This is a genomic window from Caballeronia sp. ATUFL_F2_KS9A, assembly GCF_023630765.1.
Lineage (GTDB): Bacteria > Pseudomonadota > Gammaproteobacteria > Burkholderiales > Burkholderiaceae > Caballeronia > Caballeronia zhejiangensis.
Map to the genome: position 1 here is coordinate 56,629 of NZ_JALQEK010000001.1, position 110,696 is coordinate 167,324.

Annotated in this window: 116 protein-coding genes and 1 pseudogene (2 of these 117 only partly in view); 78 read left to right on the forward strand and 39 right to left on the reverse strand. The window is 64.0% G+C overall.

Features of this window, described 5'->3' with window-relative positions:
- Both NCS67_RS00260 and NCS67_RS00265 read right to left on the reverse strand, forming a co-directional pair.
- Window positions 1-20, reverse strand: a pseudogene (locus NCS67_RS00260) (hypothetical protein); it reaches 406 nt to the left of the window's first position.
- A 462-nt stretch (window positions 21-482) separates the two neighbouring features.
- Complete coding sequence (locus NCS67_RS00265; RefSeq protein WP_250433521.1) at window positions 483-1,088, reverse strand: DNA-3-methyladenine glycosylase I; 606 nt, start codon at window positions 1,086-1,088, stop codon at window positions 483-485.
- A gap of 114 nt (window positions 1,089-1,202) precedes the next feature.
- On the opposite strand from NCS67_RS00265, the gene NCS67_RS00270 reads away from it, so the two are divergent.
- Complete coding sequence (locus NCS67_RS00270; protein ID WP_250433524.1) at window positions 1,203-2,120, forward strand: glucosamine kinase nucleotide-binding domain-containing protein; 918 nt, start codon at window positions 1,203-1,205, stop codon at window positions 2,118-2,120.
- 33 nt (window positions 2,121-2,153) lie between these two features.
- Window positions 2,154-2,990, forward strand: coding sequence for a Cof-type HAD-IIB family hydrolase (locus NCS67_RS00275; protein ID WP_008351897.1), 837 nt, complete (start codon window positions 2,154-2,156; stop codon window positions 2,988-2,990).
- Window positions 2,991-3,036: 46 nt separating this feature from the next.
- Here NCS67_RS00275 and NCS67_RS00280 read toward each other — a convergent pair whose 3' ends face one another.
- From NCS67_RS00280 to NCS67_RS00290, 3 genes are all read right to left on the reverse strand, one after another.
- A complete protein-coding gene (locus NCS67_RS00280) occupies window positions 3,037-3,324 on the reverse strand; it encodes a hypothetical protein (protein WP_008351896.1) in 288 nt (95 codons plus the stop codon).
- Between the two features lie 339 nt (window positions 3,325-3,663).
- Entirely contained in the window at window positions 3,664-4,362 is a 699-nt protein-coding gene (gene aqpZ, locus NCS67_RS00285) for an aquaporin Z (protein ID WP_008351895.1), read from the reverse strand.
- A gap of 246 nt (window positions 4,363-4,608) precedes the next feature.
- Window positions 4,609-5,673 (reverse strand): glycosyltransferase family 4 protein, encoded by a 1,065-nt coding sequence (locus NCS67_RS00290; protein WP_008351894.1) that lies wholly within the window; start codon window positions 5,671-5,673, stop codon window positions 4,609-4,611.
- 637 nt (window positions 5,674-6,310) lie between these two features.
- Between NCS67_RS00290 and flhD the strand changes: the two genes are divergently transcribed.
- Window positions 6,311-6,634: a flagellar transcriptional regulator FlhD gene (flhD, locus tag NCS67_RS00295; RefSeq protein ID WP_008351892.1), complete on the forward strand. Its 324-nt coding sequence runs from the start codon at window positions 6,311-6,313 to the stop codon at window positions 6,632-6,634.
- Between the two features lie 18 nt (window positions 6,635-6,652).
- Window positions 6,653-7,207: a flagellar transcriptional regulator FlhC gene (gene flhC, locus NCS67_RS00300; RefSeq protein WP_008351890.1), complete on the forward strand. Its 555-nt coding sequence runs from the start codon at window positions 6,653-6,655 to the stop codon at window positions 7,205-7,207.
- 19 nt (window positions 7,208-7,226) lie between these two features.
- On the opposite strand, the gene NCS67_RS00305 is transcribed toward flhC, so the two are convergent.
- A complete protein-coding gene (locus NCS67_RS00305; protein WP_008351888.1) occupies window positions 7,227-7,637 on the reverse strand; it encodes a YfiM family lipoprotein in 411 nt (136 codons plus the stop codon).
- A gap of 311 nt (window positions 7,638-7,948) precedes the next feature.
- Here NCS67_RS00305 and motA point away from each other — a divergent pair, with 311 nt between their 5' ends.
- The 13 genes from motA to NCS67_RS00370 all read left to right on the forward strand — a co-directional run bounded on the left by motA (window position 7,949) and on the right by NCS67_RS00370 (window position 21,178).
- Entirely contained in the window at window positions 7,949-8,809 is an 861-nt protein-coding gene (gene motA / locus NCS67_RS00310; protein ID WP_008351887.1) for a flagellar motor stator protein MotA, read from the forward strand.
- Between the two features lie 25 nt (window positions 8,810-8,834).
- Window positions 8,835-9,833 (forward strand): flagellar motor protein MotB, encoded by a 999-nt coding sequence (gene motB, locus NCS67_RS00315; RefSeq protein WP_250433526.1) that lies wholly within the window; start codon window positions 8,835-8,837, stop codon window positions 9,831-9,833.
- A 67-nt stretch (window positions 9,834-9,900) separates the two neighbouring features.
- A complete protein-coding gene (locus NCS67_RS00320) occupies window positions 9,901-10,278 on the forward strand; it encodes a response regulator (RefSeq protein ID WP_008351883.1) in 378 nt (125 codons plus the stop codon).
- 51 nt (window positions 10,279-10,329) lie between these two features.
- Window positions 10,330-12,630: a chemotaxis protein CheA gene (gene cheA, locus NCS67_RS00325; protein WP_008351881.1), complete on the forward strand. Its 2,301-nt coding sequence runs from the start codon at window positions 10,330-10,332 to the stop codon at window positions 12,628-12,630.
- A 17-nt stretch (window positions 12,631-12,647) separates the two neighbouring features.
- Window positions 12,648-13,166, forward strand: a complete 519-nt coding sequence (cheW, locus tag NCS67_RS00330) for a chemotaxis protein CheW (protein ID WP_008351879.1) — start codon at window positions 12,648-12,650, stop codon at window positions 13,164-13,166.
- 28 nt (window positions 13,167-13,194) lie between these two features.
- Entirely contained in the window at window positions 13,195-15,015 is a 1,821-nt protein-coding gene (locus tag NCS67_RS00335; protein WP_034470429.1) for a methyl-accepting chemotaxis protein, read from the forward strand.
- Between the two features lie 138 nt (window positions 15,016-15,153).
- Entirely contained in the window at window positions 15,154-16,077 is a 924-nt protein-coding gene (locus NCS67_RS00340; RefSeq protein WP_033536589.1) for a CheR family methyltransferase, read from the forward strand.
- Window positions 16,074-16,799: a chemoreceptor glutamine deamidase CheD gene (gene cheD / locus NCS67_RS00345; protein ID WP_033536555.1), complete on the forward strand. Its 726-nt coding sequence runs from the start codon at window positions 16,074-16,076 to the stop codon at window positions 16,797-16,799. Before NCS67_RS00340 ends, cheD begins: the two co-directional genes overlap by 4 nt.
- Window positions 16,796-17,887, forward strand: a complete 1,092-nt coding sequence (locus tag NCS67_RS00350; RefSeq protein WP_008351872.1) for a protein-glutamate methylesterase/protein-glutamine glutaminase — start codon at window positions 16,796-16,798, stop codon at window positions 17,885-17,887. Before cheD ends, NCS67_RS00350 begins: the two co-directional genes overlap by 4 nt.
- Before the next feature lie 49 nt (window positions 17,888-17,936).
- Window positions 17,937-18,332, forward strand: coding sequence for a chemotaxis response regulator CheY (gene cheY / locus NCS67_RS00355; RefSeq protein ID WP_008351870.1), 396 nt, complete (start codon window positions 17,937-17,939; stop codon window positions 18,330-18,332).
- A gap of 2 nt (window positions 18,333-18,334) precedes the next feature.
- Window positions 18,335-19,051 carry a protein phosphatase CheZ gene (cheZ, locus tag NCS67_RS00360; protein ID WP_008351868.1) on the forward strand — a complete coding sequence of 239 codons (717 nt, stop codon included), beginning with the start codon at window positions 18,335-18,337 and terminating at the stop codon, window positions 19,049-19,051.
- 256 nt (window positions 19,052-19,307) lie between these two features.
- Entirely contained in the window at window positions 19,308-19,841 is a 534-nt protein-coding gene (locus NCS67_RS00365) for a DUF2844 domain-containing protein (protein WP_239294313.1), read from the forward strand.
- A gap of 17 nt (window positions 19,842-19,858) precedes the next feature.
- Window positions 19,859-21,178 (forward strand): DUF3443 domain-containing protein, encoded by a 1,320-nt coding sequence (locus NCS67_RS00370; protein WP_034470435.1) that lies wholly within the window; start codon window positions 19,859-19,861, stop codon window positions 21,176-21,178.
- A 61-nt stretch (window positions 21,179-21,239) separates the two neighbouring features.
- On the opposite strand, the gene NCS67_RS00375 is transcribed toward NCS67_RS00370, so the two are convergent.
- The 4 genes from NCS67_RS00375 to argS all read right to left on the reverse strand — a co-directional run bounded on the left by NCS67_RS00375 (window position 21,240) and on the right by argS (window position 25,476).
- Entirely contained in the window at window positions 21,240-22,013 is a 774-nt protein-coding gene (locus NCS67_RS00375; protein WP_250433528.1) for an SDR family oxidoreductase, read from the reverse strand.
- 15 nt (window positions 22,014-22,028) lie between these two features.
- Window positions 22,029-22,676: a thiol:disulfide interchange protein DsbA/DsbL gene (locus tag NCS67_RS00380; protein ID WP_250433531.1), complete on the reverse strand. Its 648-nt coding sequence runs from the start codon at window positions 22,674-22,676 to the stop codon at window positions 22,029-22,031.
- 124 nt (window positions 22,677-22,800) lie between these two features.
- Window positions 22,801-23,562, reverse strand: coding sequence for an SPOR domain-containing protein (locus NCS67_RS00385; protein ID WP_008351857.1), 762 nt, complete (start codon window positions 23,560-23,562; stop codon window positions 22,801-22,803).
- Between the two features lie 129 nt (window positions 23,563-23,691).
- Window positions 23,692-25,476 (reverse strand): arginine--tRNA ligase, encoded by a 1,785-nt coding sequence (gene argS, locus NCS67_RS00390; protein ID WP_034470443.1) that lies wholly within the window; start codon window positions 25,474-25,476, stop codon window positions 23,692-23,694.
- 259 nt (window positions 25,477-25,735) lie between these two features.
- Between argS and NCS67_RS00395 the strand changes: the two genes are divergently transcribed.
- A complete protein-coding gene (locus NCS67_RS00395) occupies window positions 25,736-26,062 on the forward strand; it encodes a DUF1840 domain-containing protein (protein WP_008351853.1) in 327 nt (108 codons plus the stop codon).
- A 103-nt stretch (window positions 26,063-26,165) separates the two neighbouring features.
- Here NCS67_RS00395 and NCS67_RS00400 read toward each other — a convergent pair whose 3' ends face one another.
- From NCS67_RS00400 to NCS67_RS00430, 7 genes are all read right to left on the reverse strand, one after another.
- Window positions 26,166-26,372, reverse strand: coding sequence for a hypothetical protein (locus NCS67_RS00400; protein ID WP_008351852.1), 207 nt, complete (start codon window positions 26,370-26,372; stop codon window positions 26,166-26,168).
- 146 nt (window positions 26,373-26,518) lie between these two features.
- Window positions 26,519-29,260 (reverse strand): methionine synthase, encoded by a 2,742-nt coding sequence (gene metH, locus NCS67_RS00405; RefSeq protein WP_284504033.1) that lies wholly within the window; start codon window positions 29,258-29,260, stop codon window positions 26,519-26,521.
- Complete coding sequence (locus NCS67_RS00410) at window positions 29,257-30,318, reverse strand: homocysteine S-methyltransferase family protein (RefSeq protein WP_008351850.1); 1,062 nt, start codon at window positions 30,316-30,318, stop codon at window positions 29,257-29,259. The genes metH and NCS67_RS00410 overlap by 4 nt, the downstream gene beginning before the upstream one ends.
- 222 nt (window positions 30,319-30,540) lie before the next feature.
- Window positions 30,541-30,798, reverse strand: coding sequence for a BTH_I0359 family protein (locus NCS67_RS00415; RefSeq protein WP_008351849.1), 258 nt, complete (start codon window positions 30,796-30,798; stop codon window positions 30,541-30,543).
- A 137-nt stretch (window positions 30,799-30,935) separates the two neighbouring features.
- Window positions 30,936-31,724 (reverse strand): alpha/beta fold hydrolase, encoded by a 789-nt coding sequence (locus NCS67_RS00420; RefSeq protein ID WP_250433535.1) that lies wholly within the window; start codon window positions 31,722-31,724, stop codon window positions 30,936-30,938.
- Window positions 31,725-31,779: 55 nt separating this feature from the next.
- The gene (locus tag NCS67_RS00425) at window positions 31,780-32,982 is read right to left on the reverse strand and encodes a DUF3108 domain-containing protein (protein ID WP_250433537.1); all 1,203 of its coding nucleotides are present in this window, start codon (window positions 32,980-32,982) and stop codon (window positions 31,780-31,782) included.
- Window positions 32,983-33,080: 98 nt separating this feature from the next.
- Window positions 33,081-33,893, reverse strand: coding sequence for an IclR family transcriptional regulator (locus tag NCS67_RS00430; RefSeq protein ID WP_175979740.1), 813 nt, complete (start codon window positions 33,891-33,893; stop codon window positions 33,081-33,083).
- A gap of 109 nt (window positions 33,894-34,002) precedes the next feature.
- On the opposite strand from NCS67_RS00430, the gene NCS67_RS00435 reads away from it, so the two are divergent.
- From NCS67_RS00435 to rfaE2, 7 genes are all read left to right on the forward strand, one after another.
- The gene (locus tag NCS67_RS00435; protein ID WP_175979741.1) at window positions 34,003-34,989 is read left to right on the forward strand and encodes a fumarylacetoacetate hydrolase family protein; all 987 of its coding nucleotides are present in this window, start codon (window positions 34,003-34,005) and stop codon (window positions 34,987-34,989) included.
- A gap of 97 nt (window positions 34,990-35,086) precedes the next feature.
- Window positions 35,087-36,265, forward strand: a complete 1,179-nt coding sequence (locus NCS67_RS00440; protein ID WP_250433541.1) for an ABC transporter substrate-binding protein — start codon at window positions 35,087-35,089, stop codon at window positions 36,263-36,265.
- Between the two features lie 18 nt (window positions 36,266-36,283).
- A complete protein-coding gene (locus NCS67_RS00445) occupies window positions 36,284-37,111 on the forward strand; it encodes an enoyl-CoA hydratase/isomerase family protein (RefSeq protein WP_008351843.1) in 828 nt (275 codons plus the stop codon).
- A 36-nt stretch (window positions 37,112-37,147) separates the two neighbouring features.
- Entirely contained in the window at window positions 37,148-37,918 is a 771-nt protein-coding gene (locus NCS67_RS00450; protein WP_250433542.1) for a PhaM family polyhydroxyalkanoate granule multifunctional regulatory protein, read from the forward strand.
- A 238-nt stretch (window positions 37,919-38,156) separates the two neighbouring features.
- Window positions 38,157-39,158, forward strand: coding sequence for a MerR family transcriptional regulator (locus tag NCS67_RS00455; RefSeq protein WP_144403733.1), 1,002 nt, complete (start codon window positions 38,157-38,159; stop codon window positions 39,156-39,158).
- Window positions 39,159-39,553: 395 nt separating this feature from the next.
- The gene (locus NCS67_RS00460; RefSeq protein WP_033536551.1) at window positions 39,554-40,429 is read left to right on the forward strand and encodes a ferritin family protein; all 876 of its coding nucleotides are present in this window, start codon (window positions 39,554-39,556) and stop codon (window positions 40,427-40,429) included.
- A gap of 119 nt (window positions 40,430-40,548) precedes the next feature.
- Window positions 40,549-41,031, forward strand: coding sequence for a D-glycero-beta-D-manno-heptose 1-phosphate adenylyltransferase (gene rfaE2, locus NCS67_RS00465; RefSeq protein WP_034470462.1), 483 nt, complete (start codon window positions 40,549-40,551; stop codon window positions 41,029-41,031).
- Between the two features lie 15 nt (window positions 41,032-41,046).
- Here rfaE2 and NCS67_RS00470 read toward each other — a convergent pair whose 3' ends face one another.
- From NCS67_RS00470 to relB, 5 genes are read right to left on the reverse strand one after another with little or no spacing between them, the layout of a single operon-like run.
- The gene (locus NCS67_RS00470; protein ID WP_250433544.1) at window positions 41,047-41,286 is read right to left on the reverse strand and encodes a hypothetical protein; all 240 of its coding nucleotides are present in this window, start codon (window positions 41,284-41,286) and stop codon (window positions 41,047-41,049) included.
- A 34-nt stretch (window positions 41,287-41,320) separates the two neighbouring features.
- A complete protein-coding gene (locus NCS67_RS00475; protein ID WP_008351830.1) occupies window positions 41,321-42,142 on the reverse strand; it encodes a type III pantothenate kinase in 822 nt (273 codons plus the stop codon).
- Entirely contained in the window at window positions 42,139-43,035 is an 897-nt protein-coding gene (locus NCS67_RS00480) for a biotin--[acetyl-CoA-carboxylase] ligase (protein WP_034470465.1), read from the reverse strand. Before NCS67_RS00480 ends, NCS67_RS00475 begins: the two co-directional genes overlap by 4 nt.
- A gap of 51 nt (window positions 43,036-43,086) precedes the next feature.
- Window positions 43,087-43,404: a type II toxin-antitoxin system RelE/ParE family toxin gene (locus tag NCS67_RS00485; protein ID WP_309779193.1), complete on the reverse strand. Its 318-nt coding sequence runs from the start codon at window positions 43,402-43,404 to the stop codon at window positions 43,087-43,089.
- Window positions 43,361-43,552 (reverse strand): type II toxin-antitoxin system RelB family antitoxin, encoded by a 192-nt coding sequence (gene relB / locus NCS67_RS00490; protein WP_250433546.1) that lies wholly within the window; start codon window positions 43,550-43,552, stop codon window positions 43,361-43,363. Before relB ends, NCS67_RS00485 begins: the two co-directional genes overlap by 44 nt.
- Before the next feature lie 182 nt (window positions 43,553-43,734).
- On the opposite strand from relB, the gene NCS67_RS00495 reads away from it, so the two are divergent.
- From NCS67_RS00495 to NCS67_RS00525, 7 genes are read left to right on the forward strand one after another with little or no spacing between them, the layout of a single operon-like run.
- The gene (locus NCS67_RS00495; RefSeq protein WP_008351824.1) at window positions 43,735-44,862 is read left to right on the forward strand and encodes an MlaE family ABC transporter permease; all 1,128 of its coding nucleotides are present in this window, start codon (window positions 43,735-43,737) and stop codon (window positions 44,860-44,862) included.
- Window positions 44,863-44,867: 5 nt separating this feature from the next.
- Window positions 44,868-45,746 carry an ABC transporter ATP-binding protein gene (locus NCS67_RS00500; RefSeq protein WP_250433548.1) on the forward strand — a complete coding sequence of 293 codons (879 nt, stop codon included), beginning with the start codon at window positions 44,868-44,870 and terminating at the stop codon, window positions 45,744-45,746.
- Between the two features lie 30 nt (window positions 45,747-45,776).
- Window positions 45,777-46,736 carry an MlaD family protein gene (locus NCS67_RS00505; protein WP_175979746.1) on the forward strand — a complete coding sequence of 320 codons (960 nt, stop codon included), beginning with the start codon at window positions 45,777-45,779 and terminating at the stop codon, window positions 46,734-46,736.
- Between the two features lie 13 nt (window positions 46,737-46,749).
- On the forward strand, window positions 46,750-47,376 hold the full coding sequence (locus NCS67_RS00510) for an ABC-type transport auxiliary lipoprotein family protein (RefSeq protein ID WP_008351820.1): 627 nt from the start codon (window positions 46,750-46,752) through the stop codon (window positions 47,374-47,376).
- 34 nt (window positions 47,377-47,410) lie between these two features.
- On the forward strand, window positions 47,411-48,583 hold the full coding sequence (locus NCS67_RS00515) for a VanZ family protein (RefSeq protein ID WP_008351818.1): 1,173 nt from the start codon (window positions 47,411-47,413) through the stop codon (window positions 48,581-48,583).
- Between the two features lie 58 nt (window positions 48,584-48,641).
- The gene (locus NCS67_RS00520) at window positions 48,642-48,971 is read left to right on the forward strand and encodes a (2Fe-2S) ferredoxin domain-containing protein (protein WP_008351817.1); all 330 of its coding nucleotides are present in this window, start codon (window positions 48,642-48,644) and stop codon (window positions 48,969-48,971) included.
- Window positions 48,968-49,594 carry an alpha/beta hydrolase gene (locus tag NCS67_RS00525; protein WP_175979748.1) on the forward strand — a complete coding sequence of 209 codons (627 nt, stop codon included), beginning with the start codon at window positions 48,968-48,970 and terminating at the stop codon, window positions 49,592-49,594. The genes NCS67_RS00520 and NCS67_RS00525 overlap by 4 nt, the downstream gene beginning before the upstream one ends.
- A gap of 12 nt (window positions 49,595-49,606) precedes the next feature.
- On the opposite strand, the gene NCS67_RS00530 is transcribed toward NCS67_RS00525, so the two are convergent.
- Entirely contained in the window at window positions 49,607-49,930 is a 324-nt protein-coding gene (locus NCS67_RS00530; RefSeq protein ID WP_144403732.1) for a hypothetical protein, read from the reverse strand.
- A 33-nt stretch (window positions 49,931-49,963) separates the two neighbouring features.
- Between NCS67_RS00530 and NCS67_RS00535 the strand changes: the two genes are divergently transcribed.
- Genes NCS67_RS00535 through NCS67_RS00545 form a run of 3 tightly spaced genes read left to right on the forward strand, consistent with a single transcriptional unit; the run spans window position 49,964 to window position 52,408 of the window.
- Complete coding sequence (locus NCS67_RS00535; RefSeq protein ID WP_033536586.1) at window positions 49,964-51,166, forward strand: D-alanyl-D-alanine carboxypeptidase family protein; 1,203 nt, start codon at window positions 49,964-49,966, stop codon at window positions 51,164-51,166.
- 10 nt (window positions 51,167-51,176) lie between these two features.
- Window positions 51,177-52,088: a D-amino acid aminotransferase gene (locus NCS67_RS00540; protein ID WP_008351813.1), complete on the forward strand. Its 912-nt coding sequence runs from the start codon at window positions 51,177-51,179 to the stop codon at window positions 52,086-52,088.
- A gap of 11 nt (window positions 52,089-52,099) precedes the next feature.
- Entirely contained in the window at window positions 52,100-52,408 is a 309-nt protein-coding gene (locus NCS67_RS00545; protein ID WP_034470775.1) for a DUF493 family protein, read from the forward strand.
- On the opposite strand, the gene NCS67_RS00550 is transcribed toward NCS67_RS00545, so the two are convergent.
- The gene (locus NCS67_RS00550) at window positions 52,392-53,345 is read right to left on the reverse strand and encodes a transcriptional regulator GcvA (RefSeq protein ID WP_008351810.1); all 954 of its coding nucleotides are present in this window, start codon (window positions 53,343-53,345) and stop codon (window positions 52,392-52,394) included. The genes NCS67_RS00545 and NCS67_RS00550 overlap by 17 nt on opposite strands.
- A gap of 123 nt (window positions 53,346-53,468) precedes the next feature.
- Here NCS67_RS00550 and NCS67_RS00555 point away from each other — a divergent pair, with 123 nt between their 5' ends.
- The 6 genes from NCS67_RS00555 (at window position 53,469) to NCS67_RS00580 (ending at window position 60,724) form a co-directional block, all read left to right on the forward strand.
- A complete protein-coding gene (locus tag NCS67_RS00555; RefSeq protein WP_033536549.1) occupies window positions 53,469-53,795 on the forward strand; it encodes a DUF2917 domain-containing protein in 327 nt (108 codons plus the stop codon).
- 84 nt (window positions 53,796-53,879) lie between these two features.
- A complete protein-coding gene (lipB, locus tag NCS67_RS00560) occupies window positions 53,880-54,644 on the forward strand; it encodes a lipoyl(octanoyl) transferase LipB (RefSeq protein ID WP_250433558.1) in 765 nt (254 codons plus the stop codon).
- Window positions 54,641-55,642 carry a lipoyl synthase gene (gene lipA, locus NCS67_RS00565; RefSeq protein ID WP_008351805.1) on the forward strand — a complete coding sequence of 334 codons (1,002 nt, stop codon included), beginning with the start codon at window positions 54,641-54,643 and terminating at the stop codon, window positions 55,640-55,642. The genes lipB and lipA overlap by 4 nt, the downstream gene beginning before the upstream one ends.
- A 408-nt stretch (window positions 55,643-56,050) precedes the next feature.
- Entirely contained in the window at window positions 56,051-57,340 is a 1,290-nt protein-coding gene (locus NCS67_RS00570; RefSeq protein WP_008351804.1) for a dicarboxylate/amino acid:cation symporter, read from the forward strand.
- 25 nt (window positions 57,341-57,365) lie between these two features.
- Window positions 57,366-59,360 carry a sensor histidine kinase gene (locus tag NCS67_RS00575; protein ID WP_033536548.1) on the forward strand — a complete coding sequence of 665 codons (1,995 nt, stop codon included), beginning with the start codon at window positions 57,366-57,368 and terminating at the stop codon, window positions 59,358-59,360.
- A gap of 20 nt (window positions 59,361-59,380) precedes the next feature.
- A complete protein-coding gene (locus NCS67_RS00580) occupies window positions 59,381-60,724 on the forward strand; it encodes a sigma-54-dependent transcriptional regulator (protein ID WP_008351801.1) in 1,344 nt (447 codons plus the stop codon).
- Between the two features lie 50 nt (window positions 60,725-60,774).
- On the opposite strand, the gene NCS67_RS00585 is transcribed toward NCS67_RS00580, so the two are convergent.
- Window positions 60,775-61,311 carry a peroxiredoxin family protein gene (locus tag NCS67_RS00585; protein WP_008351800.1) on the reverse strand — a complete coding sequence of 179 codons (537 nt, stop codon included), beginning with the start codon at window positions 61,309-61,311 and terminating at the stop codon, window positions 60,775-60,777.
- Window positions 61,312-61,449: 138 nt separating this feature from the next.
- Here NCS67_RS00585 and NCS67_RS00590 point away from each other — a divergent pair, with 138 nt between their 5' ends.
- A complete protein-coding gene (locus tag NCS67_RS00590) occupies window positions 61,450-62,052 on the forward strand; it encodes a hypothetical protein (protein WP_034470777.1) in 603 nt (200 codons plus the stop codon).
- 380 nt (window positions 62,053-62,432) lie between these two features.
- Here the strand turns inward: NCS67_RS00590 and NCS67_RS00595 are convergent, their stop codons facing one another.
- The gene (locus NCS67_RS00595; protein WP_250433567.1) at window positions 62,433-63,977 is read right to left on the reverse strand and encodes a YifB family Mg chelatase-like AAA ATPase; all 1,545 of its coding nucleotides are present in this window, start codon (window positions 63,975-63,977) and stop codon (window positions 62,433-62,435) included.
- A gap of 94 nt (window positions 63,978-64,071) precedes the next feature.
- Complete coding sequence (locus NCS67_RS00600) at window positions 64,072-64,335, reverse strand: accessory factor UbiK family protein (RefSeq protein ID WP_008351796.1); 264 nt, start codon at window positions 64,333-64,335, stop codon at window positions 64,072-64,074.
- 393 nt (window positions 64,336-64,728) lie between these two features.
- Here NCS67_RS00600 and NCS67_RS00605 point away from each other — a divergent pair, with 393 nt between their 5' ends.
- The 7 genes from NCS67_RS00605 (at window position 64,729) to ptsP (NCS67_RS00635) (ending at window position 72,208) form a co-directional block, all read left to right on the forward strand.
- On the forward strand, window positions 64,729-65,067 hold the full coding sequence (locus tag NCS67_RS00605) for a P-II family nitrogen regulator (protein WP_008351794.1): 339 nt from the start codon (window positions 64,729-64,731) through the stop codon (window positions 65,065-65,067).
- Between the two features lie 31 nt (window positions 65,068-65,098).
- Window positions 65,099-66,559, forward strand: coding sequence for an ammonium transporter (locus NCS67_RS00610; protein WP_034470490.1), 1,461 nt, complete (start codon window positions 65,099-65,101; stop codon window positions 66,557-66,559).
- A gap of 275 nt (window positions 66,560-66,834) precedes the next feature.
- Entirely contained in the window at window positions 66,835-68,124 is a 1,290-nt protein-coding gene (gene gshA, locus NCS67_RS00615; RefSeq protein WP_033536547.1) for a glutamate--cysteine ligase, read from the forward strand.
- A 52-nt stretch (window positions 68,125-68,176) separates the two neighbouring features.
- Window positions 68,177-69,133 (forward strand): glutathione synthase, encoded by a 957-nt coding sequence (gene gshB, locus NCS67_RS00620; RefSeq protein WP_008351790.1) that lies wholly within the window; start codon window positions 68,177-68,179, stop codon window positions 69,131-69,133.
- A gap of 297 nt (window positions 69,134-69,430) precedes the next feature.
- Window positions 69,431-69,919, forward strand: a complete 489-nt coding sequence (locus NCS67_RS00625; protein ID WP_008351788.1) for a PTS sugar transporter subunit IIA — start codon at window positions 69,431-69,433, stop codon at window positions 69,917-69,919.
- A gap of 37 nt (window positions 69,920-69,956) precedes the next feature.
- Window positions 69,957-70,226, forward strand: a complete 270-nt coding sequence (locus tag NCS67_RS00630) for an HPr family phosphocarrier protein (protein ID WP_008351787.1) — start codon at window positions 69,957-69,959, stop codon at window positions 70,224-70,226.
- A 221-nt stretch (window positions 70,227-70,447) separates the two neighbouring features.
- The gene (gene ptsP / locus NCS67_RS00635; protein WP_008351786.1) at window positions 70,448-72,208 is read left to right on the forward strand and encodes a phosphoenolpyruvate--protein phosphotransferase; all 1,761 of its coding nucleotides are present in this window, start codon (window positions 70,448-70,450) and stop codon (window positions 72,206-72,208) included.
- Window positions 72,209-72,580: 372 nt separating this feature from the next.
- Here ptsP (NCS67_RS00635) and NCS67_RS00640 read toward each other — a convergent pair whose 3' ends face one another.
- The 3 genes from NCS67_RS00640 to gpmA all read right to left on the reverse strand — a co-directional run bounded on the left by NCS67_RS00640 (window position 72,581) and on the right by gpmA (window position 76,031).
- On the reverse strand, window positions 72,581-73,351 hold the full coding sequence (locus NCS67_RS00640; RefSeq protein WP_175979757.1) for a HesA/MoeB/ThiF family protein: 771 nt from the start codon (window positions 73,349-73,351) through the stop codon (window positions 72,581-72,583).
- 102 nt (window positions 73,352-73,453) lie between these two features.
- Window positions 73,454-75,037: a S41 family peptidase gene (locus NCS67_RS00645; RefSeq protein WP_250433569.1), complete on the reverse strand. Its 1,584-nt coding sequence runs from the start codon at window positions 75,035-75,037 to the stop codon at window positions 73,454-73,456.
- A gap of 247 nt (window positions 75,038-75,284) precedes the next feature.
- A complete protein-coding gene (gene gpmA / locus NCS67_RS00650; protein ID WP_250433571.1) occupies window positions 75,285-76,031 on the reverse strand; it encodes a 2,3-diphosphoglycerate-dependent phosphoglycerate mutase in 747 nt (248 codons plus the stop codon).
- A gap of 182 nt (window positions 76,032-76,213) precedes the next feature.
- On the opposite strand from gpmA, the gene NCS67_RS00655 reads away from it, so the two are divergent.
- From NCS67_RS00655 to NCS67_RS00675, 5 genes are all read left to right on the forward strand, one after another.
- Window positions 76,214-76,639 (forward strand): rhodanese-like domain-containing protein, encoded by a 426-nt coding sequence (locus NCS67_RS00655; protein WP_008351781.1) that lies wholly within the window; start codon window positions 76,214-76,216, stop codon window positions 76,637-76,639.
- Window positions 76,636-76,896, forward strand: a complete 261-nt coding sequence (gene grxC, locus NCS67_RS00660; RefSeq protein WP_008351780.1) for a glutaredoxin 3 — start codon at window positions 76,636-76,638, stop codon at window positions 76,894-76,896. Before NCS67_RS00655 ends, grxC begins: the two co-directional genes overlap by 4 nt.
- A gap of 70 nt (window positions 76,897-76,966) precedes the next feature.
- Window positions 76,967-77,437 carry a protein-export chaperone SecB gene (gene secB, locus NCS67_RS00665; RefSeq protein WP_008351779.1) on the forward strand — a complete coding sequence of 157 codons (471 nt, stop codon included), beginning with the start codon at window positions 76,967-76,969 and terminating at the stop codon, window positions 77,435-77,437.
- 27 nt (window positions 77,438-77,464) lie between these two features.
- Window positions 77,465-78,463 (forward strand): NAD(P)H-dependent glycerol-3-phosphate dehydrogenase, encoded by a 999-nt coding sequence (locus tag NCS67_RS00670; protein ID WP_034470500.1) that lies wholly within the window; start codon window positions 77,465-77,467, stop codon window positions 78,461-78,463.
- Window positions 78,464-78,475: 12 nt separating this feature from the next.
- On the forward strand, window positions 78,476-79,021 hold the full coding sequence (locus NCS67_RS00675) for an O-acetyl-ADP-ribose deacetylase (protein ID WP_250433573.1): 546 nt from the start codon (window positions 78,476-78,478) through the stop codon (window positions 79,019-79,021).
- Here NCS67_RS00675 and trmL read toward each other — a convergent pair.
- Together trmL and NCS67_RS00685 are read right to left on the reverse strand one after the other, a co-directional pair.
- A complete protein-coding gene (gene trmL, locus NCS67_RS00680; RefSeq protein WP_250433584.1) occupies window positions 78,994-79,464 on the reverse strand; it encodes a tRNA (uridine(34)/cytosine(34)/5-carboxymethylaminomethyluridine(34)-2'-O)-methyltransferase TrmL in 471 nt (156 codons plus the stop codon). The two genes, NCS67_RS00675 and trmL, sit on opposite strands and share 28 nt — an antisense overlap.
- A 22-nt stretch (window positions 79,465-79,486) precedes the next feature.
- Window positions 79,487-80,272, reverse strand: coding sequence for a ComF family protein (locus NCS67_RS00685; protein ID WP_175979761.1), 786 nt, complete (start codon window positions 80,270-80,272; stop codon window positions 79,487-79,489).
- A gap of 149 nt (window positions 80,273-80,421) precedes the next feature.
- Between NCS67_RS00685 and NCS67_RS00690 the strand changes: the two genes are divergently transcribed.
- The 8 genes from NCS67_RS00690 (at window position 80,422) to NCS67_RS00725 (ending at window position 87,410) form a co-directional block, all read left to right on the forward strand.
- Window positions 80,422-81,402, forward strand: coding sequence for a methyltransferase domain-containing protein (locus tag NCS67_RS00690; protein ID WP_250433586.1), 981 nt, complete (start codon window positions 80,422-80,424; stop codon window positions 81,400-81,402).
- 232 nt (window positions 81,403-81,634) lie between these two features.
- A complete protein-coding gene (locus NCS67_RS00695; RefSeq protein WP_008351769.1) occupies window positions 81,635-82,108 on the forward strand; it encodes a DUF2244 domain-containing protein in 474 nt (157 codons plus the stop codon).
- Window positions 82,109-82,150: 42 nt separating this feature from the next.
- Window positions 82,151-83,764: a cytochrome c oxidase subunit II gene (coxB, locus tag NCS67_RS00700; protein WP_008351767.1), complete on the forward strand. Its 1,614-nt coding sequence runs from the start codon at window positions 82,151-82,153 to the stop codon at window positions 83,762-83,764.
- 97 nt (window positions 83,765-83,861) lie between these two features.
- A complete protein-coding gene (ctaD, locus tag NCS67_RS00705; RefSeq protein ID WP_008351764.1) occupies window positions 83,862-85,472 on the forward strand; it encodes a cytochrome c oxidase subunit I in 1,611 nt (536 codons plus the stop codon).
- A 63-nt stretch (window positions 85,473-85,535) separates the two neighbouring features.
- Window positions 85,536-85,676 carry a cytochrome oxidase small assembly protein gene (locus tag NCS67_RS00710; protein ID WP_008351762.1) on the forward strand — a complete coding sequence of 47 codons (141 nt, stop codon included), beginning with the start codon at window positions 85,536-85,538 and terminating at the stop codon, window positions 85,674-85,676.
- Window positions 85,677-85,685: 9 nt separating this feature from the next.
- On the forward strand, window positions 85,686-86,258 hold the full coding sequence (locus NCS67_RS00715) for a cytochrome c oxidase assembly protein (RefSeq protein WP_008351760.1): 573 nt from the start codon (window positions 85,686-85,688) through the stop codon (window positions 86,256-86,258).
- A gap of 5 nt (window positions 86,259-86,263) precedes the next feature.
- Window positions 86,264-86,467, forward strand: coding sequence for a DUF2970 domain-containing protein (locus tag NCS67_RS00720; RefSeq protein ID WP_008351758.1), 204 nt, complete (start codon window positions 86,264-86,266; stop codon window positions 86,465-86,467).
- Between the two features lie 85 nt (window positions 86,468-86,552).
- Complete coding sequence (locus NCS67_RS00725) at window positions 86,553-87,410, forward strand: cytochrome c oxidase subunit 3 (RefSeq protein ID WP_008351755.1); 858 nt, start codon at window positions 86,553-86,555, stop codon at window positions 87,408-87,410.
- 206 nt (window positions 87,411-87,616) lie between these two features.
- On the opposite strand, the gene NCS67_RS00730 is transcribed toward NCS67_RS00725, so the two are convergent.
- Window positions 87,617-87,826 (reverse strand): twin transmembrane helix small protein, encoded by a 210-nt coding sequence (locus NCS67_RS00730; RefSeq protein WP_008351753.1) that lies wholly within the window; start codon window positions 87,824-87,826, stop codon window positions 87,617-87,619.
- A 125-nt stretch (window positions 87,827-87,951) separates the two neighbouring features.
- Between NCS67_RS00730 and NCS67_RS00735 the strand changes: the two genes are divergently transcribed.
- The 5 genes from NCS67_RS00735 to NCS67_RS00755 are packed head-to-tail and all read left to right on the forward strand — an operon-like array spanning window position 87,952 to window position 92,055.
- Window positions 87,952-88,704, forward strand: coding sequence for an SURF1 family protein (locus tag NCS67_RS00735; protein ID WP_250433595.1), 753 nt, complete (start codon window positions 87,952-87,954; stop codon window positions 88,702-88,704).
- Window positions 88,705-88,734: 30 nt separating this feature from the next.
- Complete coding sequence (locus tag NCS67_RS00740) at window positions 88,735-89,385, forward strand: SCO family protein (RefSeq protein WP_008351749.1); 651 nt, start codon at window positions 88,735-88,737, stop codon at window positions 89,383-89,385.
- Between the two features lie 43 nt (window positions 89,386-89,428).
- A complete protein-coding gene (locus NCS67_RS00745) occupies window positions 89,429-90,553 on the forward strand; it encodes a COX15/CtaA family protein (protein ID WP_008351746.1) in 1,125 nt (374 codons plus the stop codon).
- Window positions 90,554-90,562: 9 nt separating this feature from the next.
- Complete coding sequence (cyoE, locus tag NCS67_RS00750; protein ID WP_008351745.1) at window positions 90,563-91,468, forward strand: heme o synthase; 906 nt, start codon at window positions 90,563-90,565, stop codon at window positions 91,466-91,468.
- Window positions 91,465-92,055 carry an SCO family protein gene (locus NCS67_RS00755; RefSeq protein WP_008351744.1) on the forward strand — a complete coding sequence of 197 codons (591 nt, stop codon included), beginning with the start codon at window positions 91,465-91,467 and terminating at the stop codon, window positions 92,053-92,055. Before cyoE ends, NCS67_RS00755 begins: the two co-directional genes overlap by 4 nt.
- A 35-nt stretch (window positions 92,056-92,090) precedes the next feature.
- Here NCS67_RS00755 and NCS67_RS00760 read toward each other — a convergent pair whose 3' ends face one another.
- Window positions 92,091-92,390 (reverse strand): YciI family protein, encoded by a 300-nt coding sequence (locus NCS67_RS00760; RefSeq protein WP_034470513.1) that lies wholly within the window; start codon window positions 92,388-92,390, stop codon window positions 92,091-92,093.
- Between the two features lie 201 nt (window positions 92,391-92,591).
- Here NCS67_RS00760 and NCS67_RS00765 point away from each other — a divergent pair, with 201 nt between their 5' ends.
- Window positions 92,592-93,404 (forward strand): MetQ/NlpA family ABC transporter substrate-binding protein, encoded by an 813-nt coding sequence (locus NCS67_RS00765; protein WP_008351742.1) that lies wholly within the window; start codon window positions 92,592-92,594, stop codon window positions 93,402-93,404.
- A 58-nt stretch (window positions 93,405-93,462) separates the two neighbouring features.
- Here the strand turns inward: NCS67_RS00765 and NCS67_RS00770 are convergent, their stop codons facing one another.
- On the reverse strand, window positions 93,463-94,506 hold the full coding sequence (locus tag NCS67_RS00770) for a bifunctional helix-turn-helix transcriptional regulator/GNAT family N-acetyltransferase (RefSeq protein WP_250433597.1): 1,044 nt from the start codon (window positions 94,504-94,506) through the stop codon (window positions 93,463-93,465).
- 198 nt (window positions 94,507-94,704) lie between these two features.
- Between NCS67_RS00770 and NCS67_RS00775 the strand changes: the two genes are divergently transcribed.
- The 5 genes from NCS67_RS00775 (at window position 94,705) to nagE (ending at window position 102,184) form a co-directional block, all read left to right on the forward strand.
- Window positions 94,705-95,439, forward strand: a complete 735-nt coding sequence (locus NCS67_RS00775; RefSeq protein WP_008351740.1) for a GntR family transcriptional regulator — start codon at window positions 94,705-94,707, stop codon at window positions 95,437-95,439.
- A gap of 162 nt (window positions 95,440-95,601) precedes the next feature.
- On the forward strand, window positions 95,602-96,705 hold the full coding sequence (nagA, locus tag NCS67_RS00780) for an N-acetylglucosamine-6-phosphate deacetylase (protein WP_008351739.1): 1,104 nt from the start codon (window positions 95,602-95,604) through the stop codon (window positions 96,703-96,705).
- Window positions 96,698-97,705, forward strand: a complete 1,008-nt coding sequence (locus NCS67_RS00785) for an SIS domain-containing protein (protein ID WP_250433903.1) — start codon at window positions 96,698-96,700, stop codon at window positions 97,703-97,705. Before nagA ends, NCS67_RS00785 begins: the two co-directional genes overlap by 8 nt.
- A 12-nt stretch (window positions 97,706-97,717) precedes the next feature.
- Window positions 97,718-100,306, forward strand: coding sequence for a phosphoenolpyruvate--protein phosphotransferase (gene ptsP, locus NCS67_RS00790; RefSeq protein ID WP_175979767.1), 2,589 nt, complete (start codon window positions 97,718-97,720; stop codon window positions 100,304-100,306).
- Between the two features lie 87 nt (window positions 100,307-100,393).
- Window positions 100,394-102,184, forward strand: coding sequence for an N-acetylglucosamine-specific PTS transporter subunit IIBC (gene nagE, locus NCS67_RS00795; protein WP_034470518.1), 1,791 nt, complete (start codon window positions 100,394-100,396; stop codon window positions 102,182-102,184).
- Between the two features lie 131 nt (window positions 102,185-102,315).
- On the opposite strand, the gene rpoH is transcribed toward nagE, so the two are convergent.
- Window positions 102,316-103,251, reverse strand: coding sequence for an RNA polymerase sigma factor RpoH (gene rpoH / locus NCS67_RS00800; protein WP_008351733.1), 936 nt, complete (start codon window positions 103,249-103,251; stop codon window positions 102,316-102,318).
- Between the two features lie 363 nt (window positions 103,252-103,614).
- Between rpoH and NCS67_RS00805 the strand changes: the two genes are divergently transcribed.
- Window positions 103,615-104,181 carry an acyloxyacyl hydrolase gene (locus NCS67_RS00805; RefSeq protein ID WP_034470522.1) on the forward strand — a complete coding sequence of 189 codons (567 nt, stop codon included), beginning with the start codon at window positions 103,615-103,617 and terminating at the stop codon, window positions 104,179-104,181.
- A gap of 45 nt (window positions 104,182-104,226) precedes the next feature.
- Window positions 104,227-104,610, forward strand: a complete 384-nt coding sequence (locus tag NCS67_RS00810; protein WP_008351729.1) for a nuclear transport factor 2 family protein — start codon at window positions 104,227-104,229, stop codon at window positions 104,608-104,610.
- Window positions 104,611-104,626: 16 nt separating this feature from the next.
- Here the strand turns inward: NCS67_RS00810 and leuA are convergent, their stop codons facing one another.
- Complete coding sequence (leuA, locus tag NCS67_RS00815; protein WP_250433599.1) at window positions 104,627-106,279, reverse strand: 2-isopropylmalate synthase; 1,653 nt, start codon at window positions 106,277-106,279, stop codon at window positions 104,627-104,629.
- A 417-nt stretch (window positions 106,280-106,696) separates the two neighbouring features.
- Window positions 106,697-107,689: a DNA-binding protein YbiB gene (ybiB, locus tag NCS67_RS00820; protein ID WP_008351722.1), complete on the reverse strand. Its 993-nt coding sequence runs from the start codon at window positions 107,687-107,689 to the stop codon at window positions 106,697-106,699.
- Between the two features lie 326 nt (window positions 107,690-108,015).
- Between ybiB and NCS67_RS00825 the strand changes: the two genes are divergently transcribed.
- From NCS67_RS00825 to NCS67_RS00835, 3 genes are read left to right on the forward strand one after another with little or no spacing between them, the layout of a single operon-like run.
- Entirely contained in the window at window positions 108,016-108,714 is a 699-nt protein-coding gene (locus NCS67_RS00825) for a fumarylacetoacetate hydrolase family protein (RefSeq protein WP_008351720.1), read from the forward strand.
- 10 nt (window positions 108,715-108,724) lie between these two features.
- Complete coding sequence (gene maiA / locus NCS67_RS00830) at window positions 108,725-109,369, forward strand: maleylacetoacetate isomerase (protein ID WP_008351718.1); 645 nt, start codon at window positions 108,725-108,727, stop codon at window positions 109,367-109,369.
- Window positions 109,366-109,983: a LysE/ArgO family amino acid transporter gene (locus tag NCS67_RS00835; RefSeq protein ID WP_008351716.1), complete on the forward strand. Its 618-nt coding sequence runs from the start codon at window positions 109,366-109,368 to the stop codon at window positions 109,981-109,983. The genes maiA and NCS67_RS00835 overlap by 4 nt, the downstream gene beginning before the upstream one ends.
- A gap of 32 nt (window positions 109,984-110,015) precedes the next feature.
- On the opposite strand, the gene ftsY is transcribed toward NCS67_RS00835, so the two are convergent.
- On the reverse strand, window positions 110,016-110,696 hold the 3' portion of the coding sequence (ftsY, locus tag NCS67_RS00840; RefSeq protein WP_250433601.1) for a signal recognition particle-docking protein FtsY. The gene runs 555 nt beyond the window's last position; 681 of the gene's 1,236 nt are visible here — the last part of the coding sequence; the start codon falls outside the window, past its right edge; the stop codon is at window positions 110,016-110,018.

Sequence of the window (110,696 nt, forward strand, 5' to 3'; positions counted from 1 at the left end):
AGGAAGTTCAAGCTTTTCATGATCTTCTCCCCTGCGCCCCTGCGCAGCGGCCATACGTTTAAGTATTCGAGAACCTGCACCTGCTTACCGAAAGCGGCAGCGTCGTTGCGAATATGGCGCAACAGAATCGACGCTCGCCGCCCGGCCTCTGCTCCGAGCACGGCGGTTTTCCCGGCCTGGGCGTGTGGTCTGACTGCGCCCTGTGTGCTCGCGTCGGATTTCTACACTCAGTGACGATCCGTACACCGTCAGTTATAACGGTTCGGAACGGTAAAAAGGTGCGCCAGCGCACGCGAGGAAGCCATTTTTACACGGCTCGTACGTTCGTGCAGTGCGGAAAACCCGGCCAAAAGCCTTGCAGTTCGGGCAATTGCGCGTGCTTCACTGCAAAAAAACCGTCATCTATAAGGATTTACCCTAGATCGCGTAAATTAGGCTATACGGTCTTGTCAAAAGGCAAGATTTTTCCGCATAGGAATCGATCAAAGCGGGGTTTTTGCAACGGTCTTCCGTTTTGTCTTAGCTTTTTCTCGCGACATGCAACCCACGGCGTGATCGTTGACCATGCCGGTGGCCTGCATGAACGCGTAGCAAATCGTCGTGCCGACGAACTTGCAGCCGTATTTCTTGAGCGCCTTGCTGAGCGCGTCCGATTCCGGCGTGGACGCGGGCGTGGGATTTTTCGCATCGCGCGGCGTGTCGATCGTTTTGCCGTCGACGAACGACCATACGAAATCCGCGAACGAGCCGTGCTCCTGCTGGATCTGCTTCACGGCGCGTGCATTGAGCACCGCCGATTCGATCTTCGCCCGGTTACGCACGATGCGCGCGTCCTGCACGATCCGCTCGACGTCCTTCTCGGTGAAGCGCGCCACCTTGTCGATGTCGAAGCCCGCGAAGAGCGCGCGATAGCCCTCGCGCTTGTTGAGGATCGTCGACCAGGAAAGGCCCGCCTGCGCGCCTTCCAGCACCAGCATTTCGAACAGATGCCGGTCGTCGTGCGACGGCACGCCCCATTCGCCGTCGTGATATTCGATCATCGCGTCGGTCGTGGCCCAGGCGCAGCGGGTGTGTTCGGCGTCTGCCATTGCGAGTCCTCATCATTATTTTGAATCGCGTCAGCATAACGGATCGCCCGTATCGCGCCATCTATGCCATTCGGCCAATTGGCGCGCGTCGCGGCCGCCGGTAAGCTTGCGCCCATGACTACATCTTCGACTTCGGCATTTGACGGCTTCCTGCTCGGCATCGACGGCGGCGGGAGCGGCACGCGCGTGATTCTCGCCGACGCGCACGGCAACGAACTGGCGCGCGCGAGCGGCGGACCTTCGGGGCTCGGGCTCGGGGTGGCGCGCGCGTGGCAATCGATCGGCGACGCGTGCGCGCGCGCATTCGAGGCCGCCGCGCTGCCGTTCGACTGGCGCAACTGCGCACTCGGCTGTGGCCTGGCGGGCGTCAACAACGCGGACTGGCTCACCGCGTTTCTCGGCGCGGCGCCGGACGTGCGCGCGTTGAGCGTGGAAAGCGACGCCTATACGACCGTGCTCGGCGCGCACGGCGGGGAATCCGGCGTGATCGTCGCGCTCGGCACGGGCAGCATCGCGGCGTCGCTGGACGAATCGGGCGTTTGCCGAATCGCGGGCGGCTACGGCTTTCCGAGCGGCGATGAAGCCAGCGGCGCGTGGCTCGGCCTGCGCGCGGTGGTGCATCTGCAGCGCGTGCTCGACGGCCGCGCGCCCGAAGATGGCTGGTCGCGCGCAATGCTCGCCCACACTGGCGCGACGGATCGCGACAGTCTCGTCGTCTGGGTGTGCGCCGCGAATCAAACCGCTTATGCGACGCTTGCGCCCACCGTGTTCGAGTTCCGCGACCATCCCGAGGCCGCGCGTCTGCTGGATCAGGCGGGGCAGGAAATCGCGAAACTCGTCGCGGCGCTCGATCCCGCCGGCGTGCTGCCCGTCGCGCTGTGCGGCGGGCTGGCCGCGCCTTACGAGCCATTCGTGCCGGCCATGTTGCGCGAACGCATGCGTGCGCCACGCGCCGATTCCGCAGCGGGCGCGCTCGAACTGGCGCGACGCGCGGCGTCCGCTTTCGCGGCTGCGGACGGTGCGGCGCGATAAAATACCGACCTTCGCGGCACCACAAAGGCAGTCATGTATTCGGTTATCGCTACTGATCTCGACGGTACGCTTCTCAACAGCGACCACCAGCTCGATCCCTTCACCGCCGAAACCGTGCGCGCGCTCGCGGCGCGCGGCGTGCCTATCGTCATCGCGACGGGCCGGCATTATCGCGACGTCGCCGGCATTCGCGATGTGCTCGGCGTCGACGCGTATCTCATCACGTCCAACGGCGCGCGCGTGCATACGCCGGCCGACGAGCGCATTTATTCGCGCGACCTCGAGCCCGCCGCCGTGCGCCGTCTCGTGCAGCCCGAGATCGCGGGCAGCGAGCGCGTCATCGTCAATCTTTTTGCCGACGACGCCTGGCTCATCGACCGTCACGCGCCCGAGTTGCTGGTCTTCCACCAGGATTCCGGCTTCAAGTACGAAGTGATGGATCTGCGCGAGCATGATGGCGAGAACATCGCGAAAGTGCTGTATATCGGCGATCCGGCCGATCTGAAGGTGACCGCCGCGAACCTCGAACGGGAGTTCGGCGATTCGCTCTACGTCACGTATTCGCTGCCGGACTGTCTGGAAGTGATGACGTCGGACGTATCGAAAGGGCGCGCGCTGCGTTTCGTGCTGGAGCGGCTCGATGTCGATACCGCGCAATGCGTCGCGTTCGGCGACAACATGAACGATATCGATCTGCTCGAAACCGCCGGGCATCCGTTCATGATGAACAACGCGAACCCCGATCTGATCAAGCGCCTGCCGAACGTGCCGCGTATTGGGTACAACTTCGAGGCGGGCGTCGCGCATCAGCTGCGCAAGCTGTTCGACATTCGCGACGAACTCGCGTCGCCGGGACAGACGCCCGACTGATATCCGTCACGGCGGGCCGCGGACCTCGATCCGCGGCCGGTCCCGCTTATCCGCGATGGCCCCAGTTGTTGCCGTAGCCGCCGTGGTTCCAGCCCGCGCGGTCGTATCGGCCATAGTCGCGATGATCGCGGCCATACCAGCGCGGCGCTTCGTGGCGATAGTACGGCGCGCGATACGCCGGAACCGCCGGACGCACGTACACCGGAGCCGGCGCCACATAAGCCGGCGCGCCAAGCGAGACGCCGATGTGCAGATCGCTGTGAGCCTGAGCCGCGCCGACAGCACCGATAGCAAGACCAGTCGCGACAAGCATGTGGGTGACGATGCGCTTCATTGTGTTTCTCCTTTAAGGCGACGTGTGTCGCATGAGTCCAATTTAAGCGCCCGCCGTCTTACATGCTTCGAGGACTTGTTACCGTGTGCAAGGACGGCGTAAGGGAGTTCGCAAGCGCGGCGGCGCCGTCGACATCGCTGGAAGCCTTATCCTTCAAGCCTTCGGCGGCGCGCGAAATGATCCTTGACATCGCGTGACGCAAATTCATAAGCAGGCTGCGTAATTCGGCATTACATTTGTCGCGCGCGTTTAATCTTTCGTATGCGCGCTGTGGCGCAAAAACAAAAACGGGCGCATTTCGCGCCCGTTTTGCTTGCCGCCGTTTGCTGCCGCCGTGACTTACTTCTGACGCGTCAGCAACGGATAAAGCACGCCCGCGAGAATCGCGCCGACGATCGGCGCAATCCAGAACAGCCACAGCTGATCGAGCGCCCAGCCGCCGACGAAGAACGCCTGGCTCGACGAGCGCGCCGGATTCACCGACGTATTCGTGACCGGAATCGAGATCAGATGGATGAGCGTCAGGCACAGGCCGATGGCGAGCGGCGCGAAGCCTTTCGGCGCGCGCTCGTCGGTGGCGCCGAGGATCACGAAGAGGAAGAAGAACGTCATCGCGATTTCGGCGATGAGCGCGGCGGCCATCGAGAAGTGCCCCGGCGAGTGCTCGCCGAAACCGTTCGCGGCGAATGCGCTCGACGCGAAGTCGAAGCTCGGATTGCCCGTGGCGATCAGATAGATTACCCACGCGCCGAGCGTCGCGCCGATCACTTGCGCCGCGATGTACGGCACGAGATCGCGCACCGGAAAGCGGCCCGCCGTCGCGAGCCCGATGCTCACGGCCGGGTTCAGGTGGCAGCCCGAGACGTGGCCGATGGCGTAGGCCATCGTCAGGACGGTGAGACCGAATGCCAGCGAAACGCCGGCGAATCCGATGCCGAGTTCAGGAAAGGCCGCGGCGAGCACGGCGCTTCCGCAGCCGCCCAGCACGAGCCAGAAAGTACCGAAAATTTCAGCGCCGAGACGCTTCGACAAATGCATGATTCTGCCTTCGTGAAAAAGATGAAAAGCCGTTGATTTCAAACAAGAACGCGTGACGCGCTTTTGCGCAGCGCAGTTTAAGCGCGGTGTCTTTGGCGAACTGTCAAAAATGGTCGATCGGCTCTCAATTCACGGGCATTGCACCGAAACTTCGGATCATTCCTTAGCGAATGTCTTAACAAGCGCGCAAAAAAATGCCGCCCGGCAAGCGGGCGGCAGTTCCAGCAATTCTGGTCAGGAAGGCAATCAGCCCACCGCGACCTGACGCAACACCGGGCGCTTCGCGGCCTGAAGCATCGCCGTGTAGCTTTCGACGTAGTTCTGCGCCATCGTCTGCGCGCTGAAGCGGCGCTCGAACTGCGCGCGGATTTCCGTGCGCGACAGCTCGTCGAGACGTTGCAGCGCGCCGACCGCGCCTTGCACGTCCTCGCAGATGAAGCCCGTCACGCCGTGGTCGATCACTTCCGGCACCGAACCGCGATTGAACGCGATCACCGGCGTGCCGCAGGCCATCGCCTCGATCATCACGAGGCCGAACGGCTCGTTCCAATCGATCGGGAAGAGCAGCGCCTTCGCGCCCGACAGAAATTCCGGCTTCTGCGCTTCATTGATCTCGCCGATGAACTCGACGTGCGCCTGCGAAAGCAGCGGTTCGATCGTCGACTTGAAGTATTCCTGGTCGACCTTGTCCACCTTGGCGGCGATCTTCAGCGGCAGACCGCTCTGGGCCGCGATCTTGATTGCGAGATCGGCGCGCTTTTCCGGGCAGATGCGGCCCAGGAACGCCAGATATTCCGGCTTCTTGTGGGGCTGCGGCGTCAGCAACTGGCTCGGCAGACCGTGATAAACGGTGTTCAGCCAGTTCGCCTGCGGCAGCGGCCCGCGCTGATTATCCGAGATCGAAATGACGTTCGCCTTCGTGAACGTGTTGAAGATCGGCTGCAGTTCCGGCAGATCGAGCCGGCCGTGCAGCGTCGTCACGAACGGCGTGTCCATCTGCGTGAACAGCGGGAACGGCATGTAATCGAGGTGGAAGTGCAGCACGTCGAACTCGTGCGCGCGCTGGCGGACGGTTTCGAGCAGCAGCATGTGCGGCGCGAGCGCGTCGCGCACGGTCGGATCGAGACGCAACGCACGCGGCCACACGGGTTCGAGCGTCGCCTTGGTTTGCGAATCGCCGCTGGCAAACAACGTTACATCGTGGCCGAGTTCGACGAGCGCATCCGTCAGATAAGACACGACGCGCTCAGTGCCGCCGTAAAACTTCGGAGGAACTGCTTCGTGCAACGGTGCAATTTGTGCGATTCGCATAACGTGACTCTCCATTTAGGTAAGGCATTGCAGTCACGCTCCGGTCGAGCGCTCAACGCATGCCATTCGGGCGGGCCGCGTGTGGTTGGACGCCGCCCGAGACAGGCCCGGAGATGAAAAAACATCGCGACCGGGTTATCCCTTACCGATCATTATCGGGATCGAGACCGGCATTTCACTTCATTTTTCAATCGCTTATCGTTGTTACAGCGCGATACATGTGCTGTTACGAAGTCAGAAATTGCATCGATGGCGGCGATGAGGGCGGATTTGAAGCGTCGGACGCGCCGGGCGGCATGAATGAGCAATTCACGGTCCTGCGGCCTGAAAGGCGCGACAGCGCGCGCCCGTCGTAAAAATACGGGGCGCGGCTATTAAGTCAGACGAATACGTGCCGATAACGCATGTCTGCCGAGCAGCATCGAAGCGGCCGGCTTGTAAGAAATTTTCCTACACGATTCTTCGCGAAACTCCGTCGCAGCGTCGGACGCTTTGTCCGACAGGCGCGGCGGCGGGCATCGGCGACAATCGAATCGACAACAGACAACGCGCGCGGGGCCGCATTCGCGTTTCTTTGCGAATTCGAGCAAACGTTCCCGCCGGGCCTGACCAGCCACGTTTCGATTCGGGGAAAAAGATGACGACCAGCACTACGAGTACGCTCGCGGAAATCCGCGAGGTGAACCTGTCGTACTTGCTCCTCGCTCAGCGGCTTCTTCAGGAAGACCGCATCTCGGCGATGTATCGCCTGGGCCTTTCGGAGCAGGTTGCGCAAGTTCTGGCTTCGCTGACGCTCGCGCAGGCAGTGAAAGTGGCGTCGTCGAGCCATTTGCTGTGCCGCTTTCGTTTCGATGACCACGCGATCCTTTCGTCGCTCGCCGACAAGGACCGCAGCGCGGCGCTCGCGCACGCCCACGCGGCGATTGTGCTGGCGGACAGTCCCGTCGAGCAGATCGGCTGACGCCGCGCGCGAAGCCCGATGGCGACGAAAAGCGTGGTCGCGGAGGTCCGCGAAATCACTTTGGCGATCGAGCTGATCGAGCTCGGCGCGCGCCTGCAACTGCTCGAAGCGGAAACGAGCCTGTCGCGCGACCGTCTCATCAAGCTCTATAAGGAACTGAAAGGCGTGTCGCCGCCCAAGGGCATGCTGCCGTTCTCGACGGACTGGTTCATGACGTGGCAGCCGAACATCCATTCGTCGCTGTTTCACGGCATTTATCGCTTCATGGCGGCCAACGACAAGAGCCAGCCGACGATTCACGCGATCGTGAAAAGCTACCGCCTCTATCTCGAACACGCGGCGCTGTACGGCGACGAACCCGTGCTGTCGCTCACGCGCGCGTGGACGCTCGTGCGCTACTTCGAATCCGGCATGCTCCAGACCAACGTCTGCACGCGCTGCCGCGGACGTTTCGTCGCACATGCATACGAACTGCGCGCCGGTTACGTGTGCGGCCTCTGCCAGCCGCCATCGCGCGCGGGCAAGACGCGCAAGGCGGGCGCGGACCGCGAAGCGGGGCGGATCGCCGCCTGATCCGCGCGCCCGCGTCCGTCTAAAAGCGATCGTGGTACGAAAGCCCGACGGTCATCCCGTGCGGCGTGCGCTGATACATGATCGCCCAATGCGTCACCGATGCGCCGATCCACGCACCGAGCGCGTCGGCGGCCAGATCCTTGTAGGAGAAGCCGTCCGTGCGGCAGGTTCCGTCGACGATTTCCTTCACCAAGCCCGGGGCAGTGCCGATCAACGTGCCGTAGACGACCGGATGGTCCGAGCCGCGCGTCAAATAGGCGCCGAGCGCGCCGAACGGCGCGGACGCGGCCACGTGGGCAAGTTTGTCGGAGCCGGTCCAGCTATCCGATGTCTGCATACGCCAGCCGCCGCGCGAACCGCTGCAGTCGAAACCCGCATGGGCGAATGAACTCGCGGTCACTGTCAGCGCGAGCGCGCTGGCCTGTTTCATTGCTCTTGTCATCGTTCTCTCCGATTTCACGACTTCGCGTCTCCAACAAAACTGAACGCGCGTTCGTATTATCGGCAGGAAATGTGATGTTTCGTCTCGAACGGGAAAATTTTGTGTCGCGGCTAGGAAAAGTTCGATATTTAGTTGCCGGAAATCAGCGATTGAGACGCAGATTTTTGCGAAACAGCGAGAAGGTCGCGCGGCAAACCGCACGGAACCTACAGCGGTTTGACCGTGCCCCAAAGTTTTCCAGTCGAGTGCCGTAAACCACTTAACGGCGGTCTTACCGCATCAAACGTGAGGACTCGACTGTGCTGATTTTCATTGGATCGCTCGTGACATTGCTGTCCGTCTTCGGCGGCTATGCCATCGAAGGCGGCCACCTTGGCGCGCTCATGCAGCCGGTCGAAATTCTGATGATCGCGGGCGCGGGCGTCGGCGCGTTCATCCTCGGCAACAACGTCAAGACCATCAAGGCGACGATTCAGGTGCTGCCGACGCTCTTCAAGGGCGCGAAGTACGACAAGAGCATGTACATGGAGCTGATGGGCCTGCTCTACGTGCTGCTCGCGAAAGCGCGCAAGGAAGGCACGCTCGCGCTCGAAGCGGATATCGAAGATCCGGCGAAGAGCCCGGTGTTCAGCCAGTACCCGAAGATTCTCGCGGACCATCACATCGTCGAATTCCTGACGGATTACCTGCGCCTCATGGTGAGCGGCAATATGAACGCGTTCGAGATCGAAAGCCTCATGGACGAGGAAATCGAGACGCATCACGTCGAAGGCGAAGCGCCGGCGCACGCGCTCACCAAGGTCGGCGACGCGATGCCCGCGTTCGGCATCGTCGCGGCGGTGATGGGCGTCGTGCACACGATGGCCTCCGCCGATCAGCCGCCCGCGATTCTCGGCGAGATGATCGCGCAGGCGCTCGTCGGCACCTTCCTCGGCATTCTGCTTTCGTACGGCTTCATCGGACCGCTCGCGAACGTCGCGGAACAGCGCGTCGCGGAGCAGACCAAGATGTTCCAGTGCATCAAGGTGACGATCCTCGCGAGCCTGAATGGCTACGCCCCCGCGATCGCGGTGGAATTCGGCCGCAAGGTGCTGTTCTCGACGGAGCGCCCGTCGTTCTCCGAGCTGGAAGAACACGTGCGCAAGGTCAAGTCGAAGTGACTTCCGCCATAGTCGAGACACAGCGATGAGCAACGATACCGATCGCCCGATATTCATCAAGCGCGTCGTCGCGGGCAAGAAAGGCCATCACGGCGGCGCGTGGAAACTCGCCTACGCGGACTTCATGACCGCGATGATGGCGTTCTTCCTGCTGATGTGGCTGCTTTCGTCGACGTCGCCGGTGCAGCGGCGCGGCATCGCCGAATATTTCCAGATGCCGCTCAAGGCCGCGATGGTCGGCGGCAAGACCGTCGGCATGGACAACAGCATCATCATGGGCGGCGGCCGCGACATTTCCAGCACCGACGCAGGCGCCGCGCGCAAGACCGATGGCGCCACGCAGCTCGCGCAGCGCGCCTCGTCCGACACCGACGAAGAACTGCTCAAGTCCGCGCAGGGCGAGCTCGAACGGCGCGAGCAGGTGCGCCTGCACGACCTTCAGGTGAAGCTCATGGCCGCGATCGAGGCCAATCCGACGCTGCGCCAGTTCAAGCAGCAGATCCGCATCGAATCGACGCAACAGGGCTTGCGCATCGAAATCGTCGATACCCAAAAGCGCCCGATGTTCGCGCTCTCCAGCGACGCCGTGCAGCCGTACATGCGCGACATCCTGCGCGAGATCGGCCGCTCGCTCAACGACGTGCCGAATCACATCGTCGTGCAGGGACATACAGACGCCGTGAAGTACGCGGGCGGCGACAAGGGCTACAGCAACTGGGAGCTGTCCGCGGACCGCGCGAACGCGTCGCGGCGCGAGCTGGTCGCGGGCGGCATGGACGAAGGAAAGGTGATGCGCGTGCTCGGACTCGCGTCGACGCAAAACCTGAACAAGAAAGATCCGCTCGATCCGGAGAACCGGCGCATCAGCGTGATCGTGCTCAATCGCAAGACGGAGCTGTCGATGCTGCGCGACGACGGCTCACGCGGCGCGACGCTCGACAACGGCACGGACGCGAACGGCAATCCGTCGTCGGCGCTCGGCCAGCTCATTCCCGGCGTCGCGGTGAGACCCGTGGCGAAGTGAGCAAAAACCTCGAAAAAGACGCTCAAGTGTCGACACGTTTCGACCGTCATCCCGGCAAGAGACAAACATGATCAAACACATTCTGGCAATCGACGATTCAGCCGCGATGCGGCAAATCCTCTCGGCGACGCTGGCGGCGGCGGGTTACCAAGTGACCGTTGCGTCGGACGGCGACGAGGGGCTGGAGTGGGCGCTCGCGGAGCGCTTCGATCTGGTTCTGACCGATCAGCACATGCCGGGCAGAAGCGGGCTCGATCTGATCGTGGCGCTGCGCGGAAATCCCGCATACAAGGCGACGCCGATTCTCGTGCTGACGACCGAAGGCGGCGAGCCGTTCAAGGACGCGGCGCGCTCGGCGGGCGCGACAGGCTGGATCGAGAAGCCGCTCGATCCGGACCTGCTGACGGAACTGGTCGCCGCGCTCTCCGAAGAAACGCAGCACTAAAGCGAACGCACAAGACAACTCGCGCACGCACGCGCCGATGGTGACTCAAGCATGACACTCGACATTACCCAGTTCTACCAGACCTTCTTCGACGAAGCAGACGAACTGCTCGCGCAGATGGAGCAACTGCTGCTCGTTCTGGACATCGCGAATCCCGATCCGGAAGACCTCGCGGCGATCTTCCGCGCGGCGCACTCGATCAAGGGCGGCGCGGCGACGTTCGGTTTCACCGCGCTCACCGAAACGACGCACATCCTCGAATCGCTGCTGGACCGCGCGCGCAACAACGAACTCGTCCTGCGCCGCGACATGATCGACACGTTCCTCGCGACGAAGGACGTGCTGTCGGATCAGCTCGCCGCGTATCGCGCGAGCGCGGAGCCGGATGCGGCCGCGGCGGCCGCGATCTGCGCGAAGCTCGAGCGTCTGAAGAACGAACAGGCCGAAGGCGCACCGTCCGGCCGGATCGAGCCGCCCGCGCTGCCGGGCGCCGACGCGAACGTCGCGTCCGCCGCGAGCGCGAACGCCGCGCCGGCCTACGACGGCCCGAATGCGCCGCCCGCTCACGTGCTTTCGCAGGCGATGGACGCGATCGAGGACGACGGCAACTGGGACGGCGCGTTCGAGCTCGCCGATGGAACGAATGCAGGAACCGCTGCCGCGACGCCGGGACACACCGGCGCGCCGCACGCGGAAGTTGGACCCCACCTGAAAATTACGCTACGGGGGGTGGGCGAGAAGGACCTGGCGACTCTGATCGAGGAGCTGGGGAACCTGGGAAGCATCGTCGGAGAAAAGAAAGCGGACGCCGAGTACGTGGTATGGCTCGACTCGGACGTCCCCGCCGACGATATCGTCGCTGTGTGCTGCTTCGTGATCGATGAAAAGCAGATCACGATCGGCCGCGGCGATGCAGCGGCGCAATCCGCAGAAGCCCAGCCGGCGCGCCTGGAAGCGACGGCCACGCAGATTGCGCAACCCACGATACACGAAGAGCCGAAGCAATCGCAGGCGCACGCGGCGCCCGCATCCGCCGCTGGCAAGGAAGCAGTGAAGGAAGAAGCGGCGACGGCGGCGGGCTCGAAAGACCCGTCCGCCGCTCAGCCGGCAAAGTCCGCAGCAAGCGACGCCGACAAGAAAGCGCGCCCCCAGGCTGCGGCATCGGCGGAAGGCAGCTCGATTCGCGTCGGCGTGGAGAAGGTCGATCAGCTCATCAACCTGGTGGGCGAACTCGTCATCACGCAGGCGATGCTCGCGGAAACCACGAGCACGTTCGATCCCGCGTTGCACGACCGCCTGTTCAACGGCATGGCGCAGCTCGAGCGCAACGCGCGCGATCTGCAAGAGGCCGTCATGTCCATCCGCATGATGCCGATGGATTACGTTTTCAGCCGCTTCCCGCGCCTCGTGCGCGACATCGCCGGCAAGCTCGGCAAGGAAGTGGAACTCGTCACGTTCGGTCAGGCGACCGAACTCGACAAGAGCCTGATCGAGCGCATCATCGATCCGCTCACGCACCTCGTGCGCAACTCGCTCGATCACGGCATCGAGACCGTGGAAGCGCGCCGCGCGGCGGGCAAGTCGACGACCGGCCAGCTCGTGCTCTCGGCGGCGCATCACGGCGGTAACATCGTGATCGAAGTGAGCGACGACGGCGCGGGCCTGCGCCGCGACAAGATTCTCGCGAAGGCGCAGAAGCAGGGCATGCAGGTTTCCGAATCGATGAGCGACGAAGAAGTCTGGCAACTCATCTTCATGCCGGGCTTCTCGACCGCCGAACAAGTGACGGACATTTCCGGCCGCGGCGTCGGCATGGACGTGGTGAAGCGCAACATCCAGTCGATGGGCGGCCACGTCGAAATCATGTCGCGCCAGGGCGCGGGCACGACGACGAAGATCGTGCTGCCGCTCACGCTCGCGATTCTCGACGGCATGTCGGTGAAGGTCGGCAACGAGATCTTCATTCTGCCGCTCAACTTCGTGATGGAGTCGCTGCAACCGGTCGCCGAGGACATCTACACGGTCGCGAACGGCGAGCGCGTCGTGCGCGTGCGCGGCGAATATCTGCCGCTCGTCGCGCTGCATCGCGTGTTCGATGTCGAAGGCGCGCGCACGGAGCCGACGCAGGGCATCGTCACGATCATGCAGACGGAAGGACGCCGCTTCGCGATGCTGATCGACGAGCTCGTCGGCCAGCAGCAAGTCGTCGTCAAGAACCTCGAAACGAATTACCGCAAGGTGCACGGCATTTCCGCCGCGACCATCCTGGGCGACGGCAGCGTCGCGCTGATCGTCGACGTGGCCGCGCTCAACCGCGAATCGCGCGCACAGCACGGCGCGCACGCTCACTAATACCGAAGGAGTCTTTCATGGCAGACGTTCAATCGATTCAAACCGCTGCGCCTTCGCGTCGTGACACGCAAAACACGGAAGCAGCCGGACAGGAATTCCTCGTGTTCACGCTCGGCGCCGAGGAATACGGCATCGACATCCTGAAAGTGCAGGAGATCCGCGGCTACGACAACGTTACACGCATCGCGAATGCGCCCGGGTTCATCAAGGGCGTGATCAATCTGCGCGGCATCATCGTGCCGATCGTCGACATGCGCATCAAGTTCAATCTGGGCCGCGTCGAGTACGACAACCAGACGGTCGTCATCATCCTGAACGTCGCGCATCGCGTGGTCGGCATGGTCGTCGACGGCGTGTCGGACGTGCTCACGCTCACGCAGGAACAGGTGATGCCCGCGCCGGAATTCGGCGGCACGCTCGCGACCGAATATCTGACGGGCCTCGGCACGGTCGACGGCCGCATGCTGATCCTGATGGACATCGAGAAGCTCATGACGAGCCGCGAGATGGAGTTGATCGACTCCGTCGGCGCATAAAAACGTATTCAGGAAGCAGGAAGAAGCCATGCTGAAGAAGTTGTCGATCCGCACGACGCTCACGCTCGTCGGCTTGTTGTTCGTCGGTTGCGCGGCGCTCATCGGCGCACTCGCGCTCGTCGGACTGAACTCGGCCAATGCGTCGCTCGCGTCGCTCGCGCAGGAAGACATGGTCGCGATGCGCGCGCTTTCAGAAACGTCGTCGTATCTGCTGCGCTCGCGCGTGACACTCGACCGCGTGCGTTCGCTCGCCGAAGCGGGCAATACGGAAGAAGCGAAGAAGGCGATCGATCGCGGCCAGTATCTGCTCGACAAGAGCAACGAGAACTGGAAGCTCTATCTCGATACGCCGAAGCCGATGCTCCCGAAGGACACGCTCGATGCGCTCGTCGCCCAGCACGAGACGCTCGTGAAGACCGGAGTGGAGCCGGAATTCACCGCGATCCGGGCGAACGACCTGGCCGCGTATCACGCGATCGCGGACACGAAGATCAGCCCGATGTTCGTCGCGTTCGATCAGGCCGTGACGGCTGCGGTCGCGTCGCATCAGGCGCACGCGGAAAGCTCGCGCGCCAGCACGTCGTCGAATATCGCGGCGCTCAACATGACGATCGGCGCGGTGCTCGTGCTCGCGGTGCTGATGCTGATCGGCACGCGCATGGCGCTCTCCAGCCTGATCGTGAAGCCGATCAACGAGGCCGTCGATCACTTCGACCGCATCTCGCGCGGCGATCTCACGCAGTCCGCGCAGAGCGAAAGCGGCAACGAAATCGGCCGCCTGTTCGCGGGTATCGAGCGCATGCGCGGCAATCTGACGACGATGGTCGGCGCGGTACATCGCGGCGCGGAATCGATCGATGTCGGCGCGCATGAAATCGCGAGCGGCAACACGGATCTGTCGCAGCGCACGGAAGAGCAGGCGGCGTCGCTGCAGGAAACGGCGTCGAGCATGGAAGAGCTCACGAGCACGGTGAAGCAGAACGCCGACAACGCGCGCCAGGCGAGCCAGCTCGCGGTGAACGCGTCGGATATCGCTTCGCGCGGCGGTGAAGTCGTCGAGCAGGTCGTCGAAACGATGCACGCCATTGCATCGAGCTCGAACAAGGTCGTGGACATCATCGGCGTGATCGAAGGCATCGCGTTCCAGACCAACATTCTCGCGTTGAACGCGGCCGTGGAAGCGGCGCGCGCGGGCGAGGAAGGGCGGGGATTCGCGGTCGTGGCGGGCGAAGTGCGCTCGCTCGCGCAACGCAGCGCGGCGGCGGCGAAGGAAATCAAGGCGCTCATCGGCGATTCGGCCGCGAAGGTCGACAGCGGCACGGAACTCGTCGCGCGCGCCGGTCAGACGATGAGCGAGATCGTGCAAGCGGTGCGCCGCGTGACCGACATCATGGGCGAGATCAGCGCGGCGTCGGAGGAACAGTCCGATGGCATCGAGCAGGTCAATCGCGCCGTCACGCAGATGGACAGCGTGACGCAGCAGAACGCCGCGCTCGTCGAGCAGGCGGCCGCCGCTGCGGCATCGCTCGAAGAGCAGACGCGTCAACTGAAGGACGTGGTCGCGCAATGGCGCGTGCAAGGCGCGGCGGCAGCGCCGGCGCGCACGAGCGCATCGACGGCCGTGGCGCGTCTTGCGCCGGCGGCGCGCGTCGAACCGTCGACGTCTTCGGTTGCAGCGAAAGCGAAAGCTGTCGAGACGCCAAAAGTTGCGCCGGAAGCGGCCGTTAATAAGGAAGCAGTCAAGGAAACAGTCAAGCCGGCGATCAAGCCGGCGAGCGTTGCCAAGCCCGCTGCGGCACCGCGTGCGAAAGCGACGACCGCCGACGACGGCGACTGGGAAACCTTTTAACCGGACCGGAACGAAAACGGCCATGCAGGCATCGCGCACCACGATCGACACGCAGGAAAAGCGCGAGTCCGCATGGTCGAGCGCGACGAACACGCCACATCGGACGTCGGGGACGACGTCAAGGAAGCACGAAACATCATGATGGCAACGCGCAACGCGCGCGTCGACTTGCCCGCCAATGTGCGCGGCACGGAAGTCGAGCGCGATTTCGAATTCACATCGGCGGATTTCGCCCGCATTCGCGAGCTGATTCATCGCCGCGCAGGCATCTCGCTGTCGGACCACAAACGCGACATGGCGTACAGCCGCCTCGCGCGCCGGCTGCGCGCCTGCGGCATCGATACGTTCAAGCAGTATCTCGACCGTCTCGAAACCAACGACGACAACGCCGAATGGGAAGCGTTCGTCAACGCGCTGACCACGAACCTGACGGCGTTTTTCCGCGAGTCGCATCACTTTCCGATTCTCGCGGACTTCGTGAAGCGCCGGCAGCAGCCGTTCTCGGTGTGGTGCTCGGCGGCGTCGACCGGCGAGGAGCCGTATTCCATCGCGATGACGCTCGTCGAAGCGTTGGGCGAACACGCCGCGCGCCAGTGCACGGTGTTCGCGAGCGACATCGACAGTCAAGTGCTCGCGAAAGCCGAAGCGGGCGTGTATTCGCTCGATCAGGTGAAGGCATTGCCCGTCGAGCGTCTCAAGCGCTTCTTCCTGAAGGGCACGGGCGCGCACGCGGGTCTCGTGAAAGTGCGCCCCGAGTTGCGCGCGATGGTGAACTTCGGCCGCGTGAATCTGACCGAAGCGCGCTACGACGTGAAAGGCCCGTTCGACGCGATCTTCTGCCGCAACGTGATGATCTACTTCGACAAGCCGACGCAGGGCCAGGTGCTCACGCGCTTCGAGCCGCTGATGAAGCCGGGCGCGCTGCTCTTCGCGGGGCATTCGGAAAACTTCACGTATGTGTCGCAGGCGTTCAGGCTGCGCGGCCAGACCGTGTACGAACTCACGCGCGATACGAAGGTTGCGAGCGGATCGAAGCGCGCGCTCGCGGGAGAGCCGGCATGAGCGGTCTGCCAATGGCGTCGAATCTCTATTTCGACAATCACTTCAAGAAGCAGGGCGTGAAGCTCCTGCCGAACGAGTTCTACATGACGAGCGAAGACATGGTGCTCGTCACGGTGCTGGGTTCGTGCGTGGCGGCGTGCATCCACGATCGCACGGCGGGCATCGGCGGCATGAATCACTTCATGCTGCCCGATGACGGTTCCGACGCGTCGCACGCATCGTCGGATTCGATGCGCTACGGCGCGTACGCGATGGAAGTGCTCATCAACGAGCTCATCAAGCGCGGCGGACGGCGCGAGCGCTTCGAAGCGAAGGTGTTCGGCGGCGGCGCGGTGCTCGCGGGCATGACGACCATCAACATCGGCGATCGCAATTCGGAGTTCGTGCGGCGTTATCTCGCGCTGGAAAAGATTCGCATCGTCGCCGAGGACTTGCAGGGCGCGCATCCGCGCAAGGTCGCGTTCATGCCGCGCTCGGGTCAGGTGATGGTCAAGAAGCTGAAGACGGCGCATGACCCGGTGGTCGTCGAGCGCGAGCAGGCGCTCGTGCAGCGCACGCCGGAAGAGCGCGCGGAGCGGCTCGCGAAAGCGCGTGCGCGCGTCGAGCTGTTTCAGTCGAACGCGAAACCGCGTGCGGAGTCGTTCACGACGAATGCATCGGCGGCGAAGCGCCCGCGCGTCGAGTTGTTCACGTCGCGTCTCAAGACCGTGGAGGAAGCATGAACACAGCGCCAAAGATCAAAGTGCTGTGCGTCGACGATTCGGCGCTCGTGCGCAGCCTGATGACCGAGATCATCAACGCGCAGCCCGACATGCACGTCTGCGCGACCGCGCCCGATCCGCTCGTCGCGCGCGAGCTCATCAAGCTGCATAACCCGGACGTGCTCACGCTCGACGTCGAAATGCCGCGCATGGACGGCCTCGACTTCCTGGAAAAGCTGATGCGCCTGCGACCGATGCCGGTCGTGATGGTGTCGTCGCTGACCGAGCGCGGCAACGAAATCACGCTGCGCGCGCTGGAACTCGGCGCGGTCGATTTCGTCACGAAGCCGAAAGTCGGCATTCGCGACGGCATGCTCGATTACGCGGAAAAGCTCGCCGACAAGGTGCGCGCCGCATCGCGGGCACGCGTGAAGCAGACGACGCACGCGGCGAGCGCGCCGGCGAACGCGGCGACGCACAAGCCCGCGCCGCATTTCAACAATCCGCTCGTGTCGACGGAAAAGCTCGTGATCGTCGGCGCTTCGACGGGCGGAACGGAAGCGATCCGCGAAGTGCTCGTGCCGCTGCCGCCCGATGCGCCCGCGGTGCTCATCGCGCAGCACATGCCGCCGGGCTTCACGAAGTCGTTCGCGCAGCGCCTGAACGGGCTGTGCCGCATCACCGTGAAGGAAGCCGAGCACGGCGAGCGCGTGTTGCCGGGCCACGCGTACATCGCGCCCGGCCACGCGCATCTGGTGCTCGCGAGGAGCGGTGCGAACTATGTCGCGCATCTGTCGGATGCGCCGCCCGTGAACCGGCATCGGCCTTCGGTCGACGTGCTGTTCCGTTCGGCGGCGCAGCACGCGGGCAAGAACGCGATCGGCGTGATCCTGACCGGCATGGGCCGCGACGGCGCCGCCGGTCTTCTGGACATGCAGCAGGCGGGCGCTTACACGCTCGCGCAGGACGAAGCGAGTTGCGTGGTGTTCGGCATGCCGCGCGAAGCGATTGCAATGGGCGGTGCGAGCGAAATCGCGCCGCTCTCTGAAATGAGCCGGCGCGTGATGGCGCGGCTTGCCTCGATGGGCGAACGCGTACAGCGCGTCTGAACTTTGGATTTAAGCGGCGCCGCCGCATTGAGAACACACTGGAGTCATGATGGACAAGAACATGAAGATCCTCGTCGTCGACGATTTTCCGACGATGCGCCGTATCGTGCGTAACCTGCTCAAGGAGCTGGGCTACGGCAACGTCGACGAAGCCGAAGACGGCGCGGCGGGCCTCGCGCGTCTGCGCGGCGGCGGCTTCGACTTCGTGATCACCGACTGGAACATGCCGAACCTCGACGGCCTGTCGATGCTTCAGCAGATCCGCGCGGACGCGACGCTCTCGCATCTGCCGGTGCTGATGGTGACGGCCGAGTCGAAGAAGGAAAACATCATCGCGGCGGCGCAAGCGGGCGCGAACGGTTACGTGGTGAAGCCTTTCACGGCCGCCACGCTCGACGAGAAGCTCACCAAGATTCTCGAGAAGATGGCCAAAGCGGGGAGCTGATCTTGAACGATCTGACCACTGAACTCGCAGCCGCGGTCGCCGCGGTTGCCGAAAGCGAAGGCGATCCGTCGAGCGACCGCATTCTCGCGCGCATCGGCCAACTGACGCGCACGCTGCGCGATTCGATGCGCGAGCTCGGCCTCGACAAGCAGGTCGAAGCCGCCGCGCAAGCCGTGCCCGACGCGCGCGACCGCCTGAAATATGTCGCGACGATGACCGAGCAGGCCGCCGAGCGCGCGCTCAACGCGATCGAGCTTGCCAAGCCGATGCAGGAATCGCTGCAAACCGAAGCGCAGGCGCTCGACGCGCGCTGGGCGAAGTGGTACGGCGCGCCGCTCGCGCAGGGCGAGGCGGGGGAACTGCTCGCGCAGACGCGCTCGTTCCTGCAGAGCGTGCCGGAGCGCACGCAGGCGACCAATGCCCAATTGCTCGAAATCATGCTCGCGCAGGATTTCCAGGATCTGACCGGCCAGGTCATCAAAAAGATTACGGACGTCGTGTATCTGATCGAGCAGCAATTGCTGGGCGTTTTGCTCGAGAACATCGCGCCGGAACGCCGCGAGCAGTTCGCTGCATCGGCGGCGGCGCTGATGTCGGCAGTGTCGACCGGCAGTCCGGAAAGCCTGCTGAACGGTCCGCAAATCAATCCCGAAGGACGCAGCGACGTCGTGCAGGATCAGTCACAAGTGGACGATCTGCTCGCCAGCCTGGGATTTTGAGGGTGATTTTGTAAGCCTTCGTAACTTAGGCCGGCATCGAAGTTGCGAGATGACGCGAAGCGCATACCATTGCGCTTCGCGTTTTTTGTTTCGTGCGCTTGCGAACGTTAGGACGGTTCCACCTGGCTGGCATACTGACGATGTTCGCGCCCGCACGATTTTGGGGCGAAAGGCGGTGGCGCATCTGTCACTCAATCGTCAAGCACCGGTCTCTGAATCAAGTGGCGGGGCCGGCGGATAACCGATAGGAGGCCCAGTGAAGGCACCGAAGCAATCCCGTCATGGGCATCTCATGAGCGCGTTGGCAATCGTTGCCGGCGCGCTCGGCGTGAGCGCGGCAGCGCCCGCCTACGCCGTGCTCGGCGGCCAGCCGATGGCAGCGCCGCAAGGCGCCACGGCGGAATCATCCACGGCCGCGGTCGCGCGTGCGGCCGTCGCAAGCGGCGCATCGAGCGCATCGACGACATCGGCGTCGAACTACACCGTTCGCACGACCACGCTCGCGAGCGGAACGGTCATCAACGAATATTTGTCGACGGAAGGCGTCGTGTTCGGCATCGCGTGGCACGGTCCCCGCATGCCGGATCTCGCCAGCCTGCTCGGCAGCTATTTCCCGCAGTATCAGCAGGGCCTGAAGGCGCAACGCGCCGCGCGCGGCGGCCGCGGGCCGGTCAGCGTGCAGGATTCCGGACTCGTCGTGGATTCGGGCGGTCACATGGGCTCGTTCGCGGGCAGCGCGTATTTGCCGCAATCGTTGCCTGCCGGCGTGTCCGCCAGCGACATCCAGTAAGCGACGGGAGACTCAGTATGCATAGAACGACACTCGGCCATCCCGCTCTCTCTTCGTCCCGGCGCGGCGGCCTTGCCCGCTGGCTCGGCGTGCTCTGCCTTTCCGTCATGCTCGCGGCCTGCGGCGGTGGCGGCGGCGACGACTCCAGTTCCAGCAGCGGCGGCGGTTCGTCGGGCGGCTCCGGCGGCTCGGGCGGTTCCAGCGGCGGCGGCTCGACTACCAGCACCGCGAACGCGCAGCCGATCGCGCCCAACGGCACGAACGCGGTGGCGATCAACGTCAACTCCGGCGCCGCGGGCTTCGTCAACATTCCGAACGTATCGGTGACGGTGTGCGCGCCGGGCTCGTCGGTGTGTCAGACGATCGACAACATTCAGGTCGACACGGCGTCCTTCGGCCTGCGCATTCTCGGATCGGCGGCGCAGAACGTGCTCGGCAGCCTGCCGACCTCGCGCGCGTCGAACGGCGGGCAGCTCGCCGAATGCGCCGGTTTCGCCGACGGCTACACGTGGGGCACCGTCCGCACGGCCGACGTGAAGATGGGCACGGAAGTGGCGTCGGGCGTGCCGATTCAGATCATCGGCGATCTGAGTGCATCCGCGGCGCCGACCGGCGACAACGGCTGTCCGTCCGGCAGCGACGAAAATTCGACCGCCGACATCGGCGCGAACGGCATTCTCGGCATCGGCCCGCAGGCCTACGACTGCGGCGACGGCTGCGCGAGCACGGCGCTCAACGCGATGTACTTCTCGTGCACCAACGGCGCGAATTGCTCGGGTGTCGCGGTGCCGCTGGCGCAGCAAGTGACGAATCCGGTCACCAAGTTCGCGGTCAACAACAACGGCGTGATCGTGCAATTGCCGCCCGTTGCCGATAACGGCGCGGCCACCGCGACCGGCGTGCTGATATTCGGCATCGGCACGCAGAGCAACAACGGGATCAGCAACGTGACGAAGTACGGCACCGATCCCTATGGCGACCTGACCGGCACGTACAAGGGCAAGACGTACAAGACGTTCTTCGACACCGGGTCGAACGGCAACTTCTTCCAGGATAGTTTTCCGCTGTGCAACGGATCGTCGGCGTTCTATTGCCCGAGCGCGACGCAGTCGCTGTCGACCACGATCAAAGGCAGCGAAGGCAACAGCGCCACCGTGCCGTTCCTGCTCGCCAACGCGAGCACGCTGACACAAGGCAAGAACAAGTTCGCCTTCAACAGTCTCGGCGGTCAGTTGGGCATGTCGAACTTCTTCGACTTCGGCCTGCCGTTCTTCTTCGGCCGGCATGTCTACGTCGGATACCAGTTGCCGAACAGCTCGGCCTACGTGGCGTTCTGACCGTTCGGACGTTCGCCCGATAAAAAACCGGCTGCGTTTGCGCGCAGCCGGTTTTTTTACGTCATTCGTCCGCGCGTGGTTTGCGTGGCGCGCGTTCGGCGAGCGCGTCGTAGAGCCAGCGCGGCAGGACGTGCATCAGCATGCCCGCGACGCGCATCTGCCATGGAAACGTCGCGTAGCGCACCTTGCGTTCGATCGCGTCGGCGGCTTTCGCGGCGAAGCGGTCGGCGTCCATCAGGAACGGCATGCGATACGGATTGTGCGCGGTCATCTCCGAGCGCACGTAGCCCGGCGCGATCGTGACGACGGCCACGCCGAGCGGGCGCATCTCCACGCGCAACGATTCCAGATATTTCGCCACCGCCGATTTCGACGCGCTGTACGCGCCGCCGCCGGGCAGCCCGCGCACGCCCGCGACGCTTGCAATGCCGACGAGCGTGCCGCGCCGCGCGGCCGTCATCGACGCGACGAACGGCTCGAACGTCGCGACCATGCCGAAATAGTTCACGTCTATCACTGCACGGAAGGTGTCGAGATCGCCGTGGCCCGTCAGCGCGCCGCGGCTCATGCCCGCGTTCGCGACGACGACATCCGCCGTGCCGTGCTCCGCGATGAAGCGGCGCGCGGCATCGGCGAGCGCGTCGGGGTCGCGCACATCGGCGGGATAGATCGAGATGGAGCTTTGCGGATGACGGGCCGCGAATGCGGCGAGGGAATCGGCGCGGCGGGCGACGAGGCCGAGGATGGCCCCGCGCTTCACATACTCTTCGGCCATTGCAAGGCCGATGCCGCTCGACGCCCCGGTGATAAAGACCTTCAAACGAACTGCGGTCATGCGGAGCGTCGGTGCTTACAGCTTCTTGTCGCGGACTTGCTGGACGAGGAAGTCCATGACCTGCGTCGTCCCCGGCAGGCTGTTGGTCATCGCCGGGCCGGTTTCGTACTTGCCCTGCACGACGACCGTCGGCACGCCGTCGATCTTGTAGTCCTGCAGGAGCTTGGCGTCGCGCTGCACGGCGCTTTGCGTCGAGAACGAGTTATACGCCTCCATGTATTTCTTCGGATCGACGCCCTGCGTCTTGAGGAAGTCCGCCTGCGCCTGCGGCGTCAGCAGATAGTTCTTCTTCACGTGGATTTCGTTGAACACGGCCGGCGTGACCTTTTCCGCGACGCCGAGCGCGTCGAGCGCGTGATACATCTTCGAGTGCGGAATGAAGTCGTCGCGGAATGCCACCGGCACGCGCTTGAACACGACGTCCGGACCTTGCTTCTTCGCCCATGCCTCGATGTACGGCTCGAACTCGTTGCAATGCGGGCAGCCGTACCAGAAGAACTCGATGACCTCGACCTTGCCCGCAGGCGCGGCGATCGGCTGAGCCGCCTGCAGCACGGTGTAATCCTTGCCGGCGGTGGGCGCGGCCATCGCGGAATTCGCGACGCTCAGGGATGCGGCTGCGATGCCGAGGGAGAGAGCCAACGCGCTAAAGATTTTTTTCATGATTGAAGAGATACGCAATGGAAACGCGACGGAACAAAAGCAGGCCCATAAGTGGGACATACGACGCTTAAGCCACGCTTAAGCGTCGCGGCGCTTCGACTTCGTTTGCTGCGTTATTGCTTCGTTATTGCTTCGAGAAACGGATGACGGCGGTATCGACGCCCGCATCGGACAGACGCTGGCGCGCGGTGTTCATGTCCTCGAACTTCGCGAACGGCCCGATCCGCACGCGATAGTACGTGACGCCGCCTGCATCGCGCTGCGTGACCTTCGATTCGAAGCCCTGGAAGCCGAGACGCGCGCGCTGCTGTTCGGCATCCGCCTGCGTCTTGTACGCGCCGACTTGCAGGAAGTAGCCCGTGTTCGGCTCGCCGGGCGCGGGCGGCGTGGTCTTCGCCGTCGTGGGCGCCGAGCCGCCCTTCGGCGGCGTGGCGTTCGCGTTGCTCGTCGCGGCGGGCGCGCCCGGTGCGGCTTCGGGCTTCTTCGCGGGCGCCGTGCTCGCGGTCTTCGGCGCCGATGCCGTTGCGCCCGACGGCGGTACTTCGACGATCTGCGGCTCGTCGAGCATGCCCGACGACTGCGTCTGATTGTTGGTCTGGCCCGGCGCGGTGTTGGGCGGCGTGGGCTGCGCGGCTTGCGGCACCGCCTGGCCCGGCGTCTTGCCTTGCAGCGGACGATTCGGATCGTACGGTTGCGCGGCGGCAGGCGCGGAGTTGGCCTCGGACGGCGGCGGCGCGACCTTCGCCACGAATGGCGTGGGCGCACGCGTGATGTACAGCGCGACGATTACGGCAATCGCGAGGCCGACGATCAGGCCCAGCACGATACCGATAAACGTTCCCCCCGTTTGCTTCGACTGCTTCGATGTGCGGCGTGGTTTTGCCATCGTATGAATCACCTGCGAGAAAGTCTTCTGGTTGGGCGACGATTATAGCGGCGGCTCAAGACAAGCCCGCGCCAGGCATCTGCTTGCGCACGCCGAAAATTCTGAATTCGTGCGTGCGCGGCAGAAGGGTCACATCTTTTGAGGAGCGGAAACGCCGATGGTCGCGAGACCGTTTTCGAGAACCTGACGCGTCGCCGCGAGCAGCGCGATGCGCGCGGTGCGTTCCTTTTCGTCGTCCACGAGCACGCGCTCCGCATTGTAGAACGAGTGAAATTCGCCAGCGAGATCGCGCAGATAGAACGCGACGGCGTGCGGCGCGAGTTCGTCGGCCGCGTGCGCGAGCATTTCGGGGAATTCGGCGAGCTTGTTGAGCAGCGCCATTGCGCGGTCGCTCGACAGCGGCGAGAGATCGGCCTGCGCTGCCTTCGAAATGTCGCCGCCGAACTTCTCCTTCCAGTCGTTCAGGATCGTGCAAATGCGCGCGTGCGCGTATTGCACGTAATAGACCGGATTCTCGTCGTTCTGCTTGAGCGCGAGGTCGATGTCGAACACGAATTCGGTGTCGGCCTTGCGCGAAATGAGGAAGAAGCGCACGGCATCGCGGCCGCGGCGGATGGTGTCCTCGTCGATCTGATCGGGCGCGGTTTCGTGGCCCGGCGTGAGTCCGCCCGACCATTCGATCAGATCGCGCACCGTCACGTAGCTGCCCGCGCGTTTGGAGATTTTCACTTCCTGGCCGTCGCGCATGACGGTGACCATCTTGTGCAGCACGTAGTCGGGATAGCCCTTCGGAATGCCGATGCCGAGTCCCTGCAAGCCGGCGCGCACGCGCGCGATCGTGCCGTGATGGTCCGAGCCCTGGATGTTGATGACCTTTGTGTAGCCGCGTTCCCACTTGGTCACGTGATACGCCACGTCCGGCACGAAGTACGTGTACGTGCCGTCGGACTTCTTCATGACGCGGTCCTTGTCGTCGCCGTCGTCGGTGGTGCGCAGCCACAGCGCGCCGTCCTGCTCGTACGTCTTGCCGGCATCGACGAGCGCCGCGACCGTCTTCTCGACACGGCCTTCCTTGTACAGCGACGACTCCAGATAGAACTGGTCGAACTTCACGCCGAACGCGGTGAGATCCATGTCCTGCTCGTGACGCAGATACGCGACCGCGAAATGACGGATGGCTTCGAGGTCCTCGACGTCGCCTTTGCCCTTCACCGGTTCGCCGTCCTTCGCCGCGACGGTTTCGCCCGCCATGTAGTCGCGCGCGATATCGGCGATGTACTCGCCGTTGTACGCCGCTTCCGGCCACTGCTCGTCGCCCGGCTTGAGGCCGCGCGCGCGCAGTTGCGTGGACGTGGCGAGATTGCCGATCTGCACGCCCGCGTCGTTGTAGTAGAACTCGCGATGCACGTCGTAGCCCTGCGTTTCGAGCAGGTTCGAGAGCGCATCGCCGAGCGCCGCCTGACGGCCGTGGCCGACATGCAGCGGGCCCGTCGGGTTCGCCGATACGAATTCGACGAGCACGTGCCTGCCGGCGTCGCGCGTCGAACGGCCGAACGCGGCGGCTTCGCCGAGCACGGCCGGGATCACGTCTTGCTTGGCCGTCGCCGAAAGACGCAGATTGATGAAGCCCGGACCCGCCACTTCGGCGCTCTCGACGAGACCCTTCGCGGCCGGCAGGCCGAGCACCGCATCGACGATCTGCTGCGCGAGCTGACGCGGATTCGCGCGCAGCGGCTTGGCGAGTTGCATCGCGACATTCGACGCCACGTCGCCGTGCGCCGCGACCTTCGGTCGTTCGAGGACGATCGTGGGCGTGACGAAAGCCGCTTCGCTGGCGCCTTGTGTGGCTTGCGCGACCTGCTTGACCGCGTCGGTGATGAGCGTTTCGAGAGTGTGTTTATGTGCGGGCAGCATGCTGAATGTGATCCAGTGGAGCGAGGGCTGACGGGGCGCGTTCCGGCGTGCATGCCGGCTCGGAAGGACGTCTTCGCGACGCGTTGGCCCCGCATGTGGTGTTGGCAGGCGAACGGAACCGGCCACCACATAAAGTGGGGATTTTAGCAGGTGCTAATATGTCGAATCAGGGTGTCGTCATGTTGTCAGGGAGACCGGCTCGTCTGCGCGTTTCGTTTGCAAACCGCCTATGACCCAACATAAACAAAAGGACCATGCCATGCTGATCACATTCAAATCCCCGGCCGCACCGGATGTCATCATGCTCGAGAACCTCGCGGAGTACTTGCTCGGCATCATCGGCAAGCAGCTCACGGCGCGGGGCGTCATCACGCACGATGAAATTCCCGCCGCCATTCAGAAGCTCGAAGCGGCGGTCGTCACCGACAAGAGAGAGCGCGCCGAGCACGACGGCCGTTTTCATGAAGGCGAAGAAGGACATGAGCCGCACGAGCTTCCCATCGGGCTCGCGCAGCGCGCGTTTCCTTTCCTCGACATGCTTCGCCTCGCGCAAAAGCACGACAAGGACATTCTCTGGGGCGTCTGAGGCGCGCGATTCGCAGCGACACAAAGAAAAACCCGCATCGTTTCCGATGCGGGTTTTTTTCTTCCGACGAAACGTCTGACGGCTTCAGTCGCGCTGCGGCGTGTTACTGCGACTGGCCGCCTTCCGGCCCGGCGGGTTTCGCGGGCGGATGTTGCTTCTTCGGCTTCTTCGGTTTCTTCTTGTGCTCGGTTTGCGGCGGCGAGTACGACGAAGCCTCGGTGCTGCTCGCCTGCGCGAAAGCGGCGGTACTCGACGCGGCGAGCAAAGCCGCGGTGATCGCTACGGTTACGGCGGACGTCATCTTCTTCATGCGACTTTCTCCGTTGACGAAAAGAATGCGTTGGCCGTCATGTCGACGGCTTATCGCGCTGACAAGTCTACGGAATTCAAAAATTTCCCGCCTGTTCCGTGCATATTCCGGCTATCAGTTGCGCGATATGTCGTTTTCACGATGCCTTAGCGCAACGGCGCGAGCGCGCGTTCCGCGTCGGAGGTCGAGATCGCCATGCGTTCGGCGTAGCTCGCGAGCTGATCGTCGCCGATCTTGCCCACCGAAAAGTACGTGCTGTCCGGATGCGCGATATAGAAGCCCGAGACGCTCGCGGCCGGCAGCATCGCGAGCGATTCGGTCACGCTCATGCCGATCTCGTTCGCCTGAAGCACTTCGAACATGTCGCGCTTGACGAGGTGATCCGGGCACGCCGGATAACCCGGCGCCGGACGAATGCCGACGTACTTCTCCGCGATCAGCGCATCGTTGTCGAGCGTCTCGTTCGCGGCGTAGCCCCACAATTCGCGGCGCACGCGCGCATGAAGCGCTTCGGCGAAGGCTTCCGCGAAACGGTCGGCGAGCGCCTTCAGCATGATCGCGCTGTAGTCGTCGTGATCGGCTTCGAACTGTTGTTCCTTTTTATCGACGCCGATGCCCGCCGTCACCGCGAACATGCCGATGTAGTCCTTCACGCCCGAATCCTTCGGCGCGACGAAATCGGCGAGCGACCGGTTCGGGCGCATCACGCCATCGACGACCGGACGCACGCTTTGTTGACGCAGATTGCGCCACGTCATCGCCACTTGCGAGCGCGATTCGTCCGTGTAGATCTCGATGTCGTCGTCGTTCACGGTGTTGGCGGGCAAAAGCGTGATGACGCCGTTCGCCGTCAGCCAGCGGCCCTGAATGAGGCGCGAGAGCATCGATTTGCCGTCGGAGAACACGCGCCGCGCCGACTCGCCGACGATCTCGTCATTGAGAATCGCGGGATAGGGACCGGCGAGATCCCACGTCTGAAAAAACGGACCCCAGTCGATGTAATTCGCCAGTTCCGCGAGGTCGTAGTTCTTGAACACGCGCCGCCCGATGAAGCTCGGCTTCTTCGGCGCGTAGGCGCTCCAGTCGATCTTCGTCTTGTTGGCGCGCGCTTCGTCGTACGTGACCATCGGCTGCGCTTTGCGGTTCGCGTGCTGCGTGCGGATGCGCTCGTAGTCGCTCTTGAGTTCGTCGAGATACTTCGCCGCGCCTTCGTCCGACAACAGGCTCGACGCCACCGACACCGAACGCGACGCATCCGGCACGTACACGACCGGCCCTTCGTAATGCGGCGCGATCTTCACGGCGGTATGCACGCGCGAAGTCGTCGCGCCGCCGATGAGCAGCGGCGTCTGCTTGCCGCGGAAGTATTCGTCGCGCTGCATTTCGGACGCGACATAAGCCATCTCTTCGAGGCTCGGCGTGATCAGTCCCGACAGCCCGATGATGTCCGCGCCTTCTTCCTTCGCCTTCTGCAGGATGGTCGCGCAGGGCACCATCACGCCCATGTTGACCACTTCGAAGTTGTTGCACTGGAGCACGACCGACACGATGTTCTTGCCGATGTCGTGCACATCGCCCTTCACGGTCGCGATGACGATCTTGCCCTTCGGCCGCACGTCCGCGCCGGCATCGGCGAGACGCTTCTTCTCTTCTTCGATGAACGGGATCAGATGCGCGACCGCCTGCTTCATCACGCGCGCCGACTTCACGACTTGCGGCAGGAACATCTTGCCCGCGCCGAACAGGTCGCCGACGATGTTCATGCCGTCCATCAGCGGGCCTTCGATCACGTTGATCGGACGACCGCCGGCCTTGTCGATCTTCTGCCGCACTTCTTCCGTATCTTCGACGATGAAGTTCGTGATGCCGTGCACGAGCGCATGCGACAGACGCGCCTCGACCGGCTGATTGCGCCATTCGAGGTTTTCTTCCTTCTTCGCGGCGCCGGTCTTGAACTTGTCCGCGATTTCGAGCAGACGGTCGGTGCCGTCCTCACGACGATTCAGCACGACGTCTTCCACGCGCTCGCGCAACTCGGCGTCGAGATCGGCATACACGCCGAGCTGGCCCGCGTTGACGATGCCCATGTCCATGCCAGCCTGAATCGCGTGATACAGAAACACGGTATGGATCGCCTCGCGCACCGGATCGTTGCCGCGAAACGAGAACGACACGTTCGACACGCCGCCGCTCACTTTCGCGTGCGGCAGGTTCTGCTTGATCCAGCGCGTCGCTTCGATGAAATCGACCGCGTAGTTGTTGTGCTCTTCGATGCCCGTCGCGATTGCGAAGATGTTCGGATCGAAGATGATGTCTTCGGGCTCGAAGCCGACTTCGTTCACGAGAATGTCGTAAGAGCGTTTGCAGATTTCCGTCTTGCGCTGAAACGTGTCGGCCTGGCCTTGCTCGTCGAAGGCCATCACCACCGATGCCGCGCCGTAGCGGCGAATCAGCTTCGCGTGATGAACGAACTGCTCCTTGCCTTCCTTCAGCGAGATCGAATTGACGATCGCCTTGCCTTGCACGCATTTCAGGCCCGCTTCGATCACGTCCCACTTCGACGAGTCGATCATGATCGGCACGCGCGCGATATCCGGCTCCGACGCGATCAGATTCAGGAAGCGCACCATCGCGGCTTTCGAATCGAGCATCGCTTCGTCCATGTTGATGTCGATGACCTGCGCGCCGTTCTCGACCTGCTGGCGCGCGACGGCGAGCGCTTCGTCGAACTGGCCGTTCAGGATCATGCGCGCGAACGCCTTCGAGCCGGTCACGTTCGTGCGCTCGCCGACGTTGATGAAAAGCGAGCCGTCGGTGACGTTGAACGGCTCGAGGCCGGAAAGACGCATCGTGTGATCGGTCATGTCTTGTTCTCTTCTCTGATTCAGGCGGCGTCGCGGTATTGCGAGGGGAAAGCGCGCGGCTTCACTTCGGCGAGCGCCTTCGCGATTTCCGCGATGTGCTCCGGCGTCGTGCCGCAGCAGCCGCCCGCGACGTTGACGAGCCCGGCGGACGCGAATTCCTTCAGCAATCCGGACGTTACGTCCGGCGTCTCGTCGAAGCCGGTGTCGCTCATCGGATTCGGCAGGCCCGCGTTCGGGTAGCAGGACACGTAGGTATCGCACAGCTTCGCCAGCTCGGCGATGTACGGACGCATCAGCGCCGCGCCGAGCGCGCAGTTCAGGCCGAACGTGAGCGGCTTCGCGTGACGCAGCGAGTTCCAGAACGCCTCGACCGTTTGCCCGGAGAGAATGCGGCCCGATGCATCGGTGACGGTGCCGGAGATCATGATCGGCACGAGTTCGCCGGTGTCCTCGAACAGTTGATCGAGCGCGAACAGCGCGGCCTTTGCATTGAGCGTGTCGAAGATCGTTTCGACGAGGAACAGATCGCAGCCCGCATCGAGCAGCGCCTTCGCCTGCTCGTAGTACGCGTCGCGCAGTTCGTCGAAGGTCACGTTGCGCGCGCCCGGATCGTTCACGTCGGGCGAAATGCTCGCGGTCTTCGGCGTCGGTCCGATCGCGCCCGCGACGAAACGCGGCTTGTCGGGCGTCGAGTATTTGTCGCAGGCTTCGCGCGCAAGCTTCGCCGACTCGATGTTCATCTCGGCGGCGAGGTCTTCCATGCCGTAATCGGCCTGGGCGACACGCGTCGCGCCGAACGTGTTCGTTTCGAGGATGTCCGCGCCCGCAGCCAGATACTGCTCGTGAATCTCGCGGATCACCTGCGGCTGCGTGATCGACAGCAGTTCGTTATTGCCCTTGATGTCGCGGCCGTAGTCCTTGAAGCGCTCGCCGCGATACGCGGCTTCGTCGAGCTTGTAGCGCTGGATCATCGTGCCCATCGCGCCGTCGAGAATCAGGATGCGCTTTTGCAGCAGCGCGGGCAGCGCGGCGCCGCGCGTATAGGCGCGCGCGGGGGCTTTCGGAATGGCGTTCTGGGTCATGACGGACGAGGCCTGCACCAAATGTGAAATAGCCTGACATTGTAGCCGCAGCGCGCAACGGTCGCTCCCGATGGGCGGGCGCGTGCGCGATTCCGGGCGGGCAAAAAAAGAACCCCGCCTGGCGCGGGCGGGGTCTTTGGGAAGTGGCGAGTGTCGCCTGTGCCGCTGGTCCGGGCGGCGGCGGGCGCGAGCGGCATGGCGCCGCACGCGCGCGTGCATGCATCAGTGAAGCACGACGGGTTGATTCATCAAGATATCGAACTGGCCGAGGAATTCATCGACATCCTCGAGCGACGGCTCTTCAGCGATCAACTGTTGCACGTGCTCGCGAAACTTCGCCGCGAGCGCGCCGTCGATGAAGATCTCCCGCTGCGTGTTCTTGTCGACGATCTCGTAGCCGCCCGCCTTCATGGCGAGGTGGTTGTCTTGCGGCGGAAATTCGACGACGCAATAGTTGGGGCTGTTGTAGATCATTTGCATGGCGACACTCCTTATTCCTTGTTTGCTCCGTGGCAATCCTGAATCGTAGTTGGAGCGATTGGGTTGGAATTCAAGGGGTGGCCTCGACGTGATGCCGGTTGTATCGAGGCTTTCTTTTGCAACAAAAACAGGAAGAATCAACTCGAACCGCGCAAGAAGTTCCCCAATAAAGCGGAGAAGCGCTGCGATTCCTCCACCGGTGTAAGGTGCGCGGCGTTAAGTAATTCGAAGCGTGCGCCCGGCACCGTGTCTGCGACAACCTTTGAAGCAGCATGCGGCGTGCCAACATCCTTTTCACCCGCGACGACGAGCGTGCGCTGCTTCACGGAAGCCAGTTTGTCTCGCGCATCGAAACGGCTGATCGCCTCCGCCGCGCGCGCGAAACCCTCGACGGGCGTGCGCGCGATCGTGTCCGCGATCGGCTCGGTCACTTCAGGGTGCGCCTTGCGGAACTCCGGCGTGAGCCAGCGTTCGAGCGTGGCTTCCACGATACTCGCTGTCCCGTGTTCGCGCACGGATGCTGCACGTTGCGCGAATGTCGGACGCGCGTCCTCGGGAATAAAGGCGGGCGCGCCCACGACCGTCAGCGAATCCACTTTGTCGGCATGGTTGATCGCGAGTTTCTGCGCGACCATGCCGCCTATCGACAGCCCGACCACATGTGCCGAAGGCGCGCCGAGTTTGTCGAGCAGTTGCGCGAGATCGTCGGCGAGATCGTCGATCGTGAACGAATCCGGCGACACGGTCGTTTCGCCGTGTCCGCGCAGGTCGTAGCGCAACACGGTGAAGTCGTCGCGGAAGTAGCCGGCCATCTGATCCCAGATCGAAAGATCGCCGGCGAGCTGATGGATGAAGACGAGCCAGGGACCGCCGCCTTCGTTGTCGAGAACATAGCGTGTATCGATGCGATTGATCGTCAACTGCATATCGGCTCCGTAAAGAATGCGCTCGTGCCTGACATGACGGAGTGTGACGGCCCCGTTACGGTTTGTCCGCGGCGGGCGTGCTCGGCATGGCGGGCGCGGATTCATCAGACGCAGCTTGCGTGCCCGAGGTGACATCCTGTGCCGCCGCCGGCGGCGCGGCGAGCTTGCCTGCCCAGAGCAGTTCGATTTGCATTCCGTTCGGCTCGGTTTGCAGAATCCGCACGGGCAGCCAGCCGATCGACGGCGCGAGCCAGATATCGAGCTTGCGGCGGTCGCCTTCCTTGCGCGGCAGGCGCGTGAAGTGGCGCGCCGTCGTAAAGCCGCCGCGCGCCTCCACGGTTTCGTCGCCGACGGTTTCTATCGGCCAGATTTCGTTGCTGTCGTTATCCGCGACGCTGAATTGCCGCGTGACGCCCGGCTTGTACTTGTCCGGCGCGCCGCGCACGAGGCTCGCCAACTGCATGACGACGCTGAAGCGGTCCTGCGCGCCGTCCGCGAGCGGCTGGCTTTGCGGCGTTTTCGTGTAGACGATCTGCTTCGTTTCGCGATTGAAGATGGCGATATCGGCGGCACGGCGGCCGCGCTGTTCCGAATACTGTTCCGGCGCGATGCCGAAGCCGTCGATATGGCCTTTGCTCGAATACACATACGGACCGACGAAAGGCAGCGGGATCGAGACGATCATTTCGTAATGCTGGCCGTCGTTGCTCCAGTGGATCGTGCCGGTCTGATTCATCATGCCGTTCACGAGCGTGTCGTAACGTAAATCGCCCGTGGGCGGGACGCTGAACTTGTCGCCGGATGCGGCGCTGGGTTGCGGCGCGGTCTGCGAAGCGGGCGACGGCGCTTGAGCCTGCGGCATTTGCGCGGGAGCGGAAGCGGCTGCGGGCGCGTCGGGCTCTGGCGTCGCAGCGCTCAGCACCGGAGCGGGCGAAGGCTTCGGCGCAGGCGCGGCGGGCTTCGGAGGCGCGACGGGTTCCGGAGACGCGGCCGGTTTCGGCGGCGCGGGCGGCGTCGGCGCGGGCGGCGCGATCGGCTTGGGCGTCAGCAATTCCACCTGCACGGGCGGCGTTTCGGGCGGCGCGTTCGCCGGCTGACGGTTGTGCTCGATCCACCGCATCGCGCTCAGATGCAGGCCCGCAACGACGAGCACGGCCAGCACCCAGCGTCCCCAGCGGCGGGGCGCGGCGGATTCGATAGCGGCATCGGGCGGCTCGCCGGACGCGGGGCGAGGACGGCGGAATTGAAACAGTGACATCGTGGAAAGCGTGAAAAGCGCGTGTTACGGACGATCGGGCGAAAGGCATAAGACATGCGCGAGGGAAACGATGTTCCTGGCCCCTTCGACGGACATTTTCAGCGCTCGCTCGCCTTGTGCCCCAATTCGTACGACAGGCCGCGCGCGCACTCGCGCAAGGCAGAGTCGATTTCGCCGCCCCAGCGCGTGTCGAACGTGCCTTCGTGCCCGAGCGCGATGAGACCGAGCGCGAGTTCGCCCGTCGAATCGAAGACCGGCGTGCAGAACGCGTGGATCGTCGGCAGCAGCATGCCTTCGACGCGCGCCGCGCCGTGCTCGCGCACTTCGGCGAGAAGCGGCTCGACATCGGCCATCGTCTGCTTCATTGCGGCGAGCTCGCGATCAAGGATCGGCTGCGTCTTGCTGTGCGGCAGATACGCGGCGAAAAGCAGACCCGTCGCGGATGAAAGCAGCGGCATCACGTCGCCCAGCTTGAGCGATGCCTTCGCCGGATGGCTCGATTCCATCCAGTGCACGACGGTCGGCCCCTGATTGCCCCACACCGCGATGCCGACCGTCTGATCCAGCCGGTCGCGCAGTTCCGCGAGCGCGATGCGCGCCAGCCGCACGCCATCGACGCGCGCAAGCCGCGCGAGGCCCATTTGCAACGCGAAACCGCCGAGTTCGTAGCGCCCGGAAACCGGATCCTGCGATGCGACGCCGAGCCGCAAAAAACTCACCAGATAGCGATGCGCCTTTGCCGGGCTCATGCCCGCGCGTTGGGCGAGATCGCGCAGCATCATCGCGCGCGGCTCGTTGGTGAGGACGTCGAGCAGCCGGAAGCCGACTTCGATCGACTGAATGCCGGAGCGCGTTTTTTCTTCGGCGGCGTCGCTGGTGTCTTCGTCGTCGGTGAGAGAGGTGGATTGCATGTGCGAAAAGGCCTATGCCGTTCGGCCGAGTGCCGGCGGCGGATTCACCATCGTAAAATACATTTCCTTTAACGTCACCCGCGTCACCACGCTCACCCGGCACTGCTCCATGAAACTTGCAACCTTGAAGGACGGCACGCGCGACGGCCAGCTGATCGTCGTCTCGCGCGACCTGCGCACGGCCGCAATCGCCGATGGAATCGTCTCGACGCTGCAACGCGCGCTCGACGACTGGACCTTTTACGCGCCGCAACTCATGGAAGTCTACGAAGCGCTGAACGCCGGCCGCGCGCGCAACAGCTTTTCGTTCGATCCGAAAGCCTGCATGGCGCCGTTGCCGCGCGCGTTCCAGTGGGCGGACGGCTCCTCGTACGTGAATCACGTCGAGCTCGTGCGAAAGGCGCGCAAAGCGGAAATGCCGCCCGAATTCTGGACCGATCCGCTGATGTATCAAGGCGGCAGCGACGACTTCATCGGCCCGACGGACGACATCGTGTGCGCGACGGAATCGTATGGCATCGACTTCGAAGCGGAAGTCGCCGTCATCACGTCCGACGTACACATGGCCGCGATGCCCGACGAAGCGCTTCGCAGCGTGCGCCTGCTGATGCTCGTCAACGACGTCTCGCTGCGCAATCTCATTCCCGCCGAACTTGCGAAGGGCTTCGGCTTTTTCCAGAGCAAGCCCGCGACCGCGTTCTCGCCGGTTGCCGTGACGCCCGACGAACTCGGCGACGCGTGGCGCGAAGGGCGCGTGCATCGCCCGATGATCGTGCACTGGAACGGCAGGAAAGTCGGTCAGCCGGACTGCGGCACCGACATGGTCTTCCACTTCGGCCAGCTCATCGCGCACGCGGCGAAGACGCGCAATCTGCGCGCGGGCTCGATCGTCGGCTCGGGCACGATCTCGAACAAGGACACGAAGCGCGGCTACTGCTGCATCGCCGAGAAGCGCTGTCTGGAGACGATCGAGCACGGCGCGCCGCAGACAGAGTTCATGAAATTCGGCGACAGCGTGAAGATCGAAATGTTCGACGAAGAAGGCAAGTCGATCTTCGGCGCAATCGATCAGGCGGTCGTGCAACCGGAGCATTGAACGGGTTTCGCCCGATGCGGCGCGCCCAAGCCTCGCCTTACACTTTGCCGGGCTGCTCTTCGGGCAGCACAAGAACGATCAAAAAAAGGAGACTTCGATGGCGGCAGGCAAGTGGAAATTTCTGACGGGCGCGGCATTCGCGCTCGCCGCCGCGACGGTGGCAACGGCGGCATTCGCGCAGACGGCGCAGCACGTGAAGATCGGTCTCGTGCTGTCGCTTACGGGGCCGGCCGCGTCGCTCGGCATTCCCGCGCGCGATACCGTCGCGCTCTTGCCGAAGGAAATGGGTGGCAAGCCCGTCGACTACATCGTGCTCGACGACGCCTCCGACACCACGCAGGCCGTGCAAAGCACGAAGAAGCTCATCAGCGAGGATCAGGTCGATGCGATCATCGGTTCGTCGATCACGCCGAACTCGCTCGCGATGATCGATGTCGTCGCGCAAGGCCAAACGCCGATGATCTCGCTGGCGTCGTCGGCGAAGATCATCGAGCCTGTCGACGACAAGCGCCGCTGGGTCTTCAAGACGCCGCAAACCGACGCGATGATGGCCTCCGCGATCATCGCGCATGCGAGCAATCATGGCGTGAAGACGCTTGCGTACATCGGCCAGGCGGACGCGCTCGGCGAGACCTTCTACGCCGAAGTCGCGAAGTTCGCGCAGCTGCACAAGATCGAAGTGGTCGCGAATGAACGCTTCAATCGCACCGATCCGAGCGTGACCGGGCAGATCCTGAAGATTCTCGCGGCCAAGCCCGATGCGGTGGTCGTCGGCGCGGCCGGCACGCCCGCCGCGCTGCCGCCGAAAACGCTCGCGCAGCGCGGCTTCAAAGGCAAGGTCTATCACAATCACGGCGTCGGCAACCGCGACTTCCTGCGCGTGTGCGGCGCGGATTGCAACGGCACGTTCCTGCCCGCGAGCCCGGTGCTCGTCGCCGCGCAGTTGCCCGACGACCATCCGGCCAAGCGGCTCGCACTCGAATACATCAAACTGTACGAGGCGAAGCAGGGCGCGGGCACCGTGTCGGCGTTCGGCTCGTATGCGTGGGACGCGGGCATGCTGCTCAATCGCGCGGTGCCTATCGCGATGAAAGCGGGCGCGCCCGGCACGCCGGCGTTTCGCGCCGCGCTGCGCGATGCGCTCGAAGGCACGAAGAATTTGTCCGACACCAACGGGCAGGTCAACATGTCGCCCAACGATCACATCGGCCTCGATCAGCGCGCGCGCGTGATGGTCGAGATCCGCGACGGCAAGTGGGTCTATCAGCCGCGCTAACCTTCAATCGACGAGACCATGAGCGATCTATCCATGTATTCGGGCTATAAGTCGCTCGAACTGCGCCGCCATCCGCATGGCGTGCTCGAAGTCGTCATGCCCGGCGCGGGCGCGAACAAGAGCGGCCTGTCCACCGCCGACGCCAACATGCATCGCGAGCTCGCGGATATCTGGCGCGACATCGATCGCGATCCGGACACGCGCGTCGCGCTCATTCGCGGCGAAGGCAAGGGCTTTTCGGCGGGCGGCGATCTCGGGCTCGTCGAAGAGATGGCGAACGATTTCGACGTGCGCGCGCGGGTGTGGCGCGAGGCGCGCGATCTCGTCTATAACGTGATCAACTGCGGCAAGCCGATCGTCTCCGCGATGCACGGTCCGGCGGTCGGCGCGGGGCTGGTCGCGGGCTTGCTCGCCGATATTTCGATCGCGTCGAAGTCGGCGCGCATCATCGATGGGCATACGCGGCTCGGCGTCGCGGCGGGCGATCACGCGGCGATCGTCTGGCCGCTGCTGTGCGGCATGGCGAAGGCCAAGTACTATCTGCTGCTGTGCGAGCCGGTGAGCGGCGAGGAGGCGGAACGCATCGGGCTGGTGTCGCTCGCCGTCGACGAGAACGAACTCATGCCGAAGGCAATCGAAGTGGCGAACCGTCTGGCGCAAGGTTCGCAGACCGCGATTCGCTGGACCAAGTACGCGCTCAACAACTGGCTGCGCTCGGCGGGGCCGACTTTCGATACGTCGCTCGCGCTCGAATTCATGGGCTTCGCGGGGCCGGACGTGCACGAAGGCATGCGCTCGCTGCGCGAACGGCGCGCGCCGGATTTCCCGGGCGGCGCGCCGTTCTGAACCGCGCGAACCTCACACGAAAACAAGGAGAGTCGAATGACCGATAACGCCGGCGGCACACCGCCCTACACGATTCCCGGTTTTCCCGGATTCGGCCAGGCCGACATGATGGGCAAGATGTGGGAACTGATGCGCCTGAATCCGTTCGCCGCCGCGATGCCCGGCGGCGGGCAGGGCATGGGCCCCTCCCTCTCGATGATGTCCGACATGCTCGCTCCGCTCACCAACATCGAAGAACTCGACAAGCGCGTGACCGACATGCGCGCCGTCGAGCACTGGCTGAAGCTCAATCTCAACATGCTGCAATCGGCGATTCAGGCGCTCGAAGTGCAGCGCGCGACGCTCGCGACGCTGCGCGCGTTCGGCGCGTTCGCTCAGACGTCCGTCGAGAGCGCGCACACCGCGGCGGCGGAGAATGCGAAGGCCGCGTCAGCCGGATGGCCGATGGGCGGCGCGGCGAAGAGCGATGCCCCGAAGCAGGAAGCGTCGGGCGCCGCGCCCGCGAGCGAGGCATCGGCTGAAGGCGAAGACGCTTCGGGGCAGACTTCAGCGCCGCCGCCCGGCTTCGATCCGACCGGCTGGTGGAACGTGCTGCAATCGCAGTTCAATCAGCTTGCGCATCTCGCGATGATTCAGCCCGGCATGAGCGGCCCGCTCAACCCGATGGGCGCCGCGGGCGCGCAGCCGGCCGCCGCTGGTGAGAGCGCCGCGGAGCAGCCCGCCAACGACGCCGATGAAAGGCCCGACGCGGCGGCCGCGAAGAAGGCGGCCGCGCGCAAGACGGCGCCGCGCAAGAAACCCGGCTGACTACGCGCGTTCCGGCGCGCTCACTTCCCTCACTACGACCGGCGGCGCGCATAGCGCCGCCGCGCTCGCCAATTCCCCTCGACGCGCACATTTCCGTAGCCGAAACGCATCTCAGCACCGACGCACATTTCGATTTTGTCTATGATGAAAGCTTGACGGTGCGGAATCTTTGTCCATCTATCGGCGTTGGGCACGCAATCTGCATCGAATGCGATATTTCGTTCGAACCGATCTGTCCATGACAAACTCATCAGAACAAGATTTCGATTCGGATTCGATCTCCGATGGCCCCGAGCGTCCGGAACCCGTGCCGCCAAGCGCCACAACGGCGGGCGCGACCGGCATAGGCATCGGCGCGATCGCTCAGGAGATTGGTCTGACGAAGGACACTTTGCGTGTCTGGGAGCGCCGGTATGGATTTCCGCAGCCGATGCGCACTTCCGGCGGGGAGCGGCTGTATCCGCAGGAACAGGTGACGAAGCTGCGGCTCGTGAAGCGATTGCTCGACGCGGGACATCGGCCGAGCAAAGTGCTCGGGCAATCGATCGATGCGCTGCAGCAACTGGCCGAAAGCTCGGGCGTCGGCCAGGACGCGCCGGACGCCGAGCTCGACCATCTGATCTCACTGCTGCGCGCGGGCGCTTATGACGATTTCCGCTTCGGCCTGCTGAAGCGCGCAACGCGCGACGGCCTCGAACGCTTCGTGCTGGATGTCGCGGCGCCGCTGTCGGCACGCATCGGCAATGCGTGGGCGGCGGGCACGTTGCAGGTCTATCACGAACATCTGTTCAGCGAGGCGATCCAGTCGACGCTGCGCACGCTGATACGTCCGCTCTCGGATGCCGTGCGCGGGCGCAACGGCCGTCCGCGCGTGCTGCTCACGACGCTTTCCGGCGAAGGTCACGGCCTCGGCATCCTGATGGCCGAGGCGATGTTCACGCTATCCGAGTGCGAATGCGTGCAACTGGGATTGCAGACGCCGCTGCACGATATCGTCGATGCCGTGTCGGTGCACAAGATCGATATCGTCGCGCTGTCGTTCACGGCGGTGCTGCCGGCGCAGTCCATTTCGAACGGGCTGACCGACCTGCGCAACCTGCTGCCGCCGCACGTCCGCATCTGGGTTGGCGGCAGCAGCCCGGCGCTGCGCCGTAAGTTCGACGACGGCGTGCATCACATCGCGGGGTTGACCCCGATCGATGAGACCGTCGCGGATTGGCGTCAATCCACCGTGCTATGATCGACGACGCCCGAAACGTCGGGCATTGGCGCGGAAATCCGCATCAAGCGCGCATCGCATCGTTGTCATGCGCGCACGTCATACTGCGCGGCCGGCGCGGTTCCGGCGGCAGTTCGGCGCCACTTGAACATACTTCAGGCACAGGTTTCGCTCCTCACCCACGGTAGAACAAGACGCACAACAGCAACATTTGCACGGGGAGTGCAGTGTTTACGCGGGACGCGACGCGTTGCCGCAGCGCCGAATGTCGCGCTTCGTCGTCGCATTTCGTCTTCGGCCGACCGAATCCCGCGTAAAATTGAAAGCTTGGCTGCTCGCGTGCAAGGCATGTCTGCACGTTCCGGCCGAAAGTCAATACAGATATAACGTCGCATAAGTGGCATCAGGGGTGGACTATGAACACCATGCTTTATCCGGAACTTTATAAATCGCTGGAATCCGTCCGCTGGGATATGGAGAAGGACATTCCCTGGGACAAATTCGATGCTTCCCTGCTCACCGACGAGCAGGCCAAAACCATCAAGATGAACGCGATCACCGAATGGTCCGCTCTTCCCGCAACCGAAATGTTCCTGCGTGACAACCACCACGACAGCGATTTCTCCGCGTTCATGAGCGTGTGGTTTTTCGAGGAGCAGAAGCATTCGCTGGTGCTGATGGAGTATCTGCGGCGCTTCAAGCCCGACATGGTGCCGAGCGAAGAAGAGCTGCACGCGGTGCGCTTCGAGTTCGATCCGGCGCCGCCGCTCGAAACGCTGATGCTGCATTTCTGCGGCGAAATCCGCCTGAATCACTGGTATCGCCGCGCGGCCGAGTGGCACACGGAACCCGTCATCAAGCACATTTATGAAACCATTTCGCGCGACGAAGCCCGTCACGGCGGCGCGTATCTGCGTTACATGAAGAAGGCGCTCGTCAACGCCGGCGACACCGCGCGTGCGGCGTTCGCGAAGATCGGCGTGCTCATGGCGTCCGCGCGCCGTACGGAAAAGCCGCTGCATCCGACCAACCTGCATGTGAATCAGGCGCTCTTCCCGCGCGACACCGTGCAGTCGCGTTTGCCCGATCCCGAATGGCTCGAGCGCTGGCTGGACGACCAGATCCGCTTCGACGACAGTTGGGAGAAGAAGGTCGTCGAGCGCATTCTGCACAACCTGTCGATTCTGTTCGAGCGTTCGTTCGTGACCGCGCAGGAACTGAATCGCTATCGCAAGGAAGTGACGCAGCGCCTGCAGGCCGCGCCGGGCGGCGGGGCTGAACAGCCGGCCTGAGTTTCGGCTTCGATGAACGGACGGCTCGCCGGTCAGCACCGGCGAGCCGTTTTGCATTTTTCCCGTGCGAAGCGCCGTGGCACAATGCGCGCTTTCAGCACATCGCAACGAGCGCCGTCATGCCCGCTATTTTCGAACGCAAGATCATCACGCGCGAAGCGCTCGCCGCGCGCCGTCCGACGCTCGCCGGTCCCGTCGTTTTCACCAACGGCGTCTTCGACATCCTTCATCGCGGCCACGTGACCTATCTCGCTGATGCGAAAGCGCTCGGCGCGACGCTCATCGTCGGCGTGAACAGCGATGCGTCGGTACGCACGCTAGGCAAGGGCGACGATCGCCCGATCAATCGGGAAGATGACCGCATGGCGCTGCTCGCCGCGCTGGAGAGCGTCGACTGGGTCGTGAAGTTCGAGGAAACGACGCCGCTGCAATTGATCGAAGCCGTGCACCCCGACGTGCTCGTGAAGGGCGGCGACTACGACATGGACAAGCTGGCCGAATCGGCACTCGTGCGCGGCTGGGGCGGCAAGGCGCTCGCCATCGCGTTCGAGCACGATCGATCGACGACCGCGCTCCTCAAGAAAGTCCGCGCGCAGAGCTGATTCGCACGCGCGCGGTCACTGCCCGAGCGGCGCGGTCTGCACGTTGGCGGCAGGCGCCGGTCCGCCGACGCGCGGCTGATCGAACGCTTCTTCGAGACTCAGCGGGCGCGTCGCGAGCGCCTCGGGATGGACCTGCTGCAATAAGTGATGCGGTTCGCGCACGCCGGCCGCGGGAAGCGGGCCGAACATGCCGCGCATGACCGCGAACATCAGCAAGTTGGCGAGAATCAGAAGGGCGATCAGCCAGCGCAGCATTCTTGGGCTCCGTCCGTCAATCAAATCAGAAAAGTCAGGATGAGTGGCGCGCCGTCGCGTCGCGCGCGATGAGCGCGAGGCCGGACAGCACGAGGGAATCGTGTCGGGTGTGCGGCACGTCGAGCGCGCCCGCGATTTCATTTGCCGCGCCGCCGCCCAGCACGAGCCGGACGTCGGCGCGCCAGTCGGCCTTGAGGTCGCGCCACGCACGCTCAATCAGGCTCGCCTGCGCGAGCAGGCATCCGGCGGATAGCGCGGCGGCGGTGTCGGTGGCGAAAAGACTGCGCGTCTGACTCAGCGCCTCACGCGCCGATGCCGCGTCGAGCGTGGGCAATTGCGCCGTATGGCTGCCGAGCGATTCCATCATCAGCGACCAGCCGGGCGCGATGAGGCCGCCGGTGAACACGCCGTCGGCGCGCAGTGCTTCGAGCGTCGTCGCCGTGCCGAAGGTCGCGACCAGCAGATGCTCGCCCGGATACGCCGCGCGCGCTGCGATCATGCCGGCCCAGCGGTCGCTGCCGAGTCGGGCCGGATCGGCATAGGTGTTGATCACGCCGCACTGCTCGGCGCGCGCGCGGACGACGGTGCGCGGCAGCGTCGGCCAGCGCGCGTCGAGCAGGCGCTGGATGCGGTTCTGTACCGGCATGCCAGCGACGTTCGAAATCCACGCGCTCGCCGGCGCGGGAAGTTCGGACCAATCGTCGAGCGCGGCGTCGTCGGCGACGGTCGAGTGATGCGCGTGCTCGAATGCGCCGTTCGCGAGCGACGCGCCGGCTTCATCGACGAGCGACCATTTGATGCGGCTGTTACCCGCATCGATGAGCAGATACGGCGCCTCGGTTCCCGACGCGTTCACGGACGTTCCTTCGCAAGGCGCAGCGTGAGTTCGCCGGTCGTGACGGCGCGCGGGCCTTCGGGCGCGTCGATCAGCAACTGGCCGCCCTCGTCGACGCCCGATGCGATGCCGCGCGTCACTTCCATGCCCTGGTCGATCAGCGCGACTTCACGTCCGGCCCACGCGTGCGCGTCGAGCCAGCGCTGGCGGAACGGCCTGAAGCCCTCGGCTTCGAAGCGCGGCAGCGCTGCGTCGAGCGCGTTGAGGAGCGCGGCGAGAGTGTCGGTGAGATTGGCGTCGGGCCATGCCCGCGCGAGCGCTGCCGGCGCGGCGCCGGGCGCGGATTGCGCGGCGAGCCGGTTGGCTTCGTCGACCTGCGCGGCGAGTTGTTCCGCGCCGTGCAGATTCATGCCGATGCCGATCACGACCGCGGTCGCGTCAGGCGTGTTCCACGCGGTTTCGATGAGAATCCCGGCGAGCTTGCCGTCGTCGAGCAGGACGTCGTTCGGCCATTTCAGCGCAGGACGCGCGGATGGCGTGAGCGGCAGACGCGCGAGCGCATCGAGGACGGCGGTGCCGATGGCGAGACTCAGACCCGACAGCCCTTCGATCGGCCGCCGCAGCACGCAGCCGACCGACATCAGCAGCGCATTGCCCGGTTCGGCGAGCCACGCGCGCCCGCGCCGCCCGCGACCGGCGGATTGCGAGTACGCGACGCGGACGACGGGTGCAGGCGTGCCGTCGCGTCGCGAGGCGCGCAACTGCTCCAAAACGTCGGCGTTGGTGGAGCCCGTTTCGTCGACGATGTCGATGGTCCAGTCGCGAGCGGGCCGCTCGGCAAGCGTCGCAAGCCGCGAGCGGTCGATGCGCCAAGGCGCGTCGGGGGCGAAGGGAGCGATAGGAGAGGGGGTCATGGCGGGTATTGTAGCCGTGGGATGCGTGTTGGAAGCCCGTGAAACTCCGCTTCAGCGCGTCTTGTCGCTCGGATACCGCCGCCGTGCATGCAGCGAGTCCAGTACGGTGACGCGGTCCGTCGCACGGTAAACCACCAGGTAATTCGGATGAACCACCATCTCTCTGGTATTCGAGACCCTTCCGTGACGATAGATGTATGGAACATCCGCTAACGTCCGGACTGCTTCCCTGTTCATCGAAAGTAGATTGTCGGCCGCTTGCGGATCGCGCTCTTCAATGTATTCGTAGATTTCCCTGAGTTGTCTCCGTGCGCGCGGCCGCCAATCAACGAGCATTCCGTGCCTTTCGCTTGGCCGCCACGAGCGCATCCATTTCCGCGAATACTTGATCGTTGGGAATCGACGGCTCCGGGTCCGCAAGTGACGCTTCTACCTCCGCGCGGAACCAGGCGTCGTGCAGTTCAGCCTCTTCGAGCGAATCGAATTCGGAGATAAGCGGATCGAGTCGTTTGTCCATTGCGGTTGCACCAGAGTTGTCGAAACCATGATAGGTCAGCGACTCAAGTGCACCGCAACACGGAAATTCCGATCCTTGCGCCTTCCAGCCGAAACCCGCCTGCCACCATCCCCGCGTCCCCCCGACACTCTTCGCTACAATGTCCTCTCCCCTTTAACCGCGTCTCATCGCGCCATCGATCCTTGGACTTCGACACGCCGCCGCGCCTAAGAGTGGAAGCCGGTCTGCAGGGCAAGGTGGTCCGGCTATCGGGCCAGTGGACCGCGCTCGCGCTCGCTCGCGATCGCGCGAAGAGCGGCGTCACGCGGCGTCTGCGCGCCATCGGGCGCGAGGCGATCAGCCAGTGGGATCTGCTTTCCGTCGAGCGGCTCGATCACGTCGGCGGCCAGGCGCTCTGGCGCGTGTGGGGACGCAAGATGCCCGCGACCATCGCGCTGTCCGACACGCAGCGCGAAATCTTCGAGCGCGTCGCGCTGCTCGACGCCGAACGCGAGGAACCCGAAGCCGTCGATCGCGTCGATCCGGTCACGCGGCTCGGCCAGCTCATCTTCGGTTTCTTCGATCACCTGTACGGCGGCCTCGCGATGTTCGGCGCCTTCGTGCTCGATCTCATCGGGCTGGTGCGGCGCCCGCAGCGCATTCCGTGGACGGAAATCTCCGCGAACATCTACAGCGCCGGCGCGCAGGCGCTCGCGATCACCGCGCTCGTCGCGTTCCTGATCGGCATCGTGTTGAGCTACTTGTCCGCGCAGCAGTTGCAGGCGTTCGGGGCGAACCAGTACATCGTCAATATTCTCGGGCTTTCCGTGATCCGCGAGCTCGGGCCGGTGCTTTCCGCGATTCTCGTCGCGGGCCGCTCGGGTTCGGCGATCACCGCGCAGATCGGCGTGATGCGCGTCACCGAAGAACTCGACGCGATGCAGGTCATGGGCATTCCGCATAGCCTGCGCCTCGTGCTGCCGCGCGTGATCGCGCTCGGCATCGCAATGCCGCTGCTCGTCATGTGGACCAACATCATCGCGCTGACGGGCGGCGCGCTCGCGGCGAAGCTCGTGCTGTCCATCGACATGAACTTCTTCATTCGCTCGCTGCCGTCGGTCGTGCCGATCGCGAATCTGTGGATCGGGCTCGGCAAGGGCGTCGTGTTCGGCATGCTGATCGCGCTCGCCGCGTGTCACTTCGGCTTTCGCATCAAGGCGAATTCGCAGAGTCTCGGCGAAGGCACGACGACGTCCGTGGTGACGTCGATCACCATCGTGATTCTCGCGGACGCCGTCTTCGCGATCCTGTTCCAGAACGTCGGACTCTGACCGCCATGTCGACCACGCTCGCCACCGCCGTTCGTCATCAGCCGCCGCCCGTCATCGCGGAACCGGTGATCGAAGTGCGCGATCTCACCAAGCGCTACGGGCGCACGGTGATTCACGAGCATCTGAATCTGGATGTGCGGCGCGGCGAGATCGTCGCGTTGCTCGGCGGTTCGGGCTCGGGCAAGACCACGCTCGTGCGGCAGATTCTCGGCCTCGAGTCGCCGACATCGGGCACCATTCGCGTGCTCGGCGAGGAATGGGCGCAAATGGACGACGAAACCGCGAAGATGCTGCGCACGCGCTCCGGCATGATGTTTCAGCAAGGCGCGCTGTTTTCGTCGCTGACGGTATATGACAACATCGCGCAGCCGTTTTGCGAACTCGGCAAGATTCCCGAGGACCTGATCCGCGAATTCGTGATGCTGAAGCTCGAAATGGTCGGCCTGTCGTGCAAGCACGCGAGCAAGATGCCGTCCGCGTTGTCGGGCGGAATGGTGAAGCGCGTCGGCATCGCGCGGGCGATCGCGCTCGAGCCCGAACTGCTGTTCCTCGACGAACCCACGGCCGGTCTCGATCCGAAGGCATCGGACGAATTCGTCGATCTGATCGCGACGCTGCATCGCGCGCTCGGTCTGACGGTCGTGATGGTCACGCACGATCTCGACACCATGGTCGCGCTGTCCACGCGCGTCGCGGTGCTGGCGGATCATCGCGTGCTCGTCGCGGCGCCGGTGGAAGAGGCGTGCGCGGTGGATCATCCGTTCATCCGCGAGTACTTTCTGGGGCGACGCGGCCGCCGCGCGTTGCAGGCATTGCCGTCCGAGCGCCGCGCGAAGCTGCCGCCGGCCGCGCTCGAAGATGCGCCGATCGCCGTGAACAAGTAAGCGCGAAGCGAGCGCCAAAGGAACCTGCCGATGGAAAACAAATCACACGCGTTCTGGACCGGGCTTTTCACGATCGTGCTCGTGCTGGCCATCGCGTTCGCCGTGTTCTTCTTCAACGTCGATCGCACCGTGCGCGTGCCGTACGATCTGATCGCGCGCACCAACGTGACCGGCCTCTTCACGGACGCGGCCGTGCGCTATCGCGGCCTGGGCGTCGGCAAGGTGCAGTCGATCAGCTTCGACAAGTCGCATCCGGGGCAGATCCGCATTCGCATTGTCGTCGACAAGAACGCGCCGATGACGCATTCCACGTACGCGACGCTCGGCTTTCAGGGCGTGACGGGCATCGCGTTCGTGCAGCTCGACGACACCGGCACCGATACGGCCGCGCTGGCTTCGTCGCCGCAGCACGTCGCCGAAGTGCCGATGCGTCCCGGTCTCTTCGAGCAGTTGCAGCAGCGCGGCGACATCATCCTGAAGAAGTTCGAGCGCCTTTCCGACGACGCCGACAAGTTCCTCTCCGACGACGTGCGCAATCAGCTCATGGCGACGACGAAGAGCCTGCAAACCGCCGCCGACGGCATCGCGACGCTCGCGAGCCAGGTGCAGCCCGCGACGGCGCAGTTGCCGCAGACGCTCAGGCAGATCAACACGACGCTCGCCTCGACGCATCAGCTCGTGCAGAACCTGAATCGTCCGGACGGCCCGCTCGTGTCCAACTTGAACAAGGCGGGCAAGGCCGCCGAAGACGCGGGCGCGGCGCTCGCGGACATGAACGAATCGCTGCGTTTCATCACGGCGCGCGTCGGTTTCGAGGCGTTGCCGCGCTTCTATTCGTTCAGCGACGACGTGAGCGCGGCGGCGCGTTCCGTCGATCGCGCCGCCGACGCGTTCAGCACCAATCCGCGCAGCGTGCTCTTCGGCGCGCCGCAGAAGGAGCCGGGACCGGGCGAGCCGGGCTTCGCGTGGCCGGCGAAAGCGGCGCATTGATCGGGGAAAAGATATGACGGACATCGACATGAAAGGAGCGGTCGCGGCGTTCGCGCTCGGCTGCGCCGCGTTGCTCGCAGGTTGCGGATCGACGTCGACCGCGATGCCGAACGCGCATTACGACCTCGGCGCGATACCGGCTGCCAACGCAAGCGCCAACGCCGCGCCGATGCCGCCGGTCAAAGTGCTCGCGGTGGGCGCGCCGCGCAGTCTCGAAACCGATTCGTTCGCGTATCGGCTGAGCTATGTCGATGCACAGCGCACCGGCAACTATTCGAACAGCCACTGGACGATGCCGCCCGCGCAGTTGCTGACGCAACGCCTGCGCGATGCGCTCGCGGCGCGCGGCCCGGTTCTGTCGGGCGCCGATCCGGTGCGCGCCGTGCCGCTGCTCGAAGTCGAGCTGACGAGCTTCGAACAGGTCTTCGATGCGCCCGAGCAAAGCCGCGGCCTCGTGTCGGTGCGCGCGACGCTCACGCAGCAAGGCCGCGTCGTCGGACAGCGCAGCTTCGCCGCGAGCGCGCCCGCGCCGAGCGCCGATGCCCCCGGCGGCGCGCGGGCGCTCGCGGCTGCATCGGACGATGTGATCGCGCAACTTTCCGCGTGGCTCGCCGCGCAGCCGCTCTCCGCGTCACGATGATCTTCCGCCCAGCATCGAAGCGTCCGGGCGGCTCATGACGATCAAGCAATGGCAGCGTCGCCCGTCGGCGTTCTCCCGGCAGGCGCTCGCGGCGTATGCGGCGCTCGTCGTCTACGGTTCGCTTTATCCGTTTTCCGGCTGGCGCTCGCTCGGATTGAGCCCGTTGGCGTATCTCACCGATCCGCTGCCGCAATATCTGACCGTTTTCGATGTCGTGACCAACGTGCTCGGCTACATGCCGCTCGGCGCGCTGATCGTGCTCGCGCTCTATCCGCGTCTGCGCGGCACATTCGCGGTCGGCGCGGCGCTCATCGGCGGCGCGCTGCTCTCCGGCGCGATGGAAGCGATCCAGACGTATCTGCCGACGCGCGTCGCCTCGAACCTCGATCTCGCCGCGAACGCGTTCGGCGCGCTCGTCGGCGGCATGCTGATCGCGCCCGCGACGAGCGCGCTTCTCGATCGCGGCCTGTTGCGGCGCATCCGCTTTACGTGGTTCGAGCGCGACGCGGCGTATGTGCTCGGGCTGACGGCGCTCTGGCCGTTCGCGGCGATGTTCCCCGCGCCGTATCTCTTCGGCGGCGGCGATCTTCCGCGCGTGCTGTGGGACGAGCTCGACCCGGCGATGCAGGACGCGATTCTCGCGTGGACGCCCGCCGCGTGGGACATCGAAAGCTGGCCGGACCGGCTCGGCGCGCTTCTGCCGGACGACGCCTGGGAAGCGCTGATCACATCGACGAGCCTGTTCGCCGCGCTCGTGCTCGCGACGCTGCTCACGCGGCAGCGCGCGCCACGCATCCGGCTGATGCTCGGCCTGATCGCGATGACGATCTTCGCGAAAGCGGGCGCAAGCTTTCTGCAGTCGCGCGCGGGCCTGACCTTCGACTGGGCGACGGACGGCGCGCTGGAAGGCATCGCCATCGCGACGATCGCGGGCGTGCTGTCGGTCGCGTTGCCGCGCGGCTTGCGCGCGGCGCTCGCGGGCGGGGCGCTCGTGATCTCGCTCGCGCTCATCAATCTGCTGCCGGTGAATCCGTATTTCGACATCGTGCTCGCCGACTGGCGGCAGGGCCGCTATCTGCATTTCAACGGGCTTGCGCACTGGCTCGCGTGGGTGTGGCCGTACGCGGCGCTCGGCTGGCTCGCTTCGGCGGCGGAGCGCGCGTGGCTCGCGCGGCGGCGCGCGCGCAAGGCGGGGCGCTCGGCCTGATGCGGCGGGCACGAACATCGCTGGCTATAATCGACCGACACTCTCATCGCACCCGCTCATGGATTCCTTCTACAAGTACCACGTGTTCTTCTGCCTGAACCAGCGCGAAGCCGATGCGGCGCGTCCAAGCTGCGCGAACTGCAACGCGCAGGCCATGCAGGAATACGCTAAAAAGCGCGTGAAAAAACTGGGTCTCGCGGGCGAAGGCAACGTGCGGATCAACAAGGCCGGCTGCCTCGACCGCTGCGAACTCGGGCCGGTCGTGGTCGTGTATCCGGAAGGCACCTGGTACACGTATGTCGATGAAACCGACATCGACGAGATCGTCGATTCGCATCTCGCCAACGGCAAAATCGTCGAACGTCTTCTGATCGATCAACCCGCATGAACGCGCAAACCGAAAAGTTTCTCATCGACGGTCCGGTCGGCAAGATCGAATGCGCGCTCGACAAGACCGACAGCGCGCCGCGCGGCATCGCGCTCGTCGCGCATCCGCATCCGCTTTTCGGCGGCACGATGGACAACAAGGTCGCGCAGACGCTCGCGCGCACGTTCGTCCAGCTCGGCTACACGACGTATCGTTCGAACTTTCGCGGCGTCGGGCAGACGGGCGGCGAGCATGACAACGGCATCGGCGAACAGGACGATCTGCTCGCGCTGACCGATCACATGCGCGCGCAGCCGGGTCAGGCGGACGTGCCGATCGTGCTCGCGGGCTTCTCGTTCGGCACCTTCGTGCTGTCGCACGTCGCGAAGCGCATGCGTGATGCCGGCAAGGACATCGAGCGCATGGTGTTCGTCGGCACGGCGGCGAGCCGCTGGGAAGTCGCGCCCGTGCCCGACACGACGCTCGTGATCCACGGCGAAGTCGACGACACCGTGCCGATTCAATCCGTCTACGACTGGGCGCGGCCGCAGGAACTGCCCGTCGTCGTGATTCCGGGCGGCGAGCATTTCTTCCATCGCAAGCTGCATATCCTGAAGCGCGTGATCGTCGACGCGTGGCGTTGAGCGCATCGCTCGTCATCGATCGGCAAAAGCGGCTAAGCGCAGCCTGAAAAACGTTAAAACGAGCGGCAACCGCGCAGATTCCAAGGAAAACGGAAGCGGCCCGCGCGTATAATGGCGCAGAATTTTTTCACGGATTCCGGCCGCGCGACGTTGCATTCGACGTATCGCGGCCGTCGAAACCCCGGCTTCTGAGAACCGTTTTTGCGTCCGTCTGTCGAACGAGCGCTTTTCGCCGCGGCGCCGCGCGTGCCGCTGTCCTGGCGAAATGCCCGACCGACAGCGACGGTCAGCCTGTTCAACCCGTGCTTCGCCGATCATCCGATCCTCGATCGTCATCGTCGCAGCGTGCTTTTTCCGCCGATCGATCCTATGCGCTTTGTCCCTTCCGGCCTGTCTTTTCCTTCCGTTTCCGTTTCCGCAAAAGCCGTTTTCGTTCTGCCCGCCGTGCTGGCGGCGGCGAGCGCTTTCGCCCAGGTTCCGCCGCCCGACGTGACGGCCCGTTCGTGGGTGCTCGTCGACGCCACCAGCAATCAGGTGCTCGCCTCGGGCAATCCCGATGAGCGCGTCGAGCCGGCATCGCTCACCAAGCTGATGACCGCGTATCTCGTCTTCGATGCGTTGAAGTCGAAGAAGATCAACATGGATCAGACCGTCATGCCGAGCGAGGCCGTGCGCCGCGTGCGCACCGACGAGTCGCGCATGTTCATCGAGGCGAACAAGCCCGTCACCGTGCACGATCTCGTGTACGGCATGATCGTGCAGTCGGGCAACGACGCGGCCATCGCGCTCGCGGAACTCGTCGGCGGCAGCGAAGGCAACTTCGTCACGCTGATGAACGCGGCGGCGAAGCGCATCGGCATGACGCACACGAATTTCGCCGATGTGAACGGCATGCCCGATCCGCAGCACTACACGACCGCGGGCGATCTCGCCGTGCTGTCGACGCGCCTGATCCGCGACTTCCCCGAGTACTACAGCATCTTCTCGGTGAAGGACTTCACGTACAACAAGATCAAGCAGCCGAACCGCAATCGCCTGCTGTGGCTCGATCCGACCGTCGACGGCCTCAAGACCGGCCACACGAAGGCCGCCGGCTACTGCCTGATCGCGACCGCGAAGCGTTCGCTCGTCGGCGTGCCCGACGCGAGCCGCCGCCTCGTCGCCGTGATGATGGGCGAGCCGAAAGAGCACAACCGCGTGCAGGACAGCCTGAAGATGCTGAACTACGGCTACACCGCGTACGACGCGCTGCGTCTGTACAAGGCGAATCAGGTGATCGATTCGCCGCGCGTGTACAAGGGCGCGGCCGACAACGTGCAGGCGGGCGTCACGACGGATCAGTACATCACCGTGCCGAAGGGCCTGGGCGAGAAGGTCAAGCCGACGGTCACGCACGACAATCTGATCGTCGCGCCGATCAAGAAGGGCCAGCAGATCGGCAGCGTCAAGATGATGGCCGATGGCAAGGAAGTCGCGCAGTTCCCGCTCGTCGCGTTGCAGGATGTGCCGGAAGCGGGCATCTTCGGCCGCCTGTGGGATTCGGCGCTGCTCTGGTGGCAAAAGCGTAAGTAAGGAGCCTGTGATGAGCCAAGCCGAAGCATTCGATCCGACGGTCTATCTGAACGGCGAGTGGGGACCGCTTTCCGAAGCGCGCATTCCCGTGCTCGATCGCGGTTTCATCTTCGGCGACGGCGTGTACGAAGTCGTGCCGCTCTACGCGCAAGCCGACGGCGCGCGTCTGCCGTTCCGCCTGAAGCAGCATCTCGCGCGGCTCGATCGCAGTCTCGGCAAGATTCGCATCGGCAATCCGTTCGATGACGCCGGCTGGCGCGCGCTGATCGATCGCGTCATCGCGGAGAACGCCGGCGCGGGCGATGCGCTCGTCTACATCCAGGTGACGCGCGGCGTCGCCAAACGGCGCGGGCACGCGTTCCCGGCGGGAATCGTGCCGACCGTGTTCGTCATGCTCGGCCAGCTCGTGTTCCCGAGCGCGGCGGATCGCGCGCGCGGCGCCGTCGCCGTCACCGCCGAAGACAAACGCTGGCTGCATTGCGACATCAAATCGGTCTCGTTGCTCGGCAACGTGCTGATGGCGCAGCACGCCGCCGAAAACGACGCGCTCGAAACCATTCAGTTGCGCGACGGCTTGCTTACCGAGGGTTCGTCCTCAAATGTGTGGATCGTGAAGGGCGGCACGCTGCTGGGCGCGCCGCGCGGACCGCGCATTCTCGAAGGCATCCGCTACGGGCTCATCGAGGAACTGGCGCGCGAGGCGGGTATCGCGTTCGAGGAGCGCGACATCACCGAAGCAGAATTGCGTTCGGCGGACGAAGTCATGATCAGCTCGGCGACGAAAGAAGTCATGCCGGTCACGACGCTCGACGGCAAGAGCGTCGGCGACGGCCGCCCCGGTCCGGTCTATGCTGCACTGTACGACGCCTACCAGCGGGCCAAAGCGCGCGAGTTCGCCGAAGAGGCCAAGCGCGGCAAGTGAAGGAGAAAGTCATGACTGACAAGCCACAAGCCACCGATCCGACCGACAGCGCCAAGCACAGCGCCGACGAGCTGTTCGATTTCCCCTGCGATTTCCCGATCAAGGTGATGGGCAAGACGCATCCGGAATTCCACGACACGATCGTCGATGTGCTCAAGGCTTTCGACAAGGATTTCGACGCGTCGCGTGTGGAGTCGCGCCCGTCTTCGGGCGGCAACTACACCGGTCTCACCTGCACCGTGCGCGCGCAGAATCGCGCGCATCTCGACGATATCTATCGCGCGCTCACCGGCCATCCGATGGTCAAGGTAGTGCTTTGATCTTGCCCGCGGGCGCATCGCACACCGCCGGCGTGCGCTCGTAGAGCAGCCTGAACTGCTCCGCTTCCTCGAAAACCCACTCCCTGAACGCGTGGACGCGCTTCGTCTGAAGCAGCGCGGTCGGGCACACGAAGTAATACTTCCACGGACTCGGCCCTTCGACATTGAAAAGCCGCACGAGCCGTCCCGCGATGATTTCCTGCATCGCGAGCGAGCGGCGCACGAGCGCGATGCCCTGACCGTCGATCGCCGCCTGCAGCAAATTCGACGAATCCTCATACAAGACGCCGCGCTTCGGTTCGGGCAGATCGGTGAGTCCCGCGGCGTCGAACCACGGGCGCCAGAGCTCGTCGTCCGAGCGCAGAAGCGGCAGCTTTTCCAGATCGCGCGGCACGCGGGGCAGCGCGCCGCCGCGAAAGTTCGGTGAGCACGCCGGGAAAAAAACCTCGTCGAGCAATTCCTCGGTGTGCAGACCCGCGTACTTGCCGTAGCCGAAACGCAGCGCCACGTCCGCGTCGTCGCGGTTGAAATCGATGAGCGAGGCGGTCGTCAGCAGTTCGAGATCGATATCCGGATGCTGCTCGATGAATCTGCCGACGCGCGGCGTCAGCCAGCGGGCGGAAAACGACGGAATCGTCGATACGATCAGCCGCCGGTCGCGATCGCCGGAGCGGATGCGGCGCGTCGATTCCGCCAGCGCGACGAGCGCCGAGCGCACTTCCGCCGCGTACTGCCGGCCGCGATCGGTGAGACGCACGCGTTTGCCGTCGCGCGCGAACAGCGACACGCCGAGCTCCGACTCCAGCGCGCGAATCTGATGACTGACCGCGCCGTGCGTGACGAAAAGCTCGTCGGCGGCGCGGGAAAAGCTCTCGTGACGGGCGGCGGCTTCGAAGGCGCGCAGCGCGTTCAGGGCGGGAAGCTGGCGGAGGTCCATATGGATTGTCGGCGGTGTCGTTGTCAATACAGCTCACATAGCAGTGAAAATTGATCGTTTTGCCTGATGCCTTGTCACGCCTAGGATTGTAGTCATCGAAACGTTCCCTTGGCGGAGTGGATCATGCGAGAAATATCAACAAGCGTCACCTTTGAAATCAAGCCCGGCGAAACCGTGCCGATGAGAATTGCGCGCGGCACGCGTCTCATGGTCCACGGCAGTCCCGTCTGGGCGACGCGAAGCAACGACATCGAGGATTACTGGCTCGTGCCCGGCGACAATCTCAAGCTGCGCGAGCGCGAGCGGCTCTGGCTTTCCGTCGAGGGCGACCGTCCGGCCTATGTCGTCTTCACGATCCTGCCGCGCTGCGACGAACGCGCGATGCACTGGGTTTCGACGCGCATCGAGCGTCTCGCGCAGCGGTTGCGCTCCGGATGGAGAACCGTCTGACCCTCAAGTATTCGCATTTGCCATCGAAGGCATGCGAATTCACCATCGGCGGGCATGGGGCTATTTCGGTAAACTACCGGCACCATGTCCGCCACACCGCTCGCCATCCCACAAGCAATCCACGACGCGCCCGCCACCGTGCTCAGTTCCGGTGACGTTCCGGTCGCGTTGCGCTGGCGCGGTCTCGAACCGTACAGCCAGAGCTTCGACGCGATGCGCGCCTTCACCGACGCCCGCACGCCCGAAACACAGGACGAAATCTGGCTCGTCGAGCATCCGCCCGTCTTCACGCTCGGTCTCGCGGGCGATCCGGCGCATCTGCTGCTCGCCGAAAGCGGCATTCCGCTCGTCAAGGTGGATCGGGGCGGACAGATCACGTATCACGGGCCGGGGCAGATCGTCGCTTATCTGCTGATCGACCTGCGCCGCCGCAAGCTCATGGTGCGCGAGCTGGTGCGGCGCATCGAAGAGGCCGTGATCGAAACCCTCGCGACGTATAATCTCGCGACCGACCGCAAGGCCGGCGCGCCGGGCATTTACGTGGCGCGGCATCCTCAAGGCGCGAACGATCGTACGCAGGCGCATGAAGGCGCGAAGATCGCCGCGCTCGGACTCAAGATTCGCAACGGCTGCAGTTATCACGGCGTGAGCCTCAATGTGCGAATGGACCTGCAGCCGTTCCTCGCAATCAACCCGTGCGGCTACGCGGGGCTCGAAACGGTCGACATGGCGACGCTCGGCGTCGCGGCCGACTGGCGCGACGTAGCTCTCGTGCTGGCCGAACGGCTGGCACTTCAAATCGGCGGCCTCCCCGCAATTGCCGCTGCAACAACCGGATCGACCGAATGACTGACGCAACCGCAAACCTGGCTGGCGACACCGCCGCTTCTGCTTCGTCGCCCACCGCTTACGACGCCACTGCAAAGCAGAAGGCACAGGCGAAGACATCGCGCATTCCGATCAAGGTCATTCCGATCGAGAAGCTGAAGAAGCCGGAGTGGATTCGCGTACGCACCGCGACAGGCAACTCGCGCTTCAACGAGATCAAGAAGATCCTGCGCGAGCACAGTCTTCATACGGTTTGCGAGGAAGCGAGCTGCCCGAACATCGGCGAATGCTTCGGCAAGGGCACCGCGACGTTCATGATCATGGGCGACAAGTGCACGCGCCGCTGCCCGTTCTGCGATGTCGGACACGGCCGCCCCGATCCGCTGGACGCCGACGAGCCGCTGAATCTCGCGCGCACCATCGGCGCGCTGAAGCTGAAATACGTGGTGATCACGTCCGTCGATCGCGACGATCTGCGCGATGGCGGCGCCGCGCACTTCGTCGAGTGCATCAGGCAGGTTCGCGAGCATTCGCCGGAAACGCGCATCGAAATTCTGACGCCGGACTTCCGCGGGCGTCTGGATCGCGCGATCGGCATTCTGACCGCCGCGCCGCCCGATGTGATGAACCACAACCTCGAAACGGTGCCGCGTCTCTACAAGGAAGCGCGTCCGGGTTCGGATTATCACCATTCGCTGAAGTTGCTGAAGGACTTCAAGGCGCTGCATCCGGAAGTCGCGACGAAATCGGGCCTGATGGTGGGTCTCGGCGAAACGGAAGAGGAAATTCTTCAGGTGATGCGCGACCTGCGCGCCCACGACGTCGACATGCTGACGATCGGGCAGTATCTGCAGCCTTCGGAGCATCATCTGCCGGTGCGGGCGTACGTGCATCCGGATACCTTCAAGATGTACGAGGAAGAGGCGTACAAGATGGGCTTCACGCACGCGGCGGTCGGCGCGATGGTGCGCTCGAGCTATCACGCGGATGTGCAGGCGCATGGGGCGGGCGTGGTTTGACGCCGGTTTCGCCCTTCCGCTGAGAGAAAGCCCACCGGAGACGGTGGGTTTTTTGTTTCTCGTAATCGAGGCGCTAACCGTCCAGAACCCCGGACGCCCGCATTCCGGATTTCCGGAATCCCGGATTCGAAGCCGCCAGCCGCTCAGAAAACTCCCATAGAATCATCGGCTTAAGCGAAACTTAAACCTGGCATTGCCCTTGCGATACAAACGGCACGGCCCATGAGCCGCCCATAAAAGTCAAGGAGACAAGCCGATGACCCCTCTCGCATCCAAACGTCCCTGATCCGTCGACGAAGCGGCTATCGCCCATCGACGCGTTCAGACGTGCCCACACACGCCCGCCCCGCGTCAACGCTCGCCGCTGGCCGTACTTCCGCCAACTGCTTGTTATCGCCTGGAAACATCGTGAAAAAACCCATCCATAAAGTCCTGTACGTGCAGGTGATCGTCGCGATCATCATCGGCATCGCGCTCGGGCACTTCTATCCCTCGCTCGCCACCGACATGAAGCCGCTCGGCGACGGGTTCATCAAACTCATCAAGATGGTCATCGGCCCGATCATCTTCTGTACCGTCGTGACCGGCATCGCCGGCATGGAAGACATGAAGAAGGTCGGCCGCGTCGGCGGCAAGGCGCTGCTGTACTTCGAAGTCGTGTCGACGTTCGCGCTGATCCTCGGTCTCGCCGCGACGCACCTCCTGCGGCCGGGCGTCGGCTTCAACGTCGATCCTTCGACGCTCGACCACAAGGCCGTCGATTCCTTCGCGACGAAGGCGCACGGCCAGAGCACGGTCGATTTCTTCCTGCACATCATCCCGGACACGCTGGTGTCGGCGTTCGCGCAGGGCGAAATCCTCCAGATCCTGCTGATCGCGCTCCTGTTCGGCGCGGTGCTCGCGCATATCGGCGAGCGCGGCAAGGTCGTGACGACGTTCATCGAAGGTCTGTCGAGCATCCTGTTCGGCATGGTCGGCATCATCACGAAGCTCGCGCCGATCGGTGCGTTCGGCGCGATGGCGTTCACCATCGGCAAGTACGGCATCGGTTCGCTGCTGCCGATGCTCAAGCTCATCGGCACGTTCTATCTGACGTCGATCGTCTTCGTCGTCGTGGTGCTCGGTGCGATCGCGCGCATGGTGGGCTTCAACATCCTGAAGTTCATCGCGTACATCAAGGAAGAAATGCTGATCGTGCTCGGCACGTCGTCGTCGGAAGCCGCGCTGCCGCAACTGATGCTCAAGCTCGAAAAGCTCGGCTGCTCGCGTTCGGTCGTGGGTCTCGTCGTGCCGACAGGCTACTCGTTCAACCTCGACGGCACCAACATCTACATGACGATGGCCGTGCTGTTCATCGCGCAGGCGACCAACACCGATCTCTCGTGGGGCCAGCAACTGACGCTGCTCGCCGTGACGATGCTCACGTCGAAGGGCGCTTCCGGCGTGACCGGCGCAGGCTTCATCACACTGGCCGCGACGCTCGCCGTCGTGCCGACGATTCCGCTCGCGGGCATGGTGCTGATTCTCGGCATCGACCGCTTCATGTCGGAATGCCGCGCGCTGACGAACATCGTCGGTAACGGCGTGGCGACGGTCGTCGTGTCGGCATGGGAGAAGGAGCTGGATCGCAGCAAGCTGAAGGCGGCGTTGTCGCGCGATGTCGACGTGACCGACGCCGAAGAAGCGAAGTCGGTCTGAATCCGCACTGAAGCCGGAAGCGATCATGCAAGCGGCGAAGCCTCAGTCCGCGAGTGCTTCGCCGCAGTCGTTTCCGGCGCCTGATTCGCTACAAGCCTATGACACAATGGCAGATCCTCTTTCGCGGGAATCTGCTCACGTGTCGCGCCGCATCGTCGTGTTCTTCGCGCTTTTCGCCGCGCTCGTGGCGTGCTGCGCGCTCACGTGGCACCTCGCGTGGCAAAGCGGCATCGACGAGTTGAGGCTCAACGCCGCCGCGCGCGTCGATCGCACGACGAACACGCTCAAGAGCACGCTCGACCGCTACGAATATCTGCCTTATCTGCTGTCGCGGCATCCGGTCGTGCAGGACGCGCTCGATCATCCGGATCGTGCGAACGTCGAGCGCGCGAACCGTTATCTCGAGGACCTCAACGCGCGCTCGCACGCCACCGTCACGTATCTGATCCGCGCAAACGGCATCGCGGTTGCCGCGAGCAACTGGAACGCGACGGACAGTTTCGTCGGCGTGGACTACAACTTCCGGCCGTATTTCATCGACGCGATGAAGGGCAGCACCGGCCGTTTCTTCGGCATCGGGACGATCTCGACCGAGCCCGGCTACTACATCTCGCAACCGGTCTATCGCGAGGGCACGAAAGAGATCATCGGCGTCGCGGTCGTGAAGCTGAATCTCGAATGGCTGCAAGGCGCGGATGCATCCGAGCCGCTCATCGTCACCGACGATCACGGCGTCATCTTTCTCTCGTCCGTGCCCGCGTGGAAATATCACACGGTGCGGCCGCTGCCGCAGAACGTCGAGGCGTCCGTCTATGCGACGCGCCAATACGCGCAACAGGCGATCACGCCGCTGCCGATGACTATCGTAAAGACGCTCGAGGGCGGCGCGCAGATCGTGCGCGTCGGCGGCGGCGGGCGAGACGGACACCATGCGCCGGCGTTTCTCGCGACGCATCGCTCCATCGGCGAACCCGACTGGCAACTGATCACGATGGCCGCGCTCGATCCCGTCGAGAGCGGCGCGCAGATCGCGGTCATCGTCACCGCGCTCGTATTCGTCTCGCTGTGCCTGCTCGCGTTCTACTGGCGCATGCGGCGCGCGCGCGTGCGCGAGATGATCCGCAGCCGGGAGATGTTGCAGACCGCGTATGCCGAATTGAATCAACGCGTCGCGGAGCGCACGGCGGATTTATCGGAAGCGAACGCGCAACTCACGAAGGAAGTGAACGAGCGCACGCGCGCCGAACAGGATCTGCGCGCCGCGCACGACGAGCTCATTCAGGCGAGCAAGCTCGCCGCGCTCGGCCAGATGGCGGCGGGCATCACGCATGAACTGAATCAGCCGCTCGCCGCGTTGCGCAGTTTTTCCGACAACACTCGCGTGCTGATCGATCGCGGCGATCAGGCGGCGGCGCGCGAGAATCTCGAAGCGATCGCGTCGCTGACCGAGCGCATGGGCAACATCACGAATCAGCTGAAGTTGTTCGTCACGAAGGCGCGGCCGAAGAATGCGCGCGCCGACGTCGCGCGGGCGCTGCGCCAAGTGTTCTCGATGCTGCGTCCGCGCATGAAGAACGTCGTCATCGATATCGCGCCGGAACTCGCCGAAGGCAGCGCGCCGATCTTCGTGCGTTGCGAGGACTTGCGGCTGGAGCAGGTGCTCATCAACCTGATCGGCAACGCGCTCGATGCGGTCGCGTCGTGCGACAGGCCGCGCATCGTCATCGAACTGAATGGCCACGCGGATACGATCGAGCTCATCGTGCGCGACAATGGTCCCGGCATTCCCGTCGATGCGCTGCCGAAACTCTTCGAGCCGTTCTTCACGACGAAGGAAATGGGGCAGGGACTGGGCCTCGGGCTTGCGATTTCATCGGCGATCGCGCGCGATTACGGCGGCACGCTCGTCGCGCGCAATCGCGAGGCGCCGATCGTCGCGGACGGTCCCGAAGGCGGCACCCAGGCGGACGCCGATCATTCGCACGGCGCGGAGTTCGTGCTGACTTTGCGGCGCGCTTGAAAACACAGTTGGAGCAACACATGACCACCGGTTTGCAGGTGATCTTCATCGAGGACGACGAACTCGTGCGCCGCGCGAGCGTGCAGAGCCTGCAACTCGCGGGCTTCGACGTGATCGGGCACGGCAGCGTCGAATCCGCCGCGCGCGCGATCGACGCGAGTTTCCCCGGCGTGATCGTGAGCGATATCCGCTTGCCCGGCGCGAGCGGCCTCGATCTGCTCGCGCAATGCCGCGAGCGTGCGCCCGAAGTGCCGGTAATTCTCGTCACCGGCCACGGCGACATCTCCATGGCCGTGCAGGCGATGCGCGACGGCGCCTACGACTTCATCGAAAAGCCGTTCGCGTCCGAGCGCCTGATCGAAGCGGTGCGCCGCGCGCTGGAGCGCCGCACGCTCGTGCTCGAGAATCAGGCGCTGCGGCGCGAGCTGGCGGGCGCGGGGCAGAGCCGCATCATCGGGCGCAGTCTCGCGATCGAGCAGGTGCGCCGGCTGATCGCGAACATCGCGCCGACGGATGCGTCCGTGCTCATCAACGGCGATACGGGCGCGGGCAAGGAACTCATCGCGCGCAGCCTGCACGACATGTCGCCGCGTCGCGACAAGCCGTTCATCGCGGTGAATTGCGGCGCGCTGCCGGAGCAGATGTTCGAATCGGAGATGTTCGGCTACGAGGCCGGCGCGTTTACGGGCGCGCAGAAGCGGCGTATCGGCAAGCTGGAACACGCGTCGGGCGGCACGCTCTTTCTCGATGAAATCGAGAGCATGCCGCTGTCATTGCAAGTGAAACTGCTGCGCGTATTGCAGGACGGCGTGCTGGAGCGGCTCGGCTCGAATCAGCCGGTGCGCGCGAATCTGCGCGTCGTCGCGGCGGCGAAGGGCGACATGAACGAACTCGTCGCCGATGGCACGTTCCGACGCGACTTGCTGTATCGGCTGAATGTGGTGACGATCACGCTGCCGCCGCTCAACGAGCGGCGCGAAGATATCGTGCCGCTCTTCGAGCATTTTCTGCTCGATGCGGCCGTGCGCTACGAGCGGCCCGCGCCGCTCATCACGGATCGTCAGCGCGCCGAACTGATGCAGCGCGACTGGCCGGGCAACGTGCGCGAGTTGCGCAACGCGGCGGATCGCATGGTGCTCGGCATTCTCGACGACAGCGGTGCGGCGGCGGCGCTCGACACATCGACGCAATCGCTCAAGGAACGCACCGAGCAGTTCGAGCGCGCGGTGATCGGGCAGGCGCTGGAGCAGTGCGGCGGCGCGGTCGCGGTGGCGGCGGATCGGCTGCAGCTCGGCAAGGCGACGCTGTACGAGAAGATCAAGCGATACGGAATCGTCGTGAAAGGCGATTCGTCCGAGCGATAAAAAAGCCCGCTGGTTGTCGCCAGCGGGCTGCGTGTTTCGCGTAAAGGCGTTCAGGCCGAACCGAGCGCCTTGTCGAGCAGTTGATCCAGTTCCGCGAACGTCGGCTCGCCGACATAGCGCTTCAAAATCTTCCCGTTCTTGTCGATGACGAAGGTCGTCGGCGTCAGTTGCACGTTGCCGAACTGCTTGGCAGCGCTGCCGTCGTCCATCGCGACCTTGAACGGCAACTTGCGCGTCTGCGCGTAGTTGTTGACGTACATCGGCGCGTCGTAGTTCATCGCGACCGCGACGAACTCCAGGCCGCGGCCCTTGAATTTGTTGTACGTGTCGATCATCTGCGGCATTTCCTTCATGCATGTCTCGCAGCTCGTCGCCCAAAAATTGACGAGATAGACCTTGCCCTTCAGATCGCCCGACGTCGAAATCTTCTGTCCCGAAAGCAGCGTGAAGGTCGCGTCCGGCACTTTCTGCTGGCCGCCGAAGGCGAAATACCCGGTGCAGGCGATCACGCCCGCGACGAGCGCCATCACGATGTAACGCAGCGGACTCTTCGCGCGCGTGGATGTTTCTTGCGTGGCTTGGGACATGGGAACCTCGGATGGCGCTCCGGCGAACGAAACGGAGACTGCTGCGTATTTTAGCGCCAATTTCGGGATGCGTTCGTGACGCGCCGATAAGCCCGGCATCGCAGCGCGATAATGATGGTTTTCACGCAGCGATTCCTCATGAAACGAGTTTTCCCCGTGTTTCCTGTCCGTTTGCGGCGCGCGGCCGCGCGCTTTCTTCCGAATATTGCTTCCGCCAACAAGCTGATGTGCGCAACTGTCACATGCGGCGCATTGCTCGCGTGCACGCCCTCATATGACTGGCGCACCGTGACGAACAACGACGACGGCTACGAAGTGACGCTGCCCGCGAAGCCGCGTTCCGAGGAGCGCAAGATCGACATTGCAGGCCGGTCGATGACGATGCGCATGCAGACCGCAGAAGCCGGCGACGCCGTGTTCGCCGTCGGCACGGTCGTGCTGCCGAGCGCCGATCCGCAATTGCAGCGCGCGACACTCGATTTCCTCCAGCAAGGTCTCGCGCGCAACGTGAATGCGAAGCCCGAGGCGCGTGCGACGCAGATCGACCTCGCGGCGGGCGGACGCGTGTTGGGCAGCGAGATCGAGGTGAAGGGCGAAGGCGGGGAGAAGCGCGAGTCGCGGACGATTCACGCGCGCTTCGTGGCACGCGGCGCGCACGTCTATCAACTGGCGATCGTGTCAGACAAGACGACGCCGACCGAGCAGGCCGAGCAGTTCTTTTCGTCCTTCAAACTGTTTTAGAGGAAGGCCTCGAATTCTGCAGGCACTAACTTAAGAAGTGTCTTAGTGTGTCGGAAATAGCCGAAGTTCCTTCCGAAGTTTACGCGCTAATTCTCGGATTCATATGGACTTTTTGCGCTATCCACAATGTCTGTGGATAACTTTGTGGAAAACAGTGTGTGGTAGCGCTCAAAAGCCCGACTCATGCGGTTTACGTTAGTTTGCCTTCGTTCGCGGCAAGTTAAATAATTCAATAAAATCAATGGTCTGTGAAATGTGACGAAAACCGGGGTTTGATCAGACGAAGGACCGCCCCGGATCGCTTCAGTGTGCATAAGTCAAGTCTTGACAAGTAATTTTCCGCTTAGCATCGCGCGGACCACCCCGCGTCCGCGCTGGCTTCAGGCGATCGACAGCGCCCGGCGGTACTGAACGGCTTCCGCGACATGGGACGCGTCGGGCATATCGGCGCCGGCGAGATCCGCGATCGTCCGCACGACCTTCAGCACGCGGTAGTATGCGCGCGCGGACCAGCCGAAGCGCTCGCCCGCAGCGCGCAGCAAGGCTTCGCCGGCGGAATCGGGGCGGCAGACGGCATCGGCTTCGCGGCCGTCGAGATCGCGGTTGATCTTGCCCTGACGCTGCGTCTGTATGTCGCGGGCCGCCGCGACCCGCGCCGCGACGACGGCGCTCGACTCGCCGCGCTCGGTGCCGCGCGCCGACAGTTCCGCGGGCGAGAGCGCCGGCAACTCGATCTGAATGTCGATGCGATCCATCAGCGGACCCGACAGCTTGCGCAGATAACGCGCGGCGACATCGGGCGAGCAGCGGCAGCGCGCGCTCGGGTCGCCGCGCCAGCCGCACGGACATGGATTCATCGCGGCGACGAGCTGGCAGGCCGCCGGAAATTCCGCCTGCTGTGCGGCGCGCGAAATCGTGATCTGGCCGACTTCGAGCGGCTCACGCAGGGTTTCCAGCACTTTTCGGTCGAATTCGGGCAGCTCGTCGAGAAACAGGACGCCGAGATGCGCGAGCGTGATCTCGCCCGGCTGCGGCGGATTGCGCCCGCCGACGAGCGCCGCCGCGCTCGCCGAATGATGCGGCGCGCGGAACGGCCGTCGCCGCCACTGCTCGGGCGTAAAGCCGAGCGAACTCGCCGAAAGGATCGCGGCGGAGGTGAGCGCTTCGTCGTCGTTCATCGGCGGGAGCAGGCCGGCCAGGCGCGCGGCGAGCATCGACTTGCCCGCGCCGGGCGGACCGACCATCAGCAGATGATGACCACCCGCAGCCGCCACTTCGAGCGCGCGGCGGGCGGCGGGATGGCCGATGACATCGGCGAGATCCGCGGACGGCGCGGCTGTCGAGGGAAGCGGAGCGGCTTGCACGGGTCGCAGACGGGCGTCGGGAACATCGTTCAGATGCGCGCAGAGCGTGGGCAAGTCCGCCGCGCCGAAGACCTCGATGCCCGGCACGAGCGCCGCTTCCGCCGCGCTTGCGAGCGGCACGTAGATTTCGGGGATTGGCGGGGCTGCATCGCGCATCGATGCATAGTGGCGCGCCGCGCCGCAGACCATTGCGAACGCGCCGCGCATCGGACGCAGCGCGCCGGTCAGCGAAAGCTCGCCCGCGAACTCGCGATGTTCGAGCGCTGCAGCCGGAATCTGTCCGCTCGCGGCCAGAATGCCGAGCGCGATCGGCAGATCGAAGCGGCCGCTTTCCTTCGGTAGATCGGCGGGTGCGAGATTGACGGTGATTCTGCGGACGGGGAAATCGAAGCCGCAGTTCTGCAGCGCGGCGCGCACGCGCTCGCGGCTTTCGCGGACTTCGAGATCGGGCAGACCGACGATGGAAAACGACGGCAACCCGTTGGCGAGATGGACTTCGACGACGACTTCGGGCACGCGCCCAGGAGCGGGCGCGCGGCTGCGTACCACGGCAAGCGACATGATTTCACCTGAAACGGCGCATGGACCGCGCCGGCAATAAAACTAGAAACTCACGGCTCGCTAGCCGAGGTACGCGATAGGCAGTGCTGGCGCCTCAGTCTTGCGCGGCCGTGTTTCCGCCCGCGAGACGCTGCTCCAGCTGCGCGACGCGCTTTTCGAGTTCTTCGAGACGAGCGCGCGTGCGGACGAGCACTTGCGTCTGCGTGTCGAATTCCTCGCGCGTCACGAGATCGAGCTTCGAAAAGCCTTGCGAGAGCATCGCCTTCATATTCCGTTCGACGTCTTTCGCGGGCGAATTCTTGAAGAGATCGCTCATCTTCTGCTGCAAATCGTTGAAAACGTCGTTGGGCTGCTTCATCGTTTCTCCCTTCTTGCACAAAAAAAGTGCATTCATTGTTAGGTCAGTGCCCCGAATTATCGAATGTTCGATATTGGTGCGCGCCGCCGAATGCGCGAACGCGTGTCGAAGCACCTTTGAGGCGCCGCGATTTTAGCGCCGCCGCGCGCTCGCGTTGTCCGCCCATGCCCCTTTTTGCGGGACCTCTGGACCACTCTAGCAATGAACCTACCCCGACGCCAGCACGCGCGGCCCGCGTTAGCCGTTCGGCCGACCCTTCGTGCGATTGTTTCGCGAAATCGCGCAAAGCCGCATGGATGCTCGCATGGCATACGAGTTGCATAAGTGGCGCGACCTTTTCTGCACGCTTCAATGGACGGCATCGAAGGATCAGCACACCACAGCGAGGGATACATGAAGCTCATTACCGCAATCATCAAGCCGTTCAAGCTGGACGAAGCGCGTGAAGCGCTCTCGGCCATCGGCGTCTCGGGCATCACCGTGACCGAGGTGAAAGGCTTTGGCCGACAGAAGGGGCACACCGAGCTGTATCGGGGCGCGGAGTACGTCGTCGACTTTCTGCCGAAAGTGAAGATCGAGGCGGCCGTCTCGGACGACATCGTCGATCAGGCGATCGAAGCCGTCGAACGCGCCGCACGCACGGGAAAAATCGGTGACGGAAAGATCTTCGTCACCTCGATCGAACAGGTGATCCGCATCCGCACCGGCGAGACCGGCGCCGACGCGCTCTAACAAGAAATTGGCGATAAGAGGAACCAGAAGAATGCGTAACTTTTTGATGTCACTGTTGGTGGCGGGCGCGCTGATCGGCGCGAATGTCGGCACCGCTCTCGCCCAGGATGCGTCCGCTCCGGCCGCAGCCTCGGCACCCGCTGCAAGCGCGCCCGAAAGCGCCAACACGGCGATGGCGTCGTCGGCTCAGGCGGCATCGGCGGCAGAAGCCGCATCCGCCGCGTCCGATGCCGCGCCGGCCGCACCGACCGAGCCGGTCATGGTCGATTCGTCGAAGATCAGCTCCGGCGACACCGCGTGGATGCTGACTTCCGTGGCGCTCGTGCTGTTCATGACGATTCCCGGCCTCGCGCTCTTCTACGCGGGCATGGTCCGCAAGAAGAACGTGCTCGCGACGGTCATGCAGAGCTTCGCGATCTGCTGTCTCGTGACGATCCTCTGGACGGTCGTCGGCTACAGCATCGCGTTCACGCCGGGCGGCTCGTTCCTCGGCGGCTTCTCGCGCGTGTTCCTGCACGGCATGGCCTACATCAAGGGCGACAAGGCGACGACGCTTACCGTCAGCCATCTGGCCGTGACGATCCCCGAGTCGGTCTATTTCGCATTCCAGCTGACGTTCGCGATCATCACGCCGGCGCTCATTACCGGCGCGTTCGCGGATCGCATGAAGTTCTCGGCGATGCTCGTGTTCATGGCGCTGTGGTCGCTGATCGTCTACTCGCCGATCGCGCACATGGTCTGGGAACCTACCGGCTGGCTCGCATCGGCTGGCGTGCTCGACTTCGCGGGCGGCACGGTGGTTCACATCAACGCCGGTATCGCGGGTCTGATGTGCTGTCTCGTGCTCGGCAAGCGCGTCGGCTATGGCCGCGAAGTGATGGCGCCGCACAACCTCGTGCTCTCGCTGATCGGCGCATCGATGCTCTGGGTGGGCTGGTTCGGCTTCAACGCGGGTTCGGCAGTGGCGGCTGACGGCCGTGCCGGTTTCGCGATGCTCACGACGCAGATCGCCACCGCGTTCGCCGCATTCGGCTGGATGTTCGCGGAGTGGATCACGAAGGGCAAGCCGTCGGTGCTCGGCATCATCTCGGGCGCGGTTGCGGGTCTGGTGGCGGTGACGCCGGCGTCGGGCTTCGTCGGCGTGACGGGCGCGATCGTGATCGGCATTGTCGCGGGCGTGGTCTGCTTCTGGTCGGCGACGTGGCTCAAGCACAAGTTCAACTACGACGACTCGCTCGACGCGTTCGGCGTGCACGGCGTGGGCGGGATCATCGGCGCGCTGCTGACGGGCGTGTTCGCGGTGAAGGACATCGGCGGCTTCGACGGCAGCGTGCTCGTGCAGGCGAAGGGCGTGCTCGTCACGCTCGTCTACAGCGGCGTCGTCAGCTTCGTTTTGCTGAAGATCATCGACATGACCATGGGCCTGCGCGTCACGGAAGAACAGGAACGCGAAGGTCTCGACGTCACGCTGCACGGCGAGCACGTCGAGTAAGTCTTACGCCGCAACCGGCGCGCCGCGAGAGCGCGTAGGCTGCGAGCAAGGAACGAGCGCAGCGACTTCGCCCGCCTTATGGCGGGCATTTTTTTTGGTGCGCCATCTCCGTCCGGGTTTCGTCGAAGGCGGCGGCCAAACCTATTGAAGCGACAGGCGGAAAAGTGCGTGGAAGCGGCGCGGCGCGGGCCGCAAAACCTTGTCAATTGGCGGTTGATACCCATTTAGGCAAAGCAATTGCTCTACAATCTTTTGTCTTCTTCCGCGAGTAATACATGGTTCCGCACCTTGTTACGGCGTTAAGTGGCCCGCTGCTCGATCTCGAGCGGAAAATCCTCGAGGCCATGCCCGCCATCGAGCGCTGGTTCCGGCTCGAATGGCAGGAGCACACGCCGCCGTTCTACTGTTCCGTCGATCTGCGCAACGCGGGGTTCAAGCTCGCGCCCGTCGACACCAATCTCTTTCCCGGCGGTTTCAACAATCTGCCGCAGGAAGTGTTGCCGCTCGCGGTGCAGGCAGCGATGGCGTCCATCGAAAAAATCTGCCCGGACGCGAAGAATCTGCTCGTCATTCCCGAGCGCCATACGCGCAACGCGTTCTATCTCGAGAACGTCGCGCGCCTCGCGCTCATCATGCGGCAAGCGGGGCTCAACATCCGCTTCGGCACGCTGGACGAGAATATCCACGGTCCTGTGACCATCGCGCTCGCCGATGGCCAGAAAATCGTGCTGGAGCCGCTCGAACGCACGCCGCGGCGCCTCGGCCTGAAGAACTTCGATCCCTGCTCGATCCTGCTCAACAACGATCTTTCGGCCGGCATTCCGCCCGTGCTGGAAAATCTGCACGAGCAGTATCTGCTGCCGCCGCTGCACGCCGGCTGGGCGGTGCGCCGCAAGTCGACCCATTTCTCCTGCTATGACGACGTCGCTAAGAAGTTCTCGAAGCTCGTCGAGATCGATCCGTGGATGGTGAATCCGTACTTCGCGCATGTGGAAGGCGTCGATTACGAAGCGCGCACGGGCGAACAAGCGCTCGCGGAAGCCATCGACGGCGTGCTCAAGAAGATCGCGAAGAAGTATCGCGAGTACGGCATCAGCGAGCGTCCGTATGTCGTCATCAAGGCGGATGCCGGCACGTACGGAAAGGGCGTGATGACCGTCCACGACGCGAGCGAAGTCGCCGCGCTGACCAAGCGCGAACGCACGAAGATGAACGACGCCAAGGAAGGCCTGCAAGTTCACGACGTGATCGTGCAGGAAGGCGTGCATACGTTCGAGCGCGTGGAAAATGCGGTCGCGGAGCCGGTCGTGTACATGATCGACCGGTATGTCGTCGGCGGGTTTTACCGCGTGCACGATTCGCGCGAGCGCGATCAGAACCTCAACGCGCCGGGCATGCATTTCGTGCCGCTCGGCTTCGAGCACACGGCGTTGCCCGACACGCACGCGAAGCCCGGCGCCGCGCCGCCGAACCGCTTCTACATGTACGGCGTGGTGGCGCGGCTGGCGCTGCTGGCGGCATCGGTCGAGCTCGAAAAGACCGATCCTGAAGCCATTCAGGTGTGAGTTCGCGGCTTGCGGTAAGCTCGCAGGCCGCGCACCGAACTAGCAAATCGTCATGAACATCCTCTTTATCGCCGACCCGCTCGATCGCTTCAAGATCTACAAGGACACGACCTACGCGATGATGGCCGAAGCCGCGCGGCGCGGCCACGTGCTCTACGCGTGCGAGCCGCAGCATCTCGCGTGGACCGGAACGAAGGTCGAGGCGAGCGCGCGGCGCATCGCGATCGTCGGCGACGAGGCCAACAGTGACCGCTGGCCGTGGTATGCGGCCGAGCAGGCCGAGCATCTGCCGCTCACGCATTTCGACGCCGTGCTGATGCGCAAGGATCCGCCGTTCGATCTGGAATACGTGAACGCGACGTGGCTGCTGGAGATCGCCGAGCGCAACGGCGCGCGCATCTTCAACAAGCCGCAGGCGATCCGCGATCATTCCGAGAAGCTCGCCATCGCGGAATGGCCGCAGTTCGTCACGCCGACGCTCGTCACGCGCGATGCCGCGCGCCTGCGCGCTTTCCACGCCGAGCACGGCGACGTGATCCTGAAGCCGCTCGACGGCATGGGCGGCATGGGCGTGTTCCGCGTGAAGGCGGACGGGATGAATCTCGGCTCGATCGTCGAGATGTTGTCCGAGGACGGCGCGCGCACGGTGATGGCGCAGAAGTTCATCCCCGAAATCAAGGATGGCGACAAGCGCATTCTCGTCATCGGCGGTCAGCCGGTGCCGTATTCGCTGGCGCGCGTTCCGCAGGGCAGCGAAGTGCGCGGCAATCTTGCGGCGGGCGGGCTCGGGCGCGCGCAGCCGCTGTCGGCGCGCGATCGCGAAATCGCCGAGACGCTCGGGCCGGTGCTGCAGGCGCGCGGCCTGCTGCTCGCCGGGCTGGATGCGATCGGCGACTATCTCACCGAAGTCAACGTCACGAGTCCGACGTGCTTTCGCGAAATCATGGATCAGACCGGCTTCGACGTTGCGGGCATGTTTATCGACGCGCTCGAGCGCGCGGCGCACTGAGTCTGCCAGCCAACGAAACGCGCGCGGACAGCGCGCCAAACTCACCTCGGCGGGACTGTTAGAATTGACTTTCCCGCGCCCGCGTTTCTGGGGCGCGATCGCGTCTAAAAGTGCGCTTAAAGTTCGCTTAAGCATCGACGCGCAGGCTTAAGGTAATGAAGCTGGAAGGCGGTTGATTTCGTTGTAACGGCATCCACTTTAGAGTTGTGTTCCGCGCCGCTCGCGCGCTTTCGAGCGAACTCCGACGTATTTGTCCGATTTTTCGTCGTTGATTTGTCGCTGAGGCAATTTCCTGACATGGCTGGCATTCTGATCATCGCGCACGCACCTTTCGCCACCGCGCTACGCGAGTGCATCGCACATATTTACGGTGGCTTGCCGGCGCGCATCGGCGTCATCGACGTGATGCCCGACTGCGATCCGGTCGAAGTTCGCGCGTTCGCGCGCTCCGAAATCGATCGCCTGAAAGAAGAAAACGGCGCGATCGTGCTCACCGACGTGTTCGGCGCGACGCCCGCGAACATCGCGGCGAGCCTGCACGACACCGATGTGCGCGTGCTCGCCGGCTGCAATCTGCCGATGCTCGTGCGCGCCGTCTGCTACCGCGCGACGCCGCTCGACACGCTCGCCGAAAAGATTCTTCAGGGCGGCTCGAAGGGCATCCAGGAACTGGATTCGTCCACGCCGCTCAACCCCTGCGCCCTCGCGACGAAGGCCGCCGGCTCGCCCGATCCGGCATGCTCGGCGAGCGCCGATCTCATCAGCGCGAAGGCCGCCAGCCACTGACGCCGCTCATTTCATCCATCTAGCGCTTCGGAGCATCATGCTGCAACAAGAAACAACAATCGTGAACAAGCTGGGGCTCCACGCACGCGCTTCGGCCAAGCTCACACAACTGGCGGGCAATTTTCAATGCGAGATCTGGATGAGCCGCAACGGGCGCCGGATCAACGCGAAAAGCATCATGGGCGTGATGATGCTGGCGGCGGGCATCGGCAGCACGGTGACGATCGAAACCGAAGGCGCGGACGAAGCCGAAGCGATGCAAGCCATTCTCGCGCTCATCGCCGATAAATTCGGAGAAGGGCAGTAAGCGTTTCGCCGCAGTGTCCGTCAGTGAAAAGCCGCGCATCGACGCGGCTTTTTCGTATCCGCATCACGCTTTCGCGTAACGTCGTGCAACCGTTCCGGCCCTGTCGTCACCGGGTGTTCAGGGACTTGTGAGCACGATCGAACATATAATGGACGCGCGGTTTGTGCCCGTCGAGGGGGCGCCTGGCAGACCGCGACATTCAAAGAACTAGAGGAGGGCGCGTGTCCTTCACGCTGCATGGAATTCCCGTCTCGCGCGGCATCGCCATTGGGCGCGCGTATCTGATCGCGCCGGCGGCGCTCGACGTAGACCACTATCTGATCGAGCCGGATCAGATCGACGCGGAAATCGCCCGATTCCACGCGGCGCAGGCGGCCGTCCTCGCCGAACTCGAAGCGCTGCGCGAAGACCTTTCCGCCGATGCGCCGAGCGAAATGGGCGCGTTCATCAACGTCCATACGATGATCCTGAACGACGCCATGCTCGTGCAGGAAACCATCGACCTGATTCGCACGCGCCGCTACAACGTCGAGTGGGCGCTCACCGAGCAACTGGAAATCCTCGGCGGTTATTTCGACGAGATCGAAGACGAATATCTGCGCGAACGCAAGGCGGACGTCGAGCAGGTCGTCGAGCGTCTTTTGAAAGCGTTGGCCGGCGCGCCGACGGCCGCGTCGCTCGTCGTGCATACGGCCGCCAGCAACGGGCACAACGAAATGATCGTCGTCGCCCACGATATCGCGCCGGCGGACATGCTTCAGTTCAAGACGCAGGCGTTCAAGGGCTTCGTCACCGACCTCGGCGGCCGCACCTCGCATACGGCGATCGTCGCGCGCAGTCTCGGCATTCCGGCGTCCGTCGGCGTGCAGCAGGCGAGCGTGCTGATCCGCCAGAACGATCTCATCATCGTCGACGGCGATCATGGCATCGTGATCGTCGATCCGGCGCCGATCGTTCTCGAAGAGTATTCGTATCGTCAGAGCGAGAAACTGCTGGAACAGCGCAAGCTCCAGCGCCTGAAATTCTCGCCGACGCAGACGCTCTGCGGTACGAAGATCGAACTGTGCGCGAACATCGAATTGCCGGAAGACGCGCAAGTCGCCGTCGAAGCGGGCGCGATGGGCGTCGGCCTGTTCCGCACCGAATTCCTCTTCATGAATCACAAGGACCAGTTGCCGGAGGAAGAGGAGCAGTTCGAGGCGTACAAGCGCGCCGTCGAGTTGATGAACGGCAAGCCGGTGACGATCCGCACGATCGATGTCGGCGCGGACAAGCCGCTCGATTCCATGACCGGCAGCGATGGCTACGAAACCGCGCCGAATCCCGCGCTGGGCTTGCGCGCGATCCGCTGGAGCCTGTCCGAGCCGCAGATGTTCATCACGCAACTGCGCGCCATTCTGCGGGCGTCGGCGTTCGGGCCGACCAAGATTCTCATTCCGATGCTCGCGCACGCACAGGAAATCGACCAGACGCTCGATCTGATCCGCGAGGCGAAGCGTCAACTCGACGACGAAGGCGTGGCGTACGACCGTCAGGTTCAGGTCGGCGCGATGATCGAGATTCCGGCGGCGGCCATCGCCGTGCGGCTGTTCCTGAGCCGGCTCGATTTTCTGTCGATCGGCACGAACGATCTGATCCAGTACACGCTCGCGATCGATCGCGCCGATAACAGCGTCGCGCATCTTTACGATCCGCTGCACCCGGCGGTGCTGAACCTGATCGCGTTCACGTTGCGCGAGGCGAAGCGCGCGGGCGTGCCGGTGTCGGTGTGCGGGGAAATGGCGGGCGATCCCGCCGTCACGCGCCTGTTACTCGGCCTCGGGCTCACCGAGTTTTCGATGCATCCGAGCCAGTTGCTGATCGTGAAGCAGGAAATTCTGCGCTCGAACCTGAAGGCGCTGGAAAAGCCGGTCGCGGATGTGCTTGCGGCCTACGAACCCGCTGAATTGCAGGCCGCGCTCACGGCGTTGCAGAAGGTCTAGGCCAAGCCGTGATCCGCAATCAGTCGATCCACCCGAGCGATGACCTGCTCGGGTGAGATCGCCGAAGTGCATTGAAAGCGGCTTGGCTTGCCGCGCCGGCGCGGACACCACAGAAAATCGCGGTTGTCGAAGTCGCACGTCGTGTCGTTGAAGCAACCATTGCATGCGTGGAAATTGATCACGCGATACGGCGTGCGGAACTCCGTGTGCGGGTGATTCGCGGAAGCGACGGCCGCGCGAACGCGCTTTGCGTGAGCCCGCGTTGCGCGCTCGCCGGCGAAGTGATGGCGCTCAAAGAACGATCCGCCCTGCGATTGAAGAATCGATGAGCTTAAGCGGACCGTCCGGTCGACGGCGTAAGACGCGACCGATTTAGCGCGCTGCTTCGCGGCTTCCCGTGTTTCCGCAGACAGCGCAATCCGGCTGCCGCGCGATTCGCATCGTGTTCCATTCCATGCGCAGCGAGTCGAGCATCATCAGCCGGCCCGCGAGCGTCTCGCCGAAACCGCCGATCACGCGCAGCGCCTCCGCCGCCTGCATCGCACCGATGATGCCGACCGTCGGCGCGAACACGCCCATCGTCGAACACGCGACTTCCTCGAACGGCTGATCCGGCGGGAACACGCACGCGTAGCAGGGCGAATCGGGTGCGCGGAAGTCGAAGGTGCTGATCTGCCCGTCGAAACGCAGCGCCGCGCCCGACACGAGCGGCACGCGATGCGCGACGCAGGCCGCGTTGATCGCGTGACGCGTCGCGAAGTTGTCACTGCAATCGAGCACCACGGTTTTACCGGGCACGTTGATGTCGAGCCACGCGGCGTCGGCGCGCGCGTTCACCGCGATGACGTCGATGTCCGGATTCAGCGCGCTCAACGTCTCGCGTGCCGATTCCACCTTGGGCGCTCCGACCGATCGCGTCATGTGCACGATCTGCCGCTGGAGATTCGTGAGATCGACAGTATCGGCATCGACGAGCGTGATTTTTCCGACACCTGACGCCGCGAGATACATCGCCGCGGGCGCGCCGAGTCCGCCCGCGCCGATGATGACGGCGTGCGCGTCGAGAAAGCGCTGCTGCGCCTCAATGCCGATTTCATCGACGAGGATGTGGCGGGAATAGCGAAGGAGTTGGTCGTCGTTCATCGCGGAAAGAATCGGCTTGCTCGAACGAAGCATTCTAAGCGCGAAAAGAAGAAAGGCTTCGCAACGTTACGCTGCGAAGCCTTTGCGGGGACTACGGGAAAGTTACTTCGACTGCTGCGCGGTAGGCGCCGATGCCGGCTGCGCGCCCGACGCCGGCGCGGAACCCGGCGTGGCCGGCAGCGCAGGCGGTGCAACCACCGGAGCGGACGCCGAACGTGCCGGCTTGTTCTGCGCGAGCTTGCGTTCGCTGTACGACTTGGACTCCACGACCTGCTTGCCTTCCAGCTTGTTCAGACCTTGCTGGAGCATGAAGTCGTCCGCGCTGCCGAACTCGACCGGCTTGCGCTCGCGGTCCTTGCGGCGCTGCTCGGGCGTCTTCTTGTCGTTCTGCTCTTCGAGAATGCGCAGTTGCTCCAGACGATCCGCCTCGCGCTGCTCCTGTTCCTTCTTCTCGTTCGGATCCTGCGTGTTCGCGAGGTGGTTCGAGTAATCGACTTCGCGCGTGACGAGCGCGTCGTCCGGATCGCCGTCCGCGTATTGATCGACCGGCACGTCGGGGCGCACGCCCTGATTCTGGATCGACTTGCCGCTCGGCGTGTAGTAATAGGCCGTCGTCAGGCGCAGGGCGCTGTCGGCGGTCATCGGACGCACGGTCTGCACCGAGCCCTTGCCGAACGTGGTCTTGCCGACGATCAGCGCGCGATGATGATCCTGCAGCGCACCCGCGACGATCTCGGAGGCCGACGCCGAATACGCGTTGGTCAGCACGACCATCGGCACCTTCTTGAAGATTTCCGGCACGCTCTTCAGCGGATCGGAATCGAAGGACGGCAGGCGATAGTTGTCGTAGGTGTCGCGGAAGGTCTGCTTCGCGTCCGCAATCTGGCCGTTGGTCGACACGACGACCGCGTTATCCGGCAGGAACGCGCCCGCGACGCCGACCGCGCTTTGCAGCAAGCCGCCGCCGTTGTTGCGCAGATCGAGCACGAGGCCCTTCAGATTCGGTTGCTGGCGCGCGAGATCCTGCAGCTTCGACGCGAGATCCGGCACCGTGCGCTCCTGGAAGCTCGTGATGCGGATGTAGCCGTAGCCCGGCTCCGGCACCTTCATCTTCACCGACTGCACGCGGATCACGGCGCGCGTCACGGTGAGCGGGAACGTGCGGTCGTCGCTCTTGCGGAAGATCGTGAGCGTGACCTTCGTGCCCGGCTCGCCGCGCATCTGCTTCACGGCTTTATCCAGCGTCATGCCGCGCACCGGCTTGTCGTTGATGCGCGTGATGAGGTCGCCCGGACGAATGCCGGCGCGAAACGCTGGCGTGTCTTCGATCGGCGAAATGACCTTGATGAGGCCGTCTTCCGAAGAAATCTCGATGCCGAGGCCCGCGAAACGGCCCTTGGTCTGTTCCTGCAGTTCTTCGTAATCGGTCTTGTCGAGATAGGACGAGTGCGGGTCGAGGCTCGACACCATGCCCTTGATGGCGGCCGTGAGGAGCTTCTTGTCGTCGACCGGTTCGACGTATTCGTGCTTGATCTGACCGAAAACTTCGGCGAAAAGCCGCAATTGTTCGAGCGGCAGAGGCGAGGAAGCAGCTTGCTGTGCGGATGCGGAGATCTGCAGGGTGCCGAGTGCGCCGGCAGCAACGCCAACGGCTACCAGGCCGAAGTTTTTCAGGTTCTTTCGCATAGAGAGTGCGGTCGGAATCGGATGGGCTGCATCGTTGGTGACGGGCCAGTATACCCGCTCGCCTTGATTGGCGACTTAAACGCAACTTAAATGCCTGAGGCTTTCATCCGTTGAAGCGATGGCTCGCGCACGTTTCGACGCGATCCTGTCGATGCCGCTCGCGGTTCGTCAGCCGGGCGCCATGAACGCGGCGAGGGCGCCCGTTATGGCGCCCTCGTCAGGCCAAACACCTGCCGGACAGCCGGAATCAGCCCGCTTTGCCTTGCTTGGCGACAGCGGCCTGCGCGGCCGCGATGGCTTCCGGATCGCCCAGATAGTAGTGCTGGATGGGCTTCAGGTTTTCATCGAGTTCGTACACGAGCGGCACGCCGTTCGGGATGTTCAGCCCGACGATGTCCTGATCGGAGATGTTGTTCAGATACTTGACCAGCGCGCGGATCGAGTTGCCGTGCGCCGAAATCACGACCTGTTTGCCGGACTTGATGGCGGGTGCGATCGATTCGTTCCAGATCGGCAGGACGCGGGCGACCGTGTCTTTCAGGCATTCGGTGAGCGGCAACTGTTCGCGCGGCACCTTCGCGTAACGCGGATCGTTGTACGACGCACGCTCGTCGCCCGGTTCGAGCGCGGGCGGCGGCGTGTCGTAGCTGCGGCGCCAGACGAGCACCTGATCGTCGCCGTACTTCTTCGCGGTTTCTGCTTTGTTCAGGCCCGCGAGCGCGCCGTAGTGGCGTTCGTTCAGGCGCCACGAATGCACAACCGGGATATACATCTGATCCATCTCGTCCTGGACGTGCCACAGCGTGCGGATGGCGCGCTTCAACACCGACGTATACGCGATGTCGAACTGGTAGCCCGCCTCCTTCAGCAGCACGCCTGCCTGGCGCGCCTCACGGTTGCCCTGCTCGGTCAGGTCGACGTCGACCCAGCCGGTGAAGCGGTTTTCCTTGTTCCACGTCGATTCGCCGTGGCGGATGAGCACTAGCTTGTACATGATTTCGGTCGGTCAGTTGGAAAAGCGGTGCGCCGATCGCACCCCGTCATGCTGCCCGAACGGGCGGGGTGTCGCCATCGGCCGGACGGCAGAGGCCATCGCGGGAAACGGTTATTTTATAATGCCCCGATTGCGCCCATTTCCCTTTCTTCCTTTCCTACTAAATTTCGGCGGCCCTCGACGTGAAGTTTTTCACTGATTACACGAATATTGCACTTATCGTCATCGCGCTCGTTTCCGGCGCGCTGCTCCTTTGGCCCGCCGTCACGCGGCGCGGGCGCGGCGGCATTTCGGCCGCCGAAGCCACGACGCTCATCAACCGGCGCAACGCCGTGGTTGTCGATTTGCGGCCCGCCGCGGAATTCGCGAAGGGACATCTGCCGTCTGCACGAAATATCGAAGCCACGGAGCTTCAAGCAAAAATCGGCCAGATCGCGAAGAATAAGAGCAATCCGGTCGTGCTCGTTTGCCAAACCGGTCAAGAATCGCAGCGTGCGAGCCGCACCGTGTCCGAGGCGGGTTACGCCGAGGTCCACGTTTTGCAAGGCGGAGTGGACGCCTGGCAAAAAGCCGGCATGCCGGTGGTGAAACAAGGAGCAGTCAAGTGAAAAAAGTGGTGATGTACAGCACGGTCGTGTGCCCGTATTGCCAGATGGCCGAACGTCTTTTAAAGTCCCGCGGCGTCGAAACGATCGAGAAGATCCTGATCGATCGCGAGCCGGGCCGGCGCGAGGAAATGATGACGCGCACCGGACGGCGGACCGTGCCGCAGGTGTACATCGGCGAGACGCACGTCGGCGGCTACGACGATCTGTCCGCGCTCGATCGAAAGGGCGGCCTCGTGCCGCTGCTCGAATCGGCCTGACACATGCATACTCGCGGCGCGCGATTCGACACGAACGCGCGCCGCATACCGGATTACCTAGGAAATCAAAATGTCTGACGAGAACAACCAGCCGTTTTTCAACATCCAGCGCATCTATTTGAAGGACATGTCGCTGGAGCAGCCGAATTCGCCGGCTATCTTCCTCGAACAGGAAATGCCGTCGGTCGAAGTCGAAGTCGACGTGAAGGCCGACCGCCTCGCGGAAAGCGTCTTCGAAGTGCTGGTCACGGGCACGGTCACGGCGAAAGTCACCGACAAGGTCGCATTCCTGATCGAAGCCAAGCAGGCAGGCATCTTCGACATCCGCAACATTCCGGCGGAGCAGATCGATCCGCTCGTCGGCATCGCGTGCCCGACCATTCTGTTCCCGTACCTGCGCTCGAACATCGCCGACGCGATCACGCGCGCCGGTTTCCCGCCGATCCACCTCGCGGAGATCAACTTCCAGGCGCTGTACGAGCAGCGTATCGCCCAACTCGCGAGCGCCCAGGAAGGCGCGGCGAACGGCGCGACGCACTGACCTGACTCTGCCGGACCGGAGCCGAGCATGAAAGTAGCCGTTCTCGGCGCCGGCGCATGGGGCACCGCGCTCGCGGGCCACCTCGCGACCCGGCACGACACGAAGCTCTGGGCGCGCGACTCCGCGCTCATCGAATCACTTTCCCGCACGCACGAAAACACGCGCTATCTCGAAGGCGTGACGCTGCCGCACGCGCTCGCATTCGAGACCGATTTCGCCGCGGCGCTCGCGCATGCATCGGCGGATGAAGCGCTGTGCGTCGTCGCGACGCCGGTCGCGGGCCTGCGCGCGCTGTGCCGTTCGATGCGCGACGCCGGCGTCGTACCGGCGCATATCGTCTGGCTGTGCAAAGGCTTCGAGGCGGATACGCAGTGTCTGCCCAACGAGGTCGTCGCGGCCGAATTGCCCGAGCATCGCAGCAACGGAACGCTGTCCGGACCGAGCTTCGCGCGCGAAGTGGGACAAGGATTGCCGGTCGCGCTGACGGTCGCGAGCGCATCGGCGGAACTGGGCGCGCGCACGGTCGCGGCGTTCCATCATGGCGCGATGCGTATCTATACCGGCGACGATGTCATCGGCGTCGAAGTCGGCGGCGCGGTGAAAAACGTGCTCGCAATCGCGACGGGCATTTCCGACGGCCTCGGTCTCGGCCTGAACGCCCGCGCCGCGCTCATCACGCGCGGGCTCGCGGAGATGTCGCGCTTAGGCGTCGCGCTCGGCGGCCGCGCGGAGACTTTCACCGGGCTAACCGGCCTCGGCGATCTCATCCTCACCGCGACGGGCGATCTGTCGCGCAATCGCACTGTCGGCATGCAACTCGCCAGCGGACGCACGCTCGAGGAAATTCTCGCGGCGCTCGGCCATGTCGCGGAAGGCGTGCGATGCGCGCGCGCCGTGCTCGGGCTCGCGCATTCGCGCGGAATCGAGATGCCGATCACGCAGGCGGTATGCCGCGTGCTCTTCGATAACGTGACGCCGCGCGATGCCGTGCAGGCGCTGCTCAGTCGGGACGCAAAAGCAGAGTAATCGGAGGCGTGTGTGCGTAGGCCCCGGCTCGAAGCGCTGAAAGTCGATATCACCACGCTCGAAGTCGATGCCATCGTCAACGCGGCGAACAAATCGCTGCTCGGCGGCGGCGGAGTCGACGGGGCGATTCATCGCAAGGCCGGCAAAGGCCTGCTGCGCGAGTGCGAGACGCTCGGCGGCTGCGAAACCGGCGACGCGAAAATCACGCGCGGCTACGATCTTCCCGCGAAGCACGTCATTCATGCGGTCGGGCCGCGCTGGAGCGGCGGCAAGAAGAACGAGCCCGAATTGCTCGCGAGCTGTTACCGGCGCTCGCTCGAACTCGCTCAGGAAGCGGGCTGCGAGTCGATTGCGTTCCCGGCCATCAGTTGCGGCATCTATCACTTTCCTCACGATGAAGCCGTGAAGATCGCGGTGCGCACGGTCATCGACACCTTGCCTTCCACGCCCGCCGTTCAGCGTGTCGTCTTTGCATGCTTTCAGGACGACATGCTCGCGCTCTATCGAGCCGAACTCGAAGCGGCAAAGGCTCAAGCGCCGCCTTCGAATCCCGCCTGACGCCACGCCTCGAACGTCACGATCGCCACCGTATTGGACAAATTCAGGCTGCGATTACCCGGCCGCATCGGCAGGCGCACGCGCTGTTTCGTCGCAAAGTGCGCCAGCAGTTCGGGCGCGAGGCCGCGCGTCTCCGCGCCGAACACGAACCAGTCGCCCGGCCTGAACGCGTGATCGAAGAACGGCGTCGAGCCGCGCGTCGTGAACGCGAACATGCGCGTGGCGTCGGGTGTTTCCTTCGCGATGAAGGCATCCCAGTCCGCATGCACGTTCATTTCGGCGTACTCGTGATAGTCGAGGCCGGCGCGGCGCATCTTCGCGTCGTCGAGCGGAAAGCCGAGCGGCTCGATCAGATGCAGACGCGCGCCCGTGTTCGCGCACAGGCGGATCACGTTGCCGGTGTTCGGCGGGATTTCGGGTTCGACGAGTACGACGTTGAACATGGATTGCTTCTAATAAAGGTGATTAATCTTTAGGCGTGCGCAGCGCCACGAAATTGCTGACACGCCGCGCGCCGGCGAGCTTCAGCGTGCGAGCAAGCGCGTCGAGCGTCGCGCCCGATGTCATCACATCGTCGACGACGCCGACATGCGTGCCGCGCACATCGCCCGAGACGGCGAACGCGCTCGCAACATTGCGGCGGCGCGTTTCGCGATCGAGCCGCGATTGCGCCGACGTATGCCGGACCCGCGCGATCATCGATGCGTGGGCGGGCACGCGCATCATGCGTGCGAGCGGACGCGCGATGGCCCACGCCTGGTTGTAGCCACGCGCGATGAGCCGTTCGCGCGAGAGAGGCATCGGCACGATCACATCCGGCGCGGGCAGATCGCTGTCCTCGAAACGCGCATGCAGATGCCGCGCGAATGCCTCGCCCGCGGCGAGCCGCGCACGAAACTTCAACTCGACGGCGAGCGTGTCGAGGGGCGCGCGATAGTCGGCGAGCGCGAGCGTGTCGTTGAACGCGGGCGGCGCTTCGAGGCACGCGGCGCAGTGCACGCGCAGGTCTTCGCGCTCGCGTCGCATCGCGGACGCCGCCAACGGCAGCGCGCACGTCGCACAGCGCAAGCGCGGCTCGTTCCAGTACTGCGCGTCGCAACCATCGCACAGCAGTGCTTGCGACAAATTGCCGCATAACGCGCACTGGCTCGGCAGCGCGCACGCGACGAGCCGTTTTGCCGCCGACGCGAATCCGCGAGCGCGTGCCGTGACGGGCGTCCGGAAGGGAAGGCGAATGCTGTCGGCTTTCATGACTGCTGAATCGGAAAAATCGCGGCTCGATGCGCTAAACACGCGCATTCATTGCGCCTCACGAAGCGTTTATGCCTCGTATCAGCACTTCGCATAGGTCGTTTTCGAGACGACCGAGTATACTTCGCACTCTCCGCAAAAAGATCGACATGTCCCCGACATCCCCTAAAACTAGCCGTCCGGCCTATGATCCGCGCCGTTTGCGCGCGATCTTCGACGGTCGCGCCGCCGCCTTCGACGAGGTCGCGTTCCTGCCACGCGAGATCGCGGAGCGCATGCGCGAGCGGCTCGAATACATCAAGGTTGCGCCGATGCGCGTCCTCGATGCGGCGTGCGGCGCCGGGGCGGACCTGGCCGGTTTGCGGGAACGCTTTGCAGAGGCGTCGGTGACCGGCATCGACATCTCGTCCGCGATGCTCTCGCGCGCGCGCGCCGCCGAAGCCACGGACGCGGACAACGGCGCGGGATGGCGCCGCTTTCTTCCTTCGACGCTCGCCAAGGCGTTCGGCGCACGCGGCCCGCAACTCGCGCAGGCGGATTTTTCCGCGCTGCCGTTCGCATCGGGCGCGTTCGAACTATTGTGGTCGAATCTCGCGCTGCACTGGCATGCGCGGCCCGACCTCGTTTTTCCCGAATGGCAGCGCGTGCTCAAGGTGAACGGCTTGCTGATGTTCAGCACGTTCGGCCCCGACACGCTGCGCGAGCTTCGCGCCGCGTATCGCGAAGCGGAGCGGACGCTCGGGCTCGCGCCGCAAGCGCATACGATCGATTTCGTCGACATGCACGATCTCGGCGACATGCTCGTCGAAAGCGGCTTCGAAATTCCGGTGATGGATCAGGAAGTGCTGACGATCACGTACAAATCGCCTGAATCGCTGTTCGCGGACGTGACGCGCTGGGGCGCGTATCCGTTCGAGCGCGCGTTCGACGAAGGCCATGCGGACGCCAAGGCCGTGCGCGGCGCGGTGCATCAGGCGCTCGAAGCGCTGCGCCGCGACGACGGCACGATCCCGCTGACCTTCGAAGTGATCTACGGGCATGCGTGGAAGGCGGTGCCGCGCACGACAGCGGACGGGCACGGCATCGTCCGTCTTGAAGACATTGGACGAGGCTCGAGACCGAAACGCTGAATCGGTAAAGAGCACAGTTGTTATGTCTGAAATTTGCGCAAGAAAAGCGCGCAAAAAGGTGCGTCAAAAAGGCGCAGAAGCTTGTGGCGCTTGGCTTTGCGAGGTTACGACCCTTGCTTGTGGATGCCACCCAAGACGCCTATAATGCGTCAGTTTGTCGCCCGGACCGACACAAATTTGGGCGAAATCCGAGCAAATGTGTGTGATTGCGTGCGGATTGATGGAGGCAGCGATGCAAGCCAGCCAGACGCTGACGGAGTCCGAGCCGGTCATCAAGGACTGGCTGATGAAGCGAAACTGCTCGGTCTCGCCGCGTCAGTTCGTGGGCTTCTATGTGTCGCTTGCGCTGTTTTCGCTGGCAATCGCAACGCCGCTGTTTCTGAACGGCGCCTGGCTGGTGCTGCCGTTCACCGGAATCGAGTTGGCGGTCGTGGGCATCGCGTTTCTGATCTACGCGCGCCATGCGGTCGACTACGAACGGATCCGGCTGTATCAAAACCGGTTGTTGATCGAACAGATGAACGCCGAAGAGCTGACGCAGTTCGAGTTCAATCCGCGTTGGGTGCGGGTCGAAGCGGGCGCGACGCCGAGAGAGCCGCTCACGATCGTATCGCGCGGTCAATCGGTGAAAATCGGACAACACCTTGCACAGCATCGTCGCAAACAATTTGCTGCCGAGTTACAGGCGTCGCTGAGACGTCTATGAGAGGAGCCGGCGGGTGCGATGCCACGGGGGTCGAGGGTTTGAATGGAAAATTTGGGTAAGGATGCTATGAAAACAATCAAGCGAGCCCTCTCGGGCGTGCTGGCGGCAGGCGCACTGCTTTCCGCCGGTGCAGCCCTGGCGGTCGAAAACAGTCCAGGCGGTCCCGCTGTCAACGAGATCAACTTCCAGCAGCCTGTGACGAAGATCGCCGAGGAGCTCTACGGCCTCCATATCTTCATGCTCATCATCTGCACCGTCATCTTCATTGGCGTGTTCGGGGTGATGTTCTATTCGCTCTTCAAGCATCGCAAGTCGAAAGGCTTCAAGCCGGCCAACTTCCACGAAAGCACCACGGTCGAAATCATCTGGACGATCGTGCCGTTCATCATCGTCATTCTGATGGCGCTGCCGGCAACCAAGGCCGTCGTCGCGATGAAGGACACGTCCAACGCCGATCTCACCGTCAAGGTCACGGGCTATCAGTGGAAGTGGGGCTACGACTACGTGAAGGGTCCGGGCGAAGGCATCAGCTTCCTCTCGACGCTCTCCACGCCGCGCAGCGAAGTGAACGGTCAGAAGCCGATCTCGACGCTGTATCTGCAGGAAGTCGACAACCCGCTCGTCGTGCCGGTCGACAAGAAGATCCGCATCATCACGACGGCGAACGATGTCGTTCACTCGTGGTACGTCCCGGCATTCGGCGTGAAGCAGGATGCGATTCCGGGCTTCGTGCGCGACACGTGGTTCAAGGCCGAGAAGGTGGGCACGTATCGCGGATTCTGTACGGAACTGTGCGGCAAGGAGCACGCGTACATGCCGGTGGTCGTCGAAGTGCTGTCGGCCGATGACTACGCGAAGTGGGTCGACGGGCAAAAGAAGAAGATGGCCGCCGGCCAGGACGATCCGCTCAAGACGTACACGAAGGACGAACTGATGGCGCGCGGCCAGCAGGTTTACACGTCGAACTGCGCGGTCTGCCACCAGCCGACCGGCAAGGGCGCGGGCCAGTTCCCGGCGCTCGACGGCTCGAAGATCGCGAACGGTTCCATCGCCGAGCATCTGAATATCGTGCTGCACGGCAAGGCCGCGATGCCGCCGTGGCAAGGTGTGTTGAACGACGTCGAGATCGCGTCGGTCGTCACGTTCGAGCGTAATAGCTGGAGCAACCACACCGGCGATCTGCTGCAACCGAAGCAGGTCATCGACGCCAAGGCGGGCAAGATGCCCGAAGGCGGCGGCAATGCGGCGGCGGCATCGGCGCCGGAAGCGGCGAGCGCCGCGCCCGCGGCGGCCGAAGCGAGCGCGCCGGCTGCATCGGGTGCGCAGGCGTCGCAAGCCGCCGGTCTGCCCGCCAGCATCTATTTCGAGACGGGCAAGGATTCGCTGCCCGCCGACGCGAAGAGTGCGGTGGACGCCGCGGCGGCCTACGCAAAGGCGCATCCGGACGCGAAGATCGCGTTGTCGGGATTCACCGATGCGACCGGCAACGCCGACCAGAACGCCGATCTCGCCAAGCGCCGCGCGCAAGCCGTGCGCGACGCGCTGAAGGCAGCGGGCGTTTCGGAAGACCGCATCGTGTTGAAGAAACCGGAAACCATCACGGGCGGCGCCGATAACAAGGAAGCCCGTCGCGTGGAAATCAGTCCGGCTGCTTGACGTGCCGAGCGTGGCGCTTTCCTTCGCCGGACGGCAACGGAAAGTCCCACGCGTCATTGCCAAGTGCCCCGAGTATTCGCTTTAGGAGATGATTGTCATGTCTAGCATCGGACACGATGTAGGCGCAGGTCACGACCACGCGCACGACCATGCGCACGAGACGCCGCATGGCTGGCGCCGGTGGCTCTTCGCTACCAACCACAAGGACATCGGTACGCTGTACCTGTTGTTCTCCTTCATCATGTTCCTCTCCGGAGGCGTGATGGCGCTCGGCATCCGTGCCGAGCTGTTCGAGCCGGGCCTGCAGATCATGCGTCCCGAGTTCTTCAATCAGCTGACCACCATGCACGGCCTCATCATGGTGTTCGGCGCGATCATGCCGGCGTTCGTCGGTTTCGCGAACTGGATGGTGCCGCTGCAGATCGGCGCATCGGACATGGCGTTCGCGCGGATGAACAACTTCAGCTTCTGGCTGCTGCCGGCCGCCGCGGTGCTGCTCGTCGGCTCGTTCTTCGTGCCGGGCGGCGCAACCGCCGCGGGCTGGACGCTGTACGCGCCGCTCTCCACGCAAATGGGCCCCGGCATGGACTTCGCGATTTTCGCGGTCCACATCATGGGCGCGTCGTCGATCATGGGCGGCATCAACATCGTCGTGACGATTTTGAACATGCGCGCGCCGGGCATGACGCTCATGAAGATGCCGATGTTCGCGTGGACGTGGCTCATCACCGCGTACCTGCTGATCGCCGTGATGCCGGTCCTGGCGGGCGCGATCACGATGGTGCTGTTCGACCGTCACTTCGGCACGTCGTTCTTCAACGCGGCGGGCGGCGGCGATCCGGTGATGTACCAGCACATCTTCTGGTTCTTCGGTCACCCCGAGGTGTACATCATGATCTTGCCGGCGTTCGGGATCGTGTCGCAGGTGATTCCGGCGTTCTCGCGCAAGCCGCTGTTCGGCTATAGCTCGATGGTGTACGCGACGGCATCGATCGCGATCCTGTCGTTCATGGTGTGGGCGCACCACATGTTCGCGACCGGCATGCCGGTGACGGGCCAGCTCTTCTTCATGTACGCGACGATGCTGATCGCGGTCCCGACGGGCGTGAAGGTGTTCAACTGGGTGGCGACGATGTGGCGCGGCGCGCTGTCGTTCGAAACCCCGATGCTGTTCGCGATCGGCTTCCTGTTCGTGTTCACGATGGGCGGCTTCACGGGCCTGATCCTGTCGATGGCGCCGCTCGACATCCAGATGCACGGCACCTATTACGTGGTGGCGCACTTCCACTACGTGCTGGTGGCGGGTTCGCTCTTCGCGCTGTTCGCAGGCTGGTACTACTGGGCGCCGAAGTGGACCGGCTGGATGTACAACGAGATGCGCGGGAAGATCCACTTCTGGGCGTCGATGATCTTCTTCAACATCACGTTCTTCCCGATGCACTTCCTGGGTCTCGCCGGCATGCCGCGCCGTTATGCGGACTACCCGGCGCAGTTCACGGACTTCAACCAGGTCGCGACGATCGGCGCATTCGGCTTCGGCCTCGCACAGGTGTACTTCCTGTTCGCGGTCGCGCTGCCGACGTATCGTGGCGGCGGCGAGCTGGAGAAGGCATCCGACAAGCCGTGGGATGGCGCGGAAGGCCTCGAATGGACCGTGCCGAGCCCGGCGCCGTTCCATACGTTTGAAAATCCGCCGACGGTCGAATAAATAGCATCGAGGTTTGCAAGGCTTCCGCCACGGAAGTCTTGCAGCCGGCAAGCAAGAGAAAGCATGGCCCCGAATCCACAAAAAAGACGCACGCCCGAGGAAATACGCGCGGGTAACAAGCGGCTCGGAATCATCATGGTGTTGGTTGCCGCCGTCTTCTTTCTGGGTATCGTCGTCAGGCAATACCTGTTGTCGCGAGGGTAGGAAAGCAACGTGTCCACTCAGCAGGAAAATTCGCATGTCGACCGGTCGTTCAACCGGTCGATGCTGGTCAAGCTCTTCGTCGTCGCCGCGCTGATGTTCGGCTTCGGCTTTGCGCTCGTGCCGATGTACCGCGCGATCTGCCAGATCACCGGCATCAACAACCTCGTGCAGAAGGACGTCGGCGCGCGCGAGGCGAAGAACACGCAAGTGGACATGAGCCGCTCGATCTCGATCGAATTCGATGCGAACGCGCGCGGCCCGCTGAAGTTCAAGCCGGAGCAGAACTCGCTGGACATCCATCCCGGCGAAGTGATGACGGTCATGTACGACGTGACCAACGAGCAGAATCGCACGGTGAACGCGCAGGCGATTCCGAGCTATGCGCCGAAGCAGGCCACCGAGTATTTCAAGAAGATCGAATGCTTCTGTTTCACGCAGCAGACGCTCGCGCCGAACGAGACCAAGCGCATGCCGGTCGTGTTCGTCGTCGATCCGAAGCTGCCGAAGGATGTGAAGACGATCACGCTGTCGTACACGTTCTTCGAGCTGAACACGCCGAAGTCGGTGGCGAAGGGCTCGTGACGGCCATGAGCGCGGATACGCCGAAAAAGGGCGGTTTCTTCAAGCTCATCAAGGCGGTGTGCTGGTCGTTTTTCGGCGTGCGCCGCCGGGCCGACCTGGAGAGCGACGCCGCGCAGTTGAATCCGCTGCATCTGATCGCGGCGGGCATCATCGGGGCGGTGCTGTTCATCGTCGTGTTGTTGCTGATCGTGCGCGCGGTAGTGGGATAGACGGAAAACGCCGGGCGTCGCGCGAAGCGCTGCAGCCGGCGGCAAAAGAAAATTCAAGCAACTGGATCGAAGTGGAGAATCAACAATGAGCGGTCAAAACGAGAGCCCGTACTATTTCGTGCCGCATCCGTCGCGGCATCCGGTGATGGCTGCAACTGGCTTGCTGATCATGCTCGCCTCGCTGGCGTCGTGGGTGAACGGCCATAGCTTCGGGCCCGCCGGCACGTTTATCGGCTTGCTGTTCGTGCTGTTCGTGCTGTGGCACTGGTTCGGCGACGCCATTTCCGAATCCGAAGGCGGCATGTACGGCAAGCGTGTCGATGTGTCGTACCGCTGGAGCATGAGCTGGTTCATCTTCTCCGAAGTGATGTTCTTCGCGGCGTTCTTCGGCGCGCTGTTCTACGCGCGCGCCATCGCGATGCACGAACTCGGCAGCCTCGACTACAAGCTGATCTGGCCGGACTTCACCGCCGTGTGGCCGAACAACGGCCCCGCCGCGCTCGTGCCGCATTTCCGCGCGATGGTGCCGTGGCCCCTGCCGACCATCAACACGGCGCTTCTGCTGTCTTCCGGCGCGACGCTGACGGTGGCGCACCACGCGCTGCGCGAAGATCATCGCAAGAAGGCGATCATCTGGCTGGGCGCGACTGTTCTGCTCGGTATCATCTTCCTGTTCTGCCAGGGCTACGAGTATTTCCACGCGTACAACGAACTCAACCTGACGCTCAACTCCGGCGTGTACGGCTCGACGTTCTTCCTGCTGACGGGCTTCCACGGTTTCCACGTGTTCCTCGGCGGCACGATGCTGGCAGTGGTGATGTTCCGGCTGATTCGCGGTCACTTCACGGCGGAGCACCACTTCGCGTTCGAGGGCGCCGCGTGGTACTGGCACTTCGTCGACGTCGTGTGGCTGGGTCTGTACGTCGTCGTCTACTGGCTGTAAGGAATATCGACGCGGGCGCGCGCGATGCGCCGTCCGCGATGCAAGGCCGGCGGCGACGCCGGTCCGAGAGCATAGAAGCAGTGATCAACACGCCGCCCTCGATGTCTCAAGGGGCGGCGTTGTCGTTTGAAGAGGCGGTGCGTTTTAGCGCCGCGCGCGACAATTCGCCTCGCGGGGCGAGGCGCGCGTTGCGCGTATCGTCGCGATCAGCGTCCGATGGGAACGCCCGACGTTTGAATCCAGCCCATCCAGTGAGCGAACAGGATGAAAAGGAAGAGCGAGATGGACAGCCCGACGCGCGCGGCGAGCGACCACACCATCCGCTTCGTCCTGCCCCGGTCGGTCATCATGAAATAGAGCGCCGAGCCCAGGCTGCCGATGATAAGGATGAATGCGATAGCAACGAAGATGTGCATGAAACCAGCCAGCGATTTTGCTCAGGAACGACGGTGAGCAGTATGAATTTGGACTATCTCATTATCTCACTCGACGGAACCCGGCGTGTAGCGGCCGGCCGGATGCCGACGGTTAGGCGTTCGGCATGAAGATCCGGTTCTGGCCCGCGCTCCTGATTCTGATCGTCGTCGCGATCACGGTGCGCCTCGGCTTCTGGCAGCGCGACCGCGCGCATCAGAAGGAAGCGCTCAACGCGCAGATCGTCGCGTTCGAGAATGCGCCCGCGCGCGAAGTCGGCGTCGAGCCGATGCCGCTCAAGTCGATCGAGTTCCATCGCGTGGAGGCGCGCGGCGAGTTCATGCCGGAGCGCGTCGTGTATCTGGACAATCGTCCCTATAACGACCAGCCAGGCTTTTATGTCGTGATGCCGCTTAAACTCGAGGGCGGCGGCTATGTGCTCGTCAATCGCGGATGGCTGCCGCGCAACATGGCGGACCGCACGGGCATCGAGCCGTATGAGACGCCGAAAGGCGTCGTCGAGGTGAAGGGGATCGCGCGCGCGAATGCGTCGCAGGCGTTCGAACTGGGCAGCGGCGGATCGGCTGCGCACAAGGAGATCCGCCAGAACCTGGATATCAGATCGTACGCGGCCGAAACCGGGCTGGCGTTTCAGCCGTTCGTGATCCAGCAGACGAACGATACCGGCGACAGGCTCGTGCGCGACTGGCCCGCGCCGACGCTCGGCGTCGAGCGCAATTACGGCTACATGTTCCAGTGGTGGGGCATGGCGGCGGCGGCCATCGGGTTTGGCCTGTACGCCGCGCACCGCGCCGCGAAGAAGCGCGATGCAACCGACATAGGCGGCGAATCCGACGATGAAGCCGAGCATCACGCCTGAACACTGACGAACAGAGACACATTTTCACCGATGCAATCACAACGCTCCGCTGCCACCGACAAGACACGCACGCAGCAAGGAAACGCGAAGAAAGGCTCCTGGATCAGCGGCCGCTGGATGCTTTTGCTGCTCGCGCTCGTGTGCGCGGCGCCGGTGATCGCGTCGTATCTGATGTACTACGTGTTCAAGCCCGCGGGCGGCACATCGAGCTACGGCACGCTGATCGATCCGCAGCGCCCGATTCCGGCGCAGCTCGTCGTCACCGATGAAAAAGGGCAGACCCTGCCGTTCAAGTCGCTCGAAGGCAAATGGCTGATGATCACCGTCAACGGCAGCGACTGCGACGAGCAATGCGCGACGCGCCTCTATTTCATGCGACAAGTGCGCGTGTTGCAGAACGCCGAGCGCGAGCGCGTCGTGAACGTGTGGCTGCGCACCGATGACAAGCCGGTCGCCGACGTCATCAAGTCCGCGTATCCGCAGCCGGACACGCGCATGCTCGTCGCCGACGAGAAGGCGATCGCGGCGTGGCTGCCGGTGAATGACGGCACAAAGCTCACGGATCACATCTTTCTCGTCGATCCGAACGGCAATCTGATGATGCGCTTCCCGAAAAATCCCGATCCGAAGAAGATCAACGGGGATGTGGCAAAGCTCCTGAAGTGGTCGCGCATCGGCTAAAGCGCGGCTAAAACGCGGCTAATACGCGGTTTGAAGGTTAAACATGAGTTATGTATTGCAACTGGGCCTGATCGGCATCTGCATCGCGCTGCTGCCGCTCTCGTACGTATGGGTGAAGGCCGATGACGACAAGTTCAGGAAACTCGTCTGGCTGACCACTTTCCTGACGCTCGATCTCATCATGTTCGGCGGCTTCACGCGTCTGACCGATTCCGGCCTCGGCTGCCCGGACTGGCCCGGCTGCTACGGCACGTCGTCGCCGTTCATCGCCCATGCGCAGATTTCAGCCGCGTATCAGGCGATGCCGACCGGTCCCGTCAGCATGGTGAAGGCGTGGATCGAGATGCTGCATCGCTATTTCGCGATGGCGATCGGCGTGCTCATCATCGCGCAGGTGATCATCGCGTGGACGGCGCGCATCAAGAAGCGTCCGCTGCACGTGTCGCCGTGGTGGCCGACGGGCATTCTGCTGCTTATCCTGCTGCAAGGCGCGTTCGGCGCGTGGACCGTCACACTGAAGCTGCAACCGGTGATCGTCACGACGCACCTGCTGCTCGGACTCGCGCTGCTCGGCGTGCTCGGCTGGCTGGCGGCGCGCATGACGCCGATTCCATCGCTCGACTCGGTTTCGAATGCCGCCGCCGCGCGCTGGATGCCGGCCGCGGCATTCGGCTTGCTGGTGCTCGTCGTGCAGATCGCGCTCGGCGGCTGGGTCAGCACGAATTACGCGGTGCTCGCGTGCACGGACTTTCCGCTGTGCAACGGCCAGTGGGTTCCGCCAATGAATTTTGAGCACGGCTTTCATCTCTGGCGCGCGCTCGGCATGACCGGCGACGGTGACGTGATCTCGCAGGACGCGTTGGTGGCGATTCACTGGACGCATCGCACGTTCGCGGTCGTCGTCGTGATTTATCTGCTGTGGCTCGCGCTGAGACTGCGACGTTTCGAATCGCTGCGAAAGCCCGCAAACGGCGTATTGTTGATGATCGTCCTTCAGTTCCTGACGGGCATGTCGAACATCGTGCTGCAGTGGCCGTTGCCGGTCGCGGTGGCGCACAACGGCGGAGCCGCGATCCTGTTGCTGCTACTCGTTATGCTAAACTTTCGAATCTCTTCCAGCCGTCCCGGCCGCGCCGCAGTTCCCGCGCGCGACGTCGTTTCAGCGTGACTCCACATCATGGATAGCACGACACTCAACTCCCCACTCGGCAGCCGCGCATCGCAGTATCTCGCGCTGACCAAGCCGCGCGTCACGCAGCTCGCCGTTTTCTGTGCCGTCATCGGCATGTTTCTGTCCACGCCCGGCATGGTGCCGTGGGACAAGCTGATCGGCGGCGCCGTCGGCATCTGGTTGCTGGCCGGCGCGGCATTTGCAATCAATTGTCTCGTCGAGCAAAAAGTCGATGCAAAAATGCGCCGCACCGCGTGGCGACCGTCCGCGCGCGGCCAGATCACGTCCACGCAGATTTTGACGTTCTCCGCGTTGCTCGGCGGCATCGGCATGTGGACGCTCTACACGTTCACCAATCCGCTCACGATGTGGCTCACCATTGCCACGTTCGTCGGCTACGCGGTCATCTACACGCTGCTGCTCAAGCCTTACACGCCGCAGAACATCGTGATCGGCGGTGCGTCGGGCGCAATGCCGCCGGCGCTCGGATGGGCCGCGGTCACGGGACACGTGCCCGGCGACGCATGGATTCTCGTGCTGATCATCTTCGTGTGGACGCCGCCGCATTTCTGGGCGCTCGCGCTGTATCGCCGCAAGGATTACGAGAACGCCGGCCTGCCGATGTTGCCGATCACCCACGGCGAGAAGTACACGCTGCTCAACATCTTCCTCTACACCCTCGTGCTGTTCGCCGTGACGCTGATGCCGTATATCTCCGGCATGAGCGGCGTCGTGTATCTGGCGAGCGCGATCGCCCTCGGCGCGGGTTTCATCGGCTACGCGTGGAAGATGTATCGCGACTATTCCGATGCGCTCGCGCGCAAGACCTTCCGCTATTCGATCGTGTACCTGTCGCTGCTGTTCGGCGCGCTGCTCGTCGATCACTACGTGCGTACGGTGATCGGCGCATGACGGCCATTCTTCGTCGCATCTTCGCGCTGCTGTTTTTCGCGGCGCTGCTTTCGGCGTGCGAGAAAGCCCCGGATTTCAAGAATCTCGACATCACCGGGAACAAGCAATTCGGCAGCGATTTCGCCTTGCCCGATACGCACGGCAAGACGCGCACGCTCGCGGACTTCAAGGGCAAGGCCGTGGTGCTGTTCTTCGGCTATACGCATTGCCCCGACGTGTGCCCGACGACGCTCGCCGAGCTCTCCCAAGCGATGCAGCAACTCGGCGACAAAGCGAAAGACGTGCAGGTGCTGATGGTCACCGTCGACCCGGCGCGCGACACGCCCGATCTGCTCGGTCAGTACGTGGCGGCGTTCAACTCGTCGTATGTCGGTCTGCGGCCCGCCGACGATGCGCAACTCGCGAAGCTCGCCAAGGACTTCCGCGTCTACTATGCGAAGTCGCAGGGCAAGACGCCCGACGACTACACGATGGATCACACCGCCGCGAGCTACGTGTTCGACAAGGACGGCAAGCTGCGTCTCTTCGCGCGCGACGGGCAGGGCGTCGAGCCGTGGGTTCACGACCTGAAGATCTTGATCGACTGATCGCGAAAGTGGCCCGAACGGGCCACTTTTCTTTTTCAGCCGTCCAGCGACGGCTCAGGCAGATTCAGACCCGGCGCGAGCCGCGTCGCCTTGAATTCGATGATGTCGTAGTGCGCGAGCCCTTGCTGCGCGAACGGATCCTCCGCGACGATCGCATCTAGCCGATCGCGCTCGATGCCTGACGCCACGATGACGCCGCCATCCCGCGGCACCTTCGGTCCCGCCATCACGAAGACGCCCGCCGCGAAATAGCGCTCGAGATAGGCGCGATGCGCGTCGAGCGCGTCGTCGATCTCGGCAAGCGCGCCTGTGTAGCGAAGATTGATGACGTACATGGTGAGATGCGCCTCCGGCTCGCGAGATTTGTGATGTTCTGTTGTCGATTCTAGCCGTACCCCGTGGCAGCGGATATTCACATGAGCAATCTGTATTTCACGTCGCACCAATGCTGTGCGAACATCCGTCACCCGGTCTGATCATCGATCGGAGACGAATCAGGCAATCCAGCAAGCACGCATCATCGAAACAGGAACACCATGCAGCGCAGAAATTTGCTTAAAGCCATTACCGCAGTCGCGGCCTCCGCCGCGTTGTTCACGAGCCTCGCCGCTCACGCCGACGACAAGGTGATCAAGGTCGGCACCATCAGCGGCCCGGACGCGCAAATCTGGCAAGTCGTGCAGAAGGTCGCGAAGCGCGAAGGGCTCAACGTGAAAGTGATCGAGTTCAACGACTACGTGCAGCCGAACGCAGCGCTCGACGCCGGCGATCTCGACGCAAACAGTTTCCAGCATCAGCCGTATCTCGACAGTCAGATCAAGCAGCGCGGCTACAAGATCGTCAACGCGGGGCTGACGTATATCTCGCCGCTCGGGGTCTATTCGAAGAAACTGAAGTCGCTCAAGGATCTCCCGCAAGGCGCGAAGGTCGCGGTGCCGAACGATCCGTCGAACGAGAATCGCGCGCTGTTGCTGCTGCAAGCGCAAGGCGTCATCAAGCTGAAGGCGGGCGCGGGCGCGAACGGCAACAACGCGACGGCGCTCGACGTGGCGGAGAATCCGAAGAAGATCAAGCTCGTCGAACTCGACGCCGCGCAATTGCCGCGCACGCTCGCCGACGTCGATGCCGCCGCGATCAACACGAACTTCGCGCTTGCCGCGGGCCTGCAGCCGACGAAGGACGCAATCGCGCTCGAAGACGTGCATAGCCCGTACGCGAACCTGATCGCGGTGCGCGCGAAGGACAAGGATCAGCCGTGGGTGAAGAAGCTGGTTGCGGCTTACCAGTCGGAAGATGTCCGCCAGTTCCTGAAGAGCGAGTTCAAAGGCTCGGTCGTGCCTTCGTTCTGAATGTCATCGCTTGAGTTTCGAAACGGCGTCCTGCGGGACGCCGTTTTCCTTGGCGCAATCAGTCGACGCAAATCTGCTGCAACTGCCGCTGCCAAAGAATGCCCGTGCTCCCCTCCTGCACCGGCGTGAAACCGGTTCGCATGAAGAGTCCGCAGAAATCTTCGTAGGGCTCGTCCAGCCGGCAGATCACCTGTTCGTAGCGAGCGCCGTGCGCGAAGTTCGTGCACGCCGCGACGAGCCGCTCGCCGAGTCCGCGACGCCGCGCGCCCGGTTCGACGAACAACATGTCGATGCGTGCGCGGCTTTCGGAGTCCGCAGTAAGTATCGCGGCACCGACGCGCGTCGCGTTGTTCTGCTCCGCCACCCAACACGCGATGCGCGGGGTGTTCGCCTGCATCTCCGCGAGAAAGTTCGCGACCATGTTCGCCGCCCATGCCTCGCTGACCAGCTTCGGCCGCTCGCCGCTATATAGATGCGCCTGGCGCTCGATCATCCAGCCGAAGTCTCCGGCGCGCGGGCCGCGCAGTCGCGTTTCTCCTTCGGCGTTCGGCGGCGAGAGCAGACGCTCGACGTCCGCCATTGCCGTGCAGAGCTGATCGATTTCGGCAGCGGTCAGCCGCTTGAGCAGCGCGGCGGCCTCGGCCGATACGTGCAGATCGATCTCATCGACCTGGGCTTTCGCTTCGGGCGTGATATGAAGCAGATGCGCTCTGCCGTCCGATTCGTTCTTTCGCCGTACCACGAGGCCGTTCTTCTGGAAATTGTTGATCAGGCGACTGAGATAGCCCGTATCAAGTCCAAGGTTGCGCGATAAATCGGCCGCCGTGGCAGCCCGGTCGTGCGCCAACTCATGCAGGATGCGAACTTCAGTTAACGAAAAGCAGCTTTTATGGAGCCGCTCGTGGAGTGCGCCGGTATGGCGTGCATAAAAACGGTTGAAACGGCGCACCGCTTCGACGGCCCGGCTCGGATCGGAACTGCCCATCGCTTTAGTCTCTCGTTTTGTTGAAATTAATTGTGAATCCGAATTAATACATGCATTGTGCCAAAGAAGAACGACCGTGCGAATACGAAAATGCCCGAAAATTGGGTTATCAGGCAATTAAGGAACCAATTCGGCAAGTGGACTACGTGTACGGGTAAGTCCCAATAGCAGACATGTTCCGAATCGAGCCGCTAAACATTTTTTAACTCATTGATTTAGCGAGAAATTTGACGTTCGTCCTGAGACGCCGCTTTAGCGTTGACTGGTATTATGTTGGTTATATAATGGGCTCCACTTCTGAGGTGAGAGCTTTCGATGGAGCATCGCTGGCAGGACCTGACACCCGACGCGCGGAGCGACACGCCGCTCTATCTTCAGTTGGCGTCGCGCCTCGCCACGGCGATCCACGCGGGCAACTGGTCGGCTGGCGAGGCGCTGCCGTCCGAGCGCACGTTGTCGGAAGGTGTGGGCGTGTCGCGGATCACCGCGAGAAAGGCCATCGCGCTGCTGGTCGAGCAAGGCCTGATCCGGCGCGTACGAGGCGCGGGCAGTTTCATCACGCCGCGCGTCGAAGATCCGCTTTCCCGTCTCACCGGTTTCACGCGAAAGATGGAGCAGCGCGGCTTCACGCCCGATTCGATCTGGCTAGAACGCGGACTGCGCGCAGCGAATCGCGATGAAACCGTGCGCCTCGGTCTGGCGCCGGGCGCGGCTGTTGCAAGCCTGAAGCGGTTGCGGCGCGCGGACGGCATCGTGATGGCGGTCGAGCATTCAACGTTGCCGGTCGCCGCGGTGCCCGATCCACTCGCGATCGGCGCTTCGCTCTACCGGTATCTGGAGGCGCGCGGGCTGTCGGTGGTGCGCGCGTTGCAGCACTTTCGCGCGGTGAACGCCGGCGCGGAGATCGCGCGGCTCATGGGCGTCGCGCCGCGTGCAGCGCTGCTCGTGATCACGCGCATCGGCTATTCGGCGGATCAACGCGCGATCGAATTGACGGACACCTACTGTCGCGACGACTACTACGACTTCGTCGCGGAACTGCATCGATAAGCGTCGGCACAGACGCGCTTAATCCGGACGCATCAAGAGAGCAAACAGAGAACGAGAGGACCCAAGGACGCCGTTCGCTTCTTTCGCGACGAAAGCCTGCTCGCAGCACGGCGCGGACGGCACTGAACCTCATCCATGCATCGCGTACTTCCAGAGAAATTCATGCTGAAAGGAAACATACTCACGACCGATGGCTGGATCCACGGCACGGTCCGCTTCGAGAACGGCCGCGTGACGGCGCTCGAAGGACATATCGCCGATCCGCTCGCCAACGACGCGCCCTACATCCTGCCGGGCTTTATCGATCTGCACGTTCACGGCGGCGGCGGGCGCGACATCATGGAAGGCGGCGACGCGGCGGACACCGTTGCCCGCCAGCACGCGCAGCACGGCACGACGAGCCTGCTCGCCACCACGATGACCGCGCCGCGCGACGAACTCATGAGCGTCGTCGCGGGTCTCGGCGAACAGGCCAAACACCGCGCGGCGGGCGGCGCGCGCATGCTCGGCGTGCACCTGGAAGGTCCGTACATCAATCCCGGCAAGCTCGGCGCGCAGCCGGACGCGGCCGCCGTCGCGGTGCGCGACGAAGTGCTGAAGTATCTCGATCTCGCGCCGATCCGCGTCGTCACGATCGCGCCGGAAATCTCCGGTCATCTCGACATTATTTCGGACCTCGCGGCGCGCGGCGTGCGTGTGCAGCTCGGCCATTCGCTCGGCACATACGACGACGCCGTGAACGCGCTCAAGCACGGCGCGCGCGGCTTCACACATCTGTTCAACGCAATGTCGCCGCTGCATCACCGTGACCCGGGCATGGTCGGCGCGGCGCTCGCGCATGCCGAATACGCGGAACTGATTCCTGATCTGCTGCACGTTCATCCGGGCGCGATTCGGGCCGCGATGCGCGCGATTCCGCGTCTCTACGTCGTGACCGACAGCACCTCGGCGGCCGGTATGCCCGACGGCGAATATCGCCTCGGCAGCCAGCACGTCACCAAATGCATGGGCGGCGTGCGCCTCGCGGACGGCACGCTCGCCGGCAGCACCCTGACGATGGATCAGGCGCTGCGCAATCTCGTCTCGCTGGGCATTCCGCTCGCGGACGTCTCGAATCGCCTGTCGCGTTTCCCCGCCGACTATCTCGGACTCGAAGACCGCGGCCGCATCGCGCGCGGCGCTTGGGCCGATCTCGTCGTGCTCGACCGGGAGCACGCGCTGACCGCCACGTACGTCGAAGGAGAATCAATTGTCGAATATGCTTAATGAGGCGCTCGAGTCCGCCGACGTCGTCGCGGCCCAGCTCGCCGATACCTCGCGCATCGAAGAACTCGCGGAAAAGCTCAAGGAACAGCCGCGCAATGTCGCGCTCACGGTCGCGCGTGGCAGTTCCGACCACGCCGCCAGTTATTTCGCAAGCCTGACGATGAGCCGCATCGGCGTGCCGGTCGCATCGCTGCCGATGTCCGTCGCGACGTTGCAGCAGGCGCCGCTGCGTGTCTCGGGCCAACTGGCCGTCGCGTTCTCGCAGTCGGGCAAGAGCCCCGATCTCGTCGGCACCATGCAGGCGCTGCGCGACGCGGGGGCGTTCACCGTCGCGGCCGTCAACGTCTCCGGTTCGCCGCTCGAAAGCGCGTGCGAATACTTCCTGCCGCTGCTCGCCGGTCCCGAATTGTCGGTTGCCGCGACCAAGAGCTATATCGCGATGCTGTCGCTTTCCGCGATCGTGATCGCGCACGTTCAGCGCGACGTCGAATTGCTGAAGGCGCTCGATTCGCTGCCCGAGAAGCTGCGCGCCGCCGGCAAGCTCGACTGGACGCGCGCCGTCGACGAACTGAAGAGCGTCGATCGCATGATCGTGATCGGGCGCGGCCTCGGCCTCGCCATCGCGCAGGAAGCCGCGCTCAAGCTGAAGGAAACGTCGGGCATTCAGGCCGAAGCGTTTTCCAGCGCAGAAGTGCGTCACGGTCCGATGGAGATCATCGACCGCGACTATCCGCTGCTCGTGTTCGCGCCGCGCGGGCCGGAGCAGGCGGGTCTCATCCAGCTTGCCGCCGATATGCGTGCCCGCGGCGCGCGCGTGCTGCTCGCAGCCCCAGCCGACGTCGCCGAAGCCGAACTGCCGCTCGTCACCACGGACCATCCTGCGCTCGATCCGATCGCCGCGATTCTTTCGTTCTACGTGATGGCCGCGGGTCTGGCCGCCGCGCGCGGGCGCAATCCCGACGCGCCGCGCCACCTGAACAAGGTCACCGAAACCCATTGAGTGAGATAGCCGATGCGCCGTGCCGAGGAGTCACTGTTGAACCATTCCATCGATAACCCGAACGACGTCGTGCTGCTCGCGCCGTTCACCGGTCCCGTCGTGCCGCTCGCCGACGTGCCGGATCCCGTGTTCGCCGAGGGCATGTTCGGCGACGGCATCGGCATCGATCCGCTCGATAACGTGCTCGTCTCGCCCTGCGACGGCACCATCACGCATCTGGCGCGCACGCATCACGCCGTGACGCTGCGCACGAAGGAAGGCGCCGAGATTCTCGTGCATATCGGCATCGACACGGTCGAGCTGGGCGGCAAGGGCTTCACGCCGAAGATCCAGCAAGGCGCGACGGTGCGCGCGGGCGAGCCGCTGATCGAGTTCGATGCGGATTTCGTCGCGCAGCACGCGCCGAGCCTCGTTTCGGTAATCGCGATCGCCAACGGCGATGCCTTCGATGTCATCGATCGCGCCGGCCGCGGCGTGCTGAAAGCGGGCTCGCGCCTGCTGGTTCTGCGCGCCAAGGACGGCGAGAAAGCCGAGACGGCGCGCGCGGGCGCGGTCGTTCTCGACGAAGCGCGCCGCAGCCTGACGCTCTCCCATGCGGGCGGCCTCCATGCGCGTCCGGCGGCGCGGGCACGCGAAGCTTCCCGCGGTTTCGACGCGAAGGTCGAAGTGCGCTACGAAGGCAAGAAGGCGCCGGTGGAAAGCGTCGTCGGCCTGCTCGGCCTCGGTGCGGGCGAGGGCGCGACCATCGAGCTCGTCGGCATCGGCGTGCAGGCGCAACAGGCGGTCGAAGCGGTCGCGGTGGAATTGCTGCGCGCGGCGCAAGGCGAAGTCGAAGAATCGCCCGCGCGCGAGAAGTCGCCCGCGCCGGTCGTGCAAGCCACGCGAACGGGCGAGCCGTTGCCGCCGAACACGCTCGCGGGCGTGTGCGCGGCGCCGGGCATCGCGATCGGCAAGCTGGTGCGCTGGGACGATCAGGAAATCGTGCCGCCGGAACAGGCGAGCGGCGCATCGGCGGCGGAAAGCCGCGCGCTCGATAAAGCCATCGCCCAGGTCGATGCCGAACTCGGCGAAACCGTGCGTACCGCGTCGCAGCGCGGCGCGGTCGGCGAAGCGGGCATTTTCGCGGTGCATCGCGTGCTGCTCGAAGATCCGACGCTTCTCGACGCCGCGCGCGATCTCATCAGCCTCGGCAAGAGCGCGGGCTTCGCATGGCGCGAGGCGATCCGCGCGCAGATCGCGCTGCTCTCGAACGTGCAGGACGAACTGCTCGCCGAGCGCGCGGCCGATCTTCGCGACATCGAAAAGCGCGTGTTGCGCGCGCTCGGCCTCAACAACACGGCGGCGCTCGAGTTGCCTCAGGAAGCCGTGCTCGCCGCCACGGAATTCACGCCGTCCGATCTGTCGTCGCTCGACCGCACGCGCGTCACCGCGCTCGTGATGGCGCGCGGCGGCGCGACCTCGCACGCGGCGATCATCGCGCGGCAGATCGGCATTCCGGCGCTCGTCGCGATCGGCGATGCGCTGCACGCGATTCCCGAAGGCACGCAAGTCGTCGTCGATGCATCGGCGGGACGCATCGAGCATGCGCCGACCGCGCTCGACGTCGAGCGCGCACGCAACGAGCGCGAGCGGCTCGCGGGCGTGCGTGAAGCGAACCGCAAGCTGTCGCGCGAAGCGGCATCGACGAAGGATGGCCGCGCGATCGAAGTCGCCGCGAACATCGCGACGCTCGACGACGCCAAAGCCGCCGTCGAAAACGGCGCCGATGCGGTCGGCCTGTTGCGCACCGAACTGCTGTTCATTCATCGCCAGTCGGCGCCGACGGTCGCGGAGCACGCGCAAAGCTATCAGGGCATCGTCGATGCCTTGCAGGGCCGCACCGCGATCATCCGCACGCTCGATGTCGGCGCGGACAAGGAAGTCGATTATCTGACGCTGCCGCCCGAGGAAAATCCGGCGCTCGGGCTGCGCGGCATCCGGCTCGCGCAAGTGCGCCCCGATCTGCTCGATGACCAGTTGCGCGGCCTGCTCGCCGTGAAGCCGGCGGGCGCGCTGCGAATCCTGTTGCCGATGGTCACCGATTCCGGCGAACTGCAGCGCTTGCGTGCGCGCATCGACGAACTGGCGCGCGAAGCGGGCCGCACCGATCCGGTCGAAGTGGGCGTGATGATCGAAGTGCCGTCGGCGGCGCTGCTTGCCGACCAACTGGCGAAATACGCGGATTTCCTCTCGATCGGCACCAACGATCTCACGCAGTACACGCTCGCGATGGACCGTTGCCAGCCCGATCTCGCCGCGCAATCCGACGGCCTGCATCCGGCCGTGCTGCGTCTCATCAAGGCGGCGGTGCAGGGCGCGGAGAAGCACGGCAAGTGGGTCGGCGTGTGCGGCGCGCTCGGCGGCGATCCCGTCGCGGCGCCCTTGCTCATCGGACTCGGCGTGACGGAATTGTCGGTCGATCCGGTGTCGGTGCCCGGCATCAAGGCGCGCGTGCGCGATCTCGATTACCAACTGTGCCGTCAGCGCGCCGAGGATTGCCTCGCGCTCGAATCGGCTCAGGCAGTAAGAGCGGCAAGCCGCGAAATCTGGCCGCAGGACTGAACGTCTTCCCTGCAGCCAGCTTCACGGATGCCTTTTCAGCAATCCCCGAAGCAGCAAAGACAAGACCTATATTTTTTGGAGAACCCGATGGACGCCAACCCGTTTGCAAAGATGCAGCGACTAGGCCGCGCGCTGATGCTGCCGATCGCCGTACTACCGGTGGCCGGCCTGCTTTTGCGTCTCGGCCAGCCCGATGTCTTCAACATCAAGATGATCGCCGACGCCGGCGACGCGATCTTCACCAATCTGCCGCTCTTGTTCGCGATCGGCGTGGCGGTGGGCTTCGCGAAGGACAACAACGGCACGGCGGGTCTCGCCGGCGCGATCGGCTACCTCATCGAAGTGGCCGTGATGAAGGACATCAACGACAAGCTCAACATGGGCGTGCTGTCGGGGATCATCGCCGGTATGGTGGCCGGCTATCTGTATAACCGATACAAGGACATCAAGCTGCCCGAGTATCTGGCATTCTTCGGCGGCAAGCGCTTCGTGCCGATCGTGACAGGCGTCGCGTGTCTGGTGCTCGGCATCGTCTTCGGCTACATCTGGCAGCCGGTGCAGGCGGCCATCGACGGCGCGGGCAACTGGCTGACGACCGCCGGCGCGCTCGGCACCTTCGTGTTCGGCGTGCTGAACCGCATCCTGCTGGTTACGGGTCTGCATCACATCATCAACTCGCTCGCGTGGTTCGTGTTCGGCTCGTTCACGCCGCCCGACGGCGGCGCGATCGTGCACGGCGACCTGCATCGCTTCTTCGCGGGCGACAAGACGGCGGGCGGCTTCATGACGGGCTTCTTCCCGGTGATGATGTTCGGTCTCCCGGCCGCGTGCCTCGCGATGTTCCATGAAGCGCCGAAGGAGCGCCGCGCGATCGTCGGCGGCCTGCTGTTCTCCATGGCCCTGACCGCATTCCTGACGGGCGTGACCGAGCCGATCGAATACTCGTTCATGTTCCTGGCTCCGGTGCTCTACGGCATCCACGCAGTGCTGACGGGCCTGTCGCTCGCCATCTGCTCGGCGCTCGGCATCCATCTGGGCTTCACGTTCTCGGCGGGCGCGATCGACTACGTGCTGAACTACGGTCTGTCGCAGCGCGGCTGGCTGGCGCTCGTGGTCGGTGCGGTGTACTTCGTCATCTATTACGGCCTGTTCCGCTTCTTTATCCGCAAGTTCAACATGGCGACGCCGGGCCGCGAGCCGGCCACGACCGACGCCGAAACCGACGTGGCCCAAACCGTCGATGGCGGCCTGATTCCGCCCGTGCCCGGCGCGGCAGCAGCCGTGTCGAACACGCGCGCTGCGAAGTACGTCGCGGCGCTCGGCGGCGCATCCAATCTGACGCTCGTCGATGCCTGCACGACGCGTCTGCGTCTGTCGGTCGTCGATTCGGAGAAGGTGTCGGAGCCGCAGTTGAAGAGCATCGGCGCGCGCGGCGTGTTGAAGCGCGGCGCGACCAACGTCCAGGTGATCATCGGGCCGGAAGCCGATCTGATCGCCGATGAAATCCGCAGCGAACTCGAGCATTCGTCGACGCGCGGCGCAACGCCCGCATCGTCGACGCCGGCGCAACCGGTCGCGGCAGCGGTGAGCGGCGACCAGACGCCCGGCCCGCTCGATCCGGACCCGTTCCGCTGGCTCGCGGTGTTCGGCGGCGCGACCAACGTGGTATCGCTCGACGCGGTTGCGCAGACGCGCCTGCGCGTGGTCGTGCGCGATCCGTCGTCGGTGGATCGTCAGCGTTTGTCGTCGCTGGATGTGGCGTGGGTGTCGGCGGATACGTTCCACATCGTCGTGGGCGCGGCGGCGCAGCGCTATGCGGCGCAACTGTCCACGCGCTTGTCCGGCAACGGCGGCGGCGCTGCACCGATGCCTGCCTGAGGCGATAATCGAAGCTCGATAACAAACGGCGCCCGCGGGCGCCGTTTGTGTTTTCAGCGAAGTGCCAAAGAAAAAGCCCGCCGTCTCGTCGACGGCGGGCTTTGCAATTTCTGCAATGGCACAGTCAATTGTTACGCGTAGTCATGCAACGCCGAGCGCATCTTCTTCATCGCGCTCGCCTCGATCTGGCGAATGCGCTCCGCTGAGACGCCGAACTCGTCGGCCAGTTCATGCAGCGTCTTGCCGCCCGAGCCGTCGTCCTGCACGTCGAGCCAGCGCGCCTTGATGATGCGGCGGCTGCGTTCGTCGAGCGATTCGAGTGCATCGGCGAGGCCGTCGCTTTGCAGCCTGTCGTGCTGCCGCGCGGCGATGACGTTAGTCGGCTCGTTGTGCGAGTCGGCCAGATAGGCGATGGGCGCGTACGCTTCCTCGCCATCCTCGACCTGGCCTTCGAGCGCGATATCGCCGCCCGACAAGCGCGTTTCCATCTCCGCGACTTCCTCGCGCTTTACGTTCAGCTCGCTCGCGAGACCTTCGATCTCGTCCGGCGTGAACGCCGAATGGCTGGTCTTGTGACTGCGCAGATTGAAGAACAGCTTGCGCTGCGCCTTGGTCGTCGCGACCTTCACCATGCGCCAGTTGCGCAGGATGTACTCGTGAATCTCGGCCTTGATCCAGTGCATCGCATACGACACCAGGCGCACGTTTTGCTCTGGGTCGAAGCGCTTCACCGCTTTCATCAGACCGATGTTGCCTTCCTGGATCAGGTCGGCGTGCGGCAAGCCGTAACCGAGATAGTTACGGGCGATCGACACGACGAGGCGCAGGTGCGAAAGCACCAGCTGGCGCGCGGCGTTCAGGTTGCCCTGCTCGCGGAATTCGGTGGCGTACTGGCGTTCCTCCGCCTGCGAAAGCATCGGAATACGGTTCACTGCTTGTATGTATGAATCGATGTTGCCGATCTGGCCGGTCAGCATCGACGACTGTGCGTACGTCAGCGCGCCTGCCGAAGATGCCTTGGCAGGTGCCGAGCTCACAACATTCGGAAGGGTCATCGCATTGGTCACGCTCATAAGCTCCTTATCAACAATTCACGTGCCGCTTAACGACCGCGGCAAGTCAGACACGATATTAGCACTCCAGTCCATCGAGTGCTAAGTGTTAGAGCAGAGGGGAATGTGGGAGTTCCCACAAAAACTATCGAATTTGCGGGTCCAATAGGACGGACTGTTGCGCGAGCAGCGGAAGAAACTACCGGAGGCTGAAACGTTTTCGCATGATTTACCTTACTTGCCCACTGTCGCGATCAGAAATTCTACAAACGGGGGCGCGCTGATGCGATTTCTGCAAATGTTTTAAAACGTCACTAGAATCGCCAAGCGACAGCAATTTACGAAACACACCCGCTATCCGAGCAAATTGGGGTGCAAATGCATAAAAACAAGAGTTCGTGGCCCCGCCCGCTAGCGCGCGTGGCGGTTTGTACTGCATTGGGTCTCGCGTCGGCGGCGGCTCATGCCGACCGATTCGGTGTCCAGATCGCCGGCGGCGTCGCCGACCACGACATCAAGAAGGCCGATCTCGGCCTGTCCTGGGATCCGGGCCTCACCTGGTGGGAGATCGGCGGTTTTCACTTCACGCTCATCGGCGAAGGTCACGTGTCCTACTGGCACACGACCGAGGACAACGCCGTGCATCCGAACATATGGGAATTCGGCATTACGCCAGTGCTGCGCTTCGTGAAGAGCTCGGGCTACTTCCGGCCGTTCATCGAGGCGGGCGTCGGCGTGCGGCTGCTCTCGCACACGCGCATCACCGAGGATTTCAGCGTCGGGTCGGCGTTCCAGTTCGCGGACATGGTGGGCGTCGGCATGATCTTCGGGTCGAAGCAGAGCTATCAAGCGGGATTTCGCTTTCAGCATCTGTCGAACGGCGGTATCAAAGAGCCGAATCCTGGTATAAATTTCAGCCAGCTATATCTGCAATACAACTTCTGACGAGGCGCCGGCGCATCGGTTCCTCGACACAAGGGGAATCGACAGATGCCGGCAAAAACCATTGAGGCCATCCGCGGCCTCGAGCGCGATCGCTTCCGTGCCATGGTCGAGGGCGACGGCCCGGCGCTGGACGCGCTGCTGGCCGAGAACGTCAGCTACGTCCACACGAACGGCAAGCGGGAGACGAAGCGCCAGTTCATCGACGCGATCACCGCGGGCCGCCGCCGCTATCGGCAGATCGAAATTCAGTCGCAGGATGTGCTGCCCGCCGGCCGCGATACGTGCCTCGTGTCGGGCCGTGCGCTGATCGAGATGGAATCGAAGAACGGCGCGCTGCTGTTTCCGATCGCCTACACCGCCGTCCATGTGCAGACCGAAGGCCAATGGCAGCTGCTCGCCCTGCAGGCGACGCGCGTGGCGCTCGAATAGCCACGCGCGCCGCCCATCACGCTTCCACGGCTTCGTCTTGCCGCAGGTTGTCCACGACGCGCCCGGAGCGGTTGACCGCGCTCACGACGGCATCGGCGACCGCGAGCGCCGGATTCGCATGCACCGCGACGCCGAAGCGCGTCGGCCCGTCTCCGACACGACAGCCGACGAACGCCGCCGTGTCGCCGTTCGCCGTCGCGGACGTCTCGAACCAGTTCACGCTCGCGTCCACGCCGAGCGCGGCGGCGACCGCCTGCGCGTGAGCGTCGCCGCTCGTCGCAGCCACTACGGCCGGTAATGCGACGCGCCTTTCGAATACCGTAAGCGTCGAAACGTCGATGCGCGATACCGGCCCGCCCGCATCGAAATACTCGCGCTTGAAGAGCTCGCAGATCGCTTCGCCGCTGATTTCCGCGCCGGATGCATCGGTGACTTTCTGGACGGCGTGGCTGAATTCGATCTGCACGCGGCGCGGCGGCGTGAAGCCGAGACCGCGTTCGAGCAGATACGTCGAACCGCCCTTTCCGGACTGGCTGTTCACGCGGATCACGGCGTCGTAGCTGCGGCCGAGATCAGCCGGATCGATCGGCAGATAGGGCACTTCCCACACCGTGCCCGGCACGCGCTGCGCGAAGCCCTTGCGGATCGCGTCCTGATGCGAACCCGAAAACGCGGTGAACACGAGATCGCCCGCGTACGGATGGCGTGGATGCACCGGAATCTGATTGCAGCGCTCGACGACGCGGCGCACGGCGTCGATATCGGAAAAATCGAGGCCCGGATCGACGCCTTGCGTGTAGAGATTCATCGCGAGCGTCACGAGATCGACATTGCCGGTGCGCTCGCCGTTGCCGAAGAGGCAGCCTTCGATGCGATCCGCGCCAGCGAGCAACGCCATTTCCGCCGCCGCGACGGCCGTGCCGCGATCGTTATGCGGATGCACCGACAGCACGATGCTGTCGCGAAAGCCCATGTTGCGGTCCATCCACTCGATCTGATCGGCGAAGACGTTGGGCGTTGCCGCTTCGACGGTCGCGGGCAGATTCACGATCATTTTGTGATCGGGCGTCGGACGCCACATTTGCGCGACGGCATCGCAGACTTCGCGCGCGAACGACAGCTCCGTCATGCTGAAGGTTTCGGGCGAGTACTGATAGATCCAGTGCGTGTCCGGCCGCGCCGCCGCGCATTCCTTGATGATGCGCGTGCCTTCGACCGCCAGCGCCTTCACTTCGTCCTTCGACTGGTTGAACACGATCTTGCGGAACGACGGCGCGATCGCGTTATAGAGATGCACGATCACCTTGCTCGCACCTTCCACCGCTTCGAACGTGCGCTCGATCAGTTCGCGGCGCGACTGCACGAGCACTTCGATGGTCACGTCGTCCGGAATGCGCTTTTCGTCGATCAGCTTGCGCACGAAGTCGAAATCCGTCTGCGATGCCGACGGGAAGCCCACCTCGATTTCCTTGAACCCGATTTTCACCAGCATCTCGAAGAACTCGAGCTTCGCTGCGATGCTCATCGGCTCGATGAGCGACTGGTTGCCGTCGCGCAGATCGGTGCTCATCCAGACGGGCGCTTTTTCGATCGTGCGGTTCGGCCAGCGGCGGCCATTCAGACGGACTTGCGGAAACGGACGGTATTTCTCGGCGGGGTTCGGCATCATGATCGTCGATCTCTCTTCGGACGGTTTGCGTAGCGTCTGCGAGAGAGGCCGTGTCCGGCGGCTGGCCGGGCGTGGCGGCATGCACGTAAGACCGGGCGGCGCGCGCGTTCACACGAATCACCGGCGATGGTGACGCCTGCGACCAACGTGAACGTGCGCGAAGCAGCGTGCATGTGACCCTCGCGTTTCCGTTTCGCGGGATGCGCGAACGAAAAGCTGACGACTACAGGTTGGTAAGAAAAGGTACTGCGGGAAACTTCTGGAGGACCGCGCGACTTGCGAACGCACGGCGCTACGTCTGGCGACTTACGCTAGACGTAGCGATAGGGGCCGCGCTAGGCGGCCCGAAATAATTCGGAGGGAGGAGAACTGGGTCAAGCGCATGCGTTCGACTTTAAACCAGCGTTGAATAGTGTGTCAAACGGGATTTTCCTGACCGGCGACCGGCTTGCGCACCACATTGGCGATGACTTCAACCTGGCGCGCGACCGCGGGCGGCACCGGCACATCGCCGCGCAGCACGGATTCGATCCAGCGCGCGGTGGTCGCGGCGTCGAGCGTCTCGGGCAGCTCGACACGCGGGGCGTCCGGCTGCGAATGCTCGGGCGCGATCAGCGTTTCGGCGTGGCCGTCGTGAAACCAGTCGACCTGCACCTGGCGGCGCGTGTCCGCGACGGCTTCGCCTTCCGTGCCGCGCGCGAGCAGTGCGCCGCCCGCCGCCGCGTCCGGATGCGCGGTGAAAAGCCCGGTGAGACTCTCGCGATATTCGGGATGCGTGTAGTTGACGAGCCGCAGGCCCGGGTCCGCGAACGGTTGAAGGATCTTCACGAGCGTATGTGTCGAATTGCGCACGCCCATGCGGCGTCTGAGCGCGAGCAATCGCGCGAGCTTCGGCGCGAGCACGGTGATCGGCGCGAAGGAGAGGCGGCGCGAGGCGAGGCTGTCTTCGATTTCATCGTGCGAAGCCGCGTGCGCGATGCCCAGTTCGGCGAAGATTTCGGCGCTCGTCACGCGGCCGGGATCGCCGGTGACGCCGTGCACCAGGACCGGTACGCCTTCGCGCGCGAGCAGCAGCGACAGGAGCGGCACGAGATTGGGCGTCTTGCGTGCGCCGTTGTAGCTCGGGATCGAGACGGGCCGTGCGTGCTCGCGGCCATCCTGGACATGCAGCGGCTCGAACGAGCGATGCGCGGCTGAAAGCATCGCGGCAAGCTCGGCGGCGGTTTCGCCCTTGACGCGATAGGCCAGCAGCACCGCGCCCAGTTCGAGTTCGGGCACGCGATCGTCGAGCATCGCTTCGTAGAGCGCGTACGTATCCTCGTGCGAAAGTGCGCGCGCGCCATTCGGCCCGCGGCCGATTTCCTTGATGTAGCGTGCGCAGGCGAAAGTGGGGGAAGCGGAGTCGGTCATCGGAGAGGTGCGCGATCGGGCGCTCAATTCCGTAATCTGAGCGATGCCGTTGCGCTTTTTAAGGTGCAGGAATGCTATTGAGTACCGCATTTGAGGAGCGCTGGCAAGGTTTGCCCATCGAACGTTTCGCGCGCTTTTCCGCCGATGCTTACTAAAACCACCGCGCCAGCCGCAGCTCCGAAGGCCGGTCGAAAGCTCGCAGAGCCAAGCCCGACAAGCTTCGCCACGATTTGTGCGCGCACGTTACACTCCTTGTTCTCGCCGGCCGTGAACGCCGACGCATTCGTCCGGAAATCTGCAAATCAAAACAGCATCAGGAGAGCGGGATGAGTTATGTGTTTCCTCCGGCGCCGGCAGCAGCCGTGCCCGTCGATGGTTCGAACGAGCAGTTTCCCGTGCGCCGCATCTACTGCGTCGGGCGAAACTACGAAGCCCATGCGCGCGAAATGGGCCACGATCCGGATCGCGAGCCGCCGTTCTTCTTCAGCAAGCCCGCCGATGCCGTGCTGAACGTTGCGCCGGGCTCGACGGCGGAATTCCCGTATCCGTCGCAGACGAAGAATCTGCACTTCGAGATGGAACTCGTCGCCGCGATCGGCAAGCAGGGCAAGGACATTCCCGCCGATAAGGCGCTGGACTACGTCTACGGCTACGCGCTCGGGCTCGACATGACGCGCCGTGACCTGCAAGCCGAAGCGAAGAAGCTCGGCCGTCCGTGGGACACGGCGAAGGGTTTCGACCGCTCCGCGCCGATCGGCCCGATTCATCCCGTATCGAAGGTCGGGCATCTGGAAAAGAGCGCGATCTGGCTGACGGTCAACGGCGAGGAAAAGCAGCGCTCGGACATCTCGCAACTGATCTGGTCGGTCGGCGAGACGGTCGCGTATCTGTCGACGCTCTTCGAACTCTTCCCCGGCGATCTCATCTTCACCGGCACGCCCGAAGGCGTCGGCGCGGTCGTGAAGGGGGACGTGCTGAAGGGCGGCGTCGACGGCATCGGCGAATTCTCCGTGCGCGTCGTCTGAGTCCGCGACCATGAAGCTCTACAGCTATTTCCGCAGCTCGGCGGCGTATCGCGTGCGTATCGCGCTGAATCTGAAGGGGCTCGATTACGAGTACGAGGGCGTGCATTTGCTGCGCGACGGCGGCCAGCAGTTGAAGCCCGAATATCGCGCGGTGAATCCGGACGGCATTGTGCCGGCGCTCGTCGATGGCGACGACGTTCTCACGCAGTCGCTCGCGATCATCGAGTATCTCGAGGAGACGCATCCCGAGCCGGCGCTCCTGCCGAAGAATCCGTCCGATCGCGCCTTCGTGCGTTCGGTCGCGATGCAGGTCGCGTGCGAGATTCATCCGCTCGACAATTTGCGCGTGCTCAAGTACCTGAAGCATCAGGTGAAGGTGCCGGATGACGTGAAGGACGCGTGGTATCGGCATTGGGTCGAGATGGGTTTCACGTCGCTCGAAACGCGGCTGGCCGCCGACAGGCGCGTCGGCGCGCTCACGTTCGGCGACACGCCGACCGTTGCCGATCTGTGCATCGTGCCGCAGGTGTTCAACGCGCGGCGCTTCGGCATCGACGTGAGCGCTTATCCGACGATTTCGCGCATCGCCGATCACGCCAGCACGATCGACGCCTTCGCGCGGGCCGCTCCCGCGCAGCAACCGGACGCCGAATGACGGCCGATTTCCCGAGCTTTCTGTCGGGGGCGGGATTGGGCGCGAGCCTGATCGTCGCGATCGGCGCGCAGAACGCCTTCGTGTTGCGGCAGGGTTTGAAGCGACGTCACGTAGGAATCGTCGTGTCGATCTGCGCGTTCATCGACGTGATGTTGATCGGGCTCGGCGTCGGCGGCATGGGGGCGCTCATTTCGCGTGCGCCCGTCCTGCTCGACGTGATCCGCTGGGCCGGCGCGATCTTCGTGTTCCTGTACGGCTTGCGCGCGTTCATCGCGGCGTGGCGCGGGCCGGGGCATCTGGACGCATCGGATGGCGATTCGCAGACGGCGGTGGGCGCGGCATCCACGGTGCTCGCCTTGTCGCTGCTCAATCCGCACGTTTATCTCGATACCGTCGTGCTGCTCGGCGGCATCGGCGCGCAACGCGGCTGGCCGGGCGACGCGTGGTTCGCGGCCGGCGCGATGTCTTCGTCGATCGTCTGGTTCACGGCGCTCGGCTACGGCGCGCGTCTTCTGGAACCGTGGTTCGAGAAAGACGTGTCGTGGCGCGTGCTCGATGTGATCGTCGGCTGCGTGATGTGGTGGATCGCGGCCTCCTTGCTCTTCGCGCGATAAAAAAGAGCGCCACGCGGGCGCTCGTTTCACGTTCAGCCGAGCAACGCGTCGGCGAATTCTTCGGCGCTGAACGGCTGCAAGTCCTCGACTTTCTCTCCCACGCCGATGAAATACACCGGCACCGGCCGCTGACGCGCGATGGCCGCGAGAATGCCGCCCTTCGCGGTGCCGTCGAGTTTCGTGACGACGAGGCCGGTGAGACCGAGCGCGTCGTCGAACGCCTTGACCTGCGCGAGCGCGTTCTGACCCGTGTTCGCGTCGATGACGAGCAGCACTTCGTGCGGCGCATCGGGCATTGCCTTCGCGATCACGCGGCGCACCTTGCGCAGCTCTTCCATCAGATGCAATTGCGTCGGCAGACGTCCGGCGGTGTCGGCCATCATCACGTCGATCTTGCGTGCGCGCGCCGCGCCGACCGCGTCGTAGATCACGGCGGCGGCGTCGCCGCTTTCCTGCGCGATCACCGTCACGTTGTTGCGCTCGCCCCAGACCGTCAGCTGTTCGCGCGCGGCGGCGCGGAACGTGTCGCCGGCGGCGAGCATCACCGACTGATTGAAGCGCTGCAAATGCTTCGCCAGCTTGCCGATGCTCGTCGTCTTGCCGACGCCGTTCACGCCCGCGATCATGATGACGAGCGGTTGCGCGCGTCCGAGCATCAGCGATTTCTCGAGCGGGCGCAGCAGATCGACGAGCAGTTCGCGCAGCGCCTTCTT

What these genes read in the sequence shown, in the direction of transcription:
- NCS67_RS00510 (WP_008351820.1), top strand. Translation starts at nt 46,750, where the DNA reads ATGACGGACATCGACATGAAAGGAGCGGTCGCGGCGTTCGCGCTCGGC.
- motB (WP_250433526.1), top strand. Translation starts at nt 8,835, where the DNA reads ATGAGCAACGATACCGATCGCCCGATATTCATCAAGCGCGTCGTCGCG.
- NCS67_RS00775 (WP_008351740.1), top strand. Translation starts at nt 94,705, where the DNA reads ATGGAGCATCGCTGGCAGGACCTGACACCCGACGCGCGGAGCGACACG.
- NCS67_RS00525 (WP_175979748.1), top strand. Translation starts at nt 48,968, where the DNA reads ATGAACGCGCAAACCGAAAAGTTTCTCATCGACGGTCCGGTCGGCAAG.
- NCS67_RS00265 (WP_250433521.1), bottom strand. Translation starts at nt 1,088, where the DNA reads ATGGCAGACGCCGAACACACCCGCTGCGCCTGGGCCACGACCGACGCG.
- NCS67_RS00545 (WP_034470775.1), top strand. Translation starts at nt 52,100, where the DNA reads ATGACTGACAAGCCACAAGCCACCGATCCGACCGACAGCGCCAAGCAC.
- ptsP (WP_175979767.1), top strand. Translation starts at nt 97,718, where the DNA reads ATGCGCCGTGCCGAGGAGTCACTGTTGAACCATTCCATCGATAACCCG.
- NCS67_RS00825 (WP_008351720.1), top strand. Translation starts at nt 108,016, where the DNA reads ATGAGTTATGTGTTTCCTCCGGCGCCGGCAGCAGCCGTGCCCGTCGAT.
- cheW (WP_008351879.1), top strand. Translation starts at nt 12,648, where the DNA reads ATGGCAGACGTTCAATCGATTCAAACCGCTGCGCCTTCGCGTCGTGAC.
- NCS67_RS00685 (WP_175979761.1), bottom strand. Translation starts at nt 80,272, where the DNA reads ATGAAAGCCGACAGCATTCGCCTTCCCTTCCGGACGCCCGTCACGGCA.
- NCS67_RS00485 (WP_309779193.1), bottom strand. Translation starts at nt 43,404, where the DNA reads ATGCGCTCGTGGCGGCCAAGCGAAAGGCACGGAATGCTCGTTGATTGG.
- NCS67_RS00530 (WP_144403732.1), bottom strand. Translation starts at nt 49,930, where the DNA reads ATGACGATCGAGGATCGGATGATCGGCGAAGCACGGGTTGAACAGGCT.
- NCS67_RS00445 (WP_008351843.1), top strand. Translation starts at nt 36,284, where the DNA reads ATGAGCGATCTATCCATGTATTCGGGCTATAAGTCGCTCGAACTGCGC.
- NCS67_RS00725 (WP_008351755.1), top strand. Translation starts at nt 86,553, where the DNA reads ATGAGCGGTCAAAACGAGAGCCCGTACTATTTCGTGCCGCATCCGTCG.
- NCS67_RS00410 (WP_008351850.1), bottom strand. Translation starts at nt 30,318, where the DNA reads ATGACCCAGAACGCCATTCCGAAAGCCCCCGCGCGCGCCTATACGCGC.
- NCS67_RS00640 (WP_175979757.1), bottom strand. Translation starts at nt 73,351, where the DNA reads ATGAACGACGACCAACTCCTTCGCTATTCCCGCCACATCCTCGTCGAT.
- NCS67_RS00810 (WP_008351729.1), top strand. Translation starts at nt 104,227, where the DNA reads ATGCCGGCAAAAACCATTGAGGCCATCCGCGGCCTCGAGCGCGATCGC.
- NCS67_RS00595 (WP_250433567.1), bottom strand. Translation starts at nt 63,977, where the DNA reads ATGTCGCTTGCCGTGGTACGCAGCCGCGCGCCCGCTCCTGGGCGCGTG.
- NCS67_RS00575 (WP_033536548.1), top strand. Translation starts at nt 57,366, where the DNA reads ATGCAAGCGGCGAAGCCTCAGTCCGCGAGTGCTTCGCCGCAGTCGTTT.
- secB (WP_008351779.1), top strand. Translation starts at nt 76,967, where the DNA reads ATGTCTGACGAGAACAACCAGCCGTTTTTCAACATCCAGCGCATCTAT.
- NCS67_RS00270 (WP_250433524.1), top strand. Translation starts at nt 1,203, where the DNA reads ATGACTACATCTTCGACTTCGGCATTTGACGGCTTCCTGCTCGGCATC.
- NCS67_RS00735 (WP_250433595.1), top strand. Translation starts at nt 87,952, where the DNA reads ATGAAGATCCGGTTCTGGCCCGCGCTCCTGATTCTGATCGTCGTCGCG.
- coxB (WP_008351767.1), top strand. Translation starts at nt 82,151, where the DNA reads ATGGAAAATTTGGGTAAGGATGCTATGAAAACAATCAAGCGAGCCCTC.
- NCS67_RS00670 (WP_034470500.1), top strand. Translation starts at nt 77,465, where the DNA reads ATGAAAGTAGCCGTTCTCGGCGCCGGCGCATGGGGCACCGCGCTCGCG.
- NCS67_RS00540 (WP_008351813.1), top strand. Translation starts at nt 51,177, where the DNA reads ATGAGCCAAGCCGAAGCATTCGATCCGACGGTCTATCTGAACGGCGAG.
- rfaE2 (WP_034470462.1), top strand. Translation starts at nt 40,549, where the DNA reads ATGCCCGCTATTTTCGAACGCAAGATCATCACGCGCGAAGCGCTCGCC.
- NCS67_RS00740 (WP_008351749.1), top strand. Translation starts at nt 88,735, where the DNA reads ATGCAATCACAACGCTCCGCTGCCACCGACAAGACACGCACGCAGCAA.
- NCS67_RS00720 (WP_008351758.1), top strand. Translation starts at nt 86,264, where the DNA reads ATGAGCGCGGATACGCCGAAAAAGGGCGGTTTCTTCAAGCTCATCAAG.
- NCS67_RS00385 (WP_008351857.1), bottom strand. Translation starts at nt 23,562, where the DNA reads ATGGCAAAACCACGCCGCACATCGAAGCAGTCGAAGCAAACGGGGGGA.
- NCS67_RS00290 (WP_008351894.1), bottom strand. Translation starts at nt 5,673, where the DNA reads ATGCGAATCGCACAAATTGCACCGTTGCACGAAGCAGTTCCTCCGAAG.
- NCS67_RS00805 (WP_034470522.1), top strand. Translation starts at nt 103,615, where the DNA reads ATGCATAAAAACAAGAGTTCGTGGCCCCGCCCGCTAGCGCGCGTGGCG.
- NCS67_RS00645 (WP_250433569.1), bottom strand. Translation starts at nt 75,037, where the DNA reads ATGCGAAAGAACCTGAAAAACTTCGGCCTGGTAGCCGTTGGCGTTGCT.
- NCS67_RS00335 (WP_034470429.1), top strand. Translation starts at nt 13,195, where the DNA reads ATGCTGAAGAAGTTGTCGATCCGCACGACGCTCACGCTCGTCGGCTTG.
- NCS67_RS00710 (WP_008351762.1), top strand. Translation starts at nt 85,536, where the DNA reads ATGGCCCCGAATCCACAAAAAAGACGCACGCCCGAGGAAATACGCGCG.
- NCS67_RS00380 (WP_250433531.1), bottom strand. Translation starts at nt 22,676, where the DNA reads ATGAAAAAAATCTTTAGCGCGTTGGCTCTCTCCCTCGGCATCGCAGCC.
- NCS67_RS00755 (WP_008351744.1), top strand. Translation starts at nt 91,465, where the DNA reads ATGACGGCCATTCTTCGTCGCATCTTCGCGCTGCTGTTTTTCGCGGCG.
- NCS67_RS00470 (WP_250433544.1), bottom strand. Translation starts at nt 41,286, where the DNA reads ATGCTGCGCTGGCTGATCGCCCTTCTGATTCTCGCCAACTTGCTGATG.
- NCS67_RS00480 (WP_034470465.1), bottom strand. Translation starts at nt 43,035, where the DNA reads ATGACCCCCTCTCCTATCGCTCCCTTCGCCCCCGACGCGCCTTGGCGC.
- NCS67_RS00375 (WP_250433528.1), bottom strand. Translation starts at nt 22,013, where the DNA reads ATGACCGCAGTTCGTTTGAAGGTCTTTATCACCGGGGCGTCGAGCGGC.
- NCS67_RS00305 (WP_008351888.1), bottom strand. Translation starts at nt 7,637, where the DNA reads ATGAAACAGGCCAGCGCGCTCGCGCTGACAGTGACCGCGAGTTCATTC.
- NCS67_RS00340 (WP_033536589.1), top strand. Translation starts at nt 15,154, where the DNA reads ATGATGGCAACGCGCAACGCGCGCGTCGACTTGCCCGCCAATGTGCGC.
- NCS67_RS00690 (WP_250433586.1), top strand. Translation starts at nt 80,422, where the DNA reads ATGTCCCCGACATCCCCTAAAACTAGCCGTCCGGCCTATGATCCGCGC.
- NCS67_RS00425 (WP_250433537.1), bottom strand. Translation starts at nt 32,982, where the DNA reads ATGTCACTGTTTCAATTCCGCCGTCCTCGCCCCGCGTCCGGCGAGCCG.
- NCS67_RS00280 (WP_008351896.1), bottom strand. Translation starts at nt 3,324, where the DNA reads ATGAAGCGCATCGTCACCCACATGCTTGTCGCGACTGGTCTTGCTATC.
- ybiB (WP_008351722.1), bottom strand. Translation starts at nt 107,689, where the DNA reads ATGACCGACTCCGCTTCCCCCACTTTCGCCTGCGCACGCTACATCAAG.
- NCS67_RS00785 (WP_250433903.1), top strand. Translation starts at nt 96,698, where the DNA reads ATGCTTAATGAGGCGCTCGAGTCCGCCGACGTCGTCGCGGCCCAGCTC.
- NCS67_RS00395 (WP_008351853.1), top strand. Translation starts at nt 25,736, where the DNA reads ATGCTGATCACATTCAAATCCCCGGCCGCACCGGATGTCATCATGCTC.
- NCS67_RS00415 (WP_008351849.1), bottom strand. Translation starts at nt 30,798, where the DNA reads ATGCAAATGATCTACAACAGCCCCAACTATTGCGTCGTCGAATTTCCG.
- NCS67_RS00440 (WP_250433541.1), top strand. Translation starts at nt 35,087, where the DNA reads ATGGCGGCAGGCAAGTGGAAATTTCTGACGGGCGCGGCATTCGCGCTC.
- ctaD (WP_008351764.1), top strand. Translation starts at nt 83,862, where the DNA reads ATGTCTAGCATCGGACACGATGTAGGCGCAGGTCACGACCACGCGCAC.
- gshA (WP_033536547.1), top strand. Translation starts at nt 66,835, where the DNA reads ATGGTTCCGCACCTTGTTACGGCGTTAAGTGGCCCGCTGCTCGATCTC.
- nagE (WP_034470518.1), top strand. Translation starts at nt 100,394, where the DNA reads ATGGACGCCAACCCGTTTGCAAAGATGCAGCGACTAGGCCGCGCGCTG.
- lipA (WP_008351805.1), top strand. Translation starts at nt 54,641, where the DNA reads ATGACTGACGCAACCGCAAACCTGGCTGGCGACACCGCCGCTTCTGCT.
- NCS67_RS00275 (WP_008351897.1), top strand. Translation starts at nt 2,154, where the DNA reads ATGTATTCGGTTATCGCTACTGATCTCGACGGTACGCTTCTCAACAGC.
- NCS67_RS00455 (WP_144403733.1), top strand. Translation starts at nt 38,157, where the DNA reads ATGACAAACTCATCAGAACAAGATTTCGATTCGGATTCGATCTCCGAT.
- NCS67_RS00450 (WP_250433542.1), top strand. Translation starts at nt 37,148, where the DNA reads ATGACCGATAACGCCGGCGGCACACCGCCCTACACGATTCCCGGTTTT.
- NCS67_RS00370 (WP_034470435.1), top strand. Translation starts at nt 19,859, where the DNA reads ATGCATAGAACGACACTCGGCCATCCCGCTCTCTCTTCGTCCCGGCGC.
- NCS67_RS00555 (WP_033536549.1), top strand. Translation starts at nt 53,469, where the DNA reads ATGCGAGAAATATCAACAAGCGTCACCTTTGAAATCAAGCCCGGCGAA.
- NCS67_RS00745 (WP_008351746.1), top strand. Translation starts at nt 89,429, where the DNA reads ATGAGTTATGTATTGCAACTGGGCCTGATCGGCATCTGCATCGCGCTG.
- NCS67_RS00430 (WP_175979740.1), bottom strand. Translation starts at nt 33,893, where the DNA reads ATGCAATCCACCTCTCTCACCGACGACGAAGACACCAGCGACGCCGCC.
- cheA (WP_008351881.1), top strand. Translation starts at nt 10,330, where the DNA reads ATGACACTCGACATTACCCAGTTCTACCAGACCTTCTTCGACGAAGCA.
- flhC (WP_008351890.1), top strand. Translation starts at nt 6,653, where the DNA reads ATGGCGACGAAAAGCGTGGTCGCGGAGGTCCGCGAAATCACTTTGGCG.
- NCS67_RS00320 (WP_008351883.1), top strand. Translation starts at nt 9,901, where the DNA reads ATGATCAAACACATTCTGGCAATCGACGATTCAGCCGCGATGCGGCAA.
- flhD (WP_008351892.1), top strand. Translation starts at nt 6,311, where the DNA reads ATGACGACCAGCACTACGAGTACGCTCGCGGAAATCCGCGAGGTGAAC.
- nagA (WP_008351739.1), top strand. Translation starts at nt 95,602, where the DNA reads ATGCTGAAAGGAAACATACTCACGACCGATGGCTGGATCCACGGCACG.
- NCS67_RS00535 (WP_033536586.1), top strand. Translation starts at nt 49,964, where the DNA reads ATGCGCTTTGTCCCTTCCGGCCTGTCTTTTCCTTCCGTTTCCGTTTCC.
- NCS67_RS00600 (WP_008351796.1), bottom strand. Translation starts at nt 64,335, where the DNA reads ATGAAGCAGCCCAACGACGTTTTCAACGATTTGCAGCAGAAGATGAGC.
- NCS67_RS00585 (WP_008351800.1), bottom strand. Translation starts at nt 61,311, where the DNA reads ATGTCCCAAGCCACGCAAGAAACATCCACGCGCGCGAAGAGTCCGCTG.
- NCS67_RS00400 (WP_008351852.1), bottom strand. Translation starts at nt 26,372, where the DNA reads ATGAAGAAGATGACGTCCGCCGTAACCGTAGCGATCACCGCGGCTTTG.
- NCS67_RS00460 (WP_033536551.1), top strand. Translation starts at nt 39,554, where the DNA reads ATGAACACCATGCTTTATCCGGAACTTTATAAATCGCTGGAATCCGTC.
- cheD (WP_033536555.1), top strand. Translation starts at nt 16,074, where the DNA reads ATGAGCGGTCTGCCAATGGCGTCGAATCTCTATTTCGACAATCACTTC.
- NCS67_RS00730 (WP_008351753.1), bottom strand. Translation starts at nt 87,826, where the DNA reads ATGCACATCTTCGTTGCTATCGCATTCATCCTTATCATCGGCAGCCTG.
- NCS67_RS00515 (WP_008351818.1), top strand. Translation starts at nt 47,411, where the DNA reads ATGACGATCAAGCAATGGCAGCGTCGCCCGTCGGCGTTCTCCCGGCAG.
- NCS67_RS00550 (WP_008351810.1), bottom strand. Translation starts at nt 53,345, where the DNA reads ATGGACCTCCGCCAGCTTCCCGCCCTGAACGCGCTGCGCGCCTTCGAA.
- NCS67_RS00420 (WP_250433535.1), bottom strand. Translation starts at nt 31,724, where the DNA reads ATGCAGTTGACGATCAATCGCATCGATACACGCTATGTTCTCGACAAC.
- maiA (WP_008351718.1), top strand. Translation starts at nt 108,725, where the DNA reads ATGAAGCTCTACAGCTATTTCCGCAGCTCGGCGGCGTATCGCGTGCGT.
- gshB (WP_008351790.1), top strand. Translation starts at nt 68,177, where the DNA reads ATGAACATCCTCTTTATCGCCGACCCGCTCGATCGCTTCAAGATCTAC.
- gpmA (WP_250433571.1), bottom strand. Translation starts at nt 76,031, where the DNA reads ATGTACAAGCTAGTGCTCATCCGCCACGGCGAATCGACGTGGAACAAG.
- NCS67_RS00520 (WP_008351817.1), top strand. Translation starts at nt 48,642, where the DNA reads ATGGATTCCTTCTACAAGTACCACGTGTTCTTCTGCCTGAACCAGCGC.
- NCS67_RS00500 (WP_250433548.1), top strand. Translation starts at nt 44,868, where the DNA reads ATGTCGACCACGCTCGCCACCGCCGTTCGTCATCAGCCGCCGCCCGTC.
- trmL (WP_250433584.1), bottom strand. Translation starts at nt 79,464, where the DNA reads ATGTTCAACGTCGTACTCGTCGAACCCGAAATCCCGCCGAACACCGGC.
- lipB (WP_250433558.1), top strand. Translation starts at nt 53,880, where the DNA reads ATGTCCGCCACACCGCTCGCCATCCCACAAGCAATCCACGACGCGCCC.
- NCS67_RS00760 (WP_034470513.1), bottom strand. Translation starts at nt 92,390, where the DNA reads ATGTACGTCATCAATCTTCGCTACACAGGCGCGCTTGCCGAGATCGAC.
- NCS67_RS00590 (WP_034470777.1), top strand. Translation starts at nt 61,450, where the DNA reads ATGAAACGAGTTTTCCCCGTGTTTCCTGTCCGTTTGCGGCGCGCGGCC.
- cyoE (WP_008351745.1), top strand. Translation starts at nt 90,563, where the DNA reads ATGGATAGCACGACACTCAACTCCCCACTCGGCAGCCGCGCATCGCAG.
- NCS67_RS00765 (WP_008351742.1), top strand. Translation starts at nt 92,592, where the DNA reads ATGCAGCGCAGAAATTTGCTTAAAGCCATTACCGCAGTCGCGGCCTCC.
- NCS67_RS00435 (WP_175979741.1), top strand. Translation starts at nt 34,003, where the DNA reads ATGAAACTTGCAACCTTGAAGGACGGCACGCGCGACGGCCAGCTGATC.
- NCS67_RS00350 (WP_008351872.1), top strand. Translation starts at nt 16,796, where the DNA reads ATGAACACAGCGCCAAAGATCAAAGTGCTGTGCGTCGACGATTCGGCG.
- NCS67_RS00610 (WP_034470490.1), top strand. Translation starts at nt 65,099, where the DNA reads ATGCGTAACTTTTTGATGTCACTGTTGGTGGCGGGCGCGCTGATCGGC.
- NCS67_RS00630 (WP_008351787.1), top strand. Translation starts at nt 69,957, where the DNA reads ATGCTGCAACAAGAAACAACAATCGTGAACAAGCTGGGGCTCCACGCA.
- NCS67_RS00695 (WP_008351769.1), top strand. Translation starts at nt 81,635, where the DNA reads ATGCAAGCCAGCCAGACGCTGACGGAGTCCGAGCCGGTCATCAAGGAC.
- cheY (WP_008351870.1), top strand. Translation starts at nt 17,937, where the DNA reads ATGGACAAGAACATGAAGATCCTCGTCGTCGACGATTTTCCGACGATG.
- NCS67_RS00625 (WP_008351788.1), top strand. Translation starts at nt 69,431, where the DNA reads ATGGCTGGCATTCTGATCATCGCGCACGCACCTTTCGCCACCGCGCTA.
- leuA (WP_250433599.1), bottom strand. Translation starts at nt 106,279, where the DNA reads ATGATGCCGAACCCCGCCGAGAAATACCGTCCGTTTCCGCAAGTCCGT.
- argS (WP_034470443.1), bottom strand. Translation starts at nt 25,476, where the DNA reads ATGCTGCCCGCACATAAACACACTCTCGAAACGCTCATCACCGACGCG.
- NCS67_RS00605 (WP_008351794.1), top strand. Translation starts at nt 64,729, where the DNA reads ATGAAGCTCATTACCGCAATCATCAAGCCGTTCAAGCTGGACGAAGCG.
- NCS67_RS00505 (WP_175979746.1), top strand. Translation starts at nt 45,777, where the DNA reads ATGGAAAACAAATCACACGCGTTCTGGACCGGGCTTTTCACGATCGTG.
- NCS67_RS00835 (WP_008351716.1), top strand. Translation starts at nt 109,366, where the DNA reads ATGACGGCCGATTTCCCGAGCTTTCTGTCGGGGGCGGGATTGGGCGCG.
- relB (WP_250433546.1), bottom strand. Translation starts at nt 43,552, where the DNA reads ATGGACAAACGACTCGATCCGCTTATCTCCGAATTCGATTCGCTCGAA.
- NCS67_RS00580 (WP_008351801.1), top strand. Translation starts at nt 59,381, where the DNA reads ATGACCACCGGTTTGCAGGTGATCTTCATCGAGGACGACGAACTCGTG.
- aqpZ (WP_008351895.1), bottom strand. Translation starts at nt 4,362, where the DNA reads ATGCATTTGTCGAAGCGTCTCGGCGCTGAAATTTTCGGTACTTTCTGG.